Genomic DNA, 115,343 nt, shown 5'->3' with positions numbered 1-115,343 from the left:
AAACCCATAATTGCTAACAGCAAAATGCTTTTTAAATAAAATAATCTCCTGAAAACGATTATCCCCGAGACAAGCCGAACGGGTTTTTCGGCGCATATTAGCCTCTTCACCAAAAACTGAAATTTTATATTTTCCCTCATCCGGTACTGCGAAAAAGCATATCCCCCAGGAAGAGGTGAAGGAAAACCCCGAGACTAAATCATCGGGGCAATATATATCATAAATTAACTATTACTACTTCTTAGTTTTTTTAGAAAAAGGATTCCGAAAAATTTTTTTCATTCTGCTTTCTTCTTCTTTTCCATAGCCATAACCATAGCCGTAGGAATAACCATATTTTGCTCCGTAAGAAAATTTAGAGTAATCCACATCATTCAATACAACTGCAAGTCCTTTCAATTTTCCCTGTCTCTTGAGGTCTTTCGGGAAATCCAGGAGCTTTTTTTCCGTGTAATCAGCTCTGGTAACGTAAATAGTAGTATCAGCCAAAGGACTTATCAATAAAGTATCGGTTACTATCATTGTTGGAGCTGTATCAAGAATAACGTAATCATAATTATTGGCAGCAAAGTCCAACAAATTCTTCATTCTGTCATTCATGAATAGCTCAGCCGGATTGGGGGGGATAGACCCTGAAAGGATTAAATCTACTTTTAAATCCTCTTCTTTGGAACTAACAATAATATTTTCTTCATTAACATCATAATCATACAGGTAATCTGATAAACCTTTATGGCCCATATTTTCACCACTGTACCGGTGCAATTTAGGATTACGAATATCAGCTCCAATTAACAGAACATTTCTTTTTGTACTGGCAAAGGTACGTGCAAGATTATAAGAGATAAAAGTTTTACCTTCTCCTTTTATAGTAGAAGTTACAAAGATCACCTCTCCTCTGTCCTTATTCTTGCTCTGTATAAGGTATGCCATGTTAGTACGTAAGATCCTGAAGGATTCTGCAAGGGGTGAACGATCATTTGTTTCTATGACCTCACTTTGTCCGGCTGCAATCCTTGGAACTTCTCCAATGAATGGAATACTTTGGGTTAAACTATTTAAATCACCCTTATGGTGTACTTTCGTGTCTAAGAAATTTCTTATAAAAATTACAATTAGTGGAAGAAGTAAACCTAGAATTAATCCACCTAAAAGAATAAGCCATGGTTTTGGGTCAACAGAATTTGCATAAGTAAATGCAGGATCCACTACCCTCGCTACGGAAGATGTTGAAGCATATGAAATAGCAGCTTCTTCGCGTCTTTGTAACAAAAATAAGTAGAGTTGTTCTTTAATTTGCTGTTGTCGCTCAATTGTCCTTATTCCACGCTCCAGTCCCGGAAAACTGCTAAATTGTCCCTGCGCAGCCTGTTCCCGTTCCAGTAATTCGTTTCGCTGGATATTTAATGATCTTTTTGTACTTTCAATATTATCCAGGAGGTTACTTCTAATTGATTGAAGTTGCTGACTAATTCTCTGGATTACCGGATTCTCCTCAGTTGATTTATTAAGCAAATCATTTCTCTGCAGTACTAATGTATTATACCTGGTAATCTGACCGGAAATTCCTGATTCCGAAATACCAATATCAGAAGGTAATAATGAAAATTCTTCCTCTTCTTCTAAACGTTGCTGTACAGACTGAATTAATTGTTGCTGAGTTTCAAGACCGAATATTTGCTGCTCTGCTGCAGAATAACGGGATTGAAATTGCGAGGCTCCACTGGCAACATCCATAATCTGATTATCCCGCTTAAATTCTGCCATACCTCCTTCAACTGAGTCAAGTTCCTCAGTGATTATTTCCAATCTCTCCTGAATAAAGGCAGTAGTATTCTCAGCTACCTCTCTTTTATCAGCAACACCCTGCTCATTAAAATTTTCCATAAGGGTGTTCAGAAAATCTTCCGATTTTTCCGGTGACTCCTGAGTCATACTTAAAGCTAAAACATCTTCAGCCCTTCCTTTCTGACCTATTTCAAGGCTTGCAATATAGCCACCTACCACATCATTTAATGGTCTCACCTTAACAGTTACCGGATTATTCCATTCCTGAACAGATCCATCTACTATTCTCCTTTCAACCGTAAAATTTAATCCCGCTATTTCAAGTTCTTCCCCAATTTCATGTGTGCTGGAATAACCGAATTTTTCCACCTGCAATAAAAAATTATCATCTGTCCTTGGAGTTATTAACAATGTTTCAGATTTCTTATGAAGAATTGAATCAGGAGTTTGAAAATTAAGAATTATGGGGCTACTTTTATAAGCTTCAACCGTGATAACATTTCCTTCAATATAATAGGATATATTATGGTCTAATTCATCTACAACGCTAGCCACCATTTGTTTGGATCTAAGGGTGACAATTTGATTCGCCAATGTGGAATTTTCAAGAGAAAGTATAGAACTGTTTCCTGAAGGTATGGCACTCATTACACTTTTATCCTGATCTTTCACAATCATCATAGAAGATTCTGAATGGTATTGTGGAATAGTGTAACGATTATAAAGGTAAGCAATCACCCCTCCTACTATTAAACCGAAGAGAAGCCATTTCCAATGCTTCAGATACTTATAAAGTTCTGCTTTAAGATCAAAATTCGATTCTTGCTGGTTTTCCTGAAATCCTTCTAATTCTTCCATCTATTATAAACTATTAATAAGTAAGTATAAACTAATAATAGTGGTACCCACAGAAATTATACCTTGATAGCTTGTAAAAAAACCGGCAGACTTCACCTGGCGATAAGTGGGTTCTATATAGACAATATCATTTTGTCTTAAATAATAGAATGGACTGTTAAATATATCTGCCTCAGTCATATCTACATGTCCAACAGATTTTACTCCATTAACTTCCCTTATAACCATGATATTTTCACGTTTTCCGGTATAAGGAATTCCTCCCGCCTCAGCTAATAGCTGGGGCATGGAAATTCTACCATCTTCAACAGGAACCCTGGCGTTCACCTCTCCCAATACGGTAACGGTATAATTAAGAAATCTTATGTTTACCACAGCATCTGTAACATATTTTCTAACCTGGGCTTGAAGCGTCTGCTCCAGCTCCCTTCTTGTTTGTTCCGCTACATTTACCTGTCCCAGGACAGGATATTGGATAAAGCCTTCCGAATCGACCAGATAACCGGAAAGGGTGGAATTTCCTCCTCCTCCACCTCCTCCTTGCTGGCCTCTATTGTTCCTTTGAAAAGGCTCAACTACTTCCTGAATTTGAGAGGAAACGCTAATATAAAGGACATCATTAGGTTGAATAACAGCCTCATAATCTAAAAGATTTTCCATTCCTTCTAATTTTTCAGCATTTTGGAAATAAACTATTTCTTCCCGGGTAGAGCATCCGGAAAGGACTGCCAGGAGCAGCATAAAAAGGAAAGGTTTTCTCATAAATTTTTAAAATCAAAAATTGCAAATATACTTTTATAATGTAAAGGTTAAACTTTAAGAAACTAAAATTGTGTTAAGATAAATTTTTGGCTTCTGAATTCTTACTTACTTTATCCAACCTTTGAAAAGATGAATTATTGCTTATAAACTCGGGGATCAGGTCTTTAAGTTTTGCAACCACTTTATCACTTTTAAGTTTATTAGCTGAATTGATAACTCCATCTATTTTTTCACTAATCTTTTCATAATCCCGAACAACATCCTGACCTATCATAATTTTAGCATGATGAGTTGGTAAAGTTTTAGCCTCATTATTTAATAATTCTTCATAAAGTTTCTCCCCGGGACGAAGTCCGGTAATCTTAATACTAATTTGTTTATTAGGTTCATAACCCGCAAGTTTAATCATTTTGATGGCGAGATCCATTATCTTTACCGGCTCACCCATATCAAAAACAAATATCTCCCCTCCTTTACCCATAGCCCCGGCTTCCAGAACAAGTTGGCAAGCTTCAGGTATGGTCATAAAATACCTAATAATTCCGGGATGAGTAATTGTTACCGGCCCTCCTTTTTCAATTTGTTTTTTGAAAAGCGGCACAACGGAACCATTAGATCCAAGAACATTACCAAACCTGGTAGTAATAAACCTGGTTGTCTCTTTTCCGGTTTTTAACTGATGATGATAAAGAGATTGCACATACATTTCAGCAGCACGTTTTGACGCTCCCATAACATTGCTGGGATTTACTGCTTTATCTGTAGATACCATTACAAAATGACCTGCATTATATTTTAATGCCAGATCAGCCAGGTTTTTAGTCCCTGAAATATTAACAAATATAGCTTCATGAGGATTCTGTTCCATTAGGGGAACATGTTTATAAGCCGCCGCGTGATAAATAACATCTATGTTATTGTTGCGAAACATAAGTTCGAGACGCTTATAATTCCCAACATCGCAAATGATACATTTATAATCAAGATCAGGAAATTTAGACTCAATTTCCAATTGCACATTATGAAGAGGCGTTTCTGCCTGATCCAGAATTATTAACCGCTTAGGATTGTATTCTGCCACCTGCCTTACAATTTCGCTACCTATAGAGCCTGCTCCCCCGGTAACCAGAATGGTTTTACCTGTTAGCTGGTCAATTTTATTCTGAACATCAAGCTGAATAGGTTCCCTGTCTAAAAGATCTTCAATTTGAAGACTTTGCACTTTTTGTGCTATAGGTTTATCTTCTCCCCAGGTTGAGACAATAGGAGCATTATATACGCTAACGCCATGCTCCAAACAGTCTTCAACCATTTTATACCTTTCTTCTGCAGAAAATTTGCTTTCAGAAAAAACTACAGCATCTGCATTAAGTGATTTTACCTCCTCATGAATATGCTTACCGTATTTTAATACAGGTTTATCCAGTAAACGTATACTTTTATTATGCTTTTCATTAGTTAAAAATCCCACGATCCTGAACCTTTTAGGATGTTCAATATCAAGAGCACCCGCTATTGAGATAGCATTTTCATCTGCCCCAAGTATTACCGCCTTTATGAGATTTTCATCTTTCTGAACAAATTTAAAATATTCATATATCTGCTTAACCGCCAACCTGAATAGAAACAATAAAGAGAAAGAAATCCAGAGGTTTATCAGAAGTGCTCCAAAAAGAAAAATCTTCTGGTTAATGATAAGCGAAGTGATAAGGTTAATTATAAGCAGCGTAAAAAAGGAACTTAAAGTAGCTAACAACAACTTTAAAGCATCAATATTGGAGGAATACCTAATTATTCCGGCATAAGTTTTAAAAACATAAAAGAAGAAGATATTTATCATCATGATAATAACTCCCTTATCTGCCATATCAATCAAGCCATAGACATTGGGGGTAAGATCCAGTAATATAAAAGCCGTGAAAATGGAGGAAATAGCAACTAAGCCAATATCAATTAAAAAAACCACCCAACGGGGGAGGTACTTAATATTCCTAAGGTTTAATGCATCATCCGGCCCTGTAGGTAATTTCCCTAAAGCTCTATGTAGTTTATTCCCCATTATTTAATGGATTCTATTTAAAATATTTTTGAATCGACTCTGAGATTCTTTCTATTTCTTCTTCTGTTAAATTTGAACCAGAAGGAAGACAAAGTCCATTTTCAAATAACGTTTCAGCTGTTCTCTCACCATAATAAGGAGCATCAGAAAATACAGGCTGCATGTCCATAGGTTTCCATAAAGGCCTGCTTTCAATGTTTTCCTGCTCCATATGCATACGCAAACCTTCCCGGGAAAGTTTTTCAGAATTACTATTAAAGCTTATAACTGAAAGCCAATGATTACAAAAATAGTCATTATCAGGCTCATTATGAACAGTTAATCCTTTAAAATTACCCAGTAATCTGTTGTAAAATTTATTCATATTCCTTCTCTGCTCCACTCTCTGATCCAGGACTTCCATTTGCCCTCTTCCTATACCGGCACAAATATTACTCATCCTGTAATTATAACCAATTTCACTATGCTGGTAATGTGCTGCTTCATCTCTTGCCTGGGTTGCCAAAAAGACAGCTCTTTTCTTTAATGCTGCATTTTGGGTTACCAGTGCACCACCACCTGAGGTGGTAATAATCTTATTGCCATTAAAGGACAAAATGTTTATTTCTCCAAAAGTTCCACATTTTTGTCCTTTGTAAGAACTTCCCAGGGCTTCAGCACTATCTTCAATAACCGGGATATCATATTCCCCGGCAATTTTATGTATTTCATCTATCTTATAGGGCATACCATATAAGTGAACAGCGATAATAGCCTTTGGCTTTTTGCCTTTTTTTATCCGATCTTTAATCGCTTCCTCCATATACTCCGGTGAGAGATTAAGTGTATCCAGCTCACTATCAATAAAAATTGGAGTTGCGCCAAGATATGCAATAGGATTTGCAGATGCGGCAAAAGTCATACTCTGGCATATTACCTCATCTCCCCGCTCTACTCCCAGCAGGATTAATGCCAGGTGAAGTGCAGCCGTTCCGGAACTTAAAGCTGCTACTTCAAAATTATGAATATCATCATTTTGGAGATATTTCTTAATATCCTCTTCAAAGCCCGATACATTGGGTCCCAGGGGTGCTATCCAATTTTTCTCAAAGGCTTCATTTATATATTTTTGTTCGTTTCCTCCCATATGTGGCGAGGAAAGCCAGATTTTTGGCTTCATATTGTTGTAGGTTTATTTCTGTAATAATTTATGCAAATTTCAGGATACTCATCTTGCACCATTCGGCTGATTACTTTTTCAATGTCATATTCAAAAGATTTAAGCTCTACCAGTCCTTTTTCTTCATCTAAAAGCACATACTCTGCCACGTTTAATAATCTGCGATTCTGACCTAAACTTCCGGTATTTACCAGGCGGTGGTCTCTAAAAGATCTGTCAAACTGATAATGGGAATGTCCTATAATATAATTTTTATCCAGGTGAAGTTCTTCCAAATCGGAATCAGGAAAAATGTATCTGCTTCTTATAGTATGCTGAATATTGAAATCTTCAGTTCGTGTACTTTTCTGATAATTTGAAATTTCATCCACTCTGCTAAAGCCAGGATAGCAAAATTTGAAAAAGGCATTAGCCACCTCATTGGAACCTGTATAGTTACCACCCAGATAGTTCTCTTCATGATTGCCCAGCAATTTTACCAAATTTGGTATACTTTCCAACAGATCCACGCATTCATTGCTCCAGGGCCCGTAATTAACCACATCCCCATGACAAATTGCTTTGTCATAATTGCCTTTCTCAAGCTTAAAAAGCTTTTCCAAAGCAGGCAAATTACCATGTACATCACCAAAAATTAAATACTTCAATTCAAATATTTTTTAGTTTTCTCTTTTGAATTTTGAAACCACATTATCTAAGCCCTCTTTTAATGGAATAAAGCTGTTATATGTAGAACCAATTACCTGCTGAAGGCGCGATATATCTATATTTGCTTCGGAACCAACTTCTGAAGATACAGAATTCACGATTGGAGAATCAGAATGTGTTAGCTCTTTAAGCTGCACTGCCAAATTATAAATTGAAACGGGTTCGCCACTAGCCAGATTTATCCTATTATATTGGCTGGTTGACCGGCCAATTGCATAAATTCCCCGGCAAACATCTTCCACATTTATAAAGTCAACAGTATTTTTTTCCGCATCTATTAATTGAACCTCTTCATTTTTCATCAGCTTTTTCAAAATATTAAAAATAATACCTTCAGGAACCATTTCTTCTCCATAGACAGCTGATAGTCTCACATGGGTAAGTTTAACATCTCCATTAGCCACACACTCATCCATTAACTGCTCCTGGCTTAGCTTGGACATGCAGTATCCTGCATGTGCTCCTCCAGGCAGAGCCTCATATTCTTCTTTTAATGGATTAGGCCACGGCTTTTTAACCACTACTAATGTAGAACAGTTAATAATCTGACTGATCTTATTTTTAACTGCCCAATTTGCAATATTTACGGCTCCAACGGTGTTGGTTAGAAAAAGCTCTTTTAAAAATTCCGGATCTTTTGAAGATTTTCCTTTCTGCGGAACAATTGATGCGCAATTTACAATCACATCCGGCTGAAAATTTATTGCACCAAAGCTTTTTTCATCACAAATATCCACAGCTATGCCATTCTCTCCTCCGGAACGGGAAGCAGGAACCGCTTCTCCTCCGTTTTTATTGATATATTTAGTCAAATAGCTCCCAATGAATCCGCTACCTCCAAATATTAAAAATTTCATCTTGCTACTTTTTGAATGGATGATATTCGGCTTCAGGCTTTTCAATTTCCTTTGAAGCATTAAATCTTTCGGCCTCTTCTTTAGGAATAAATAAATCTGCCCACACTCTCAAAACTTCACCTTCCCTTAGCTCAGGCTGAGAAATTTTTTGCTGATTGGTATAATGATTTACAACTGCCTCCACTTCATTAAACCCAAAAAAGCTTCTTAATGGTGTTGTACCACTAAACCTGGCATTAATTTCAAAAATTACCGGCTCCCCGTTTCTAATTCTAAATTGAAAATTGCATGGCCCTTCCACTCCCAGGCTTTCTGCTATTTTCTTTATAGTCTCATCATACCGGGTAAATTCCTTTTCATAATATGCCCGGTAAGTATTCCCGTCTCTTAAATCTCTTTTCAAGGTAACCACTGCAACAGCTTTACCGTCTAGCACAAGACAACCTGAAGTAAACTCTCCTTCTTCTTCTGAAATGAATTCCTGAATTACCAGGTTATTAGGATACGAGGTAATTTCATCTAAAATTTTTTCATTTTCAACTTTTACAATTCCTTTAGAACGTGCCCCATCCACAGGTTTTGCAAAATATGGATATGCTGATTTTTCTTTTAACTCTTTTACTCCCTTCTTATCTTCCGAAAGTACAGAATAAGGAAAAGGATAATCATTCTCCTGTAAAAATTTAGCAGTCAGATATTTATTATTTGCTATCTCTATAACCTTCTTATTGGATACAATTATTTTCAAATTAAACTGAGATTCCAGTTTTTCCTTATTTTCCGCAAATACAGGAAGTTCTACATCTGTCCCTATAAATAGCAAGTTTATATTATTCTCTGAAATTAGTCTAGATATTTCTACTATATAATTATTGTCGGTAGCTAAGGGAATAGTATGTGCAAAATCGCCTAACCAATGCCCGCCAGATCTCCAGGCAGGATCACAGGTATGGATTGTCATATTACCTTTTATCTCATTTAATGATCTTAATATTCCCTGTCCCAATAATGCTCCGGCACCAGTAACTAAAATATTCATATTCTGTTTTTTTGTTTAATATATTCAGAAAATCTAGGCATGGTAGAGTGCCCTTCAGCATTTACTCCTTCTGAGAGTATTACCTTTTGAATTGTTTTTATTATAATCAACATATCAATTCTAAAACTCAAATGGTCAACATACCACACATCCATTATGAACTTTTCATCCCAGTTTAAACTATTCCTTCCATTGACTGCTGCCCAACCCGTAATTCCCGGTTTTACTTCATGCCTTCTCTTCTGGAAATCATCATAAAGAGGCAGGTATTCCGGTAGTAAAGGCCTGGGACCTATTAAACTCATCTCCCCTTTTAAAACGTTCCACAACTGAGGGATTTCATCTATAGATGATTTTCTAACTATTTTTCCAATTGCCGTAAGCCGTTCTGAATCGGAAAGCAAATTTCCTTTTTCATCCCGTTTATCGGTCATAGTTTTAAATTTGACAATCCTAAAAATTCTGGAATTTTTCCCCGGCCTTTCCTGGAAAAAAAAGGGTTTACCACTATTAGCAAAAGCCAATAAAATAAAGGCTATTAATAAAAGGGGACTTAAAATCACCAGAGCAATAAATGCTATGGCCCTATCCATTAAAGGTTTTATAAATCTTCTGTACATTCTAACTTTTTAGCCAATGTTTACCGGCACTTAATGAGCGCTGGTTATATAACTACCTGAAATTTTCAATATAACCTGCCTTATTTTTTAATTCCTGATTATTATAACCAAAAAAATCTATATCATTATATTCGGCAGCATCAAGATCGTTTATTGAATCTCCAATTAAACATACCTTTTGCTTATCATATTTAGTCCTTTCCAACAGATTCTTAACCAAACTAATTTTTGGAGTGGGAGAACCCTCAATAGATTTAAAATAAGAAGATATTCCCAATTGATCGCATAAAAACCTTAATTCCTCCCCATCTGAACCGGACACAATATGCATTTTAAATTCTTCCTGATGGTTTTCTATAAAGTCCAGAACCTCTCCGATTAAAATTTCCTTATTAACAAGACTTTTTCGCATAATAGTGGAAAAAGAAGAAGATAGTTCAGCTACCTTTTTTTCGCTAACTTCTTCCTCTCTGATATTTTCAAAGAAATATCTAAATTTCACATACCTGGACAAGCCACCATTTCTTTTATGATAATCTATTAACTGTTTTACTTCCTCTTCAGGATAATTAGATAAAGTTTCCCAAAAACCTTTTTCCCTCACAGCCATGGAGTCTACAATAACTCCATCGAAATCCCATAATATCACTCTATTATCTATAAATTCCTTCATAAAACTTTAATCAAAATGTAACCTACATAATCTTACATACCTTTTTGAAGATTTGACTTCTGGTCAATTAAAAATTTCCGAACGTTAGGTTTTTGCTCCTTATACATATATAGGGGATTTCCTGTAAATCGAGCCCGAAATTAAAAAATCATATTCGGGTTATGGGATTTAACAGTGATATTTAACAGCATTTTTATAATTATGCTCAGTAACAGTTTTAAGCCTCAAACTCTATCGTCGATTATAATATTAATATAGGTATTCAAATTTCATGTAATTACCTTCCGGGTGAAACTTCATGCAGGATAAAATGCATGACATAATTAGCAGTTACAATATTACCTCAGGAGTAATCCCTCTATCCTTTTATACTCATCTAAAATAGCTTTCCAAACCCCCTCCCTTTCGTAATTTTCTTCTATGGTATTTCTGGCGTTTTTTCTTAAGTTTTCTTTTTTAGAAAAGTCCAGTAAAAAATTTTTCATTTCATGATATAATGCATCCGCATCTTTAACCGGAATAACCCGGCCATTAATATCATGTTTTACAATTTCATTACATCCGTTTATATTAGTTACAATAGCGGGCAGTCCCATTGCTCCAGCCTGCATTACTACATTAGGAAAACCCTCTCTGTAGCTTGGAAATGCCAATACATCTGAAACTGCAAAATATGGTCTAACATCTTTTTGATAGCCTACCGAAAGAATTCCGGGATTCTCTTTTATTCTTTGGACCGTATGTTCTTTTAAAGGATCCAGTTCCTGTTCAAATGGCCCTACCAGCAGAAGAGAAATATCTTCGCGTTGTTCCCTTAATCTTTCAAAGGCTAGAATTAATTCATTTATTCCTTTATCTTTTACGAGCCTGCCCACAAATACAAACACGGCATTACCAGCTGGAATCTTTAAATCCTCCCTAAACTTCTTTTTAAATTCTTCTGAATAAAGAGCCGGATCAAAATGTGAGGTATTGATCCCATTTGAACTGCCCTTACCTAAAACCTTTACTTTTTCTGAAGGAGCCAACTTTTCAGCCAGGATAAAATCTTCTATTCCATGAGAGTTAGGATAAATCATGGTGGCGCAGGAATAGGTTAGCTTCTCTACCCCTTCTAAAACTTTCCTTTTTATACCTTCCGTTTCCATTAATGGCATTCCGGCAACAGTATGGAGCCGTATAGGGACACCTGCTAATTTAGCGGCTAACATACCGGCAATTCCCGCCTTAGGAGTATGGGTATGAACAATAGTCGGCTTTTCCTTTTTAAAATATTTATACAACTGATATAAGGATCTTAAATCACGTCCGGGGGTTATAGCCCTTGTCATATCTACATAAAAAGTATCCACGTTATTATCCTTTCCATAATTTTCAAGGCGTACTTCATCTGAGGAAATAGCAGTTACTTCATAATATTGGCTCATAAAGTTTAGCTGTCCTTCCAGCAGGTGTTCCAGAGAAATGGGGACAGTGGTAATACGGACTAATTTATTTTTCATTTTGCTAATTTCCTTCTGCCTCATATTAAACCGGCTTATTTACTATATGAATTTTTGTACCATTTCTGAAAACAAAAGAAGGTCCATATCCTGAAAGTGTTATCAATTTTTCCCTGTAAATGATTATCCACCAGCTTTTCTATTTCTTCAAATAGAAAAATACCCTGCTTCTCAATAAAGGGTTTTTCTGTGTATGACTTCAATTCTGGTTTTAAATAACCTCTTAGCCAATCCCCAACCGGCACACCAAAACCTTTTTTGGATTTATCGAGGAAATCTTCAGGGAAATATTCTTTAAATGCTTCTTTTAGCAGATATTTTTTATTCCAGCCTTTCATGAGAAAATTCTCCGGTAGTTGCGAAGTAAAATTCCAGAGTTCCTTGTTCAGAAATGGTGATCGGCTTTCTAAAGAAGTAAGCATACTTGTTCTATCCACTTTCACCAACATATCACCTTCCAGGCTTATAATCTGATCAATTCGCCTGAAGTCATTGAGTGTCTTGTTTTTTTCCCCCACCTGATCCTTGTAATAATCCAGCGCATTTTCATAAAGAAATTTTTCATTAAATATGGAGCTTAATTCCTGTTGGGGAAATCCCAGAGACATTATATTATAATAGAAGTCTCCCTCGTAATTAACAGCTTTCATCAATCTACGCACTTTAAACCTCCAGCCCCGTTTATCATCTTTAGTGGCCAAAACAGGAGCAGTGGCTTTTAACATCCCCTTATGCAGAAATTCAGGAAAAACAGAAGTATACTTCCTATTAAGCTTCCCCATGTAATATTTATTGTAACCTCCAAAAACTTCATCTCCCCCATCTCCTGTTAATGCCACTTTTACCTGTTGCCGGGTTTTATGAGCCACAAGATAAGTGGGCAAAGAAGAGGAATCTGCAAAGGGCTCGTCAAAATTTAAAAGAATCTGATCTACATTATCTTTTAAATCACCTTCGGAAACTACAAATTCATGATGATTGCTATTTATGAGTTTCGCTACCGTTCTGGATTTATCAGTTTCATCAAACGACTTTTTTTCAAAGCCAATGGAAAAAGTATCAATTTTTTTATCGGTTTGTTGTGCAAGACATAAAGAAATTACAGAAGAATCTACTCCTCCCGATAAAAAAGTCCCTAGTGGCACATCGGAAACCGACCTGCTTCTAACCGAATTTTGTACCCGGTTATGCGCTTCTTCTTTAGCCGCTTTAAAATCTATATTTCGATCAATTTCAGACTCAAAATACTGAGGAATTTCGCTAACTTCAAATTCTGAAGCTTCACAGTCGTAAGTAACGTAATGATTTGCCTTAAGCTTATGAATATTTTTATAAATCGTAAAAGGTGCAGGAATATAAGTTAGCTGAAAGAAAAGATTCAATCCCTCCAAAGAAATTTGCGGTTTTTGACTATGGTTCTTCAGAATTGATTTTAATTCTGAAGCCCAGTAAAAAGTATTTCCGTGCTGAGTATAATAAAGAGGTTTTTCACCGAAATAGTCTCTGGCGATAAAAATCTTGTTTAAATTTTTATCATAGATACTAAATGCAAACATCCCATCCAGCCTGGAAAATGACTTCACCCCGTATTGCTCATAAAGTCTTAGTATCACCTCGGTATCCGAGGTGGTTTTAAAAACACAACCTTTAGCCTGCAATTCTTTTTTAAGCTGCGGAAAATTATATATTTCGCCATTAAAAACCAGCTGTATATTATTATCTTCAGAAGCCATAGGCTGCTCGCCTGTACTTAAATCGATAATGGATAATCTTCGCATAGCCATACCTACAGAAAAGGTTTCACTAGCTTCAACAAATATTCCATCCTGATCCGGACCGCGATGAAAAATTTCAAGATTCATCAGAGATAGCTTTTGAGCCAATTCCTTTTCATTATAATTTTCCGTAGATATTAATCCGTTAATTCCGCACATATTATTTTATACCTAAACCACTACTACTTCGTTTCAAATTATACAGGTTCTAATCCTCACATTTTATCAGCCATGTTGATATCTAAGGAATTAAAAAGCACCTTATAATCAATACTTTCATCGGAATTCTTCAAAATTGTAAAAAATCCCGGACCGCAATTAAAACCTTTTTCCAGACAAATATCTGCAAGTTCTTTACGGGTAGTAAAGAAAAATGATTTTTTTCCTTTCTCCCGTAAGCACCAATTGGTAATGGCCTGGATATTGATGTTGAAGGCAGATGGATCTTTAGATGTTAACAATAAAATCTTCATCTCATTCACCCCACCTTCAACAATGGCAAAGTCATCACCTATTTTTAAAAGAATGGTTTCTTTGATCCTGTTGATATACTGGGAAGAAAATTCTTCTAATGTATAACTAAAGCTTAGGAAATTCTTTTGCGTCTTAATTGTCCTCTCGTAAATTTGTTTTCGGACGTTTTCATTATTTTCAAGTGATTCAATATTATTTTCATCAATGTTATAAGGCTCTTCAGGTGAAAATAAGTGAAAAGTGGGAAACATATATGAGCCTGCCGATTCAAGCCGACGCCGGCTGGCATTCTCTTCTGTTACAAAAGCCGTAAGAAAAGGAACATTCTTTTCCTTACAAAGTTGGTTAGAATTCTCTATCATTTTACTAAAACAGCCCTTTCTTCTTGCTGCAGGCAAGGTCCAGGAACCAGTCATAATACCTATTTCTATTGTTTGATTATTGCCCGCCAAGGTTCTGTAGGATACGGCAGAACCAGCAATAACTCCATCCTCATCATTTTCAATAAGCATGATATCAGTTTCATGTTGGCCAATTTTCCGATTTAGACCCCAATTGTACTCTTTTACTCCGCCCCAACCATTAAAACATTTATTTAGATTTTCAATATACTGTTCCTGATAATTGGAAGGATTATTTATTATTTTTTCCATAATTAGTTATTTTCTTTTATATAATCAGAAATTTCCCCCATAGAGGTCCACCATAAATCATTTCCATATTCATTTTCGAGATTGGTAAGCAATACATCTAAATAATTCATGTATAATTCATCTACCCCATCAATGGCAATATATCCAAAGACAGATTTTACGATGTGCGCTTTAATAGACAATAATCCGGAAAGATCTAATATTTGTTTTGCTCTTTCAATTTTAGAATTCGCCTGAAAATTGGTTGGAAGGTGTATAATTTTTCCATCTTTTAGAGTAGTTGGATATAATAGCGGAACACCTTTAATCCCACTCATATTATTTACAGCATCCTTTGAAATTTCCGAAAAAATATCCCTTGCGGAAGCTACAAAATCAAACCCTGCCTCTATTAATGGGTTTAATAATGCTTCGGGGGCATTCCAGCCGGGAGGACAAATTCCTTTAGCATGAGTAATCCCTGAGCTATCAAAAATTCTCATCATCTCTTTAATAATTTCCCGGAATTCTTCTTCAGATTGATCCTGAAATTCCACAGGAATCTTTAAACCTTTATGCACATGATAAAGCCCGTGATAAGCAATCTCTGCACGCTGCATTCCGTTTAAGAATTTTACAAATTCAGGATGTCTTTCAAGATTCATTTTATCCTTAGGCCAACGTTTGGCCAAATAAAATTTGTCCCGTACTCCCGGAATTGAAGCTAGAATCTTTTTTGTGGGTTTTGGAGAAATTTCTCTCCAGTTAGCTGTGGTAAACAAAGTGACTTTTAGCTGCGGATGCCTGTCCAACAACCACTTTACCAATCCTAACTGTCCGTTCTCAAGATCTCCTCCTGCTTCGTAATAATCGCTACTTTTTGCAGGATGTATATCATCTATTGTAAAGCATATAGCTGCTTTTTTATTTGATGGCTTCCATTTTAGCATGGCATGTTTAAGTTAAAAGATGTTGGTTTGATAGATATGAGATTTAAGATTTTTTCAGGTAGTAATTACCCGGAATTAAAAATTTGATCTAGTTCCTTCATGTTAACCGATTTAAAATCATACTTCTGCTTACATTTTTGATAATGTATAAGTATTTCATTAAGGTCCTTCATACTTTCTTCCGGCCTCTCGCCAAAATTGTGCGGATGCCACCATAAATGATAAACCTCCTTATTTTTTGCAGCAGCAGACATTTCTGCTTTTATACGGTTTATTTTAAGATTATGCAAATAGCTATTATTTTCTACAGGACGTAAAAAGCGACTGGCTTTTTGAAGAAGAGGCATCCCGGGTTCCTTTTGCAACTCTGTAATAGAATAAGATTTTCTAGGAGCCAGAGGATTGTACGCATCTCCTGTTCTAAAAATTTTATTTAATAGAGATTCACTTGCAGGATTTTTCCAGTACCATGAATCCGGATTGGATCTTACTGTTTTTATTCCACAATCACTGCAAACCTGTAGGTAAGCTTTATTAATCTGATTTCTTGGAAACACCAGTGATTCCAGTATATAATTATGCTCTTTGGCCACATTTACAGCTTTCTCCAGATCTGCCCTAAAATCTTCAACAGTTTGCCCCTTCTCCGTACAATAATAATGGGAATAGGTATGAGAACCTATTTCCTGACCAGGTGTATTATTTATCCAATTTATTAATTCAGATGCAAAACATTGGCTTTCTTCTCCCTCAAATTTAATAGCCTCACCAAACTTATATGGAGAAAGTTCTTTTTTCAGATAGCCAGGAATACGCTCCGGAATATTTTGTTCCCATTCATTCCAGTTCCTGTTAAAAAGCATACCTACTACTGCCCAGGTAGCATTTACTTCATAGCTCTTGAATTCTTCCAATATTTTCGGAATTACCAGATGAGTGTTTTCAAAATAATTTCTTTTCTGCTTGTAATTCACCACATCGAATACTCCCCAAAGAAGCTCAAAATCCAGTGAAATTACCAAATGACCATGATTATTTTTCATAGGTGTATTTTCATGCTGAAGCTAAAACTTCTCTTTCTGATTTTAATTTTGACTTTCGCCTTTGTCTGAGCTTTATTATTTTATCATATTTTTTCTGCGCCAAATAATAATATATTACAAAAAACAGATAATACATTACCATTGATTTCTGCCGCATGATGATTCCCAAATTAGACATGATAAAAGTCATGGCTAATGAAGTTGATAAAAAAATCATCATACTCATTTTAACAAAAGAAGGTGATTTCATTAGGAATTTCACAAAATCTTTCTTCAGGATTTTTATAAAAAGTAATAAATAAAGTAGATTTTCAAAAGAAATTATAATACCCATAAAATTTGGAGCATCAATAAACAAGGGACGAAACCAGAAAGTAAAAATTTTCACTGGTAATGGATACGACTGCATATCTACTCCGGAACTGGATGTGCTCAAATCTTCAGAACGTCTTTCTGAAAAATTTTCAAATCCTTGCACTAAATTTTCACTGTCCTGCAAACCAACAACACCTAATATGGTATCCTGTACCAATAGCAGGGATACTAACAGTCCTATACTTATTCCAATTTTTTGGTAAAGAGGTACTTTCGCTTTTCCGCTCAGATAACCAACCACTGCACCCACAGCTACGAACATAAACATATGTGGACGAATTTGGAAGATAATAAAGGAACTAAGAATCAGAATTAGATATCGCTTTTTAAAATTGGTGATAGCATATGTGAATATCATCAACCCCATGAAAATAGATGATCCTTTTGCAAAAGATACTGTCCAAAAATGCATATTTGGCAAGAATAAAAGTAAAGTGAGAAAATCAACATTGAAGACCTTAATCTTTATGGGTATATTCTCTCTAAAAAATAAATATGCATGTAAAAAACCTATAAATCCAAACCAGGAAAACAAGAACATCATGGCCTCGAAAGAAGTTATCCCTAAAGTATAAAATGGATACCCCATGAAGTCAATAAAATGTGTGTCTGTACCAAAAAGTTCAAACCACGAACCCGTGTGAGTACTCACTTCATCATAGTACCCTTTAGAATCAGAAGGATTGTTTCCGATATACCACATATAAAAAACGTAGAACAAGCTATGGTATACATATAGCAAATTCATCTTTTTATCGTCAAAAAACGCATGCTTTCTCTTATAATAACTGAATACTCCCTGGTTAATGAGAAACAGAAAAATGAACAAAAACAATGCTGCTATCATACTCTAAAATAGTTCAAGATCTCCTAAGCTATAAGTCCACTTTTGAACATCAGATATCTCAGGCATATTTGGAAACTCGGTATTTAGGTTTCTAATTGTTAATATTGGGCCAAAAGAACCACTTATGGAAGGCCCATTAATTTTCATCAATTCAGGAGAAAAGGAAATTACATGTACTCCGAATTTCAGACTCCACTTTTTAATAAGTTTTTTTACATCTTTAGGATTAGAGTTTCCGTCCCCAAAGATACATTCTACTATACGCAGTTCTTTAAAATTTTTTCTGTATTTAACAATGGCGGCCATGTAAATACCTGCGCCATTATAAACCTCATAATTTTGCAATGGATTTATCTCATACCTCCATCTAAGATAATCGGGTGACTTTGGTGTATATAAACCTGAAGTACGTGCCAACCTGTTATTCCATTCTTTACATAAAGAATCCAAATCCTTAGGAGACAAATTTTTATCAATGCTAAAGCCTTGTTGATTTTTTCTCAATCTCCAAAAGGAATTCCAGGCCGGAAATAAACCCACTTTTATTTTTCCTGCCGTCTCCCAGCCCATTTTCAAATACCCCGGCCGGCTTTGCTCATTTGGAGTATTAAATATAAAATTTACACCTTCTTCCCTGGCAGCCTCCACTGCTTTAAGTGTTAATTTTTTAAAGATACCTTTTCCTCTATGCTCAGGATGGGTAGCGGTATCTACGGCTCTGCATGCTTTATAAACCTGATTTTCATTTTTCCAGTTCCAGCGCATAAAAGCCCGAACACCAATAATTTTTTCATTTTCCTCAGCAACAAAAACAATTGATTTCCCAAAAGGATTATCTTCATGCTTAAAATTCCAGACCTCTTCTGAAACTGCCAACTGATCTTCACCAAGGCTGATCTTTAAGACAGAGATAATGGCGGGTATGTCTGAAGGAGCTGCTTTTCTTATGGTCATGAATTGATGTGTTTTTGATAAGTAGCTTCTAATGAGTTCACCATATTTTGTAAGCTAAATGCCTCTTTAACCCTTTGCCTTGCAGCATTTTGAAATTTATAAATTTGGGATCTATCTGCGGCAAAGAAATCTATATGATTGGCTAAATCTTCATAATCCCCTACATCGCTCAACTTGCCATCTTCATTGTCTCTTACAACTTCAACAACACCCCCGGCCCTGGTGGAAATAATTGCGCATTTCATACTCATAGCTTCCAGCAATGCAACGGGCAAACCTTCAAAAGTGGAACTCATCATATAAATATCCATAGCCGAAAAATAATCTACTGTATTAGTTTGAAGACCCGGCAATATAACTTTATCAATTAAATCTAAATCCTGTACCATCTGTTCAACCTCCTCTTTTTGAGGACCTGCCCCTACTACAATTCCATAGATATCAGGATGCTTATCACTGGCTTTTTTAAAAGCTTTTATCCAATCCGGAATGGATTTTTGAACCCGAAAAACTGCTATACTTCCTATAACCGTAGCATTAAGCGGAATGCCATATTTTTTTCTGATTGCGTTACCCTTATCTTTGTCTCTACAATAAGCTTCTGTATTTACACCGTTCAATATGGTTTCGACAGGAATATGAGGATTTATATTTTCTTTTATGGAGCGAGTGACATCAGCCGAAACTCCAATTGCCCTGCTTTGAAAATTAAAACTTAATTTATTAAGCCTTTTAGTGATTTTATGATAATGCTCCTGGATATTATGTTCAGTATAAATAACAGGAATTTCAGTTTGGGCATAAATCATTCGTCCTAAAAAACCCGACCACGGTAGATGACAGTGAATAATATCTATTTTTTCTTCTTTACAATACTTGATAACCTTTTTATACTGCACAAGCATTTGAAGGTTATTATTGGACGAAAAACAAGAAACTCTGCCACCGGCATTTTCAATATCTTCTACCATTTGGTCCTTCCATGGAAGAAAATAAATACAATGAAAATCAAATTGAGATTGATCATGCAATTTTAAAGTTTCTGCCAATAAGACTTCGGCACCGCCCCGACCTAATGATTTTATGATATGGAGCACTTTAATTTTCTGCATAGTAATATAAAAAGATAAGCGGCCGCAAGATTGGATATTTCAATATATACGGCAAGTTTTTAGTGGAAATTAACGTAATTTAACGGTAGCCGGAAATCTACTGATCATTTTCGAGTTTTAGGTATAGTTGCTGAAACCGCAGCGCATTCTTTTTCGGATTAAATTCTTCAAAAACCAATCTATAAGCGTTTTCTCCAAATTCTTCCCTTTGCTCCTTATTCATAAGCAATTTTAAAAGTTTTGCCTCAAAATCTTCTAAATCAAAATTATTAATTAGATATCCTGTTTTCCCATCTGATAATACTTCAGAAACTCCTCCCACGTTTGTAGCAACAGAAGGCTTTCTTTGAGTTGCCGCTTCAAGAATTACTCCGGGCACACCCTCTACCTTACTGGACAGCACAAAACAATCTGCAGCAGCTAAAAGTTCAGGTATATCCTTTCGGAATCCTAAAAGATAAACGGTATCTTCCAAATCACGTTGTTTAATTTGTTCCTCTATTTCCTCATAGAGAACACCACTCCCCACGCAGAACAATTTAACATTCTGTTCTTTCTGCTTTATGCTACTGAAAACATCAAGAAGGAAAGTATGATTTTTTTCAGGGCTAAAATTTCCAATATGTATAGCTACCTTGTCTTTTGCACTAATTCCTAATTCCTGTTTATACCGATTAATCAATTGCTGATCCTGAATTTCTTTAACAGGTATTCCTCTTCTAATAACAGAAGTTTTAGACCTGGGATAATTAAAGGTATTTATAAAATCTACCACGGCTTCTTCCCCTACAGAGGAAACATGATCTATTCTCCTGAAAACCCTCTTATAAACCACTTTTTTGGGAACCGTGTTCACCCATTTACTTATCATACTTATGTTGCGATATAATACGGGAACCTTAGGAACAAAGAGAGAGGCTGCCGCCATATATTTCAGTGTATCAGAACCATTGCACTGTACTACCGCCGGACGCTTTTCTTTTAATAATTTTATTAATTTTCTCAATAAAGAAATTGAAAAACCACTGGTTTTAGCTTCAGCAATATCTAAATTTTCAGCATTTTTAACAGATAAAACATTCTGGTCATTTTTATACAATCCCACAAAAAGAATCTGATGTCCAAGTTCGATCAATTCAGCACTAAGATTAGCTGCAAAAACTTCAGCTCCTCTATATTGCCGACTGGTTACCAATTGAAGTATTTTCATATTTAGATTTAGGAGGCAATTACTTCTTTATACATATTCAGCATTTGGTTATTGATGCTCTCCATAACAAAAGCTTCCTGAAAACGTTTAAAAGAATAATTACTTAATTTCTTTCTCATATTTTCATCCTTGTATAACCTAAGGATGTTTTCTGCAAGCTGCACATGATCTCCCGGCTTACTGAAAAGAGCTCCTTTCTTGTTTCCTACCACCTCTTCCAATACTTCTATATTAGAACATATACAAGGAAGTTTTGCAGAAAAAGCTTCAATTAAAGCTCCGCCAAGTCCCTCATAATAAGACGGAAATACAAAAGCGTGTGAAGTCACCAAACGCTTTTCAACATCATGTACAAAACCATGTATCTTCACCTGTTCTTCCAGATTGTTTTCTTTAATATAAGAAAGAAGTCTTTCAGAATATTGCCCCGGCCGGCCCAGAATTTCAAGATTGACTTTAGTAAACCCATAACTTGATCTTAAATAATCAAGAGCTTTTAATATATCCAGCTGGCCCTTGGCAAATTCCTGCCGTCCTACATTAACAATGGTGAATTGTTTCCTTTTTTCGGCTTCTTCCACATATTTATTTTTGTAGCGGCCTCTATAGATAATTTTGTAATTATTTCTGATCTTGAATAATGGCTTATAATGCTGAAGCACTTTATTAGTAATAGCATGATAAAAAATTCCTGAGGTAAGGCGTGCACTCCAAACATCCATTTGTTTTGCCAGCTGAAATTTCTGCCATGGAAGATCACTGTCTTTTTTGCGTTCCAGGGAATAAGGAGTATTAACCAGACTTTGAATTACTTTTCCTTTTTTATTCTTTAGCCGAACATATCTTAATACCAGGTTTGCCTGAGTTAAAGCAGAATGTATAATATCAGGATTTTCTTTGTTTATACAATTATTCACAAAGCCGGCTTTACCTTTAAAGCCACCCGCACCCTGAAAGTAATGTATAGGAATACCAAATGAAGCAACCTCTTCCTCCAGCCCAATTTTTCTACGCTCCAGACACAGGAATTTAACTGTAGTTTCTTCCCTCTTATGAAGAAATTTGGCAAATTCTACCATTGAGCGTTCAGCGCCACCGGCGCCCAGGGAATTAATCAGTATTAGTATTTTCATATAATATAGGCTGAAGCAAAACAGAAAGATAAAGGAACCATTTATATCTTATTCCTAAACCATCTATTCTTTATTATATCATTCCGGGACAATATTTATCCCAATAGTTTATAAGTAATTTTCTTCCAAAAGGCGTAAAGCCATTTCCTCTAAACGGAGTAGGTGTAAATTCTCCGAAAACCGCACCTTTTTGAGTGGCATAAAAATCAATTCGTGCAAATATTTCGTAAGCTTTGCTCAACCTCTTAGCCTCCTGAATCATTTCCTGAAGGCAAGCCGGAGCTGGTTGAGCATCCCCATCAAGATATTCTTGTTGTACTCTTTCCAACTGGTTCCAATTTTCATCATAAAAAGATGTAGTTCCTTTTTTACGCCCTGTCCTATTTATAACCTGAATACATGCTATTTCTCCATTAAAGGAATAAATTTTATAATCGTCAGGTATCGGATATTGGCCATTCTCATTACTTACAAATTCTTCAACAAGGAAATCAAGCTCAGGATTTTCTTTTACAGCAAAGGATAATTCCTTCACAATATCTGCTTCGGAATACTCACGATCATCAAAAAGATTTTTATCACCCTGCATCAAAAATACCATATTAGCCGAATAACCTATCGTTGGTCTTATTACATATTTTTCCGGCAGATTACCAAAATTTATTTTTTCAACCTTCCGACCTTCCCAATACAAATCAGGCACTTTACAATTAAATTTTTGGGCAAATTCCCTTGAGTTGTGCTTATTATTCAACTGGAACTGCCAACGCTTAGAATCTTTCCAAACGCTTATATCGTCACTGGCATATAATTTTCGCACTAATGTCTTCCTTACTTCGGAATCTCTATAAAAAGCATCTATACGTTCATGAATTCTTCTTGTAAATTTAGAGGAAAACATGTTTTTAATCTTCCGCTTTAATCTGGTTGTGAACATATTATTTTGGAATTATATTGCTATACTTCTTCATAGAAGTACTAACAAAATTTACATTATTCAATTCTATCTATTTTAATAGAATTTTGAGATTAAAGATTTTCAAGAGCTATACTAATTCATTAATAAAATATTAAAGTCTACCTTCAAGATCTCCTGCTGAAAATGAAATTTTATCAATAATATTTTTCTTATCATTACGATATACCACCACCGACTTATTTCTTTTGATGCTGAATTTCAAACCAGTAAAATTATTTTCCAGATAATACACCACATAAATATTATGGTACTGGCATAGTCTGTGCAAAGCTAAGGATCTATAGTTTTTTTTACCAAGAGCCTCAATAATGACTAACATTTTAACTCCCTTGAATGTTTCTACACGGTAAATGATTATAACTTCTTCATTATCTATACCAATATTTACAGCTTTATAAACAGGATCTTTATAACGCCATTGAATAAATTCCTGTGTTACATGAGTGCAAAAACCGTGACGACTTAGGTCAACCTCTCTTAATGAGAGGGCTGATGTTGCAACCGGATTTAATCTCGATTTACCAGAACCAAAAGGAAAAACAAGAGCAACTTTGAAAAGTATTTGAGTGGGATAATTTTTCCACCCCATTTTTAAATATCCTGGTTTACTATTTTCATTAGGAGTGTTAAAAACAATATCTACATTCTTTAGGCATACTTCCAGCCCCTGTAGAGTAAGCTTCTTAAATATCCCCTTTCCTCTGTAATCGGGATGTGTAATAGTATCTACAGGACGAATGGCTTTTAATTTCTTACCATCCCCATAGAAGTCCCAATACATAAACATTCTTACACCAACAATTTTAGAATCATCACAGGCAAGTAACCCATATGACTTTCCAAATGGACTTTCTGTATGTTTCCACAAAAAACTGGATTCTGTATGGTTTTCGCTTAAACTGGAGCGTAGTAGCCTGATAATTTCAGGAACATCTTCTGAATAGTTTATTTCCCGGTAATTCAACATAATTGTTGTGGTTATTTAAAACGGGTATTAAATTTTAATATTTTGGAATGTAAACCGGAAACTTTCACTTTAAATTCATTTAAGTCATTATAAGTATCCACCATCAACCTTGAAATTCTTAAAGGATTTATTTGCTCTTTATTCACCTGATGATCAAACAAAAATGCCATTTTTATTCCTTCCTTTTTAAGCACTTCTTCAGTATCCATATCCCAATTTCCATTTGGATAAGCAAAAACATCATAGCCTTCAAGACCTAATTTCCTAAACCTCATTTTTGCGTTTTTAAGCTCCTCCTTTATTTCCTCCTTCTTACAATTATCTACCATAGGATGAGTATGAGTATGGTTACCCGTAGATATACCTTTTTTTTCCATCTCATAGATTTCTTCCGGAGAAAGCTGCCTGGATTTAATTTCAGGTAAAGATTTTAAATAGGCTATTCTTTCACTATTTGGAACTTTTTTAAGATGATTTACTTTTTTCCTGGCTTCAGCATATGATTTACCCTCCCTTTGAATAGCTTTTTCCACCCATCGGCACCAAAACGTATTAGAAGAACCTATCAATGATGTAATCACGAAAGAAACAGATGGCATTTTAAACTCGGCCAACACAGGTAAAGCATTTTCATAAACAGAGATATCCCCATCATCAAAGGTTATCAATACTGACTTTTTAGGTAATTTTTTGTTTTCAAAGAGATGTTTCTTTAAATCCTCGAGGCTAATCACATGAAAATGAGAATTCAAGTACTTCACTTGTCGCCGAAATTTTTCCTGGTCCGGAACTGTATGATAAGCTAATACTCTTAACAAACTCCCACTTGAAATAAGGAAAATTGGATGAAGCCCTGATAATAGATTATAAATAAAAGATCTCATATAAGTTCGTGTCTTCCTCAAATTTCAGTTTACTTACTTCTAAAAAGTTCCGGCAAAGATATTAAATGCCGACTTCTAAAAAAGGAAGTTGTTAAATTTAAATCAATGTTAACAATCAGGTTTTTCAAAAAAAATATCTTTGCTTTTTTTACCTCTTCAAGTCTTTCTAACCTGAGTTTATCAAATGGCTTTAAAATATAACCGCATTTTAATTGTAGCAGCTTCAATGGCTACCCCACGAGCTGAAGTAAAATATATTAATACATGGATTTACAAGCTTGTCAACAACTATCCGGATCTTCATATTATTGATAAATCTAAAAGAGGACTTTCATCCAGAGCATTAATTAGAGAAAGCTTACTTGAAGATTATGATCCTAATCTAGTAATAATGCAACTTGGTCTTAGCGATTGTGCCCCAAGATATTTACAAGAAAATGCTTTATCTACAAAAATCATAAATAATCTTCCCGGCTCCCTAAAAAAGACGGCTTACTATTTTGTCAAAAAATATAAATCAAGAAGAATGAAGAATGCCAATGTTAATTTAGAAGCATTCAAAAAAAATTTTGAAAATTATATAATCCGTGCTGAAAAAAAATCTATAGATATTATATGCCTTTTAATTTCACCTGTAGGTGAATCCTTCAAAATTAAGAACCCTGAAATACAAAAGGCAATTGAAGCATATAATAATGTTTTAGTTAGTCTTGATGGAAAGTATAGCCATTTTACTACCGTAGAATGCTTTACAGAAAAAACTATAAGCGAATATCTTTTAGCCGATGGGCACCATGTAAATGAATCAGCTCACAATATTTTTTTAAACAAAATTGCTCCTTTTCTTTCATAGAAAAAAACAATTTATTACCCTAAGCAGCTAAAAGAGTTGCACTTTTTAAATTAAAAGGTTACTATTTTCCATCTATTTTTAAATAAAGTAATGTTTTACTAAAAGAGAATGCATTGGGAAGTTATTATTTATTTACCCTCCTCAAGTATTCTGTTCATCCGGGAAATAATAAACATTCTAAAAGCTAAGAGATTATAGTCCATTACGTGGAATTTCTCTTTTCCCTTTACCCCTCTCTTGAATTTTTTTGGAATTAAGGCTTTTATACGTGTAATTCCAGAACCATACCAATCTTTTGAATTGTGCTGTACCCGGATTTTAGACAAAACATCGTTTATAAAATTCCTGGGGAAAATTGATGTGGACGAATGGGAGGATAATTCCCCCCGAATGATTTCAACTATTTCTTCCTGTTTCAGGAAGTGTTTTGTAGCCATAGTAGAAGAGCGACTGGCAAATTTAACATTAGGATTTACAGAATCCACAATGGTTTTAAAAGCCTTTTTATCTGTTCTCAGATGTGCAGGCATTTCCCTGATTTTCCGAACAATTCCCCTCGCTAATAATGGATTTATTTGTTCTACATAAGGCTGTTTTAAATCTGATAATGCGGAAAGAAAGGTAGGTACAAGATGACTCTGATAAAGCCTGTCCCTCCAATTTTCCAAACTTTCACTTTTTTGTTGCTTCAATTCTTGCGGAAACTCCTGAGATAGAGATTTTATGAAAGGATCATCTTTAAGATTTGAATAATCAGAGCATAAAGAAAGTCCTACAAATTTTTTTAAATGTAAATCTGAGATAAAATTATAGGATCCAAAAACTTCATCTCCTCTTATGACTCCTGTAATATTTTTTTCAAACAATTTTTTCCAAAGATTGAAACCATCTGTATATCCACCAATATGATCGATTCTTCCTTCTCCGTTAAGGCAAAACCGGTCAAGAATAATTTCAAGAGGCTCACTCGGGGGGTCGGTGTGAAAGTATCTATGTGGAAGGTCATAAATATTAGCAATTTTCTCTGCAACTTGTGCATCTGTACCATTTTGTTTTCGTGAAGCTTCCAGACCCCAGGTTACTGTTTTTAGATGCTCCCCATTTTGATCTTTTTTAGGTAATAGGCAAATATTCCCTCTACTATCATAACCTCCTGAAAGAGTTAAATTCCATTCCGAATAATCAATATCAATTTTTGAAAAAGTGGAATCAATAACCTCTTTTAATTCTTTTACATGTTCTTTGTCTGATTGCTTGTTCTCTATAAATTCAACCTGGGATGAAGATATATTTAAATCCCATGATTTCATATCCACAGTAAGGGAACTGCTACCATTCAAAAGTGATATTCTGGAATCCCAACTTAAACCCGGGCCTAACATACCAGTTGATAACACCCAGGGGATAACTTTTTTGTTAAAGGTGAAATCTCCGAGATACTGTATAATTGCCCTTTGCGATGTTGATGCCAAAAATACATCCTTATCCTTATAGTACCAGACTGAACGCGTACCTAAAATGTCTGTAACAATTTCAAGCTTCTGTTGATTGGATCTGAATATAGAAAAATTTCCATCTGGCACAAGGCCATTTACTTCATACCATTTACCTCTCTCGCCAAATGCCTGCCCAAATAGGAAACTGTTATCCTTGACTTCTATAGAATGAACAGGATTTGAAATACCTGTAATTGTTCTTTTATTATATGAAATTTTAGTTGGACGGGCCTGTATATTATCTGGATTTAAAGACTCACAAATATGCTTAACTTTTTGAATAGTATCCTGGTTAACCGTTCTATCCTTTAAACACACAAAAAGAATTTTTGACATAGATTTTATTTAAAAAAGGAAGCAACCAAAATATCTTCCTACAACCATTACTATTTTATGATTCTTAATTCTATAAAAAACACAAAGGAAAAGCATTTAAAATTAGAACAAAAGATAATACATGCCACTATAATCTTTTTTTGTTAAGGATCACAAAGACAACCCAAAAAAAATTAATACCTCCCAAAGGTAGAAAAAACCCAATATTTTACAAAAGGACTAGTGTAAAACCTATTGCAGAATGACGACGCTAAAATAATCTAAAATAAATTTCGTTAGATATAATAAATTCTACCTAATTTTGACACAATTCTTTTTTTCAACCAGAAAATTAATTTTAAATGTCCAAAATTATATATGTCTGCTATCGCAATGAATTTCCCGTAAATGAAAAAAAGAATATATCCCGCATTTGCAATGAAATTAATGCAGACAATATTAATGCAAACCCTTCTTCCATTTTTAAGGATGGGAATATTTGTTACGGCTTATCAAATCCAGTCAGCACAATAAAACATAATGGCCGGAATATTTTATTAGGTAAACTTTTTAATGAATCGGATAGTTGGCAGGAAGTAGAAACGGACTATCCGGACGGCAACTATCTAATTTGTCGTTCTAACGGTATAAAAATAGAATTAGTTACCGATCTTGTAGGCACACGTACGGTATGGTATTATAAAGATGAAGAAAAATTTATAGCCGCTACTTCTCAACGTGCCATCATTAAATTCCTGAAAGATTTTCAATTTGACGAAGGAGTAATTTCCTGGATGATTTCAAGCGGGTCTCTGGGACCGTTAAATTCGTGGGATAAAAGAATTAAAAGATTAGCTCCCGGTTCCATTACCCTGGATCTCAAAAAATGGGAGTTAAATAAAAGAAAAAACGAAGTTCATTTTTCTTATAAAAAGATTTCAGATGCTGAACATCAGGCAAACCTAAAAGATGCACTTGAAAAGAGTTTTGAAAATTTAAATGTTGATTTTAGGAAATGGACACTTTCACTTTCAGGCGGTCATGATTGTAGAGGAATACTTGCGTTGATGGATAAAGCAAAACCAGCTCAAGATAAAATAGAGACAGTTACCTGGGGATTAAGAAAAGCAGAACAAGAAAAAAAATCAGATGCTTATGTAGCGAGGGAAGTTTCAAATTATTTTAAAACATCTCATAAATACTATGAAACCGACACAAAAGAAGAAGAAGCTATAGATAGCGTGTTTACAAGATTCCTATTAAATGGGGAGGGACGCATTGACCATATCTCAGGTTATATGGATGGCTTTGAAATATGGAAAGTTTTATTTGAAAATGATATTGAGGGGGTAATAAGAGGAAACCAGGTTTTTGGACAAAAAACTCCTCATTCAGCATTCGCGGTAAGAAGTTTTATAGGTATTCCATTATGTAAAGATTTTGATAATCTTCAAAAATTTAATTATATCCAAAATCTTGAGCAAAAATTACCCGAACAACTGGACCGGCAAGAAGGTGAATCTCTTTCCACATGGCGTGACAGGTTACTACAAGAATATCGTTTGCCTGTTATTCAGGCAGCATTATCTGATCTCAAGTTTCCATACGTAGAGCAGTTTGATCCTTTATTATCCAGAGAAATTATTGAAGAGGTAAAAACACTCCCAGATCATTTAAGAGATGGGAAATGTTTATATCAGGAAATTGTAAAGCAGTTAAACCCAGGCCTTGGTTACGCCTCTAGATCAGCCACTAAGGACAAAAAAGAAATCGTGGCACAAGCAGATTTTGTGAAGATTATTAAACAGGAATTATCCACACAACATGCATTAACAATTTTTCCTGAAGATTTTCTAAATGATGTTAACTCGAAATTAAAGGACGAAAATCAAACACAAACTTTATCAATAGCTTCTTTTAAAAGGCTGATTTCATCAATTCTTCCACTTAAAATGAAAAAGAAGATCTACAAAAAGGTAATTAACCCATCATTAAATAATAATATTCTTGCATTTCGCTTAGCTATTATCTGCAGAATGACAAGAATTTTTAATGAAGACACTTCCGAATCATCCCTATAAAATTTTAATGATGGAGCTCTTTCTTTGAGTTAATAATTTAAATAGAAAGGCAGAACATTACGATATTGGTCTAAATTTTCGATTATCTTTTTTCTAACATATCTGCCTGAATCTTTTTAATAGCATAATAATATGCATTTTCCTGAATATTATTATCTTTTAAGTATTTCCTGGTATAATTTTCGTATTTTTTGACATCTAACGGTATTTTAGATATTTCGTTAATATCAACATTTTCTTCCATATCAATGGCTCTCATCCCAAGTTCTTCATGGAAAAAAATCAGGCTCTTTTTCACCCTTGGGTGATAGTTCATGATAAATTCATCTTTAAAAATAAGAAACGGTTTCTTATAAAAAATTGCAAAACTAATTGCTGTACTGGAGTGACCAAAAACTAGATAAGCGTCTCGAATTAAATCTTTAGTAACGCCAAGAAATGTTCGAAAACTGGTGAATTTTCCTTCTAATTCTTTTTTAAACTTAACTGCATCAGGATGGAGAGCAACTACCACTTCATCTAATCCCATCTTTTCCTTGATATTAAGTAGGTTTCTTTCAACCATATCATAATATTTTTGTACATACTCATCTGGAATAGGTTCTTGATAAATACCGGGGTGCGTTCTATTTAAAAAAGGAAGGCCCTGGTCAAGGAAAACCCCAACTTTTTTATCTGGGTCTATAACATGTTTTTTATCATTTTCCAAAATATTATTAACATCGTCAGCATGAACCACAATTCTATGGCTTTTTTTGACTGTCAAAAATGTTTTTGGTGGTATTAAATACTCCGTACTGCACAAGTAATAATCGGGAATAAACATCTTAAACTTTTTTCTATAAATAAATTTAAGACGGTGCAAGGGAAGAACTTTATCAGAAAATCTAAGAGCTTTAAATATGAGTTCTTTTGCTTTCCCTGATGTGGAACTAATTGAAGAAAACCGTTTAGTGAAGTAACTTAGCAATTTATCCTGTTTTCTTACAATAATATCAAGAATTGGAGCCGCAGGAATCATAAAAAAATCAAAGGCAAGAAAAAGTACAGGTTCCTCAGGTAAGTTATTCCTGAAGTCTATAAAATCCTGTTTAGTGGCACATTCTACTTTATTATCCAGGATTATATCTTCAGTTGCAGTAGCTACTGTTCCATAATACTTAGTTGCGTCCAAAAAAACAAAATCAAATCCTTCGTCTTGCAACCTTTCTAATTGAAAAAGCTGTCTTTGTGAATTACGCAACATTTTTGGACTAAAAAAAATGATTTTAAAATTCTCTTTTTTCATCTAAGTGTGCAATTTTATTGATCTGAAAGTAGTGAAAAATCCATACGGGTTCCTGTTTCCAACTTATCCTTAGCTTTTTTTCCTAGAATTTCGTTAAAATATTTAGGATGTAAACCAAACCCAGGACGGATAGATCTTACGTTCTTTTCAGTTATTGTTTCACCTGCTTCAATATCTTTAATCACATAAATAGAACGTGAAAAATCCCTTCCTTTCTTCTGCTTTTCACTTAAAGAATAATCTACATTACCAATAGCTTTTTCTGCTTCCCTTACAGCTTTCACCATTGCTGTAAATTCCTTCTCATCCATAGAAAAAGATGCATCGGCACCACCTATAGATTTGTCCAGAATAAAATGCTTCTCAATAATTTTTGCTCCAAAACTAGTGGCTACTACGGGTACTGTACTACCCAGAGTATGATCAGAAAGTCCACTTATTACACCATAACGTTCTGCCAGATCCTTAACCATTACCATGTTGGCCTCCTCAATAGGTGCAGGATAAGAAGATGTACATTTTAATAAAGCTATATTTTCATTTCCCATTCGTTTACATGCATCTAATGCTAATTCTATATCTTCAGTCCCAGCTATTCCTGTTGAAATAATTACCGGCTTACCCTTAGAAGCCATGAGTTCAATTAATGGAATATCTGTTATTTCGAATGATGCAACCTTGTATGCAGGTGCATGTAAGCCTTCTAAAAATTCTACTGCAGTGGGATCAAAAGGTGATGAAAAACATATTAAACCTTCATCCTTCGCGACTTTAAACAATTGCTCGTGCCACTCCCATGGAGTATATGCTTCCTTATAAAGATCATGCAAATATTTTCCATCCCATATAGTACCCTGGCTCAACATAAAATCAGGAGATTTAACATCAATAGTCATGGTATCTGCTGTATAGGTTTGCAGTTTAATAGCATTTGCACCTGTTCTTTTTGCAGCTTTTATTGTCTCTATCGCTGTTTCTAAACTTCCATTATGATTAGCAGATAACTCTGCTATGATAAAAACAGGACTATTTTTTCCAATATAAAAATTATCGATTTTCACTGTATCTAATTTAGTTCTTTAATAAATTTATAGTTTCCATCTTCTGAAAAAATGTTGTACCCTAACCTTTGAAAAGCTTTAATAGAAGCTATATTATCTTTCATAACGTAGCCTATTACATATTTTAAATAGGAATAACGGCTTTTTAAATTCTCAAGGCCTTTTTTCAGAATAATAATACCAAATCCCTGGCGGTGAAACTGAGGGTCAACCAGGAAATTTATTACAGCCTCATCATTGTTGATATCAAACCGAATAGATCCTATCACTTTTTTATCTAATTGTGCTATTAAATAATAACATCCCGAATTATTAAGTTTATTCATAAACCATTCAGAATGATCTATGAGCTCTATTTCCCCACGTGTAAAGGAATGAGCCCTAACAACGGAATTATTGGCCCATTGGAATGTAATTTCTAAATCTTCCTTACCAGCTGTCCGCAGAACAACATCATCTTCAATCATTATACGTTGAAAATATTTGTTAATTCTTAATGCAGAATGACCATCAATATCAACTAATGGTGCAGAAGATTGGGATATCAACTTATTGACAGCAAGTAAAATATCTTCTTTAGAAAAATTTCCTGCACTTACAAAAACTCCTTCCTTGTTATAATTTTCAAAGACATATCTTTGATTTTCAACATACATTCCTGAAATTATTTTTAAACCTAAAGATAAAGCCTCTAATAAGATGCCGCTTGAAGGAACTATGGCCAAATCTGAAATTTTCATTAATTCCAGCATTTTTTTTGCATCAATGGAATGATAAAAATCGACTTCTTTATTACCGGCCGCTATCTCTTTGATTTGCCTAACCTTTTGATGGGAGCTTCCTACAACGACAATGATCCGTTCAAATTTATCCATTCCCAACAAAACATTTAAACATCTTTCTGTGATATTTTTCAAATCGCTACCTCCAAAACAAACAAAAACTGTATTAACTTCTTTATTTATCTTTTTTTGTTTTGCCGCTTTTAAAAATTCAGGACGTAGTAAAGCATAATCCAGTCCTAAAGCAAATTGAGTATATGTTTGTGCCTTATAGTCTTCAGGAGTAATACCAGGTGCATGGTTGATGATTAAATCTGCATAAAATAATTTGTTATGTAAATCATCAATACAGATCAGTTTACTGCCTCGTCTTTTTATATTTTCCTGATAAGCTGAATCAAGTCCATAATGGTCCACTACTACAATCTCTTTTCCTGATAGATAGGAAAAAATATCTTGTTCAGAATCTATTCTCTTGACTAAAAATCCCTGATTGAGAATATCTTCTGAAATATTATCCGGGATTTCTTTGGATACAAAATTAATTTCAAAATCGTCCTTTAGCATATGAGCCAAAGCCATACACCTAACTAAATGTCCTAAACCAATTTCTGGACCTCCATCAACTCGTATGTAAATTTTTGATTCTTTCACGAAACAGGTACTTTGAAAACTAATTTCCTTACGTACCCCCTATCCTCATATAAGGCAGCATGTGCATACGAATTGGGTATAATACAGAATTGCCCGGAGTTTACTTCCAGAAGATTTTCTGATTTTTCGCTGTACAAGATATAATCTCCTTCTTCATTATAATTCTCTACAACACTATTACAGTCTTTAACATCCTTATAGGCAATAGTATCTTCGCCCTCTATGGTATAATGGATATCATAAAATTTTTTATGAGCTTCCAAGATTTCTTTATTCTGTGCTCCACTATCTTTATGTAATTTAATAACTGAAATCCCATTGGAAATTATCGCTTTATGGCCGGCTTCAATTTCTAAGTATTTCTTATTCCTGATGTAATCCTGAATAGCATTTATGGTCTCTATATCTCCATGTTTCGGAAGTATAACTTTTAAGTCGGTAGAAACTTTCATTTTATTTTTGTTTGACGGTTTAAAGTTTCGATTAGATTATTATCAGTTCTGTATTTTATGGGTATGTCATTATTTATTGATACAACTTCGGGATGTTCGTCCAGATATTTAAAAATATCTCTCACAGAGAAATTTGAATAACCTGCTTCCTCAAGATTATTATGAATTTTTCTGTATACATCTAAATCTTCCTGATGATCTAGAGTCAGCCGATAGTCCCTCACCATGTCTTTAGGCAAGTCTACCATATGTAGCCTGAAATGTTCAGGATTGTTTTGAAAATACCATGTCATGTATTCAGAATACTCTGCATTTGGGAAATGTTCTTTGATGGTCCTGAGGGCCCGAACATTAATTATTTCAAGATTTGTTCCCACCGCTGCATTTCTTGCCGTGGTATAATCTGCACCGAATTTGAAGTGTTCTTTAAGCAATATCTGGCATATTTCATTATCCATAAATGGATTATCTGCAGTAATTCGAACAATAACATCCAACTTCAGGTGTGAAGCAACATCAAGATATCTCTGTATTACATCTTCCGGATCACCTTTAAAAAAAACTACAGAATCATTATAGGTATAGTTTTCAAGTTCTTCATCTTGTTCTATAGTGGAAGTTGCCAAAACAGTATGGTTTACGTTATCAAATTTCAGTACATTCGAAATACAGTATTCAACTGAAGGCAAATTTCCAATTTTTAATAGCGCTTTCTTTTTAAGACGGGAAGATTTTAATCGGCAGGCAATAACGTTACCTATAGTTGCTTTCTTAAAATCAGAACGTTTAACAACATCCCCTTCCCTTTTTTCTACCGCCAAGATGTTCCAGTTTTCCTGTAGCTGCTCTATTTGTTTAACATTTAATCCGGCTTGTCCCGATCTTCTATAAATAAAATCTTCTTGTAAACAAACGCCGCTGCCACCCGGTTTGGATTTTTTTAACAAAGGAATCATAATTGTCTTATCAAGATACTGTTGTTCCTTAATATTAATAAAAGGCATTTCTTTAATTGATGTATATCTTTGTACTGTACCCCTCATCAATTTATACCGTTCTGGTGTTAAACTTGAAAAATGGTCATATTTTGTTTCGCGGGATTCCAGCATTACATGCTTTTCTATATAGTCAATACCACTCATAGCAGCCAAAACAGGAAGCCAAATGGCATTGTCTGATTCGCCATCAACATGGTCAGCGAAAACCAGCTTGTTAGCAAATTTCTCTTTTATAATAGGTATTTTACTGAATCCGGAATCCTCTAATGAGGTGGGATACGCCTGATATCCAAATTCGAGTAAAATTTCTTGTGGAGAAAGCTTATTTTCCACATTTGCCATTATCTTTTGAATATCCTCAACCGATTGTGCAGCTACATTAAGAATAACCTTTTTTCCCGTCAGATCACATTTTTCAAGAGCCTGAAACACTTCATAATTGTATAATACTGAACTCTGAAATTTTATTCCATGTACAAGCTCAATATTTTCACCTAAAATTTCTACTCCATATGCATCAAAAATATCAAGCCAGACATCTTTTGTAGCTCCTGCTTTTTCTATAGCTTTTTTCCATTGGTCTTTTTCAAAATAAAGTTCCTTATAAGTATTATATGAAGGAAAATCAGAGGTAGCAACTTTATCTGGATGTAATGCCTGGAACTTCATACCGACATTTTTTTCCAGGTCAGCAAAAGAATCTATAAGTTCTAAAAGGTAATCAAAATTGCCTCCATGGGTATTTGCTACTTCAATGATATGATATGTACTATGCATAATATTATATTTTGGCTTGTATTATTTAATTGTCCAACCTCCGTCAATCACTAAATTCTGCCCTGTCATAAAGTTGGAAGTATCTGAAGCTAAAAAAACAAATGCACCGCCAAGATCTTCAGGTTTTCCTATACGGTTTAGACATGTTTTCTTTTCTAATTCTTCTACAAATCCCTTTTCCTCCTGAACGGGACCGGAAGGAAAAGGACCAGGTGTAACGGCATTAACAGTGATATTAGCGCTTCCTAAATGGCTGGCGTAATACCTTGTTAATTGAATAACTCCTGCCTTGGCAGCTCCATAATGAGGTGGATTTAAGAATTGAGGGAAGTCTTTATAAACATTAAACTCCGGTGCCACCATTCCGTACATAGAAGAAACATTAATGATTTTTCCGGAGGACTTTCCTTTTAAGTAGGGAATAACTTCCCGTATACATCTAAAGACAGAATTTAAGGTTCCATCTATACCAGTGTTCCAATCTTCGTCAGACATTTCTTCCGGAGACTGACCTTTACTGTAAAATGCATTATTGATTAATATATCTATGCTACTTTTGTCGTTTATGTTGTTAAATGCTGTTCGAATGCTCTTTGAATCGGATACATCGCAATTTTCAAAAAAAAGGGTTTTATTTATATACGGACTTTCGTTAAAGGTTTCTTCAAATTTTTTGTTACTCCTTCCCAATACAAAAACGGTTGCTTCATGGTATAACAAACTTTCGGTTACAGCCTTTCCAAGATATCCGTAGCCTCCGGTGATTAAGACAGTTTTAGATTTTAAATTAAAATTATAGATCATAATTTATTATTTTTTGGGCCACCTGGAAGGTATAAGAATTTTATCAGAGATATCCTGTTTTAATTCAATCATCTTGAAACTTCCCTTTATACTTTCCAGATTTTGTGCTAATTGCTGTTCACTTTCTACACCTAAGATTACTTTATCAATGAAAGGGTTTTCCAGAACAAATTTTAATAACATTCCTGGAAGTGAGTCTTTCTGTTTTTGCAGCTGATAAAGCAAAGGTTTAACCTCTTCAAAAAAATTATCAAGTTCATTAAGCTTTGTAAAAAACAGACCCTGTAGAAAAGTGGACCTGCTATGAATTTCGCAATCATTATTTTTCAAGTCCTTAAAAAACGCTTCAAATCTTCTATCGAAATAATTATAAGGCACCTGAACCAAGTCTGGTATAAAATTGGCATTTAATAATAGCTCTAACTCTTCAGGTTCATTTAACGAAAAACCAATTTTTTCTACTTTACCAGTACTTTTAAAGCTTCTTAATTCATCCCATTGTTCAGGATATTCCAGTAATTCTAAAGGCCTATGAGCTAAATAAGCGTATAAAGAAGAAAGGTGAAGCCTTTTAAGACTTTGCTCAAGTTGCTCTAAAATTCTCTCACCTGCTGAAGGCGGCATAAATTTAGAAACTATTTTAAAGTCTTTAATCAACTCTCTACCAATAACTTCTTCTGCATTACCATAAGCCGAAGCAGTATCGAGAATACCTATTTTATTTGAAGATGCTAAATCTAAAATTTTTTTTACTTCTTCAGAAGAGGTTTTTCCTTCTGTATTGGATATACCGTATGGTAATCCAAACTGAACAGTTCCCAAACCCAATTTTGAGCTATTCACCATAAAAAGAATTAATCTTTTGAATTACATAAAGCTGCTCTTCTTCAGTAAGAACAGGAAATACTGGTAAACTTATACAATGTTTATAATAATTTTCAGCATTAGGCATATCACCCTCTTTCCAACCAAGGTTTTGGTAATAAGGCATAAGATGACATGGAATATAATGTATCTGTGCAAAAATGTTATTTTTTCCTAGGAAATTATATAGCCCGAGCCTGTTTTCTACTTCCAGTATAAATAAATGATATGCATGCCCGTTAATGTTTCCGCTGCAAGATTTTATATAATCCTTGTCTTTCAATGCTTCCGTATAAACCCGCGCAATTTCTTTTCTCTTTTTCAGCCCCTCATCTGCACGTTTTAACTGGCTTGCTCCCAATGCCGCCTGAAAATCGGTAATTCTATAATTAAAACCAAGATCCTGCATTTCCATATACCAGCCGGGATAATCATTTTCTCCGCCCGCCAGTTCAATAGAATTCACATATAAATCATTATCTTTAATAATACCATGGGTTCTTAACTGCATAAGTTTTTCATACAGAACCTTATTATTAGTAGTAATCATACCGCCTTCGCCACTAGCAATATGTTTTACGGGATGGAAAGAAAAAATAGACAAATCAGCAAAATTGCCATTACCACAATATTGTTTTTCTCCTTTAGAGTCATTAAAAAATCCACCCGGTGCATGACAGGAATCTTCAATTATCCAAAGATCATATTCATTTGCAAGTTCCCTAAAAGCTTCCATATCTACAGCTCTTCCTGCAAAATCTACGGGAATAACACCTTTATAAGTTCCCTTGGGAGCCGATTCTAAAAGTTTGCGAACCGCCTTAATATCTAATAGGTAAGTATCAGGATCTATATCGGCAAAAACTACTTCCCCGCCACAATACCTAACACAGTTCGCAGAGGCAGCAAAAGTAATAGGAGTTGTAATCACCTTATCCCCTTCCTTAACACCTAATGCAAGAGCACAAAGATGAAGTGCAGCAGTTCCATTTGAAACTGCTACCGCATAATCACTCTGAACATAATCAGCAAAACGTTCTTCAAATTCAGCAATTCGAGGTCCCTGGGTAAGATAATCAGATTTTAATGTCTCTATAACATCATTAATATCATCTTCAGTAATAGACTGTTTTCCGTATGGTATAATTTTTTGCATATACTAAAAATTAGACTTCAAAATTTGGATCTACATTCTCTTTTATAAGAGTACGAAGTTTTTCTACTGTTTCCCAATCTTCGTTCTCTCCTGAATTATATTTAAATCCCTGAGGGACACTTTTAGCGTCAAATTCTTTTACAAAATCTTCCAGTTTCCAGCGATGGGTAGTAGGAACTATAACATAATATTTCCCAAGATCGTAAGTATAAAATGAATCGGAAGAAGTTATCATTTCTTCATGTATTTTTTCACCCGGCCGAATCCCTACTACAGGTTTTTCACATTCAGGACCTATGGCTTCGGCTACATCTGTAATTTTATATGATGGTATTTTAGGAACAAATATTTCACCACCCCACGCCTTTTCTAGAGCATGCATAACCATATCAACTCCTCCCTGGAGACTAATATTGAATCGAGTCATAGTAGGATCGGTTATTGGCAAAATACCCTCTGCTCTTTTCTTTAGAAAGAATGGAATAACAGATCCGTTTGAGCCCATCACATTGCCGTACCTTACCACTGAAAACCGAATGGGATTAAAACCAACAATATTATTAGCAGCAACAAAAAGTTTATCTGAAGCCAGTTTGGTTGCACCATATAAATTAACGGGTGCCGCAGCTTTATCGGTAGATAATGCCACTACACTTTTCACCTCCGTCTCTAAACAGGCATTAATAATGTTTTCAGCACCTAAAATATTAGTCTTAACACACTCCATTGGATTGTATTCGGCAATTGGAACATGCTTCATGGCAGCTGCATGAATAACATAATCCACTCCTCTTAAGGCTCTCCTTACACGCTCATAATCCCTTACATCACCAATAAAAAACCGGAGTTGCGGATGTTGAGAAGGAGGATACTCCTGAGCCATTTCAAATTGTTTCTGCTCATCCCTTGAGAAAATAACAAGACGCTTGATTTTTGGATGATATTTTAAAATATGAGCGGTTAACGCTTTTCCTAAGGATCCTGTTCCACCTGTAATTAAGATAGATTTGCCAGCTAAGTCTAACATATGAAGATTAAAAATTTGAGATTTTATAAATAAAAAGTTTAAGAGAGGACACTTTAGACATAAGAATTTTTTTAAACTATTATAACATGAAAAATAATGAGAATTCTTACACCAGGTTATTTATCTATGAAAAACTATATTACAAAGATTATAATTCCCTTTATTTTAAGGATATCTAATTAGCTCAACCTTACGAAAAAGCCGACGTCTAATACCCCAGTATAAACGATAGTAATAATACATTAAGTTTGATGTTCTCTCTTTGAAAAAAGTTAAATTTTCATCGATTAATCGTTGATTTTCCTTTTGAAGTTTATAGTAAAGTTCTGTTTTCCTCTGTTTAACATAAACGTGATTTTTAATATTAATATAGCTCCAAATATTTTCATCAATTAATTCCAGACTCTTCATATAACCTCTTCGTCGTTTTTCAGATCTCTGTGAGCCAGTAGTTCTGTCACCGGCTCCAGATCTATATAAGGCATAAGTATTTTTGCAGAATTGAATTTCGGAGCTGGTTAAAATTATTCTTGAGAAAAACTCTCCATCCTGATTTATTATTAAATCCTCATTCCAATTTCCGGCTTTTAAAACTACAGATTTTGGAACAAGAAAAACATGAGGGGGAAAAAAAGTGAGTGCTTTACCATAAACCTCTATAAGCTCGACAGGACTTCGGGTACTAAAATAAGTTGGTAATCCGTTATATAATTTTGCCTTTTCCTGATTGGCACCAATGCCTCCCCACCTGCAGGTAGCTATAGCATTAGAACCGGATGTTTCCAGCATTTTTAACTGAATTTCCAATTTATCACTGGCTAGCAAATCATCAGAATCTAAAAACTGCACATATTGCCCTTTGGATTTTTCTATCCCAATGTTTCTACATGTATTAGCTCCTTTTTTTCTATTCTCGGGTCTTATTATATACTTTATCCTTCTATCAATTTGTTCATAGTTTTTCAATAATTTTCCAGTATCATCATTAGAACCATCATCAACAACAAGGCACTCCCAATTTTTAAAAGTCTGACGTAATACAGAATCAAGGGTGTCCTTGATTATATGAGCACGATTAAAAGTTGGAATAACTATGGAAATTTTAGGTTCCATTAAAGAATTTTTTCTCAAGAATTATATCTCCTGAAGTTCAACAAGTTTCTTAAAATACTTAGACTCTATCATTAGACTGGAGAAATTAGCAACATTGGAAACTTCTCCATTTTTCATAACAACAATCCGATCTGCATTTTTAATTGTTGAAATTCTATGAGCAACAATTAGAATAGTATATTCTCCTTTTAGCAACTCAATATTTCCCTGTATTGCTTTTTCTGTTTCCGAATCTAAAGCTGATGTCGCCTCATCCAGTATCAAAATTTCTATTTCCTTAAATAACTCACGGGCAATAGAAATACGTTGTCTTTGTCCACCACTAAGGTTTACCCCGTTGTTCCCTAAAATAGTATTTTCCTTTTCAGGAAGCTCATTTACAAAATCCAGTATTGCAGCTTGATTCACTGCTTTCCAGAACTTTTCTGTATTGTCTGGATTTTTTTCACTCCAGAAACTTATATTGTTGAATATGGTATCATTAAAAATCACAGGGTCTTGAGTAATATAACCAATTTTTTTCTGAAGACCTCCCATGTTTAAATCATCATAATTTTTTCCGTTTGCTAAAAGTTTACCTGACTCCGGAGGCAGGAGTCCGGCAATAACATTAACAAGAGTTGTTTTCCCACTTCCACTTTCTCCAACAAAAGCTACGGTTTCATTCTGTTTTATGTTTAGAGAAATATCCTTGAGAATTTTTGTTTGATTATAGTAGAAGGAAACGTTAGACAACTTTATTTCCTCAATTCTACTGTCCAAAATATTGGAACCCTTCTTTTCTTTATTTTTTCTAAGTTCTTTTTGGAAAGAAGTCATATTTTCCAATGAACCTGATACTGCCAGGAACTTATTCCATTTAACCTGCATTTGCATTAAATAGTTTAAGGCCCTATAAAAAAATAGCAAACTTATTAATATTGGACCCAGCTCTGATCCAAGAATAGACGTTTGAATGAATATTACGGCAACTACTACAAAAATCAATATTGGCTCCCTTCCTGCTATTAGTAATGAATCCAATTTCCCGATTTTGGTATTACTTTCTTTTATTTTCAGAACTGATTCTTCCAGCTTGGCGCCATATCTATGCAAAGATCCTGTAGCCTTTAAATATTTATAATTTCCAACATTTTGAATAATTAAACTTTGAAATATATTATTATGGCCGGTAAGAGTACGCGATACACCTTTAGTATTTTTATACAAAGATTTATATAGAAAATTAGTTAATACTCCTCCAACAGTAACCAATAGGGCAAATTGAGCATCCATAGTAAAAGCAAAACCCATATAAACTATTACCAAAACGCCGTCCTGAAAAGCTTTAAAATAATTGGAGTAAGCCGCCGCAACCCTATCTACTTCCCCAGATAATGTATTTTGAATCCTACCGATATCGGACATTACAAAATACTTATATGCAAGGTTATTTAAACCTTTTATATTCCTAACCCGTAATCTACTTATAAAATCTTCTCTTACATTTACATTATAGATGGACCCTACATAAGTGATTATTCCTTTCACAAAAAAGAAAATAGCCATGATCAGCAAGACAGAAAGTAACGTCATTGAAATCCCCATGTTATTAAAAAAATCAACCACAAAACGTAGATTCCCTAAAGACGCGGGGTCTACTTCTGAGGATTTATTTACCATTTGTAACAATGGCAAAAACATAGTTAAGCCAAATCCATCCAGTACACCAATTAATAAGCTTATTATAAATAAGATAAGAATTCTGTACCTTAAATAAGAGTAGAAATATGCAAAACTCTCGAAATATTTCTTAATAAATTTTTTAACCAAAGATTTCAAATTTTATGCTATGCACATTGTAAACTTACTTAACTTTGTGCATAGCATAGTTTATTAATGAGGAATAATTAATTATTTGCAACCGCAAATATAGTATTTTCTTGCCGGTGAATACTCACATTTATCTTAAAGAAAATGTAAAACACGTATGGAGATGGAATTATTTCCTCACATTTTTTGGATGACATTAATCTGGAACTTAAATTACATCCTACTTTCTCTGTAGACTTTGGCATGTATAATTATACATCTTTTAATCAGTAGTTTACCAATTACGTATGTTCCTTAAATTAACATTTTATGCCCCTCAATTTGAAACATTTTTTCAAATCATATTATAATTATTACAGCTCTTATATTTCAAATTATTACTTAAAAAATAAAATAAGAATTAGTAAGGGAGCATTTATCACCTTTAATGAAAATGAACTATTTCTATTACATAAGGCGAAAGAGATATTTGGTTCTTCTTTAGATTTTACAAATGGGTATAAACAAAGAGATACCTTTATAGTTCCTTTAAGTGATGTAAATCTTTTAGGAAATACGGGGGCAGTTGTTAAAGACCTCAGGATAATAGGTGAGTCTATGTTTGACCTTGGCCGTTTAAATAATTCAAAATCCTTTAAAAACCTACATCGACTTAAAACAAGAAAGAAAAAAACGGGAGTGTACACTTCTATAATGCATCCCAGCTTTGCCAATAAAAATATATATCACTGGATAGTAGATTGTTTACCACGACTTTATAGTATAAGTAAAATTCCATCAGATGAAACAATATACCTTATTATAAATGATGATATTCCAGATTATCAACGAGAAATACTTCATTTTTTTGTAAATGCAGATCAAAGATTAAAACTGGTTTATATAAAAAAAACAGAGAAATGGAAAATCCAAAACTATTGGCTACCAAGTTTCGTTAGTTCAAATACTTCAGGATATATGCCTGCAGAATATATTAATTATATAAAAAAAGTAGTTTTTGACGGATATAACATCACTTCCACAGAAAATGATCGTAAGGTATATATAAGCAGGAGTTTATCAAAACGAAGAAAACTTATAAACGAGGAAGAAATTGAAAGCTTTTTATCCGGAAATGGTTTTGATATAATTCATGCAGAAAATTTAAACTATAGAGAACAAGTAAAATTATTTTCTGAATGTGATATAATTATCTCTCCTCATGGTGCTGGATTAACAAATATACTATATGCATCAAATGCCACTATTGTTGAATTACATCCTGAAGACTATACCCCATCCCATTATTGCCTATTAAGTAAAGCATGTAATCATAATTATTATTCTTTCTTTGGAAATGAGATGAACGAAGATATGAGCTGGCAGTTAAATATTGGATCTTTTAAAAGCTTCTTTCAGTTGGTAGTGAAAAAGCAGGAAATCCTGAATTAGAATCTAATATATCACCTTCATATTATTTATTATTAAATGATTTTATTGGAATATCCAGGACTTAATAATTGAAGAAAAGAAAGAACCACCTACTCCCGCATGGGCCTACACCTGATAATTAATAATTAACATACTACTGAACCTGCCCTAATTATATTCGCCAAAAAGGAAATATGCTATAGCTAAAGAGCAAATTAAAACTATCTGATACATTAGATCCAGATTTTAGTTGATAGTGTGATATTAAAAACATGTTTAACATGACCTAAACTTACTCCACAACAAAATCTATTTGAAGATTTGCTTTAATTTTTTTATCTCTGCAATTTAGAATTGACAGAAGAGGAAAAATCCTGATAAGGATCTACTGTTTTACCCAGCTTTTTTGAAATACCATCAATAGTCCCACGTAGAAAAAATCTTATCTTTTTTCCTTTGTCATTTTCTTTAATTACAATAGCGCCAAATAATTTAACCCAACTTTTAACCATCTTAAAGTAACGCCTAATTGATCTTTCTCTCACATATAAGCGCATGTATAACATATTCCGTACTTCATAATAATATCGCCAGGGCTTTCGATAATTTGTCTCTCTTTTAGTAAAATGAACACCCTTGGCCGATGAAATCCATTTAGCCTTATACTTATATTTCCTCCGGATTCTAAATAAAAGATATTCTGTATCTTCAGACCAGAAAAAAAGCTCCTTTCTCGGATATCCTACTTTATTTACTATATTCATTGGAATAAGAACACCCCACCATCCAGGTTCTCTTCTGGAAGCAAAATCTTTTTCACGTATAAATGGAAAAACCATAGTCTCCTGGTCAACAGCACTTACAAGAATTTCAAGACAGGAATCAAAAGGAAAGAAATCATCATCCATCAGCCAAAGGTAGTCTACGGAAGTCTTTTCAGCAAAATACTTAACCCCTTCATAGAAACCACCCGCAGGACCCGTATTCTCATCCAAATACATCTTTGAAATATTTTGATCCTCTAAAGAATCTAAATACTCTTTAGTACCATCTGTAGAAAAATTATCTACAATCAAAATTTCATAAGGTTTATGCGATTGTGCAAGAACTTTACATAAGCTGATTTTTAAAAGATTTAATCTATTACAGGTAAGAATAACGACACCTACTCGTTGTTGCTCCATTTCACATTATGCTTTAATCCGGTACATCTCTATCAAAAAAATATTCTATAAAAATGAACAGAATATTAAAACCCCTTCTAATACGCCAAATTCTATTTAGAAATGCACTTAATTTTCTAATTGCCTATAGCATAAAATTCAAAGCCAATTTCTTCTTTAGTTTTTCTTTCCAACAATCTTCTTCCGTCAAAAAGAAATGCCGGCTTAAGCATATTATTATAGATTTTCCTCCAATCTAATTGTTTAAATTCATCCCATTCAGTTAAAACAGCGATAGCATGAGAATCTTCACAAGATTTATATGCATCATTAACAACCGTTACTCTGGAACGATTTTCTTTAGATGACCTGGTGTTAAGATAATCAAGATCAGCGTAAACCTGCTCTTCTTTTACCTTAGGGTCATAAACTACTATTTCGGCCTGTTCGTTTAAAAGATAATCGGTTATGTAAATTGCGGCAGATTCTCTCGTATCATTAGTATCTTTCTTAAAAGCCCAACCTAAAACAGCTATTTTCTTACCTGAAACCGTATTAAATAATGTCTTTACAATATTAGCTGCAAATCGTCGCTTTTGATGGTCGTTCATTTTAATCACCTGCTCCCAATAATCGGCTACCTCATTAAGTCCAAAAGATTTGGCAATATAAACCAGATTCAGGATATCCTTTTGAAAACAAGAGCCTCCAAAGCCTACTGATGATTGTAAAAATTTAGGACCTACCCTGGAATCCATACCCACTGCTTTCGCTACTTCATTTACATCTGCACCGGTTTTCTCACACAATTCAGACATAGCATTTATGCTGGAAACACGCTGTGCCAGGAAGGCATTCGCAGTCAACTTTGAAAGTTCTGAAGACCAGACATTTGTAGTAAGAATATTTGTTTTAGAAACCCATGAGGCATAAATATCCACCAACGCTTCCATAGCCTCCTTACCTTCAGGTGTTTCCACATCCCCTCCAATTAATACCCTATCCGGATTCTGCAAATCCTGTATTGCAGTCCCTTCTGCAAGAAATTCAGGATTAGAAAGAATTTGATATTTTACTCCGTTTCCTGTATTGTCTAAAATATCCCTAAGTGCAGCGGCTGTTCGTACTGGGAGAGTAGACTTTTCCACAACTATTTTATCATTTTTGGCAACTCTTGCTATTTGCCTGGCACATATTTCAATCCATTTAAGATCTGCAGCCATTCCCTTTCCAATACCATAGGTTTTTGTAGGAGTATTTACAGAGATAAAAATCATATCTGCTTTATCTATCGCAGCATCTACATCTGTAGAAAAGAACAAGTTCCTACTTCGCGCTTCTTTAACTATTGCGGACAAACCTGGCTCATATACCGGAATATTTTCAACATCTTCATCGTTCCATGCAGCTATTCTTTTCTCATTTATGTCAACAACAGTAACATTTATTTCCGGACATTTCTGAGCAATCACCGCCATAGTAGGACCGCCTACGTACCCTGCTCCTATACAACAAATATTTTTGATCTTCATTTATTAACTTATTATGAATTTTAAGATATTATAGCTTCTTGTCGCATTTATCACCCAATACCCCTTTTACGTCATAAACAACAGCATTTTTCTCTTTAAGAGAATCTAAATCTAAGGATAGGAATTCTTTATGAGCCACAGTAAGAACAATGGCACCAAATTTTTCTTTAGGTAATGTTTTAACTGTTTGCAGCCCATACTCATGCATTACTTCTTCAGGATCAGCCAACGGATCAAACACCGTGATATTAATTCCGTATTCCTTCAGATTCTTTATTACATCCACCACTTTTGTATTTCTGACATCAGGGCAATTTTCTTTAAAAGTTACTCCTAAAACCAAAACATTGGAAGCTTTTACTTTCTGATCATTTTGCAGCATCAGCTTTACAACTTCCCCTGCAACATACTGTCCCATGGAGTCATTCATTCTTCTTCCGGCAAGAATTATTTCAGGATGATATCCAATTTCCTGTGCCTTTTGCGCCAAATAATATGGATCTACTCCTATACAATGTCCCCCAACCAAGCCAGGTTTAAAAGGCAAAAAGTTCCATTTGGTACCTGCTGCCTCCAATACGTCCTGAGTATTAATACCCATCATATTAAAGATCTTGGCAAGTTCATTCACAAAAGCAATATTAATATCCCTTTGAGAGTTTTCTATAACTTTAGCAGCTTCAGCAACCTTAATAGTTGGTGCCAGATGAGTTCCGGCCGTAATGACAGAAGCATACAACTCATTGATCTTTTTCCCAATTTCCGGCGTAGAGCCGGCTGTTACTTTAAGTATTTTATCTACCGTATGCTCTTTATCACCCGGATTAATCCTTTCCGGAGAATAACCAACAAAGAAATCTTCATTAAATTTTAATCCACTGTGCTTCTCAAGAACAGGAACACACTCTTCCTCTGTCACCCCCGGATAAACGGTAGATTCGTAAACCACCACATCACCTTTTTTAAGGACTTTTCCTACAGTTTCACTACTTTTATAAAGCGGGGTTAAATCCGGCCGATTATTTTTGTCTACAGGAGTAGGAACAGTAATGATATAGTAGTTGCAATCTTTAATTTGATCGAGATCTGGCGAACAATACAGGCCATTTTTTGCAGATGATTCCTGCTTCAGAACCGACTGAAGCACGTGATTTTCCACTTCGAGGGTAGCATCTACTCCTGCCATTAATTCTTTTACCCTTTTTTGATTAATATCAAAGCCAACTACGGGATATTTTTCAGCAAAAAGTCGGGCCAATGGAAGGCCTACATATCCAAGACCTATTACAGCAATTTGAGTATTATTATTCATTATTAAAAAAGAGTATAATTGTTTCTTATTTGTTTTTCCAAAGATGATAAATATATTCCGGCTCCTGAGGCACTAAGCCAAAACGTTCATATACCTTAAGAGCTTTAATGTTTACTTCCTGTGTTCCGCCGATTATTGTTGAGCAATCGTTACGAAAGGCTATAGTCTCTATTGCCCTCATTAAACTAAAAGAAACCCCTATTCCTTCATATTTCCGTTTTACCGCAAATAGTGGAGTATACATCACACCTTTTTCAATCTTTATAGTAGCCAAACCTATTATCTTATCGTCCTTTTTGAAAACCAGGACATCTGAGGCTATTTTTTTATTCACTGAATTTATAATCCAGGTTTTAAAAAGATCATTAAATTTATCATGAGAAATGTTGGGATCTACACCAAACCTGCTATATGAACCTGCTAACTGAGCCAGGTGTATCATATCTTCACTAGGGTATTTATCTTTATAAATACTTATATTAGGATCAAAACCACAGTCTTTGATTATTGTCTTTACCAGAGGAATTCTTTTATGAACAAGAATGATGTTGTAAAAATCATTATTTAGAATGGACTGATCTATAGGAGAATTCGAAAAAAAATAACCTAAGTTAATTTCATTTTTATAAAGGCTTTTAAAGCAGTTTTCGGACGCTTCTTCCAAAAGTAAGCCCTTATTTATTTTAGCTACTTTAAAACCAAAGAAATCTGAATCCCAGTCTAATATCTCAAAATATTCTTTCATTAATTTTATGCACCATTATTATCTACTGGTTTTCAAAGTATTTTTTTACAATAAGATCAGGATAAATTCTTCCAATACCAATCTACAGCTTCTTTGAGACCAGCCTCAATAGGATATTCCGGATCATAACCAAGAAGTTTTTTAGCTTTATCTACAGAAGCCAGCGAATGAGGGATATCACCAGGGCGATTAGGTCCATGCTTAACTTCAATATTACTGATTTTAGGGTCGTATTCAGAAAGAAATTTCTTCAAATACTGGGTAAGCTCCACCAAATTTGTCCTATCCCCTACAGCCGTATTGTAAATTTGATTCACTGCTTCAGGTTTTTCCACTGTTAAAGCACGTAAATTCATCTGAACAACATTATCAATATAGGTAAAATCCCTGGAGTATGTTCCGTCTCCGTTTATCACCGGATTTTCGTGATTCATAAACTGTATTACAAATTTCGGAATAACGGCAGCATAAGCTCCGTTAGGATCCTGTTTTCTCCCAAAAACATTAAAATACCTTAAACCTATAGTATCAAGATTATAAGCATCATGAAAAATATCTGCGTATAATTCATTCACGTATTTAGTTATTGCATAAGGTGATAATGGCTTACCGATTTTATCTTCCACCTTAGGAAGACTTTCTGAATCCCCGTAAGTAGAAGAACTCGCTGCATATATAAACCTTTTCACCCCGGCATCCTTTGCTGCCACAAGCATATTTAAAAATCCCGACACATTAACTTCGTTACTGGTAATCGGGTCTTTTAAAGAACGGGGAACGGAACCCAAAGCTGCTTCATGCAATATATAATCCTTCCCTTCACACGCCTTCTTACAGGTTTCAGCATCACGAATATCCCCTTCTATAAGGGTGAAATCAGGATTATCTTTGAAATTTTCCAGATTATGCCTGTGGCCAGTCGAAAAATTATCAAGACAGGTTACTTTTGCTTTCAATTCAAGTAATTGCTCACATAAATTTGAGCCAATAAAACCGGCTCCACCAGTTACTAATATTTCTGCAGAATCTAATACTAAGAATTGGCTTTTATCCATGAATAATGTAGGTTATTTATTTTTGAAGGCTCAAATATAGGAATTCTTATAAGAAGCTAAGTTCTTAAAATCTTAAAGTAATGTAAAATGGTGACTATGTTTATTTTTTCACTTATTTATATACCTGAAATCAAGCCATTTAAATAACTTCCGTAATCACTTTTCTCAAGTTCTTTAGCCAGGTGTAATAATCTTCTTTTATCAATATAGCTTTTTCTGAAAGCTATTTCCTCCAGACAGGCTATTTTAAGTCCCTGTCTTTTTTCTATTGTTTGTATAAAATTAGATGCTTCTAACAGCGAATCATGGGTACCTGTATCCAGCCATGCAAAACCACGACCCATCATTTCTACTTTTAATTTATTCTCATGAAGATAATATTGATTAACAGAGGTTATTTCAAGTTCTCCTCTTGCACTTGGCTTACATTTCCTGGCAACTTCAATAACAGAATTAGGATAAAAATATAATCCTGTAACCGCAAAATTACTTTTTGGCTTTACGGGCTTTTCTTCAATACTTAAAGCTTTTCCATTTTCATCAAATTCCACTACCCCGTAACGCCCTGGATCATTTACATAATATCCAAAAACGGTAGCTAACCTGTTTTCCCGGCAATTTTGTTCAGCATTGGAAAGAAGGGTGGTAAATCCCTGACCGTAAAATATATTATCTCCTAAAACAAGACATACATCATCCTGCCCAATAAATTCTTCGCCTATAATAAAAGCCTCTGCCAATCCATTCGGCTGCACCTGTTCCTTATAATTAAATTCCACTCCAAGATGCTCTCCGTTTCCTAACAACTTTTCGAAAAAAGGCAGATCTTCAGGGGTCGAAATAATTAATATCTCTCTTATTCCAGCCAGCATAAGCACCGATATTGGATAATAGATCATCGGCTTATCATAAACCGCCAATAATTGTTTGGAAACCCCTTTAGTTATTGGATACAATCTTGAACCTGTCCCTCCTGCCAATACAATTCCTTTCATGTCAACACTGTTGATTTATTATTTATACTGCTTCTTATAATAATTTAAATATTCGCCGGAAGTTACATGTTCTAACCAAAGTTTGTTCTCCAGATACCAGTCGATAGTTAATGCAATTCCTTCTTCAAAAGTTACGGATGGCTCCCAATGCAGGTCTTTATTTATTTTTCCGGCATCAATAGCATACCTTTTGTCATGTCCCGGCCGGTCTTTAACATAGGAAATCAATTTGGCAGAACTGTCTTTTACCCGCCCTAATTTATCATCCATCAGGCTGCAAAGGAGTTTAACCAGGTCTATATTTTGCCATTCGTTAAATCCACCTATATTATAGGTATTCTTTTTCTTTCCTTTATGAAAAACAAGGTCTATTGCTCTGGCATGATCTTTAACATATAACCAGTCCCGGATATATTTCCCATCACCATACACGGGCAGATCCTTTTTATTGATAATGTTATTAATAAAGAGGGGAATTAATTTTTCGGGAAACTGATTAGGGCCGTAATTATTGGAGCAATTACTAATTACATAAGGCAAGCCATAGGTCTCGCCATATGCTCTTACAAAATGATCAGCCCCTGCTTTGGAAGCTGAGTATGGAGAATTGGGGTCATACCTGGTTTTTTCTGTAAAAAATCCAGTTTCCCCTAAGGAACCATAAACTTCATCTGTGCTAATATGATAAAAAAGTTTATTATCAGGATTGGAATTCCAGGATTGGAGGGCAGCATTCAGAAGATTTACTGTTCCCAGAATATTGGTTTTTACAAAAGAACCGGGGTCATTTATGGAACGATCTACATGAGATTCCGCAGCCAGATGAATAACACTCTCAAATTTATATTTTCTAAACAGGAGAAATACTGCCTCAGCATTTGTAATGTCTTCTTTTAAAAATGTATAATTTGGATACTCTTCCACATCTTTTAGATTCTCCAAATTACCGGCATATGTAAGGGCATCCAGATTGTAAATTTCATATTCAGGATAGCTCTTCACAAATAGCCTTACCACGTGGGAACCTATAAAACCTGCTCCTCCTGTAATAAGTATTTTTTTCATAGCCGATTTCTAAAAGACTGTTGATTCCAGGTGCACAAGTTCAGTGTTGATAATTTTTTCTGTATTCTTATCTGAAAGGAGTTTTTTGTTTAGCCTGTTGATAAGCATTTGCATGGCATTTTTTCCTACTTCTTCAGGAAATTGTTCAATATAACTTATAGAAGGAGTTAGAAAACGTGCCACATTTTCTGGCAGAAAACCAATAATTTTAAGATCTTCTGGAATACGGATTTCATTTTCGTAAGCCATTCGGTAAACCCTCATAGCACTTTCAAAATCGGTACACAGCACCGCCTCTACTTTTTTATTGACCAGGATATCATAAATACCGTCAATAAGTACCTGTTTTCTTGAGGAAGCAGCAATCATACTTTCCATCCCTTCCGTAAGAGCACCTTCGTACCCTTTAATCCTGAGCTTTCCTACTCCAAGATGATGAATTCCCGAGGCAAGACCAATTTTTTTAACCCCCTTAGAAATAAGTAATTTGGTGGCTTCAGCAAAACTTTTTTCATCATCAATACCAACTTTATCCACGGGCACATCAATATTAATACGATCATAAAGAACCACCGGAATTTCATACTCCAGTATTCCAAAAATATGGTCATAATTTCTTGCACGATGAGTAGCTTCGGAAATTGCTATTAACACCCCGTCTACAAATCCGGAGGTCAGCCTGTCGGCAATTTGTTTTTCCCGTTCCAGGGATTCATTAGAAATATAAGTAATTACCTGCAGTCCTTCTTTCTGTGCCTGTGCCTCGATACCGGAAAGCACCTTTGCAAAAAAATTATTTGAAATGTTTGGTATAACAACTCCAATAGTGCCACTCTTGCTGCTTTTTAGATTTACCGCTACCGGGTTGGGCCTGTAATTATGCAATGCTGCTAATTCCTTGACTCTCTCGATAGTTTTGGGACTAATTTCCGAACTGTCATTTAAGGCTTTGGAAACGGTTGAAACTGAAACATTTAATAGTTTCGCCAGTTCCTTTAAGGTTATTTTGTTCTTCATGGTGGTAGAATGAAAGGAATAATTCAACAAATTTAGGTTAATTCATCAAATTTTTTAGAATTCTACAGGCTTAATTCAAGATTGACAACATAAATGCAATATCAGAACTTTAGGAAAAATTATAAAACCTTCAGAAAAATTGAAATCTACAGTTTACAGAACTCTACTTTATTTTTTATTTTCACAGAAAATTTTCCGTTTATGAAATTTCTAAAATCCTACTGGTTTTATATACTTGCAGCTCTTGTCACTATTGTTGGTATTGTCACCGGATGGTATTTCTTTATTCTCTTTGTAATTCCATTCGGATTATTCAGATCAGGCAAAAAAGAGGATGAAGATTAACTCTAGTTAAAATTATACTAAATCATCTTCATCATTTGCAGAACAAGCGCCACAAGCGTATTTTGACATGAACGTTCAAACAAAACCAACTATGAAACAAAAAGGTACATTATCCCAGACCATCAATATGTTAAGACTGGAAGAAGGATATGAAGAAGATTTTAATTTATTAGATGAGCATCTGAAATCTGAAGCTGAAAGAGAAAAATTCCTTTCAGAAGAATTTGTGGTAGATGAAGTTTATAGGTTTGAAGGTCCTTCCAATCCCGGCGATGAAGCCGTACTTTATGCAATTAGTACTTCTTCGGGGCGTAAAGGGGTTCTCGTAGATGGATATGATTATTCTGCAGGACAGGTTTCAGAAGAACTTCTAAAAAAACTCGACCTTAAGAAAAATCGTCCAATAGATTAAATTTATAATTTTTTCACCTTTAAATAAAGAATCGATTATAATTTTGGATGAAAATTTTAAATCAATAATATAAACTATGAGCTATTTAGGTTTAGATAACAAGAAAACAGAAAAAACTGTTGAAGAATTAAACATTCTCCTCGCCGATTACCATCTGTATTATCAAAAACTAAGAAACTTTCACTGGAACATCATAGGAAAAAATTTCTTTGATCTTCATGAAAAGTTTGAAGAACTTTATGATGATGCCAAACTTAAAGTTGATGAAATCGCAGAGCGTATTCTAACGCTTCGCCATCAACCAACCAGCAACTTAAGCGACTATCTTAAATTGTCTAATCTAAAGGAATCCGGTAGCCAGTTATCAGATTCAGAAATGATCGAAGCATTACTAGAAGATCATGGCGCACTTCTTAATCAGATGAGAAAAGTTGCGAAAATTGCAGATGAAGGTGGAGACGAAGGTACTATAGACCTTATTGGAGGTTATATCAGAGAGCTGGAAAAGACAAGCTGGATGCTTGATGCCTGGAAAATGAAAACCAGTGATAACCATAAAGAAATATAAGGAGCTAACTCCCCCTATAAATGTTCGAAAATTTTAATATTAACGAATCCGTAAATAAAATCGGAACAAAATTGGGCGAATGGCTGGATAGTATTATCCTGAATTTGCCCAATTTTATTTTAGCCATTCTGGTTTTTGTCCTGTTCATTTTTGTTGCCAAATACGTTGGCAAGTTAATAGACCGGCTGTTAAGAAGAAAAGTGAAGCAGTCTTCTATACGCCAAATGTCTGTAAAGGTGCTCAAAGCCATCATTATTCTTGTAGGTTTTTTTATTGCACTGGGACTGCTAAACCTGGATAAATTACTCACCTCTGTTCTGGCAGGTGCCGGGGTAGTTGGTTTGGCTATTGGCCTTGCATTACAGGGCACCTTAAATAATACCTTTTCCGGGGTAATATTAAGTTTTCTGCCGCAGTTGCAGATTGGCGACTGGGTGGAAACAAACGGATTTGCCGGGGAGGTAAAAGAAATAAACCTTCGGAATATTGTAATAAAACAATCAGATAATAATTATGTAGTAATTCCCAATGGTAAAATTGTGGAAGAGCCATTCAAAAATTACAGCCGAACTGTACGTTCCAGGATTATGCTGAATTGTGGGGTTGCTTATAACTCCGATCTGGAATTTGTTCAGGATCTTACCATAAAAACCATAGCCAATACCTTCTCCCAGCAGGGAAATGAAGAAGTTGAATTTATGTATGAAGAATTTGGGGACAGTTCTATAAATTTTGTAGTACGCTTCTGGCATGATGTCTCTAAAAACAAGGATATTTTAGTTGCCAGGAACAAAGCGGTTATCGCAATCAAAAAAGCTTTTGATGCCCATGATATTAACATCCCGTTCCCTATTAGAACAATTGATTTCTCCAATAACCTGTCTGTTCAGAAGAAAGAAGAATAAAATAATTCCTGAAATCGATTATATCCCGGGCAAACTGTAGGGGATGTTCAAAATGATTACTTGAGATCCATCAAATGCTGAAATTCTTCAGCATGATGTCATCAAAATTCTTACTAATATAAATATTGATTTATTAAGTTTATATCTGGTAGACTGCTAAATATATCGTTTAGAAATCATATTGAAACCTTTTTCCTGTTCGTATCAATAGAATATTAGAAAGGATAAAAGTTGAAGGAGTTATCAAATGGTCACATGATGGCACCCGTACTACATCAATAATACATTTCTTTTGAAATATGTTGCTTAGAATCTGAAATCTACTCCGAAGGAGAAACGTGCTCCTTCAGAACCTGAAAATAAGCTGAAGGTACCGTTTATTGCATCAGCACTATTTATCCAGAAACCGCCGCCGTAGCTATCGTGCCACACCGAGCTCTCTTCGAAATCGTTCCACACCCTACCAAGATCATAACCTCCAAAAACACCAATTTGAAAAGGCAAAAATCCTGTTTTAAACTGGTTAAAGCTATATCTTAAATCGGCTCCTGTGGCAAAGGCTTTTTCTCCTGTAAATCTTTCCTGGCGATATCCCCTTAATCCGCTATTGCCCCCCAACTTTGCCGCCTGGTAAAATTCATAATCATCCCTCATATTCAAGTGCGCCTGTACATGAGTTTTAAGCACTACTTTTCTATTTGTGGTAAGTGAATTATAGAAACCCAGGTAAGGCTTAAAATATCCAAAATATTGATCGGTATCGGCGGTATTTATCTTACCTCCAAGATTCAATACAAACCGCATTCCCCTGGAAGGGTTTAACCGGTTATCATAACTCTCATATTTGTAGGTGGCATCCAAACCTGCAAAATATTTCCAATCGAAAAAATCGGTATTTTCAGGAAAATTTTCAGATAAGAACCGGTTTTGGGTGTCATCAACTTCAATTGCTTCAAAATTTGCCATCCATGCGAAGTAGCTTCCAAACGGCGTGCGGTTTACGAAACCAAAATCTGTACCGATCCTGCTTATCCTCACCCTGTTATAATCCATCCCACGTTCATCTTCATAATTAATGGTTTCATTTCCGAAGCCAAAGAAGTTAGTGGAATAATTGGGGCTGGTAAAATGTGCACCTACCTGAAAGTTATAGTTCCCTATAATATTAGCAAATTCTCCTTCATAATAAAGATCAAATCCACCGGTGGCAAAATATACCCCCCCACCCAATGTATGCCTGGAGGTAAATGGGTTTCTTTTGAAACCATATAAAGAATATACTGTTTCCACTCCTATCTTAAAACCCTGATCAGGATTATAGCCCAAAGCAGGAATTAAACTGGTTGATTTATAGTTTTTCTTATTCTTATCATACGTATTAATATTATATACATCTGTAAAGCGAAATTTTGAATCGGCTCCTTCATTTATTGTACTCGGCTGTGATTTGAAATCATAGATCTTCAGTTTTTTACTATTTTTAATGGTATAAATATCATTATTCTGTCCTCCGATAATACGCACAAAAATGTAATTTTCGCCCTCTCCTTTTACAGTAATCTCGTCATCATCATCCAAAGCATATATCCATATATCTTTGGTTTCCATTTTATTATAAATTTTATCACTTAAAATTTCAGCTCTTTCTCCGTCTTTATTTCTAAAAACGGTCACCCTTGTTTTACCTTCAGGCATTCGTAATACATCTACAAAATCATCTTTATCTGTACCGGTAACAATTGCCAGCCTGGCAAATTGATTATAATAACGTTCAGCAATATCTACAATATTATCCCTTCTCCCCTTCAGTTTTTCGACCAGATCATCTGTGGCTTCCCCATGTGATTCAGGAGGCAAATTTGCAAAAGCTTCTTCAATTACCGCATCAGTTACATGTTCCTGAATATAACTTGCCTGTTCCATCCATGCCGTCTTTCCGGTATTTTGAAGAAGAGACCTGTCCAGACCTGTAGCAGCAATATTAAACCATTGCACATTATTAATATCTGCACCATATACTGCAAACTGATTGGCAAATCCTGACAAGGCTCTTAATGTTCCAAAAAAAGCACCGTCAAAATTTGAAAATACCTGATCCCTGTCCCTGGGAATGGGCTTAAAAATACGACTTCCATCTTCCTGTTCTATCTCTGCCCACCTCCACTGGTCCTGATGGCGATCCCAATCGCCAATAAGCATATCAAAAATTCTTGCCCGTACGTATGCCTGTTCATCAAGAGAATATTTCTCATCTCTCCTCAATCTTTCAAACATATCGGCTGTACTTACAATATCATGGTTGGGGCTCCAGAAGTTTTCATAATCAAGCCAGTTTTCCTCCGGCCGCTCTACCAACATATATACTTCATCTCCATGTTGTGCATTATATTTTCCAAGCTTTTTTTGCTTCGGCAAATAGAAGAGTTCAGGAGTGGTATGTGCTATCCCGGCAGCTTCTGAAAGGCCTGGTATAGCTAAGAAAGCATAAGGATGGGCTGCTGTATAAAAATCTTTGATAAAATCTTCAGCTACTGTATTTTCCAGTTCCGTTTCTATAGGCCGGTCTTTATAAGCCACGGTTTGTAAAAATTGTATGGCTTCTTTCCTTATCCTCCTAAAATTATATTCTCTTCCCAAAGAATCTTTAACCCGTAATGAGACTGTTTGATGACCTCCACCGGCACGTATGGGTTCAAGTCCGCCATATAGGGTATCCAGATCGGCAACCCTGAATTCTATATCCCTTCCATATAATTCCCGATAACGTTCGCCCCAAAATGTTTTGAAAGTAGCTCCTTTATCGGTCTCTTCCAGGGGATATATTGAAGTAGTAATACTTTCAGGAAAATTATCAGGCAAAACTGCAGCATCATAATATTCAGGAACAGAAAATATTTCCTTTTGATAAAACAGCTTTGGTTTATTATCTACATTTCCATAAAAGCTGGCCCAGGAAGAACCATCCTTAAAAACATCAAGTACGGCAAAACCCTGCCCTTCATAAGCAAAAAGCCCGTCATTACTAAGCGTTACATATGTGGCTTTAGAGCCCGAACCGGAAACAATTTGTTTCACATTTTCATCTTCTATATATTGAAGGGAATGCTCATGGCCTGATACAAAAATAATCCTTTCTGCCTGCTGCGCAATAGTGGTTAGCCGTTGCACCATAGCTTTATAACGCTCATTCTGAGCATCCTGTATAGAAACTCCGCCTGTGGTACGAATTAATGAAGCAAGAGATCCCAGTACCGGAACAGGTATTTTCTTCTGTGAAGGGTAAATATGGCTCGTCAAATTATACTGTCCTCCATGCACCCCGTTAGTCCGAAGAGGGTGATGCAAGGTGACAATTATTGTTTTATCTTTATTTTTACTGATTTCCGATTCTACCTCAAGAAGGAGAGCCTCCCGGGTTTTAATATTACAATCATCATTAATTTTTGGATTATCATCCCAGTCTTCAAGGTACCATTGGGAATCGATCACAATCATTTCAATATTTTCACTTACCTCAATAATTTCCAGACCACAGCCAATTTCAGGCGCCCAGATAAGCCGGTCATCAAAATTTTCTTTTAAATAATCTGCTTCTCTCTCCAGCCCTTCCAGTCCCTGGCTGTACCAATCATGGTTTCCGGGAACAAACAGTACATTCCCATTATAATTTTCAATGGCATCTAATTGGGCTTCCAATTGAAATTCGGCATCTTCCCTGTCGGGATCATCTTTAGCCGGCATGCCAACAGGATAAATGTTATCACCTAAAAAAATGGAATAGTTCTGTGTTCTTTTTACTGAATCCAGAAAATGTTTAAAAGCAATTAAACCTTCTGAACTCCCCCCTTTTGGAGAATAACCACCATCTCCCAACAGATAGAAGGATTTTTCAATCTCCTTTTCATTTGGATAACTAAAGCCCGATTGAGGCTCCCCTTCCCTGTATTTGGGACCGACTGAAGAACATGCACATAGTAAAAAGAGAATTAATAACCCAGGGAGTACGTTATTTTTCATCATAAATGATTAAGTCAATTTTTTTTGTAATTTGGCAGGAAAAATTAAGAAGCGGTATATGAATAACCTCATTGAGAAAGCAGATAAATTTGTTCAAAACCTATTTAGAGAAGAACTTCCCAACACCTACATATACCACGATTACAAGCATACAGAGCGTGTTGTTAAAAGTACTAAAGAAATTATTGATTGTTCTGAAATTAATGTTAAAGAAGAAGAAGCATTAATACTTGCTGCATGGCTGCATGATACCGGCTACACCAGAACGTACAAAGGGCATGAAGAGGAAAGTGCAAATATTGCCACAGCGTTCCTGAAAGAGAATAACGCCACGCCGGAACTAATTGAAAAAGTAACCAAACTTATTGCAGCCACCAGGTTTAATAAAGAACCCGACAGCCAGGCTGAAAAAATCATTAGAGATGCCGATTCTTCTCATTTTGCCAAAGATTATTTTGAAGAAGCAAGTGAGTTTCTAAGACAGGAACTGGAATTACATAATATTAAGAAATTTTCACACCTGGAGTGGCTTCAGGAGAATATAAAGTTCTTCACAGAAAAACATTCCTACTATACCAACTATGCACTTGAAAACTGGAAACCAAAAAAGGAAGAAAATCTGCTCGAGCTTATAGAATCACAAAACAAGGCGCAGCAAAAACTCAAAAAAGAAGAGAATAAAGCCAGGCTTAAGGCACAGTTTAAAAATGACAATCCTGAAAGAAGTATCCAGTCAATGTTCAGGGTTACTCTTAGAAACCACATAAAACTAAGTGACATTGCCGATACCAAAGCTAACATTCTTCTTTCGGTTAATGCGATTATCATTTCCCTGGCACTGGCAAATCTTATTCCCAAACTGGACGCGGCTTCCAATAAGCACCTCCTTATTCCCAGCATGATATTGATACTTTTTAGCGTAGCCTCTATTATTTTATCTATTATGTCTACACGACCAAATGTTACCAGTGGTGAGTTTACTAAAGAGCAGGTAGAATCCAGAAAGGTCAACCTTTTATTCTTCGGAAATTTTCATAAAATGCCTTTTGAACAATTTAAATGGGGTATGCAGGAAATGATGAAGGACAAAGATTATGTATATGAATCTTTAATGCTCGATTTACACCTTCTTGGAAAGGTTTTACATAGAAAATACCTTCTCCTTAGGTTAACCTATACAGTCTTTATGGTTGGGATCATTATCTCGGTAATTAGTTTTGTTGTTGGGTTTTACCTAATGTAGTTCTACCATTTCTTCATAAGTGATATTCTCTTCCTCATGGTCTTTGCCATTGGGAGAATAAAGTATATTTACTCTTATGGCTCTTAATCCAATTACCCCCTGTACATCCTGTAATTCCAGGAGCTCTACATTATTTCCCAGATAATTTTTAGCCTGTAAATATTTTATATATCTCAGGTATTCCCGCTCATCACTTCTTTGCGAATATACTATGGCTATTTTTCCTTTTTGCGTAATTCGCTCTTCAGTGTTTTTTATAAAAGCCTTGTCAATTCGTTTTTTAATAATTTCATAACGAGCATTGTAGGTGCCATCAACATCAAATTTCTTTTCATCCATGCGGTAGCGAATAGACATGGTACTGCTGTACACAAGAATAAGGGAGGCGGCATCCAGCTTTATTGGAGTAGAATCCTGTAACTGGTAAAACCGGTTTTCCATTTCACACATTGTGCTTAACTGCCATAACCTGAGATTATACAGGTACACTTTGTTAAAAGGTTTATTATTGGCCATAGATGCACCAATATAAATATTATGGTCTACCCCATCGGTTTTATAACGTTCAAAATAATGCGGATAAATTTTTTGTGCCTGTACCTGTTTCCTGTCAATATAGCGGGACATAGTTCTATTGATTCGCTGGACGGTATCGTCATATTTTTTTCTTTCATGATAAACAATACCTGTCTCAGGATTCAACTTTGCCTGGTACTCTTCTACCTTCTCCTTCAATTCATGAGATTGATCCCTTAAGTGCGACATTATAGGGTTCACTTCTTTCTGAAGTAAATTAAACACCTTCTGTTCACTTGAGGCATTAAGGTTATTTTCAAGTTTTTCTTTAAAATCTGATATTCTGAATTTTACCTGCTCATAAATCGAAAGTTCTTCCACCTGCAAGGCATTATCCATAATAACTAAAATAAGGTCCAGCTGATGTAACAAATCTTTTTGAATAGCCTGGTTTCTTGCTTCCGAAGAGGCAACAATATCAATTTGGCCATATAAAGGATAGATATCCCGGAATGAAATATCTTTAAAAGAAGCCAGACCATCATGATCCAGGTCTTTTATGAATTTTTTCGCTTCCCGTTCGAAAATCCACAGCACACTTGGGTGGATAGAAGTACATTCACTTTGGATAATTGCTTTTACCCTGTTCTCAAAATCACTGCGGTTCCTTTCGGTGGCGGTTACCAGGTAAGGCAGAATATCATCCAGTTTGATAGCATTTATACTATGCAACTCGTTTTTTCTTTCAGAAACAAGCTCCAGCACTCCCAATAATCTCTGATTCTTTGCCACAGGAGCCAGAATACAACTTTTCACGCCTCCGGCTTTTAGATTTTCACCAAGTGCCTTTTTCTCAGCCAGTTTTAAGTAGGAGTCAATATTTGCCACAGTAAAGTAGCTGTTCTCTTCTATAAGTTTTTCATAAGCTTCCCCACCCAGATCTTCAGGAGACATAGCTTCTTTTTTATGGAGCATAAAGCTCCTGGCTTCTTCAGTTTCCATATATTCAAATTTCTTTTCTGAAGCGTGATAAACCGTGAATCCTACACGTAAATCTGAAATTTGATAAATTGACCTGAAGATTTGCTGAAGATTAATTAGTTCCTCCTTTTGGGAATTTTCGTTATAAAGAAGGGTTGCTTTTAGTTTTGAAATGGCATCATCTACAGTCACATCTGTAAGATTTACAATAGTAAAACCTTTGAAAACATAACTTTGAGGAGGGAATTTTTTCTTCCATAATTCAACATCTCCTATATTCTGAATTAACAAATCTACATCTTCCTGAGTAATTTCAGGAGCATTTTCCTTTGGCGCAATTTCAACAAAATCACCGTTAAGAGCTATACGATAATGCCTTAGCACTCCATTTTCATCAGGAATATCATAGTATAATGGTCGTGAAACATCAATATCATAACCGTAACAGGTTCTTAATATGTTAATACAGGCATTAATGTAGTACGAATCTTCATCAAGATTACGGGTTTTTGGGACAAAATCTTTTCCAGCAAGATTAAGGATTTTTTGAAGTCTCGCCGATGAGTTAAACAGGATATTATGATATGGTATGGATACAGCCTTAATTTCGTTATTTGTAAGTACGCTGGGAAATAAATCGTGCAAAAGAACTTCTATTGGCTCCCGGAATTTTTCAATATCCTCAATATTCTCAATACCTTCAGTAAGTTCGGGAAAAGTAGAAACATACTCCAATACGTTTTCAAGATATTTTTTTGCGATATCACTATGCTGGTGGTCGAGTTCACTTTTATACTGCTCGATTACCTTATGAAAACTTACTTTAATATGCAGGGGGAAATCCTTCAACTGTTCTTCCATATTTTAAAATATAATCAAAAATTACCTGTTCTGTAATTTTCTCTAATTCCAGGCCCTCAAAATTAATAATTATTAATAAGATTTTGCCTAAAATGCCAAACAGTACGAAAACTGTTCTTTATTTTTGCAAAAAATAAATTTGAATTATGCGAAAATTAATCGTCATGGTAGTGTTAGCTTTTATCGCTACTGCCTGTGAACAAGACAAAGGATATTTTTTAAACGGATCTATTGATGGCGTGGAAGATGGAACCAGTGTCTATATTTCTGAATTAAGCGATGAAACCAGAAAGCCGGAGGTAATAGATACGGCTAAGATTCAGAATGGTAAATTTCAGATTGATCTTGAGGAAAACGAAGAGCCAAAGCTCGGTTTTCTTTCTTTTGAAGGAGTAAACGGAAATGTAATTTTTATTTCTGAAAATGAAGAAATAAAAATAGAAGCTTATAAAGACAGCCTGAGAAGTTCCAAGATTTCTGGTGGAAAAGAGAATCGTGCACTAAACAAATACATGGACCACCTGAAGGAAGTCAACAGGAAGGTAATGGCAGGCCGTACCGAAATGCGCGAGGCTTATTCCTCTCAGGATACTGCCAGACTGGAAAGCCTTCAGGCTGCAGAAGAAGAAATAAGGGATAATGATAATGTTGCTAAAAAGAAGATCCTGCAGGAAAATAAGGATTCCTATGTTTCCTTAATGATTCTTATGGATATGCTTAGGATGAAAGCTTACCCAATAAAGGAAATAAAGGAGATGTACAGCAACGTTTCCGAAGAGTTAAAAAATTCTTCGCTTGGTAAAGAACTAAAAGAAACCCTGGAGAAACAGAACGCTGTGGCAATTGGCAGTAAAGCGCCCAATTTTAGTGCTCCCACTCCAGAGGGCAGCTCACTTGCTCTTAAGGATGCTATGGGTGAAGTTACTATAATAGATTTTTGGGCTGCATGGTGCAAACCCTGCCGTGTAGAAAATCCTAACGTAGTTAAAATTTATAATAAATATCATGATGAAGGTTTAAACATTATAGGTGTTTCCCTGGACCGACCGGGTCAAAAAGACAAATGGCTGGGAGCTATTGAGGAAGACGGTCTTGAATGGCACCATGTTTCAAATTTGAAATTCTGGCAGGATCCCGTGGCACAGCTTTACAATATTCGTTCTATTCCAGCTACTTTTATTCTGGATGAAAGTGGGGAAATTGTTGCAAGGGATTTACGCGGTGATGAACTTGAAGCCAAGGTAAAGGAACTTTTGAATTAATGTTCCTTCTCTTCAAAAATAAAAAAAGCGCCATCAAGGCGCTTTTTTTATAAGCAATAAACAGGTGTTATTCCAGTTTGAATCCAACATCTACCTTGACCGTAATTTCCATCTCTCCGGGTGCAATGGTTTCACGATTTTGAGAAGCTTCATCCATAGCGGCCATTTTATAAAGTGGCTGAACGTTATTTGTTGTGCCTTCACTAATATAAACGGCCTTCCCAATTTCCTGCCCCAGTGGCTCCACCAGTTCCTCTGCTTTTTCCTTTGCATCTAAAACTGCCTTTTTTCTGGCCTCTGTTTCGTATTTTTTGTATTCTGAAGATTTAAATTCCACACCATCAATTCGGTTTAATCCGTTTTCAAGCAGGCCGGACATAATACTTTCATAGGCATTAATATCTTCCAGTGTTATGGAAATTGCCTGATTGGCAACATAAGAATACGTTTTATCATTATAATTATAATTCTTATTCAGATTGATATAATCGGTCTGTATATTTTCTTCAGGAATTCCGCTGTTTTTCAGAAATTTTATTACTGAATTCACCGCCTCGTCATTCTGTTTCTTTATAAGGACAGCACTCTGCCCCTCATGTTCAATACGTGATTTAATAATTACCTTATCAGGAACAACATTTACTGTCCCTTTTCCTGTAACATTAACAGAGTTTTGCCGGGGCGTTTGCGCGGTAACTCCTGTGGCAACTAATACTACCAACAGAAGCATAATTTTCTTTATCATAACTTTTCATGTTTAAAATTTGATAATCAAGAAGAATACCAGATTATATTTTCCCCATTTTTTGTAATACGAATAATACTACAATGGGAATTGCGAGTAAGACTACCATCAGCAAATGACTCTGAAAAACCCATGGCGCCAAGATTAGCGTAAGCAGATATCCTCCAATGGCACCTCCAAAGTGAGCATCATGGCCAATGTTCCCAATTTGCCTTTGCATGCCATAAATTGTGTAAAGCAAATACCCTATTCCGAAGATATACGCAGGCACAGGAATTATAAAAAACAAGCCCAGAGTCATATCGGGATATAATAAAATAGCAGAATATAATATCCCCATTACTGCACCACTGGCGCCAACAGCCCTGTAATGGGATTCGTCTTTATGGAAAAAGTAGGAGAGTAAATTACCTATAATCAGGCTTGCCAGATACACTATAAGAAATCCGGTACTGCCCAGCTCATAGATAACCACATTGGCAAAAAAATAAAGGGTGAGCATGTTTACGAACAGGTGAGTAGTATTAACATGAAGAAAACCTGAAGTAAGAATCTGATATTTTGCCCCCCTGTTAATGTCCCCTACATTAAATTTATATTTTTCAAAAAATGCATCGTCATTAAAACCTTTGAACGAAATGATGACATTGGCCGCAATAACTATTATAGTAACCAGACTTAATTCTCCCATACCTGTTAAAGTTTAGTGCCAAATATACCATATATTTGCTGAAAGTTTTTTTATGCAGGCGCTTGTTTTCTGGTTGGTTTATCCGGTATTATGGATAATATCCATTCTTCCTTTCAGGATTTTCTATGCCGTTTCAGATTTTGTATATTTTTTGGTGTATTATATTACAGGATACAGGAAAAAGGTAGTAACAGAGAATCTAAAACTGGTTTTTCCCGAGAAGACAGATAAGGAACTTTTCCTGATAAGAAAAAAGTTCTATGCACATATGTGTGATATGTTCCTGGAGATGATAAAAAGCCTTTCCATATCTAATAAAGAACTAAAAAAGCGTTTTGTTTTTACTAATCCTGAAGAGATCCTCCGGCTTCAGGAAAAAAATAAAAGTATTGTACTAATGTGCGGTCACTATGCAAGTTATGAATGGATGATCGCCCTCCAATTATACGGGATCAAAATAAAAGCATACGGCATCTACAAAAAGATAAAAAACCCATATTTTAATAAACTGGTAAAGGATATCCGCGGGAAATTTAACGGGGAGCTTATTCCTACTTCCAAAGCAACCATGACCATTACCAAGCATGAGAAGGAAAACCGGCGAGGTATATATGCCATGATTGCAGATCAATCCCCAAAACTGGCAAGATCAAAATACTGGGCAGACTTTATGGATATTAAAGCTCCTGTCTTTACCGGTTCAGAAAAACTGGCCAGAGAGTTTAATATGGCTGTTATTTACTTAAATGTTGAAAAAGCCGCACGTGGTCATTATGTAGCAACACTAATAAATATTACAGATGCTGCAAAAAAAGAACCGCCACACAAAATTACAAGAACTTATCTGGACCTTTTGGAAAAACAAATAAAGAGAAGACCTGAATTTTATCTATGGACCCACAAAAGATGGAAACACCGAAATACTCCTATTCCCAAAGGATCTAAAATTATTTAAAACATACAGGATTTTCTGCCAGTTATTCCCAACATGAATACAGGTTCAAAAAATTAGTCTAAAGATTCCGAAAATAAAACCAAACCTTAAAGTAGTTCACCGGTGTAAAATTGGTCTCCAGACCAAACCAAAATAGCAGTATCTTCCCTACTTCAGAATGGCGAAAAAGCAGTTCCGACCCCTCCCAGAGAGAATTGAAGTGGAAACTCGGACGCCATGCTATCTAGAATTATAAATTAAGCAATAATGTCTTTAATCTCCTTTATCATTTTTTGAGCAAGGTCATCGGCCTCCTGCTGACTTTTAGCTTCTGTATAGATTCTGATAATGGGTTCAGTATTAGATTTTCTAAGATGAACCCAGTATTCCCGGAAATCTATTTTAACTCCATCAACGGTAGAAATCTCTTCATCTTCGTGCCGCTTTTGAACCGATCTAAGTATGCCATCCACATCAAGCTCAGGAGTAAGCTGAATTTTATTCTTGCTCATATAATAGGCAGGATACTCCTCCCTAAGTTCTGAAACTTTACATTTCTTTTCTGCAAGATGAGTAAGAAAGAGGCCTACCCCCACCAGGCTGTCTCTGCCGTAATGAGCTTCAGGATAAATAATACCACCATTTCCTTCACCACCAATAATTGCATTAGTATCTTTCATCAATTGCACAACATTCACTTCTCCCACAGCACTTGCTTTATAACTTCCCCCGTTTTTAATACTTATATCACGGAGGGCACGGGAAGAAGAAAGATTGCTAACCGTATTTCCCGTTGTTTTGCTCAAGACATAATCGGCACAAGCTACAAGTGTATATTCTTCACCAAACATCTCCCCTTTTTCATCAATAAATGCCAGGCGGTCAACATCCGGGTCTACCACTATTCCTAAATCTGCATTCTCCTGTTGTACCAGATGACAAATATCCTGCAGGTGCTCTTTTAATGGTTCCGGATTATGAGGGAATTGTCCATTGGGTTCACAATAAAGTTCTACTACTTCCACTCCCAATCCTTTTAAAAGTTTAGGAATAGCTATACCCCCGGTGGAATTAACTCCATCTACTACCACTTTAAAACCGGCTTGTTGAATTTTTTCAACATCCACCAGAGATAGTTTCATGACTTCTTTTATGTGTACATCTATATAATTATCTTTCTTAACTATAGTACCTAAATCATCTACGCCTGCAAAATTAAAGGAAGCTTTTTCAGCTATATCCAAAATTTTAGCTCCTTCCTCCCCATTAAGAAATTCTCCATTGTTGTTTAAAAGCTTCAGAGCATTCCATTCTTTAGGATTATGACTTGCGGTTAAAATGATGCCTCCATCAGCTTCCTCTAAAGGAACCGCGACTTCTACCGTAGGAGTTGTGGATAGGCCTAAATCTATTACATCAATGCCCAGGCCTGTAAGTGTATTCATGGTTAGTTCCTGGATCATTCGTCCTGAAATACGAGCATCCCTGCCTACAACTACTTTAAGGTTTGATTTATTTACCGATTCTTTTAGCCATGTTCCGTAAGCTGCAGCAAATTTAACAGTATCAATAGGAGTTAAATTTTCTAAAGTTTTTCCTCCTATTGTTCCACGTATTCCCGAAATAGATTTTATTAAACTCATACGATTTAATTGTAGCTTGTATAAAAATTATATACAACAAATATAGAAGGTACAATTGCGTACTCCCAAATCTTAACACAATTTAAACAGGATGTTTCTTTAAATTGGTATCTTCAAAAATGAATTTTTTAGCACATGTTTACTTATCGGGTAATGATGAACAGTTGAAGATTGGTAATTTCATAGCAGATTCGGTTAAAGGAAAACGCTATCTTCAGTTTCCTGTTGCTGTTCAAAAAGGAATAATTTTACACAGAGCGATAGATTTTTATACTGATACTCATCCTGTGGTAAAAAAAAGTACTCACAGACTATTCAAAAAATACGGTCATTATAACAGTGTGATCGTAGACATCCTATATGATCATTTTTTAGCTGCCAACTGGAATTCTTATTCTAGTGTGGAATTAGAAATTTACATAGGGGAATTTTACAAACTTCTTCAGAAGAACTTTGAACTGCTACCGGAACGGGTACAGAATTTCCTGCCTTATATGATAAGGGATAACTGGCTCCTGAATTATTCCAGCATTGAGGGAATAGGCAAAATACTATATCAAATGGACAGTCGCACAAAAGGAAAATCAAAAATGCATCTTGCAGTTGATGAACTTAAAACGTATTATTCAGAATTTGGAGAAGAGTTTTACTATTTTTTTGGTGACCTTAAAAAATACAGTAATCAAAAACTGCTGGAATTGAAGAAGTAGTTTCTTAAAAGAGCTTATTAAAATTAATATGTTAAAGTTTTCTCACGATAAAAGGTTAAACCCGATATGGCTCTAAAATGTAGAATATCTACACACAGGCTGTAGAATTCTTCACAGCTAATAATAGTTGTTTGCTGAATTTTTAGGTTGAGCCCCTTATATTTAATAATATTTACTCAATTAAATATACCAGTAACATCCAAAATTAAAAAAACCGGCACATTGGCCGGTTTAATTATGGGGAATATTCATTTTACGAGTAATACCAGAAATCATCAATTAATTTTACCTGCCTGTAACCATGATGACGAGTTTCGTAGTACCATAAATCATAATACCTAAGTACTGTTACACCAAACATTGTATAGTATTCTCCGTTAATATAACCTGGTTCTCTATCTTCTTCCTCCTCTTCATCAGGTTCAGGAGTTGAATCTGTGGATGGATACATACTCTCAATACCCTGTATATCTCCGGCAGAAAGGGCATTTCTCTGCACAGAAAAGGTGCTTCCATCTTTTTTAACTATGGTAGGCTTCCCGTTTTTTGAAAAGGAATAGGAGCTATACATCATAATGGAACCAAAATCCAGGTTAGAAGTAAACTCTTTTCCATCATAGCCACCTTCGGCATAGGTTTCAAAATTATACTCCATACCATTTCGAACATTTTTATAATAGATTCTTATATGGTTCTCTCTATCTACACGGTTTTGCTCGTGCCAGAGTCCTACAGCATGTCCTATTTCATGAATGGTATTTCCTGTACTGCATCCAGAAGCAAGGGTAATATCCTGCCTTCCCCCTACCTGCCCAAGGTATGAAGAACAGCCTGAACCAGGAGTAAAATAAACATAATCTGCTTCTCCGGATCTTTCAATAAAAGTAATGGGGGTATTGGTTTCCCAATGTTTGATGGCATCGTACACCCTCTCTTTGTCAGGAAGATCGGAATCTATAGCATAATAAACTGTATTGTCCGGCCACATACCAGAAGTTCTACCTGTACTCTTGTTGGTTGGAGCCTTCCCCTGTTCATATACAAGCTCCTGAAATTGAGAAGCTGCTTTACTCTTGGGTAATATAATATCTCCCTGGTAAACATAATTACCTTCAATCTCAGCAACAGGCAACTTCTGTCCGGCATAGTAAATATCGGATACAATACCCTTAGATTTTGGATATGCAACTTCTGTTAAATTTTGGTTAACTACATTTTCTTGAGGTAAGTTTTCAATTTCAGTATTTTCAGAAATTGAATCTTTACTACAGGCTATAATACCCAACACCGGTAGCAAATAAAGAAACTTTAATTTTCTCATAAAAAGGGTTTTTGTTTTAGGGGAACACCTAGTCCCGGATTAATAAATTGCTGCTTCAAAATTTACAAAGTTCATACCATGAAAACTCACATAATAAGCGGGTATCCAATTAACAATCATTTTCCTACATACCATTCAAACTCCTATAAAAATGATAATCAACCTAACTTTAATCTCTCTATTTTCAATTCTTTTCTTCAAATTAAAACCCGACAATAGCAATTTGCACCATCTTAGATTTTTATATGGATTCATGAAACTAATATCACCTACAAAGTACCCATTAAACATTTATGAATAAAGTTTATTGTTAATTTTAACATAAAAAAGCCGCCTGGAAAAAATCCCAGACGGCCTCTTCTATACCATCTAATCAATTAAAATTAAGATGGTAAAGAAAATCCATTCTATTAGTCACCCCCCGGTCAAATAATAGGAATGGACTTTATATTAAATCCAAATATTCTAAATATCTGAAGATCTGCAAAGATTAACTTCTATGTTAGCCATAAAAGAAGATATATCGAAAGCTCCATCTACTTCTATAACTATAGTAGTTGTTCCATCACTGGAAGAAGTTCCTGTTTCAGTAAAAACTGAACCGGAGCCATCCTGACGAATCTGGATTTCCCAGCTCTCAATGTTGAAGGAAGAATTTTCTTCAACAGAAATGAAGACTTCAATTTGACCTGATCCTAAATCTGCAAACTCTACAGTACCAACCAGAGCATCTTCTTCTCCAGAAGGAACTTCACCTGATTCTACTTCAAGCTGATAGAACAAAGGAGCTCCATCACCAATTAGAATAGCTGCAAAGCCATCAATCCCACCTAAAAAAGCATCTACACATAATGGCTCTTCCACGTCTATTGGACATCCATTTTCATCAACGGGAGCACCTTCTTCAGTACCCTCACAATCATCTTCTCCATTAGGAACCCCATCATTGTCACAATCCCATTGCGCCCAATTAGTGGCATCACTATCACATTCATTCCATACACCGTCATCATCACAATCTGCATTAGGATTAGTGGTATCACAATCGGTTCCACCATTTCCATTGCCATCATCTTCTCCACATCCAAGGAATACATGCCAGTAATCTGTATAATCATCATTATCAGCATCAAACAGGCCTTCTACATCATCCCAGGAAAGGTATCCAGATTTAGTAATTGTTCCATCTTCCACATTACCATAGTTTCCTTCCCAGTCCATAAGAGTGATTTCGTAATAGAGGTAGTCCTCATCACTTTCCTCACCATAATTAGGCCCTGGTATTTGCAGGCACATAGGATCAGCATAATAATCTCCATATTCATTGACTCCCATCATATCTTCATTAAGCATAGAATCATCATAAAGAGAGATTTCATTATCAGCTCCAACATACCATAAATCAAGGCTATAGTTACCAGTGTAATGTCTGCCGTTTTCTGTACAGTAATTAACGAAGAAGCAAAGGTCATAAACTTCTTTACCTATTATATCAAAAAACAGGTATCCATATTCATTTACAAGACGATTATCATAACAAAGTACTTCTACATCTACATATTTTTTCACCCCGGCACCTAATTCAATAGATAATGGTAAAGGATTCATCACATAGCCGTTGAATTCACCACTGTCATCCTCATCAATAGGAGCCAACCAGATAATATTTCCGGAAGTATCATAAACGATAAACTCTTCTAATTCATAAGAACCAGGAGTTAACTCCAGGTCTTCAGAATAATCTGTATAATAATCTGTTGTTCCGTCATCATCAAGATCATCAGAAAGTACATCAATAATTATAGGTTCCATTTCAGCACCATCTTCTGAAAGTACAACTCTTACCGTAGCAGGAGCAGCATCAGAACATTCTGGAATATCTGAAAAATGTTGTTTGGAACTGGAACTATTCTTCAATAGATTGTTTAAAGTTGCCTCAAAAGATAAAGTAGCTGTTTCGCCATCATTCATCGAGGTACCTGTTTCTTCCTTACTACAGGAAGTGAACAGTATAGTAATTGCCGCTACATAGGCAACCATCATTTTAAAAATTTTCATAATTCAAAATTTTTAGTTTAATAATAATTTTCAAATGGTATAAAAGATTACAAAGTTAAACCGAGATTATGGGCACCCTTATCAGAGCGCCCATAGTTCTCAGGTTTAAATATTCCCGGATTATTGCATGATGTACTCACCACAAGCTACAGGAAGTGTAGGCTCATAGTCATCATCATCATCATCACCAAGGTCTGCATCAAGCCCATGTAATACAACTACTTTCTTTTCAAGAGGAGTTACTGCTTCGCGTTCTGCATCGCTTAACTCAAAAGTGTAGTCGTAAAAATACATTCCACTACCAGAAGCCATTGGAAATTCTCCATCTTCATATACAAGTGGAAGTTGTACGGGACCATAATCGCTTGCTCCTTCTGAAATTTCGATAAAACCATTTCCATTAGCATCGTCACTCATATCAGGACAAGTAGCATTCATTTCAGCCGCATCTGATCCATCAGTAAATCCATGAATGTGCTGTGGATGAACCTCTCCAGGCTCCATGTTATATGCTAATACAGAAGTATAAAGTGTATTTCCTTCAAGACGAGCATATGAAAAAGCAACTGCTCCTGAATCGTTTAGACTCTTAAGGCAAGCTTTGTAATTCATAGCCTCATCATTAGGGTCTGGTAAAACTGGAGGATTATCAGTTTGGTTACAATCTCCATAGAAGAAGTGATAGTAATCAAGATTATCTTCCCCATCAAAGAATGCTCTTACCTCAGTATCAGTAATTGTTCCTGCACGGATGATTCTTTCTTCAGTTGAATACTCATCAGATTCGTTAATAGAAATTTCGATGTAATATTCATCATCACCTTCTCCATCAGGCAATACTATACATAAAGGACTAGCTGCATAATCTCCATTCTCATCCATTTCAACTTCTGCAGTAAGATCATCATAAAGTTGTTCTGTACTTTCACCATCTACATAGTTCCAAACATCTATACTGTAAGATGCTACGTAGTGCCTACCATTAGGAGGACAAAAGTTTCCAAAGATACAGAAGTCGATTAATTCTTTTCCTTCAAAGTCAAAGAATAGGTACCCGTATTGATTAACATTACGCTCATCATAACACAATACTTCCACATCTACATACTTTTTAACTCCAGATCCCAAATTAATGGTTATAGGCAATGCATCATTTACATAACCGTCAAATTCACCACTGTCATCATCATCTATAGGAGCAATCCAGATCATATTTCCGGCTGCATCATAAACAACAAATTCTTCCAGTTCATAAGTACCTGGTGTTAATTCCAGATCTTCAGAATAGTCAGTAAAATATTCCATAGTTCCGTCACCGTCAAGATCGTCAGATAATACATCCAACGTTATCTCATCCATGTCTACACCATTAGATGATATAACAACCATTACACTTGCAGGGTCAGCATCTGAACATTCAGGAACATCTGAAAAATGTTGTTTTGTCTGAGCTCTTTTGTTCAGCATATCATTCAGGCTCGCCCCAAACGATAATGTTGCTTTTTCGGAAGAATTCTCTTCCATTCCTTCGTTTTCCTCTTTGCTACAAGAGCTGAAAAGAAGTGCCATCATGGCAATTGACATTAACGTAATTCTAAAGTGTTTCATAATTAAAAAAATTTAGGTTAATAGATTAATAAAATGGTTAATAAAGATTTTGTATTCATTTCTTCTCGTCCCTTTTCTGTGAGGTGGGACATTTAATTCGTTTCACAGAGGCTAACAGCGTTTAATAACATCATAGTTGTTCCATATTCTTAGTATTCATATAGTATTAGTTACAGAGTGATTATTCATCCTGATCGCTTTTCCTATTCGGAGAACTATTTTTCTCCTATTATAGAGGTTGGGTTTTCTCTTTGGTGGTTAAAATAAGACTTGGAAGTGGGGTGACTTTTTTCTTATTTATTTCATTGGTAAAAGTACCTTTTAATGTAGATCTGCAGTATGGGGGAAAACCCTTAATTTGAGTCAGCACCTCTATTATACCTTATCATGAAGCACCTATTTCCACAAGGTTATGATTAATTGCATAAATTATGCTTTCCAGGATAGTCTCTGATTTTGTTCTTTTGATAATATTGGATCGATGCTTTTCTATAGTTTTTGGAGATATAAATAATGCTGATGAAATCTCCTTGGTTTTATATCCTTTACATAGAAGCTCTATAATTTCTTTTTCTCTTTTTGTAAAGCTAAAATCACACCCTGCACTGTTATCATTAAAGCTTTCCTGAACTCCGGGAGAAGCTGTACCTATTTCTTCATTAAAAAAAACTTCTTCCCCTGAAAAATCTATTATCATGATAAACTGATCTCCAAATCCTTTATTAAGTTTTGAGAAGTTTACCTTCGCCTCCCTTACTTTATCATTCTTTAAAATTAAAGAGGTTCTGGTAAAGGCTTTTAGATGTTTTCCTCTGGAGAAATTTCTAAGTCCCGCCTGAACTTTAGCTTTGTTTTCAACATTAACAAAATCTGTCAACTTCATATCTTTTGATGCTTCAACCTTGAAAGTTTTTTTAAAAGCATCATTCATGGCAAGAATGCTGTTCCTCTCCAGCAGAACGACTGGTTTTGCCACGAGGTTAAACATCCCCATAAAACAATCTTTCCAATAATTAGATAAAGATGAGTTTATGTATATTCTGTTAATAATCCTTTCGCAAATAACATTCGTAGAAACATTATCAGTTAGAACATCATCCACTATATGTCCAAATTGGCTTTCCACATCTTGTTTTTCCTGCTCCCCTGTATAAATTAAGAGCCAACTCCTGATAAGAAAATGTGTAGATTTAAAATTTGCAAGATTCTTTAAATCATCAGGAGCATTAAAGGAAGTTTTGTCAATAAATATTATATCCGGCAATAAATTTGTAGCCATACTATAACCCGTATGCACAGAAGTCGCTTCACTTATTTCAAACTGAAGACTTAGAGCTTCCTTTATTTCCCCAATCAACCTGTTATTTGTAGAAATTAGTAGTAGTTGTTTTTTTTCATTCATCTTTTTTATAACAATTTGATTACCAAATGGTAAGTAATTAGACCTTTTTCAGAAAGGGGGCAAAATGAGATTAATTAATACTATCTCAACAAATGGGGAGAAAAAATAAATATTTAATATTTATAAGATCAAATATAGATGATAATCAATGTATTACGTAAAAAATAATAGTAATATTATACTTACATTTTAGTTTTCATTTTACGGTTAAGAGTTATTTTTTAACAGCCCTTAAACCTGTTTTTAGATATTTTGATTTTTTGTTAACAGATCTGTAACTTTTATTAAATTGAAAGGAACAGCAGAAAAATGCTTTTTAGGTTAGATAAGTAGGAATTAAATAAACCATATTTATAAAGTTAAGTCGAAGATTTACATAATGAACTACCCCAATATGAGTATAAGAGGTAGTCCAGAGTATGTATTAGGTATTAGTAGTAGTAAAAGAAATTTTAAGGGCTGCCATAAGCTCCAACCATTTATAAGGTCCAACCATTTATAAGGTCCAGAAAGGGAATAATGGAATGGGGAATACTCAAAATTAAATATCCATGTCCAGTAGGTTAGGATCGTCTTCCTGGCCACATCCGTAAAAGAAATGAAAATATTCAACATTGTCCTCTCCCGAGAAAAGTGCCTTTACCTCAGAGTCAGAAATTACACCCCTGCGTATTACTTCCTCTTCCACATCATATTCACCTGTATCCTGTATGGTAATTTCGAAATAATATTCGTCATCATCCTGTCCGTCCGGGAGGACGATACATAAAGGCTCTGCCGAGTACTCTCCATCTTCTGTTATGCTTACCTCAGATAAAAGATTATCATAAAGCTGAGCAACGTTTTCTCCATTTTCATGTTTCCAAACATCAATAGAATAAGAAGCCGAATAATGCCGTCCATTAGGTGTGCAATAATTTCCAAAGAGGCAAAAATCTATCAGTTGTTTTGGTTCGAGATCAAAGAACATGTAACCATATTGGTTTAGATTATCGGGAATACAGTCACCGTTGGTATCTTCTGGAGTTGAAGGGCAATCTTCACCTCCGGGATTTCCACAATTGATATAAAACTGCAAAAACCTCATATCTGTATCCTCTGTGTCCGGATTTTCATCGGTATCTCTTAATATCTCGATTAAATCCCAGTTAATATAACCTTCCTGAATAATTTCTCCATCTTCAATGTCCCCATAATTATCAGGCCAGTCCAGAATTGTTATTTTAAAGTATAGATAATCCTCATCATCTGCTTCCCCAAACTGTGGTGCCGGTATTTTTACACATAAAGGTTCAGTATAGTATTCACCCTCATCATTCTGACCCGTCACCGGAGTAACAGGACCATCATTTTTGGGATAAAGCTGAATATCTTCCTGTCCTTCCCGTACATAATATAATTCCAGGCTGTAATCTGCCATATAAACCTCATTGTTTAGACAAAAATTAGCAAAAAAGCAAAGATCATAAACCCTGTCCGGCGTCAGTACAAAAAAGGTATATCCATATTGATTCGCCAAACGGTCATCATAACAAAGGACTTCTACATCTATATACTTTTTTGTTCCGGCGGAAAGATCAATGCTTACCGGTAAAGCATTATCAATATAATCATCAAAAATTCCTGTTCCATTTTCCTGCCTTGGTGCCACCCAAACAATTTCCCCCTGTGCATCATAAACAACAAATTCTTCCAGCGTATATTCCCCCGGCTCCAGTTCCAGATCACTTGAATAGTCAGAATAATATTCGAAGTTTCCATCTCCATCAGGATCATCAGACAGGATATTTATCGTAACAGGATCAAGATTTTGGCCATTAAGAGCCAGTACCACAACAGCTGTTGCTGGTTCTTCTGCTGAACATTCCGGAACATCTGAAACCAATTGTTTTACTGCTGCCCTGTTGTTGGTAACATTCTGTAATATGGTTTTAAAAGATATAGCTACTTTGTTGGAACTGTCTTCTATTTTTTCCTCACTGCTACAGGAAATCAAGGCTGAAGCAAGTATGATAATTAGGGAAACTGCAGAGTAGCTTATATTTTTCATAATGATAAGTAATATTAAATATTATACCCTCGCCGATTATTCGGCTGAGTTTTTAACCAAGGTAGGTATCCTCTATAAGGTATTTTCGGGGTAGATTTTGGTAAAAAAATACTGAAAGCATGAAGATAAAGTCTCTTCAGCTAATGTTGATAAAATTAATATTTCTTCTGTATCTAATTTATAGGGGAAATCCTGTATAATATGCCAGGAAGCTTTATAAATAATTTCTGCTAAAACTCTTCTTACCACTGCTAATATAATTTTTATTTAGTTCTAAATTAACGTTCAGCGAATGCAGCTTCCTTTTTAATTAGCAACACTTTAAGTACCTTTGCCCCCCTTTAGAAAATTTATGGCGGAAAGCGAAGAAAAAATAGAAGTGTTAGGGGCGAGAGTCCATAATTTAAAAAATATAGATGTTACCATCCCCCGGGAAAAACTAGTAGTAATTACAGGTCTCTCGGGTTCAGGAAAATCTTCCCTGGCCTTCGATACCATTTATGCCGAAGGACAAAGGAGATATATTGAAACCTTTTCTGCATATGCAAGGCAGTTTTTAGGAGGTCTGGAAAGACCAGATGTGGATAAAATAGAGGGTCTTTCTCCGGTTATTGCTATTGAACAGAAAACCACCAGCAAAAATCCCCGAAGTACGGTAGGTACCATTACCGAAATTTATGATTTCCTCAGGTTGCTCTATGCAAGAGCAGCAGATGCTTACAGCTATAATACCGGGGAAAAAATGGTGAGTTATACAGATTCACAGATAAAAGATCTTATAATAGAGAAGTTTAATGGAAAACGGGTGAATATACTTGCACCTGTAATCCGTTCCAGGAAAGGCCATTATCGTGAACTTTTTGAACAAATCTCGAAACAGGGTTTTGTAAAAGTGAGAGTAGATGGCGAAGTAAGGGATATTGTAAAAGGAATGAAGCTGGACCGCTATAAAACTCATGATATTGAGATTATTGTGGACCGCCTTCAGATTGATGATAAAACCGATGGGCAAAAGCGGTTAAACGAAAGTATAAAAACAGCAATGTACCATGGTGATGATACGCTGATGATCCTGGAACATGAAACAGAAGAGGTAAGATATTTCAGCAGAAATTTAATGTGTCCCACCACCGGAATTTCCTACCCTACCCCCGAGCCTAACACCTTCAGCTTCAATTCTCCCAAAGGAGCCTGTCCCAGCTGTAATGGAATTGGCACCTTACATAAGGTAAATACCGGTAAAATTATTCCCGATGAAAGCAAATCCATTAAAAAAGGTGGCCTTGCCCCCCATGGACCTCAGAAGAAGAACTGGGTGTTTTCTCAACTGGAATTAATAGCGGAGCGGTTTGATTTTAAGCTAACCGATCCTATCTCTAAAGTCCCGGAGAAGGCTATGCAAATGATTCTGTACGGCGGAAAAGAAAAATTTTCCAAAGAATCAAAATCTTTAGGAATAAACCGGGAGTTTAAAATTGATTTTGAAGGAGTAGCAACTTTTATTGAAAGCACTTATAATAATAATGATTCCACTTCTCTGCGCCGCTGGGCAAAAGAATATATGGATAAAATATTATGTCCTACCTGCGAAGGCGGAAGGCTTAGAAAAGAATCGCTGTACTTTAAAATAAATGATCAAAATATTGCTGAACTTGCTCAAAAGGATATTGCAGACCTGGCAGAATGGTTCAGCGGAATTGAAAGTCAACTTTCTGAAAAACAGAAACGGATAGCTACAGAAGTTATTAAAGAAATTAGAACCAGATTACAATTTTTAACAGATGTGGGGCTTACTTATTTGTCGCTCAACCGAGGTTCAAAATCCCTTTCAGGAGGAGAGGCGCAACGAATAAGGCTTGCCACTCAAATAGGTTCGCAACTTGTTGGGGTGCTTTACATTTTAGATGAACCCAGTATTGGCCTTCATCAGCGTGATAATGAAAAACTCATTAATTCCTTGCTTTCTCTCCGGGACATAGGAAACACGGTAATAGTTGTAGAGCATGATAAAGACATGATTGAACGCGCAGATCATGTTATAGACATTGGACCAAGAGCCGGCAAACATGGCGGGGAAATTATAAGCGAAGGCACACCTTCAGAATTAAAAAAGCACGATACCCTTACTGCCCTTTATCTTAATGGAAAAAAAGAAATAGCCGTTCCTGAGAAACGAAGGGAAGGAAACGGAAAGACTATAGAATTAAAAGGTGCCACAGGAAACAATCTTAAAAATGTTTCTGTAAAAATACCTTTGGGTAAAATGATAGCGGTTACAGGTGTTTCAGGAAGTGGAAAATCCACTCTTATTAATGAAACGCTTTATCCTATTATGAATGCACATTACTTTAATGGAGTAAAGGAACCAAAGCCCTACAAAAGCATTAAAGGGCTGGATCATATAGATAAGGTGATAGATATAAACCAGTCACCTATAGGGCGGACACCACGTTCTAATCCCGCAACTTATACCGGAGTATTTTCAGAAATAAGAAGTTTATTTACAAAAACACCTGAAGCTCAAATAAGGGGTTATAAGCCCGGCCGTTTCAGCTTTAATGTTAAAGGTGGAAGGTGTGAAACCTGTAAGGGCGGAGGTTTAAGGGTAATTGAGATGAACTTCCTGCCAGACGTTTACGTGGAATGTGAAACCTGCCAGGGCAAGCGTTTTAACAGGGAAACTCTGGAAATTCGGTATAAAGGCAAATCAATTGCCGATGTCCTGGAAATGACCATTAATGAAGCCACTCAGTTTTTTGAGCCAATTCCAAAGATTTATCGTAAGTTAAAGACTATTCAGGACGTGGGGCTTGGCTATATTACCCTGGGGCAGCAAAGTACAACCCTATCAGGAGGAGAAGCACAAAGGATAAAACTGGCCACAGAACTTTCCAAACGTGATACCGGAAATACATTCTATATACTTGATGAACCTACTACAGGGCTACATTTTGAAGATATAAGGGTACTAATGGAGGTACTCAACAGGCTTACCAACAAAGGCAATACTGTTTTAATTATTGAACATAATATGGACGTGGTTAAAATGGCAGATCATATAATTGACATAGGCTATGAAGGCGGAAAGAATGGTGGCAAAGTGATTGTTACAGGAACTCCTGAAGAAGTCGCAAAGCATAAAAAGAGTTATACAGCTAAATTCCTTAAAAAAGAATTGCACTAAAAGATTGAATTTAAATGAGACCTAAGCAAGGAAACAAAGCCTGGAATGAGATAAAAACCAATGATTCCTGGGCGATATTTAAAATAATGGGTGAATTTGTGAATGGCTATGAAAAGCTAAGCCAGATTGGCCCCTGCGTTTCTATTTTTGGTTCGGCCAGAACAAAGCCTGACCAGAAATATTATAAACTTACCGAAAAAATTGCTGCTAAAATCGTAGATCACGGGTACGGGGTTATAACCGGCGGTGGCCCGGGTATAATGGAAGCTGGAAATAAAGGAGCTCATCTTGCCGGAGGAACCTCTGTAGGATTAAATATTGACCTTCCTTTTGAGCAGCATGACAATCCTTATATCGATAGTGATAAAAGCCTTGATTTTGATTACTTCTTTGTTAGAAAAGTAATGTTCGTGAAATATTCCCAGGGCTTTGTGGTTATGCCGGGAGGCTTTGGTACCCTGGATGAACTTTTTGAAGCCATTACTCTAATCCAAACTCATAAAATTGATAAATTTCCCATCATTCTTGTTGGTTCAGATTTTTGGAACGGCCTGGTAGAATGGATTAAAACCACCCTTTGTGATAGTTTTAAAAATATTAGCGTTGCAGATATGGATCTAGTACAGGTTGTAGATACTGAAGATGAAGTTATTGAGGTGCTTGATAAATTTTATGATGAGTACAATCTAAGTCCTAATTTCTAGTTATTATTAACAACAGCTCTTTTTAAACTTTGGTTATATTCGCCACAATTCTGTTTTATCTAAACCCTGCAGCAATATCTTGAAATATTTACTCTTTTCCTGCCTTTTTTTTACATTTAGCGCTCTTAGCTTCGGGCAGAACAGTATTTCTGTTAATGCCCGTCTTGATGCAAAGACCGACAGCCTTTATATACAACAGGAGATTGTTTACGAAAATCAGAGTAAGGACAGCTTAAAGGGTATTTACCTGAATGACTGGATAAATGCCTTCAGCAGTAAAAGCAGTCCCCTGGGAAAACGTTTTTCTGAAGAGTTTATAAGAAGATTTCATTTTGCCAGTGCCGAAGAACGCGGAGGTACGGTTATTAACCACGTTGCAGATGCTAGCGGTGACTCCCTTTCATGGAGCAGGGTCCCAGAAAGAATTGATATTGTAAAAGTAGATTTTAAAGAGCCCCTTGCCCCGGGAGAAAAGCGGACACTCCATTTAGACTATGCCATTAAAGTCCCTTCGGACAGATTTACCAGGTACGGCAGGGATTCCCAGGGAAATTACAAGATGCGCAACTGGTACATTACCCCGGCTATTTATAAAGAAGGTGGATGGAAGCTTTACAGCCACCAAAACCTGGGACTAGATTATACTCCTCCGGCAGATGTTGAATTAAGCCTGAATATCCCTTCGGAATATTATGCTGCTTCAGCTTTAAATACATTAAATGTTTCTTCAGAAGAGGACAGGAAAATTGTACGGATGGTAGGGCAAAACCGCATAGAATCTAAGCTCTACCTTACCAAAACATACGTATTTGAAGATTTATACGCCTATTCTCATGAAATTATTACAGATTTAGAAGATGATGACCTTGAGCCCAATGTAAAAGGTGTTCTTTTAAAACGTATTTTGGAATATCTCAATTCACGTTTAGGTGAATATCCTCACAATAATATATTCATCACAAAAGAGGATTATCAAAACAGCCCCATCTACGGCTTGAATCAATTACCAGGATTTATCCGGCCTTTTCCTGACGGTTTTCAATATGACCTTAAACAGTTCAAAACCATTTCTTATAATTATTTGCAAAACACTCTGCTTCTGGATCCGCGTAGGGATCAATGGGTGCTAGATGCTATCCTGGTATCCCTAATGATTGACTACGTAGATATCCACTACCCCAAAATGAAACTTATGGGAAGTTTAAGTGATATCATTGGAATCAGGTGGTTTCATGCTGCCGATCTTGAATTTAACGATCAATACCAGCTGCTTTACATGAATATGGCCAGATCCAATACAGACCAGGCTTTAAATATACGGCAGGATTCACTTATTAAATTTAACAAGAATATCGCCAATTCATACAAAGCAGGAATAGGAATGGAATATCTGGAGGATTATCTTGGCACCGATGCCGTAAAAAAATCTATACGGGAATTTTATCAAAATTATAAGCTGAAGCCCACTACCCAGGAAAATTTTAAACAACTTCTTCAAAAAAATTCTTCCAGGGACCTAACCTGGTTTTTTGAAGATTATGTAAATACCAACAAAAAGATAGATTTCTCCATTAAAAATGTAAAAAAGGAAGACGATTCCCTTGTGGTAACCCTACGGGACAGGCGCAACAACCAAATGCCTGTTTCTGTTTACGGGCTTAATGATGGTAAAATAGTATATAAAACCTGGGTAGACGGTTTCGACAAACTGAAAGATGTAAAAATTCCGCGAAAAGACATAGAACGCATAGCCCTGAATTATGAGCAGAAAATTCCTGAAATAAACCAGCGGAATAATTATGCTGCGGTAACAAAACTGCTTAACAAACCATTGCAATTCCGGCTCCTACAGGACGTGGAAGATCCCAGGTATAACCAGTTGTTTTTTATGCCCGAATTTGATTATAACCTTTATGACGGTATTACGATTGGCCCTACTATATATAACAAAACCTTCCTAAACAAGAACCTGAATTATAAATTTTCTCCTCAGTATGCCTCTGAAAGTCAAACCCTGGTGGGATCGGCATATATATCTAACACGCACCAATACAGGAATAAAAGGCTGTACGGAATTAGTTATGGAATAAGTGGTACCAGGTTTTCCTACGGCTATGATCTTTTTTATACAAAGCTTACCCCTTTTATGACCTTCGCCTTCAGAAACGAATACTTAAGGAGTAATGAAAGGCAGTACCTCAACATTAGAAATATAAATGTTCAGCGGGATTTTGATCCCTTAGACCCTGTAGAAGAACCAGATTATAATGTGTTTAATGTAAAGTACAGCTACAGGAATCCTAATGTGGTGAACTACTATGCCGGAACAGTGGATTACCAGTTGGCTGAAAAATTCAGCAAAATTTCTTTAAGCTTGGAATACCGGAAACTTTTTAAGAACAACCGTCAGATAAACCTTCGTTTTTATGCCGGAACTTTTCTTTATAACGATGCCCAGGATACCGACTATTTTAGCTTTGCACTGGATCGCCCCACAGATTATCTTTTTGATTATAATTACTACGGAAGGAGCCAAAGCAGCGGGATATTAAGCCAGCAGATTATTTTAGCCGAAGGAGGATTTAAGTCCCAGCTTCAGCCGGAATTTGCTGATCAATGGATTACCACTGTGAATGCAAGTACAAATATCTGGAAATGGATTTATGCGTATGGAGATTTGGGGTTGGTAAAGAACGAACTTGTAAAACCTAAATTTTTATACGACTCCGGAATAAGGGTTAGCCTTGTAGCCGATTATTTTGAACTTTTCTTTCCGGTTTATTCCAACTTAGGTTGGGAAATTGCACAGCCTGACTATAACCAGAAAATCCGGTTTATCGTTTCCTTAGATCTTAATACGCTCATAAAACTTTTTACCAGAAGGTGGTATTAGGCAAAAGCTAATCCGCATTCCTGCTTAACACCTTAAAAGATTAAATTACATAATTCTCAATATTAATTAAATTATGTAGATGTTAATTTTTTAATAATTAAAAAAGATACATTTATAATGAAGAAAACTTAATATTAGGCGAAATTTATGAATTGTATATAATTATTGTTTTTGCTACATTTGTATTTATTCAAAAACAAGTTCATGCATAGCGAAACACAAACAAAAGATTCTATATCGTTTGATGATTTTAAGGCGCAGGTCCTGAAAGATTTCACAACAGCAGTTATCAGTCGGGAATGCAGTATCCTTGGAAGACGGGAAGTTCTTACCGGTAAAGCCAAATTTGGGATTTTTGGCGATGGAAAGGAGATACCGCAATTAGCTATGGCTAAAGCCTTTAAAAATGGTGATTTTCGTTCGGGTTATTACCGCGATCAAACCTTTATGATGGCTATTAATGAACTTAATATTCAACAGTTTTTTGCCGGACTTTACGCAGATTCAGATATTAAAAATGAGCCCATGTCCGGTGGCCGTCAAATGGGCGGTCATTTTTCCACCCATAGTCTTAATGATGACGGAACATGGAAAAACCTGATGGAACAAAAAAATTCCAGTTCTGATATTTCTCCCACTGCAGGACAAATGCCAAGGTTACTGGGCCTTGCTCAGGCATCAAAAATTTACAGAAACGTCGATGGGATTGATGCTGATAAATTTTCAGATAATGGAAATGAAATCGCCTGGGGTACCATTGGCAACGCCAGTACAAGTGAAGGACATTTTTGGGAAACCATGAATGCAGCCGGGGTTTTACAGGTTCCTTTAGTTATGAGTGTGTGGGATGATGAATATGGAATATCTGTACATGCCCGGCATCAAACTACCAAGGAAAGTATTTCTGAAGCTCTCAAAGGTTTTCAGCGCAATGAAGAATTGAAAGGTATAGAAATAATTGTGGTGAATGGCTGGGATTATGTAGCCCTTGTAGAAGCTTATGAAAGAGCAGCAAGAATTGCCCGTAATCAACACTGCCCCGTATTGATTCACGTTGTGGAACTTACCCAGCCGCAGGGCCATTCCACATCTGGATCTCATGAACGTTACAAAAATGAAGAACGGCTGGGCTGGGAGAGAGAATATGATTGTAATGTAAAGTTCAGGGACTGGATTTTAGAAAATAATTTCGCTACCGCAGAAGAGCTGGATCAACTGGAAAAAAACATAAAGAAGGAAGTTCGGGAAGGCAAAAAGGAAGCCTGGAACAACTACCTTCTTCCTACTCGCCGGAAGCAGAAAGAACTGGTAAAACTTCTTACCAAAGTGGCCGGAAACAGTTCTAATAAAAATTTTATTATTAAACTGAAAAATGAACTTTCATCTTCAAGGGAAGCACTTAAAAAAGATGTAGTTTCTGCCGCCAGAAAAGCTCTAAGATATCTCATTGGTGAAGATTCTGATGAAAAACAGGAACTTCTTGATTGGCTGGAAAAATATTCCGAAGAGAATCAGGAAGAGTACAGCAGTCACCTATACCAAAAAGATGATGCAGACACACAGCATATAGCTCCGGAGTATGATGCAAATGCTTCAGAAGTAGACGCCCGTATAATCCTGCGGGATAACTTTGATGCCATTTTCTCCAGCCGTCCCGAAACTCTGATTTTTGGAGAAGATACCGGAGAAATTGGTGATGTTAATCAGGGATTGGAAGGCCTTCAGGCAAAACATGGGAAGCTGCGAGTCGCCGATACGGGAATAAGAGAATCTACCATACTTGGACAGGGAATAGGGATGGCGATGCGCGGTCTTCGTCCTATTGCAGAAATTCAATATCTGGATTATGTAATGTATGCACTTCAAACTATGAGTGATGACCTTGCTACATTGCACTACCGCACAAAAGGAAAGCAGAAGGCACCATTAATTGTAAGAACAAGGGGCCATCGCTTGGAAGGCATCTGGCATAGTGGCTCGCAACTTGGAGGCTTATTAAACCTTCTACGGGGAATGTATATCCTGGTGCCAAGAAACATGACCAAAGCCGCAGGATTCTATAATACGCTTCTAGACATAGATACACCGGCACTGGTTATTGAATGCCTTAACGGATATCGCCTGAAGGAAAAGCGGCCAAATAACCTTGGGAAACTTAAAATGCCTGTAGGCGTAATTGAAACTATAAAAGAAGGAGAAGATATTACCCTTGTCTCCTATGGCTCCACATTACGTATTGTTGAGCAAACTGCTCATGAGTTACAGGAATTTGGAATCAATGCCGAAGTCATCGATGTTCAGTCTTTACTGCCGTTTGACCTAAATCATGATATTGTGAAAAGCGTGGAAAAGACTAACAGGTTGCTTGTTATAGACGAAGATGTTCCCGGCGGAGCTTCAGCATATATCCTTCAGAAAATTCTGGAAGATCAAAACGCTTACCGCTTCCTGGATAGTAAACCGCAAACGTTAACAGCAAAGGAGCATCGTCCTCCATATGGATCTGACGGGGATTATTTCTCTAAACCTTCTGCCGAAGATATTTTTGAAAAAGTTTATGCTATTATGCATGAATCAAATCCTGCAAAATACCCTAAACTAAGATAATATTTTAGTTCTCAGAAAATTGAAAAGTCCCGATCCTCCTATAGGTTCGGGCTTTTTTAATTTAGATTGATTTTCCCAACTAATATAAATGTACCTATACAATATACCTTCTGAATTTATTTGAGGATTTCTTTTAAGCTTAAATTATTAACTTCTGCTACTATTTGTTCAGTGGGATTTGTATATTAAAATTTAAAACCAAACAAGTTATGGCGCAGGATGATAAAATAACTGGTGTAGTTGAAGAACATGAAAGATCGGGGAAATATTTTGAAGTTGATGGGATAAAAACTTTTGCTCTTGAATATGGAGAAGGTGAAGCTGTAATTTGCATTCATGGCGTTCCTACTTCTTCTTTTTTATATCGAAAAGTGCTCCAATCCCTTGCTGAAAAAAATTACAGGGCAATTTCTATTGATCTACCCGGCCTCGGCCTTTCTGCTCGACCTGAAGATTTTGAGTACAATTTCCAGAGCTTTGCAGATTTTCTTGCTAAGGCAATTAAAATGCTGAAGGTAGAAAAATTTCATCTTGTGGTACACGATATTGGCGGTCCCATTGGCTTTGCACTTGCCGCTAAAAACCTTGAAAAAGTGCTTTCGCTTACAATTCTTAACACTTGGGTAGATGTTGTAAATTTCAAAAAACCCCTGCCAATGCGTCCATTTGAAAAGAAAGTTTTAGGTGAAGCTGAATTAAAAATGCTTACCCGCAGCACCTGGCCGGTAATGTTCTCCACTCTTGGTGTTTCTGATGCTTCCTCAATTCCAAGTGAAGAAATAAAAGCTTACGTGGACCTCCTGAAAAGGGAAGATGACGGAAAGGCTTTTTTAAAAATAATGCGAAATTTTGCAGATTCTCCTAAATACAGGGATTTATGCCTACAGGCAGTGAGAGATGTCCCTTATCCTGTGCAGGCAATTTGGGGAGAAGATGACCCCGGCCTAACTTATAACAGGTACGGCAAAGAAATAGAGAAAGAAGCAGATTTGCAGGAGATGACACTCCTACCATCCCGCCATTTTTTGCAGGAAGAAGTTTGGGAAGAAATTACAGATAAAATTGATAAGTTAGCGAAAACTGCCTATTAATCTACATCCAGGCGAGGGTGGATGTTACCATCCTATATATACTGTAATTCATGAATTTCAGGACATCTTCATTCACCGCGCGAAAAGAAATATCTCCTCCCGCAGTATGAAAAATCAGGTTTACAAGTCCTCTTCTTTTGTACCAAAATGGCCTTTTTACGCTTATAGCCTGTAACTTGTAAAGTTCGGTTACCTGGGTGGTTTTATCCCATACCCCATAAGATTTTACAAGAAAATCTTCAGTAAATTCAAGTTTTAGCGATTTATACTTAAAATAGTTATAGCTTGTTATCAAGGCAATATAGAAAGCTGATAAAATCCCCCATTCTACATATGTCACTTCTGCCATAAGTACTGGAAAAGCAAGGCCTAAAATTACGGGAATTAAGCTGAAGTTAATTCTGCGGTACAAATCTATTATATTTGGCCGGTAAGAGGTCATAGTTTTCTCTTTCATGTTGTTGTAAAGAAAATTCTTAACAGTGGAAGCCGCTTCTCCCGTTAAACCGGGAATACTTACCTTATTCTTTCTTTTCTTATTCCGGCTGCTGGCAAGGGTGATTTTTGCTTCATATAAGTCGAGTTTTTGTTGTACGGGATTAGTGATAATACTTAATATCTGTACTCTTCGTGGCTGCAATCCAACTTTTGTATTTGTACGCAGCCCCATTTCAACAAACAAACGATCTTTTGTTTGCTTCAGGTTAAGGTTATAATATTTGATAAAAACTTCGGCTACGGTAATTAATATACTCACTAAAAGAAGAACCAGGAAAAGCCCTGCGTAAAGAATTGCAGATCCTGTTGGAACAGCTAATTTCCCGGCTTCCTCCATAAGCAATTCTTTTTCCTCACCGAACATATTGTTCAGCTCATTAAATATAGTTGCAAAAAATGCCAATATAAGTCCAAAACCCCTGAAAAAATTAGAACTCAAACCTACCTTCAGCAGCGTGCTTAAACTCAGGCGATATTCCCATCCGGTGGGTTCCTCCTCATCTTCTTGAACTTCCACATCATGCTTTACCTTTTCTTTTTTTCTGCTGATAAGAATTTCAGAAAGTGCATCAGCATCTTCCCTATTTATCGCGCTTATCTTAACTTCCTTAGCTGCGCTCCCTGCTGTATCTATCACCAGCGTGTAAACTCCAACGATTCTTTGCAGGACGCCCCGCTCTGAATTCACCTGCTGAATTTTATCAAAAGGAACGGCAAGAAAATCTGAAGAAAATACCCCTTTGCGAAGTATAAACTCCTCCTTATTATAATCAATATGAAACTGAAAGTTTCTGTAGCTGAAATAGCTGTAAAGCACCACGCCCAATAAGACAACTGCGAAACCTGAAAAAATATACAACTGAGGAACTGCAGCAGGTTGCTTCAGTAAGAAGTAAAAGAGCAAGGCCCAGAACATGCGGAAAAGCTTGTACAGAACACCCGAAAAAATCAGCAGTATTCCTGCAGCAGACTGGCGTTGCGGAATACTAAACTTTTCCTCCGTCATCTTCCGAAATCTTCTGTATTAATGCTTCTTTCAGATTCTGCGCAATTTCCGGTGCGAGTCCGGGAATGCTAATATCACTTCCACTTCCTCCTGCCGTAAAAATTTTAAGAGTAGAAATATTAAGAAATTTATCCAGTATTCCCCGCGATATGGAAACATGCTGAATACGATTAAAGGAAATTACCGTTGTACTGGTTGTAATATAGCCCCGCCTGTAAATTATATCCCTTTCCCTCAGGCAATAGCCATAAACCTTTTGCATTTTCCATGCGTTAATATAAAGGAAGCAGAATATCAATATTGCTCCAATAGCAATACCGGCAATTAATTCATCTCTCTGCTGATTAAAAAACATATAACCACAAAAAGAAAACACCGCCAACATCCAAACGCTAATTTGAACAAAATGCTTGCTGAGAAGCTTCCTGGAAAGAGGATTATAAGGAACATCCTGAAATCCTGGTAAAGATTCCGGTGCAACAATTTTATTCTGAAAAGATCTTTTCTGGCTTAGGGAATCCATTTTTTCTCAAAATTTGGCTTTCTTTTCTCCAGAAAAGCATTCCGCCCTTCTTTCGCTTCATCGGTCATATAGGCCAAACGGGTAGCCTCTCCGGCGAAAACCTGCTGGCCAACCATTCCGTCATCGGTAAGGTTCATGGCAAATTTCAGCATTTTTATTGAAGTAGGTGATTTTGCCAGTATTTCCTGTGCCCATTCATAGGCTGTATCTTCTAATTCTTCATGTGGAATAACGGCATTTACCATTCCCATATCATAAGCTTCCTGCGCAGAATAATTCCTTCCGAGGAAAAATATCTCACGCGCCTTCTTCTGCCCTACCATTTTTGCCAGATATGCCGAACCGTACCCGCCATCGAAACTTGTTACATCGGCATCGGTCTGCTTAAAAATAGCATGCTCCTTACTCGCAAGGGTTAAATCACAAACCACGTGCAGGCTGTGCCCTCCACCTACTGCCCATCCCGGAACAACCGCAATTACAGCCTTGGGCATAAATCTTATAAGACGTTGAACTTCAAGAATATTCAAACGGTGCATGCCATCTTCACCAACATATCCCTGGTGTCCACGTGCTTTTTGATCACCTCCACTGCAAAAAGAATAAACCCCGTCTTTACCGGAAGGTCCTTCCGCCGATAGTAAAACCACTCCTATTGAAGTATCTTCCTGTGCGTCGTAAAACGCATCATAAAGTTCGCTGGTGGTCTTTGGTCTAAATGCATTTCTAACATCCGGCCTGTTAAAGGCTATTCGGGCAACTCCATTGGATTTTTTGTAGGTTATATCTTCATATTCCTTAGTTGTCTTCCATTCAATTTTGGCCATTCTTGTAGTTTTGAAGTAAAAATAAAGTTTTCTGCCCATTTCAGAAAGAACAAATAAAAAAGCCTGCAGAATATATGCAGGCTCAAAAAATTATTTTCTTGTTCTATTTAGAATATTTGGCAATCATCGGCTGCAACTTCATTCCCCATTGCTGCCCTATTTCCATCCCTTTTTTAGTAAGTTCAGGGGTGATTCCTACCATTTTCTCCCCTACAGGAGTATTGTAAAATGCCAGGATTTTATCAATCTCTTCTTCAGTAAAATTTTCAATATACACTTCGGCAATTTGTGCATAAAGCTCATCCATACTGGTCAAAAGCTCTTTTTTAAAAGCTTCCTGATTGGCTTCCGGAATCATTTTTACCACCGGTTCAGTCATAACCTCGAATTGTTGCCCGGAGGTCATTTTAATTAAATCGATGGTTTTTTCCTGCATATTTTTTTCCTGTGAGAAACCGTACAGGCCCAACATCAGCATCAGGGCGATAAGAAAAGTTTTTTTCATATTTTAAAATTAAGGTTGAATATCAAAAGCGAAAATAATCTTTTAAGGGGATTATCTGTTGAAGATCCAAATTTTATACAACAATATTTTATATTTACAGAATTCTAGCATCCTTTTTGATTAGTATTCAAAAATTGAATTATGAAGTTGCGCTTTGTATTATTTTTCTTTTTACTTACAGGTATTTTTAATGTAAAAGCTCAGGAATACTGGGACAGGGAAGATTTTGAAATTTCCAACAGGAATATCTCTTCAGCGCTTATGGAAGTTGGGTTTAGCTGGGTTGAAGAAAAACAGTTTATTCTACCTGATGGAAACTTTATTGACAAAGATCCCTACGAAAGAAGGACCGTGGATTTGAAAGCTGTTTTAGCGCGTAAGAAAAATGAAAGGGAACCAACGGTGGAGATCGATTTCAGATTTCCGGAAAAAAAGAAAAAAACTATTGAAGTAAGCGGGGATACCGATTATACCAGGGATAGTTTTTCCCGGGATTTTAATTATCCATATTCCCGCGGATTTGGAAACCGGAATTATTTAAATTATGGCAATCCAAATAACAGCCATTATTCCAATTACCGCAGGATCTACTTTTAAGACTTCTCCTGAAGATAAATTCCGTCATCTTTAATATCTATCACCCGCTGCTTATATAAATTCCCGACAGCCCTTTTAAAGCTTTTTTTGCTCATTTCGAGTATCCGCTGAATTTCAACAGGGCTCGATTTGTCGGTAAGTCTCAAATATCCATTATTACGCTCCAGTTCTTCCAGAATGGTTTGGGCATTTGGCTCTATACTTCTATAACCAGGGCGTTGCAGCGTAACATCAATCTTTCCATCAGGCCTGGTCTTTTTGATAAAACCCTTCATCCGGTCGCCAACATTCAGCTTTTGGAAAATATCATCATTATAAATAAGACCGAGATGGATTTCATTCACAATTACATTATAGCCAAGGTCAGTTTTATTGCTGATAATAAGGTCTACTTCTTCAAAAGGCTCCACCGTTAATTCCGAATTGTCCAGAAAAGCATGCACCTTACTGGAAGCCACCAGCCGATCAGTTTCAAGATCGAGGTAACAAAACACTAAATATCGGCTCCCTATGGTCATAGAATAAACCTGCTCTTTAAAAGGAACAAAAAGATGCTTTTCCAATCCCCAATCCAAAAATGCGCCAAAATCTGTTACCTCAACGCACTTCAGCATTTCAAATTCATCAAGTTTTATAAGCGGTTTCAGAGTTGTTGCCACCGGCCGCTCTTCATGATCAAGATAAACAAATACCTCAATTTCATCCTCCAGCTCATATTGTTCCGGAATATATTTATTGGGAAGCAAAACCTCGTTCCCGTCATCACCCCGCAGAAATAATCCCGGTTCTGTGTCCCTGTCTATCGTTAAAATATGGTATTCGCCAATTCTAAGCATAACTTCAATTTAAAATGCAAAGATACTTTATATTTTAGAGCTGAAGTAAAAAGAAAATTCAGCTGCTTCTTATCGCATAAAACTGAAATATTCCAGCAATACCTCGTCATTCACTTTACGCGGAGTAAAAATTTCCAGCAATTTTGGCCGTTCCGAAGTTTCAAAAAAGTGCTTCATCGCAGTTTCGGTTTCTTCGGAAGAAGATGCGGACTCATATTCAAAACTGTACATTTCACATAAAGATTTTGCTTTCAGGTCATGGGTGGTTTCAAAATAGGTATCAAAATTTTCAGAATTCTTATTGCCGGGCAATATTCTGAAGATTCCGCCGCCACCGTTATTCAGGACAATAATCCTGAAATTTGAAGGAATATAATTATTCCACAACGCATTACTATCATAGAAAAAACTCAGGTCCCCGGATATAATCAAAGTTGGCTCTCCATTTACACTTGCAGCACCCACAGCGGTGGAAATACTGCCGTCAATACCGCTGGTACCACGATTACAAAAAATACGCAGGCTCTCCTTCCACTTAAACAATTGTGCATACCTGATGGTGGAACTGTTCCCAAGATGCAGAATGTAATTTTCCGGCATTTGCGGAACAATATATTGCATGGCTTTTAGATCTGAATAAGGAATTTCATCCATATACTCCTCATGTCGTGCCTGCCGCTTCTGCTTAATATCTTTCCAGAACGTGGCATAATTGCTTTCCACTTTTTGTGTTAGCGGAAAGAAATTATCAAAAAATGAATTTACCGAAACCTCAAAATGTTTATTAAGACAAAAGAAGGTATTATATGCTTTTTTAGGATCTACATGCCAGTGCTGCTGCGGATTATAATTTCGCAGAAAAGCCTTTATCTTCTTGGAAACAATCATCCCACCGAAAGTGAGCAGAATATCAGGCTGAAGTTCCCTGAAAAGAGCTTCCCGGTTTTCATCCTTTTCAATAGGGCCAATAATGGTGTCTATCCGTGTAAAAAATTCCGGGTGATTAAGGTTAGAAGTCGTTTCAGTAAAAACAATAACCGATGGATCCTTTGCCAGTTTTTCCAAAAACTGCTGTTCTACAACATTAGGCTGCGCCACCCCAACAATAATCATTTTTCGCTTCGCCTTATTCCATAAATCTGCATAAGCTTTTAACTGATTTTCAGAATAAGTCCGCTCTTTAATTTCCGGCAAAATCTGCAGCGGATTCACCTCTACATTTTCCACCGCGTCATAAAGCGGCTCATAAAAAGGCACATTTATATGCACCGGCCCCTTCTCCTCTATCGCGCGGTTTAACGCAAGGTTAATCTCACGCTCATTATGTTTTTGGGATTCAAACTGTTTTTGCTGAAGTTTTTTATCGGTGGCTTCAGTTTCAAGAACAATTTCAGAATAAAGATTTGCTGAATAAAGAATATGGTTCTCAAAAACATTTTTCTGCCTGATGGTTTGCCCATCTCCAATATCTATACGCTCTACCGGGCGATCTGCAGAAATCACCACCAAAGGGATATCGCTGTAAAAAGCTTCGGCAATCGCAGGATAATAATTTAACAACGCCGATCCGGAAGTACAAACCAAAGCAACCGGTTTTTGCAGTTGCTGTGCCATTCCTAAGGCATAGAAAGCCGCGCACCGTTCATCTACAATACTGTAAGCATTAATTTCCGGATGATGCGTAAAACCTATAGTGAGCGGCGCATTTCTTGAACCGGGAGAAATAACTACATGATTTATATTTTTAGAAACACAAAGACTTACTATGGATCGTGCTACAGGAATTTTAGAATATTTCACAGATTTTTTTCTATTTTCTTTTTCAGACCTCACTGGTTTTAAAAATCCGGGAGGTCTTTGCGATTTTTTTATTTTACCAAAACAGATTTCATAGTATGCGCTTTATTTACAGTTTCCTCCCATTCCAGGGAAGGATTGGAATCTTTGGTAATCCCGCCTCCAGTAAAAAGCTCAGCTGTACCTTCTCTAATTTTCATGCAGCGCAAATTAACAAAAAGAGAAGTACTTCTGGAAATGCTGGCGTATGCCTGATTTTCCTGATTTCTGCGGTTGCTGTTGCGTTTAATTTCTCTCTTCAAATTCAACTCTCCAAGGAAACCGGAATAAAAATGCCGGTGGTATCCTTCATTTTCTAAAATAAATCTTTTAGCCGCATCTTTTGGAAGCCCGCAAACAGCAGGGGTAGGATGTAAAGACTTTATCAATTGTTTTAAAGCTGAAGTGCCTGCCTTTAAATTCCCATTAATATCTGTCCTAAGGTGCAGCAGGTTTCCGGCTTTTGCCGTGTAAGCTTCAGAAACCTGAAGCTTGTCTGGTACAATAATTTCAGATTTCTGCAACCCATCCACGATAGAATTGGTCACAATTTGCTGTTCTTCTTTTTCTTTATCTCCCCATTGCACATCCAGAGTATCATGAAAAGCTTGTGTTCCCGCCAGGGCCATAGTTTCAAACCTGTTCCTTTCTACGGAAACCAAAGTTTCGGGAGTTGCACCCATCCAGATTCCGGTTTCAGGATGAAACCAGAGATAAACAAAAGCCGAATTGTATTTTTTGAGGATATTTTTAAAAATTTCAATCACCTTCAGCTGTGTCTGCACATTCTCTGAACGTGAAATCACTACTTTCAGCAATTTTCCCTCTTTAATTTTATCAACCGCTTTCTGCACCAGGTTTTCATGCTCCACCCGGGCCAGTTTTCTTAATTGATTAGGCGGAAAATTCGGCCCTTCTTTTTTTACATTTTTATGGTCTTCTTCAAAAGTATATTCCGTAAAAAGTTCTTCCGCAGCTTCTGAAGGGATTATTAAACCTCTGTTCTCATTATCAAAAGGTGCAAAAACAAACCCACTTTCTTTATAATCTTCTACATAATGTGTAACATTATCCTGCTGCAGCAAAGCTTTGGTTTTCTCCATTTTTTCCCCGTGCATCGGCTTGCGGTAAGCTGCAAAAGGAAAACCTTTATCCAGCTGCTCTTCCAGGACAGTAAAGAAATTATCCTTATTCATGCTGCTTCTTTTTGGGTAGTGCTATGGTAGTAAGTTTTACCAAAGAAATAAGCTGATCTTCCTCATCGGTTATCCTTATATTCCAAAGCTGAGTGGTACGTCCTTTATGAATAAATTCTGCCTTTGCAAAAACGTATCCTTCAGAAATGCTCTTTAAATGATTGGCAGAAATCTCAATCCCGCGAATAAAAAAATCTTCAGTATTTAAAAATACATAACTTGCCAGGCTACCCACACTTTCTGCAAGTGCAACACTGGCCCCTCCATGTAAAACCCCATCCGGCTGATGCACCTTTGCCGTAACAGGCATTTTAGCGATAAGATAATCTTCCCCAACTTCAGTAAATTCAATATCAAGGGTTTCCATCAGCGTATTTTTACATGCATTTTTGGAAAGCTCCAGAATTTCTTCTTTGGTCATAGCAATACAATTGGTTTCTTTGTAAAAATACGAAACCAAGCCAGAAATATGAGTACCGAAAAGCAGCTTTCTTACCAGATCACCAATACATACAGCGTGTTGAATGAATTCACCCCCCGCACTAAAAACGTATGGGTGGTGTGCCACGGCATTGGATATCTAAGCCGATATTTCCTAAGACATTTTCAGCATTTAAATGCTGAAGAAAATTACATTATTGCTCCACAGGCACATTCTAAGTACTACCTCAACAACCAATATAAGCATGTTGGCGCCTCATGGCTCACAAAAGAAAACACCCAGCTTGAAGTTGAAAACGTTCTAAACTATTTAGATGAAGTTTATAAAGTTGAAAAATTAGCTGATGCTCCAAATCTGATTATTTTAGGATATTCCCAGGGAGTTTCTGTTGCAACCCGCTGGGTAGCAAAAAGGAAAATCAAGTGCGATACATTAATTATGCATTCCGGGAAGTTGCCGCAGGAATTAAAAACTGAAGATTTTTCTTTTCTTAAAGACACGCAATTTTCCTTTATCTATGGAAAAAATGATGAATACCTTAAAAGTAGGATTATTGAAGTTGAAGAAAAACGGCTTCACGAACTTTTTCCGCAGGATTTGAAGATTTTAAGCTTTGATGGCAAACATGAAGTAAATCCCGAATTGATTTCAAAATTTGCTTAAATTGAGTTACAACTAGTCATTCTGAACTTGTTTCAGGATCTTCCAGATCAGAAGCTGAAAAAATTTGGCCTGGCGACAGAATTTTTATTAATGAAACATAAACCTTCTTCCAAATCTTCCATTCTTAAATCTATTGGCCCGGGCTTTCTCCTGGCCGGAGCTGCGATTGGGGTTTCTCATCTTGTACAGGCCACCCGTGCCGGTGCAGATTATGGATTTATCCTGATCTGGGTTTTGTTGCTGGCCTGTATCTCTAAATATCCCTTTTTGGAATTCGGGCCGCGATTTGCAGCAGGAACAGGAAAGCATGTTATTACCGGCTATAAAAGAATGGGGAAATTTCCTTACTGGACCTATATCTTTATTACTATAGGAAGTATGTTTATAATACAGGCAGCCGTTACAATAGTAACAGCAGGCCTTGCAGAACGACTTTTTAATTTTGGATGGTCCCCTTTTTTATGGAGTTTCATTATTCTCGGCGCCTGTATTGCACTGCTCCTTATTGGCAAATATCCGGGGCTGGACAGGAGCATGAAGATAATCGTATCATTTTTAACTGTTGCCACCCTTGCTGCGGTGATTATGGCTTTTGGAGCCGGGACTTTAGAGAACTCTCTTCAAACCCCGGCTCCATCCCTGTGGACAGTGTCCAGCATTGGTTTTATGATTGCATTTATGGGCTGGATGCCAATTCCTCTAGATGCTTCTGTTTGGCACAGCATCTGGACGAAAGAAAAGTCGCTGCAAACCAGGCAGAAGCTTTCCGTAAAAGGTGCTTTTGCTGATTTTAATATCGGTTATTTATCTGCATCCTTTATCGGCTTATTATTTTTCCTACTCGGTGCTCTTGTAATGTTTGGAAATGGCTCTTCTTTCTCTAGTAATAGTGTGGAATTTTCCTCTCAACTCGTAGATCTTTACGGAAAAACACTTGGCGACTGGAGTAAACCTTTAATTTCTATCGCCGCCTTTATAACTATGTTAAGTACAGTACTTACTGTTACCGATGCTTATCCCCGGGTAATTTCAGAATTAAAACATCCCGAAAAAGATAAAGCTGAAGAAATCAAAGATAAATGGAAAATTTATAAATATTGTATTTTCACTATTCCGGTGCTCTCCTTAGCCATTCTTTATTTTCTTTCCGGTTCTTTTACTATTCTTGTGGACTTTGCGGCAGGGCTTTCATTTCTCTCTGCTCCTTTCCTCGCCTGGTTCAACTATAAACTTGTAACAGGAAAACAAATGCCTCTAAAACACAGGCCGGGGAAAAACTACAGAAACTTTAGTTTGGTATGCTTTGCTTGCCTGGTAATCTTCAATATTATCTATTTATATTTTACGTTTATAAATTAGCATCAAATTCAGTTAAAACGGGGTTTATATTACTAAAGCAACCTAAATGTAACCATTCCTTAATTTTTATTTCATACAGCTATCACGGGAAAACATCATTTTTGTCATGCTCTTTAAGAGCAATTTCATAAACATTAGTTTTTGTCGACTTTATTTATGGATGGGCCGTCCTAAGGGGCGGCTTTTTATCAAATTCACCTAAGCATAATATCTGATTAACATTAACTTAACATTGCCATTGGTTATTTGCAGCGACAAAAACTAACAGGTAATGAAATTAAAATGGAAGCTGTTACCGGCCTTTTGGCTGGTGGCGTCCACATGCTTTTATGCTCAGGAAATTACTAAAAACCAATTTGGTAACGGACTTATAAATATAGCGGCACGAGACAGTTCATACAGCCTTAAGTTTGCCGCACGTTTTCAATCCCTCTATACATCAGAATGGGATTTTCCTGAGGATTACAGCCTTAAAAATGGAAATTCAAATATGCTCATCAGGAGAGCACGCCTCAAATTTTCAGGATTTGCCTATTCTCCTAAACTCAGATATAAAATTGAACTTGGGCTTTCTAACAATGATATTTCCGGAGCTTCAGAATATACCGGCGATGCCCCCAGATATATTCTGGACGCAGTACTCTTCTGGAATTTTTACCGAAATTTTGAATTATGGGTGGGCCAGACCAAATTGCCGGGCAACAGGGAAAGGATTATTTCTTCTGCCAATATGCAAACCGTAGATCGTTCGCTCGTTAACAGTCGGTTTAATATAGACCGGGAAACCGGAGTACAGTTACATCATTATTTTTACGCTGGTGAAAATGTTCTTTTTCGAGAGGCCGTTTCTGTTTCCCAGGGAGAAGGGAGAAATACTACTACAGGCAATTTTGGAGGATATCATTTTGTGGCACGTGCCGAAATTCTTCCCTTTGGGGATTTTAAAGATTATTCCGGTGCCGATCTTGTGCGCGAGCCTTTTCCAAAATTGGCCTTTGGAGCCAGCTTTAGCTATAATGATGATGCAGTAAAGACAAGATCGGTAGCAGGTTCCTATATCCTTAATGATGAAGGATTTTATAATACCGATATCAATACTTATTTTCTGGATTTGATGTTTAAGTACCGCGGCCTAAATATTCTTGCGGAAGCGGCCAGGCGAACAGCCGATGATCCTATAGCCGTAAATTCTGATGGCACGCCAACCGGAGAAATTGTGCAGGTAGGAGATGGCTTTAATGTTCAGGCTGGCTATGTTTTTAAGAATAACTATGAACTTGTGGGGCGCTATACGGGCATCAACTTGGAAAACCGGTATTTTAACCAGGGAGTTGAAAAACAATACACCTTAGGACTTTCCAAGTATATTGTTGGTCATAAGCTGAAAGTACAAACAGATCTCAGTTTTAATGATTTTCAACATGATGCTGAAGATGGCCTAATGTACAGGCTGCAGGTTGATATCCATTTCTGATACTTTACAACAATTGCTTCCATTATCTTAAAAAAATTTAAAAGCTCAGGTATAACTGTCATCTGAACTAAAGTTTTACTACTTTACGATTTCAGCATTCAGACAGTATGAAATATAAATTTTCACTTCGCGGTTTCACTTATCATTTTAATGATCTAAAAACAGTTCTCGCCAAAGCTACACCACAACGCTCTGGTGATGCTCTGGCAGGCCTTGCCGCAGAAGATCATAAAGAACGGATTGCCGCACAGTATTGCCTGAGCGAACTTCCGCTCAAGGTATTCCTGCAAGATCATATAATCCCCTACGATAAAGATGAAGTAACACGCCTTATTATTGATAATCATAATGCTGAAGCCTTTGCCCCTGTTTCTAAATTTACGGTTGGGGAATTCAGGGATTGGCTGCTATCCTACCAGGCTGATTGCCAAGCTCTCCGGCATTTAGCTCCAGGTCTGACCCCAGAAATGGTGGCTGCAGTTTCCAAATTAATGAGAAACCAGGATCTGATTGCGGTGGCTTCAAAAATTGAAATCGTTACAAAATTCAGGAATACTGTGGGGCTTAAAGACAGGTTTTCAGTCAGGCTTCAACCTAATAATCCATCAGACAATCCCAAAGGCATTGCCGCAAGTATTATTGACGGACTCATGTACGGCTGCGGGGACGCAGTAATTGGCATAAACCCGGCAACAGATAATCCCGAAACGGTTCATAAGCTTTTAAAACAGCTGGACGATTTCAGGCAACAATATGAAATCCCTACTCAAAATTGTATTTTAAGCCACCTTTCCACTACCATGGAAATTATAGATAAGGCGCCGGTAGACCTTATCTTCCAATCCATAGGAGGTACCGAAAAAACAAATTCTTCTTTTGGAATTGATCTAAAACTTTTGGAGGAAGCTTATGAGGCTGGAAAAGAACTGGACCGCGGAACCATAGGCACGCAAATGATGTATTTTGAAACCGGCCAGGGCTCTTCGCTTTCGGCCAATGCACATCATGGGGTAGACCAGCAAACCTGTGAGGTTAGAAGTTATGCCGTAGCCAGGAAATTTAACCCTTTCCTGGTAAACACTGTGGTAGGTTTTATTGGCCCGGAATATTTATATGACGGAAAGCAGATTATTCGTGCAGCTTTAGAAGATCATTTTTGTGGAAAGTTGATGGGGCTTCCAATGGGCTGTGACGTTTGCTATACCAATCATGCCGAAGCAGACCAGGAGGATATGGATAATTTATTAACCTTATTGGGTGTTGCCGGATGTAATTATATTATGGGTATTCCGGGTGCCGATGATATTATGCTGAATTACCAATCAACCTCCTTTCATGACGCCATGTACCTGCGAAATGTGTTAAAGAAAAAACCTGCACCGGAATTTGAAGAATGGTTGCAGAAAATGGGAATTATGGATGAAAAAGGACAACGGAAAAAACTAGATCATAAAATTTTAAGCTTAAAATAATGGCGGAGAAACCTTCTAATAAAGATTATCTTCAAAAAGATAACTGGCAGGAACTAAAATCAATTTCCAAAGCCAGAATTGCATTAGGCAATGTTGGTGGTAGTCTTCCCTTAAAAGAAGTTCTAAGCTTTCAGGAAGATCATGCATTTGCCAAGGATACTATTTTTTCTGAATTTAAAACAGATGAATTAGCCGCACAATTTGAAGAATTTAAGCTACCGGTTTATAAATTCAGCAGTAGAGCGGAAAGCAGAGACGAATATTTAAGAAGACCCGATTTGGGGCGGCAGCTTCAGGAGAAAACGGAGAAAAAAAATGCCTACCAAACAGATATTGCCATAATTATAGCCGACGGGCTTTCGGCAAATGCCGTGAACTCGAAAGCCTTGCCTATGCTGAAAAATTTACTGCCGGAACTTACCGGAAAATTCAGCATTAGCCTTTGCCTTGTTAAAAATGCACGTGTGGCCATAGGTGATGAAATTGGGGAGTTGCTTCAGGCAAAATTCACTGCGGTGCTTATTGGGGAACGGCCGGGGCTTTCTTCGCCCAGTAGCATGGGAATTTACACTACCTATAATCCGCATACCGGGCTAACCGACGAACGCCGGAACTGTATTTCCAATATCCATGAAAACGGTCTTTCTGTGGAAGAAGCCTGTAGCATTCTTATAAAACTTATCGACCAGTCTTTTCAGAAAAAAATAAGCGGCGTTACTCTGCGAGGAGCTTTAAAAAGAAATAGAAAATAAAACTTCCACTGATTAAACACAGGCATTTTCATCTTTTTCATAAACTTCTTCCTCTAAAATAGTAATTTTTCCATCTGTAGAAATTCTTAAATGAAAACGATTGGTCTGTACAGGCGTACAGAACATAACCGTTTTTAATAAAATTAATTCATAGCCATCTTCTACTTTTTTTATACCTCCGTTAGAAATCTCGTTCAACTGGAAATAATATTCGTGCCCATAGGCCCACAAAATGGCATCAGACTTTGAGTCTATTTTGCCCAGAAAATCCAAAAGTTTTTCTTTAGTATCAATAATAGTATTTTCTAAGTCTTTTTGATATTTTATGTAATAGTTACAGGAGGAAGGAAGACAACCAAACTTAAACCCATTTTCGGTATTAAGCGCCGTAAAATTTCGGTACAGTCTTCTACATTTCCTGCGCCGATACATAATTCACCAAATTGATAGAGAGTATGCTCATATTCCCCGGAACCTTGTATAAGTTCCAGATAATCCGCTTGAGATGCAGGTGATAAATTATCGTATGGATATTGTTCGGGAATGGCGTGGAAAGAATCATCAACAGAGATTGAATCATCGTTACTACATCCTATAAGTAACAGCAGCAGAATAATTGAAATGAAAAATTTTTTCATCTTGTATGTTTATTACTTAGATGGCTAAAGAGCGAAAAGGTTGCGTATGAAAACTCATGAATTTTATTTCTTACTACAAAATATCTTCTTCTTCTTTAACATTGGAAACCTCTGCATCTGTTAGCGTCTTTAAATAAGCTACAAGAGCCTTTTCTTCCCCTTCCGTAAGACTTAGCTCATCGAAGGGCAGGGTTTGGTGCGGCAGATCAAAACCCAGGCCTGCTCCCCCACCGGAATTGTAAAAATCTATAACCTCCTCTAAAGTGGTATAAACTCCGTTATGCATGTAAGGCGCGGTTAATGCTGAATTCCTAACCGTGGGAGTCTTGAACATACCTTTATGAATATCTGCCCCGTACATCCAGTAAAATCCGGCATCATCATCCAATTTTAAATTTTCGGCAGTTTCAGGAACACCAATCACTTCTCTTTCTGTTTCTGAAAAGAATGGCGGAACGGTACCATTGGTAAGCGGCATAAAATGACAGGTGGCACATAATGCTTTCCCCATAAAAAGATTAAAACCGTGTTTTTCTTCCGCAGTAAGCGTATTTTCTTCACCTCTTATATTTTTGTCAAATTTAGAGTTAAAGCCTTTTAATGTGGAGATATAAGAAGATATTGCCTTTACCAGCTCCCTGTTTGATCCAGGCTTCCTTCCAAATGTCTGCTTGAACATCTTTTTATAACTGCTGTCCTGGAGAATTCTATCAGAAAAGTTATGAACTTCACTATTAAACTCCCTCTCATTAGTAAAAACCTGGTTTATCTGGCTTAGTAAATCCTGAGAACGCCCATCCCAGAAAAAGTTTTGCTGATAGGCTACATTTATAAGGGTGGGGGTATTTCTTTCCAGAGGTTGCTGATTGTTATCCATTGCGGTGCTAAGCCCGTCCTGATAGGTTTTTGCAGGTATATGGCAGGAAGCGCAAGATACATTTCCCCCTTCGGAAAGATTAGGATCAAAGAATAATTTTTCACCTAATTCAACCTGCTCCCGTGTAGGATTTTTATTGACAGATGGTGTGAAGTAACTTAAATTAAAAGAATCAGGTTCAAAAAAAGTAGGTGCCTCAAAATTAAAAGGATAATCTTTTGAATCTTCCCAATATCCGCTTGCATCTCTTATTTCTTTCCAATTTCTACATATATGGTTCAGATAATTACGAATATAATTATAGCGATCAAAATCTTCATTTTTACCTGAATAATTAGTAGCCAGCTGTATGGCTGAATTCAGGTTTTTTATAAACTCCTCATCGAGCTTAGGTTTTTCTTTCTGCATATCATATTGCAGTGTTTTTTCATATACCGATTTTAGACTTTTCAGCGTAAGTGCAGCATCGTTGATTCCCTGCGCACTAACAGGAGTATCAAAATTAGACATGGAAAAACTAATCACCCGCATTAACTGTTGCTGAACTGCGATAAAAAAACGCTGCGATGTTAATTCCCTTTTCTCAATATTATTCTGAAGTACATCGAGCAGACCAATAGTGTATTCTATTTCCTTCTGAAATTCATCTTTTTCCACTCCACCTTCATAGATGCTCTCTTCTATTTTTTGAAGGCCGATTGGCGCAAGCACTTTACCATTATCTTCTCTAAAAACCGGTAAGGCTGGGCCATTTACACGATGACCAACTTCAGGATTTAAATAGGAAGCATAAGGCTCGGCAACTTTAAAATTATTCCTTACTTCAGCAAATAAGGTTTTATTTCCTTTGTCTTTCGGATCTTTGGATTGTAATTGCCTAAGGCCTTCCTTTGACCTTTTAAGATGTTCCAGGTAATACCTCCTGGTTTCATCCCAGTTAATAACGTATTCTTCAGTAGCCGACTGGTTGCAGGAACAAAAATTTAATACAGAAATTATTGCTAGTAGTTTTAGTAAACGCATAGAGAAAGGAATTAAAATCAAAAAATAGGGAGGCTTCCGCATAAACGGAAGCCTTGGATAGATAGAGTTTAATAATGCTGAGGTTATCTTGGAAGTCCCTGTAAAAGAACGATCTGAGATCCCTGGTCATCTTCGTAATCTGAATTGAAATGTCCATCAATTCCCTGGAAAAAAGGATCCTCCCAGTAATGAGGCTGCACTGCCAGAAGGAAAGTTCCGGGTTCACCAACTTTATCAGACACATCGATTAAAGATCCAAATTCTCCTGAAAAACGGGTACCCGGATTTTTGGCCAGAGTCTGATCTACAATGATTCGCAATAAAACGCTAATATTATTACCTTCTAAATCACTCTGATAGATATAGGAATTATGCCCGCGACTAAAGGAATTGGGATCTTCCTGAATGTAAACAAAGTTTTCAGTTACACAGATATTATCGGGGCTCTGAAGTTCAGCAAGATTTCCATCCATATTATTGGTATCTGTATTACCGCTAATAATTTGAGTAAGTTTTCCCTGTGTTGGATCATTTTCATTTAAAACCAATTTGTAAACTGTTCCCCAATCATTATAAGTTCCGGCACCGGGACCACGACCTGTCACGTTGAAATATACATTTCTGGCAGCAGCATCAGAACCTTTTCCGTAGTCAACATCTTCCACTCTCATAAATTGAGAAGCGTTTACATTGATACATGCATTCTCCATTTCAGCGTTAGTGAGGGATGCACCATTTGGAATTTCTACAAATTCTACTTCATATTCGGTTTGGAAATCAAGATCACCTTCATTATAAGTCATATCATCAGCTACCTCCATTTTTCCACCGGCACCATCAGCAATTTCTTTAAAACGAAGCACTAATATTTTACCGCCTTCAAGATCTGCATCACCATTTTCAGAAAGGTACATGCTTACCTGGCCTTCAGATCCACTGGAATCATCATCACCGCCAATAATTACTGTTTTACCACTGAATGCTCCCTGCGGAAGCGGCACCGCATTTTCCCATGAAAATTCCCCCAGGGCGTCAAGACCAAAATCTGCAGTAGGAGTTGGAGTAGCTACATAAGGATCTATACCTTTAACATCATAATTAATACTTTCAGAAGCTGAAAGAAACATGTCTTTAGAGCCTCCATGTATGGATGCTTCCCACATTGTACCGGAACACTGCCTGGCATAATCTGCCACCCCGGAATTTAAAAGATAGTCCCCTTTATAAGGAATAAGGTTTTTATCTAAATAAACCCTGGATACTGCATAATGATCTTCGTTATTTACTACATAGATATATCCGTCGCTATCCGGATCCTTTAGCAATCCAGCCCCATCAGCAGATCCTGCAAGATTATATCCGTCAATATCATCTGTAGTGCTCAAAAGGGAGTAAGCTTTAACCTGTCCAAAAGAAGGATTTATAAGCACTAGCGGTTCCAGGGCAGATTTGTTTGCGAACATGGTTGGTTCCGGAGTAAAGTCTTCCCCGTCTTCTCCATCTTCCCCGGCCACGCCGTCATTACCATCAACTCCGTCTACGCCATCGCGGCCATCAACTCCGTCTTCCACTTCACAGGAAGTAAAAAAGTTTAATACTACTGAAATAAGAAAAATTCTTAAAGTAAAATTTCGCAAGGTTTTCATCTGATATAATTTATTGATTTTTAGTTTCAACAAATCTACCTGCGAAAATGTCTAATGTTGTTAAGTAAAATTAGTGCTTAGTTTAACTAATTTTCAATTTGAAGTTACTCAAGTTAACTTAAGGTTAGTGTTTAGATTCAATTTACTATTCCGGATGTCTGTTTATATCCCCGGAGTTAATAGTATGGTAAATAGATTTTAGAAAAAAAGGTTTAAAATTATCTCCATTCTGTTTCTGTACATCTATATAAAATCCATCGCCCATACTTCTCCATCTAAATATTAAACACTTCTTCATGTGATAGCCTTTTTTATCTTAAAGGGCCTCAATGTTTGCGCCTGAAGAATTAAAGTCACTTTTTTATATACAGGAATTTTCGTCTTTGGACTGCACTTCTTCTGCAAGAACAGTAATCTCCCCGTCTGTAGAAATTTTTAAATGAAAACGATTTGTTTGCACAGGTGAACAGTAAGAAACAGTTTTTAGTAAAATCAGTTCATAACCCCCCGTCACCTTCTTTATGGCTCCGTCTTCTATATTGTTAATTGGAAAATAATAGTCGTGAGCAAATGCCCAAAGAATAGCATCAGATTTGGCATCAATAGCTCCCAGAAAATTTAAAAGTTCTTCTTTGCTATCTACCACAAAACTTTCTGCATCTTTATTATAGCGGATATAGTAGTTACATTCCGTTGGCAAGCAACCGTAGGTAAATCCATTTTCTGAAGTTAAATCTGAAAAAGACGAAATACATTCTTCAGTATTTTCAGCGCCCGCACATAATTCCCCATAAGAAAAAACCTTTTCTTCATATTCTTCCGGACCTTGCATCAGCTCAAAATAGTCTATCTCCTCCTTAAGCGACAATTCATCATAAGGATATTGTGTAGAAATTGGTTCATAGGAACCATCTGCATTTACGTCATCATCTTCACATCCGGCAAACAACAAAGATGAAATAATAACAAACAGGAATTTTTTCATAATGATGTTTCTACTAAAGATATGCATAAAATCAATACATGATAAAACAAAAAAGCGCAATCAATCCCGATGATTATCGGATGATTGCGCTTTTTGCTTTTTTAAATTCCTCTCCTTTTAGGGGAGGATTTAGAAAGGATCTTATTTCACTTCTTCGAAGTCAACGTCTTCAACGTCGTCTCCACCTTTACCTTTAGACTCACCGCCTCCGGCTTGTCCACCCTGGGCGCCGGTTGCGCCTTGTTGAGGTCCTCCGGCTTCTCCGCCCTGAGCTTCGGCTTGTGCTTTGTACATTTCTTCAGAAGCTGTTTTCCACGCTTCATTCAATTTATCCAAAGCAGGAGAGATTTGTTCAAGCTCTTTAGTTTCATACGCTGTCTTAAGCTCTGCAAGTGCATCTTCAACAGGCTTTTTCTTATCTTCAGAAATCTTATCACCAAATTCTTTCAGTTGCTTTTCAGTCTGGAAGATCATAGCATCGGCTTCATTCAGCTTATCAACTTTCTCTTTCGCTTTCTTATCGGTTTCAGCATTAGCTTCGGCCTCTTTCTTCATTTTCTCGATTTCCTCTTCAGTCAATCCTGAAGAAGCCTCGATACGAATATCCTGAGATTTACCAGTAGCCTTATCTGTTGCGCTTACTTTAATGATTCCGTTGGCATCAATATCAAAGGTCACTTCAATTTGAGGAGTTCCCCTTGGCGCTGGTGGGATTCCGTCTAAGTGGAACCTGCCAATTGTTTTATTGTCTGCCGCCATTGGACGTTCCCCTTGCAACACATGAATTTCTACAGAAGGCTGATTATCGGCCGCGGTAGAGAATGTTTGTGACTTTTTAGATGGGATAGTAGTATTCGCTTCAATTAATTTAGTGTTTACTCCTCCCATGGTTTCAATACCTAAAGAAAGCGGAGTAACATCAAGAAGCAATACATCTTTCACATCTCCTGTAAGTACACCACCCTGGATAGCAGCACCAATCGCCACAACCTCATCTGGGTTTACTCCTTTAGAAGGCTTTTTACCAAAGAATGCCTCTACTTCTTCCTGAATTTTAGGAATACGGGTAGAACCACCAACAAGAATCACCTCATCAATATCGCTCTTGGAAAGTCCTGCATCATTAAGTGCTTTCTTCACCGGCTCCATGGAACGGGTTACCAATTCTGAAGCTAATTGTTCGAACTTAGAACGGCTGATTGTTTCCACAAGGTGTTTTGGGCCACTTGAAGTTGCGGTAACGTAAGGCAAATTAATTTCAGTCTGAGAAGAAGACGACAACTCAATTTTTGCCTTTTCAGCAGCTTCTTTTAAACGCTGTAGCGCCATTGGATCTTTTCTCAAATCTATATCTTCTGCTTTCTGAAAAGAATCGGCAAGATAATCTATTAGAACCTCATCAAAATCATCACCACCAAGGTGGGTATCACCATTTGTAGAAAGTACTTCAAAAACGCCATCTCCTAATTCAAGAATAGAGATATCAAATGTACCACCACCAAGGTCATAAACTGCAATTTTCTGGTCCTGGGATTTTTTATCCAGCCCATAAGCCAATGCTGCCGCAGTTGGTTCGTTAATAATTCGGCTTACTTTAAGGCCTGCGATCTCACCGGCTTCTTTTGTAGCCTGTCGCTGAGAATCATTAAAATATGCCGGCACGGTAATTACCGCTTCGGTTACATCCTGTCCCAGATAATCTTCTGCGGTTTTCTTCATTTTTTGAAGCACCATTGCAGAAAGCTCCTGTGGAGTATATTTTCTTCCGTCTACATCTACACGCGGAGTATCATTATCTCCCTTTACTACTTTGTAAGGAACACGATCTGCCTCTTTAGAAGATTCAGAATATTTGTTCCCCATAAAACGTTTAATAGACGATATAGTTTTTTGGGGGTTGGTTACCGCCTGACGCTTTGCAGGGTCTCCAACTTTTATTTCGCCTCCTTCAACAAATGCTATTACAGAAGGCGTAGTTCTTTTTCCTTCGGCATTAGGTATAACCGTAGGTTCGTTACCTTCCATTACGGCAACGCAAGAGTTGGTAGTACCTAAGTCAATTCCAATTATCTTACTCATAACTTTATACGTTGATTTTATATGTTATTGTTTCAATTTCTCGATCAGTTAAAGTCAATCTTTATGCCAGCGAAAAAGTTATGACAGGTTGTCACATTCATTCTTAATATGGCATTCCTTTCCATTCCATTAAGGGGCCGGGCTATCTGCTGTATCCGCGAAGAAAATTTCGCGGGATGCCGCTCCTATCCTAATGCAGGTTTCTTTGAGGTTTGGAGTATAGAGTTGAAGAGTTCATAGCAATATTCCCTAACTTCCAGTAGAACCAAAGCTCCCAGCCTTTTTTAAGGGTGGGGGTTAAATTCATCAAAAACAGAATGAATTTTGAACCTTTACAAAAGACTATAAACCATGAACAACGAATAGTTGATACAAGGTCCAAAACTTAAATCTTAATACACATATAGATTTAGACCATCGCTTTTTATTTCACCGTCTGTAACCTAATCTCTACCTTTGCATGTTAAAACCACACACATGGAATGTATTAGCGTATTTGATATGCTGAAAGTTGGCGTAGGGCCTTCCAGCTCCCATACTCTGGGTCCCTGGCGAGCTGCGCAGCGCTGGATTAAAGAGCTTAAAGAAAAACAACAATTTCGGGAAGTGGAACATATTCATATTGATCTGTATGGTTCACTTTCTTTAACAGGGAAAGGCCATGCTACAGATATTGCCACTATTCTGGGCCTGTGCGGGCATGATCCCGTAACTATGGATATAGGTATTATTGAACAGGAAATTGAGAGTATCAGGAACAGGAATATCCTTCCGCTTAACGGTGAAAAAGAAATTGATTTCAACATCCGGGAAGATGTGCAATTCAACCGAAAGTTTCTGGAATTTCATCCTAACGGCATGACCTTCAGGGCCACGCTTAAAAATGATAAAAAAATCTCCTCTTCCTTCTATTCCATAGGCGGCGGATTTGTGGTAAAAAAAGAGCGCAAAAATGCCAAAAAGAAGAAAGCTGAATTTGATGAATTTCCTTTCCCAATAGAAAAAGGAAAGGAACTTCTGGCCTATTGCCATTCTGAAAATAAAAGCATTTCTGAAATCGTACTGGAGAACGAAAAATCCATGCGCAGTGAAGATGAAATAAATACTGGTTTAAGGCAGGTTTGGGATGTGATGCTAGAATCCATGTATATTGGATGCCACACCGAAGGTACACTCCCCGGTGGCCTCAATGTAAAACGCCGTGCCTTTGAGATGCACCAGCGGCTTATGGGAGACAGCAAATATAATAATCAGGAAGATTGGATTACCGCCATTAGAAACACCGAAGTGAAATTCCGCCAAATCCTGAAATGGGTTAGCTGCTTTGCATTAAGTGTAAATGAAGTTAATGCTTCCCTAGGCCGGGTGGTAACTGCGCCAACAAATGGCAGCGCAGGAACCGTACCTGCCGTGATGATGTATTATATAGTTATTGAAAATCATAATGCCACTTTTGAAGATCTAAAGCGCTTTATGCTGGTGGCGGGAGAAATTGGAAGTCTGTTTAAAAAAGGAGCAACAATTTCTGCAGCTATGGGTGGTTGCCAGGCCGAAATTGGCGTTTCTTCAGCCATGGCCGCGGGAGGACTTTGCGAACTTCTTGGCGGAACGCCGGAACAGGTTCTAATGGCCAGTGAAATTGCCATGGAGCACCACCTTGGATTAACCTGTGATCCAATTGCCGGACTTGTGCAGGTGCCATGTATAGAACGAAATGCCATGGGAGCAATAAAGGCTATTAACGCTGCCGAAATTGCCCTTGAAAGTGATGCGACTAAAGCAAAAGTTTCCTTAGATAAAGTGATTGAAACCATGTGGGACACCGCCAAAGATATGAACTCCAAATACAAGGAGACTTCGGAAGGCGGCCTGGCAGTCAAGGTTAATCTAAGCGATTGTTAAACCTGAAGTTAAATTAAATTACCGGCCCTGGAAACTTCAGCAAATAAAGTAAAGAACCTAATTCGCAACTATGTTTTCATGGTGGCCTGTTATTTCGGGTTTTTCTCAATAATGGGAATCCTGGACAGTATTTTTCCGGGAATAGATTTAGACGAATATCAGCAAACAGAACTTTTCCAGATGCTGGAGGAAAGTCCGCTCAGGTTCGCCATCATGGCATTAATTGTTGCGCCGGTAATGGAAGAAGGAATTTTCAGAAGCCTTATAAAACCGTCTGCCACAGATATTTTTTTCTTTATTTGTACCTGGCTTACCATCTTTGGAGCTTTCTTGATTCCCGAAGGTGTCCACTGGATGGTTAGCTTTGCAGTTTTACTGGTTTCAGCAGTACTTATATTTTTATTTCTGAAGGAATTCACTCCTCAAAATTTAATTTCAGGTTTACAGAAAATCCTTACCCGATATTATAAACCATTATGGCTGCTCTTCGCATTTCTCTTCGGCCTGGTTCATATTTATAATTACGTGGAAGTTTTTCAAATTAATATTGCCCTGTTCCTACTGATTTTCCCCAGGATAATCGCGGGATATTTCTTCGGAAAAATAAAGATCGAAAACAACGGCCTTATCTGGCCAATTTTGATGCATACAATGAATAACAGTATTATTATATTTTTCCTTATTCCAAAACTTCAGTAAAATTCAGGAAGCTAGTCACGTCCCAGATTATGAATTAGAAAATAATTTTAGATTTTCGCTTTCAGCTCGTATAGTAGTGATTTAACAAAGGATTAAGCAGCTAAACCTCTCTTTTTTGTAACTTCAGAAACCAAAAAAATAAAAGTTATGAAAGCTGTACAAGTAAAAGAAAAAGGTGGCGATTTTGTTGTTGTAGATGTCGAAAAACCTTCTCCAAAAGAAAATGAAATTTTAATAAAGGTGGAAGCCTGCGGAATATGCCATAGCGATGCTATTGTAAAAGAAGGTGTATTTCCCATTGATTATCCCCGGGTACCAGGTCATGAAGTTGTAGGAATTGTAGAGGAAGTTGGAGAACGGGTAACCAAATGGGAAAAAGGCCAGCGTGTGGGCGTAGGCTGGCATGGCGGCCATTGCTTTACCTGCAAACCCTGCCGCCGAGGAGATTTCATAAATTGTGAAAATGCTAAAATAAGCGGTATTTCTTATGATGGAGGTTACGCCGAATATATGACGGCCCCACATGAAGCCGTGGCAAGCGTCCCTGATGAATTATCCTCAGCAGATGCCGCACCGTTACTCTGTGCGGGAATCACCGTTTTTAATGCTATAAGAAATGCCGGCGTTACCGCTGGAGATACGGTAGCTGTTCAGGGAATTGGCGGATTAGGACACCTTGCCGTTCAATATGCTGCAAAAATGGGCATGCGCACGGTAGCAATTTCTACCAGCGATGATAAAAAAGAGCTTTCGAAAGAATTGGGTGCGCATCACTTTATAAATGCGGGAGAAAAAGATGCCGCAGAAGAACTGCAGAAGCTGGGTGGCGCCGATCTAATTCTGGCCACCGCGCCTAGCAGTAAGGCAATAAGTTCTGTTATAGACGGTATTGGGGTAAATGGAAAAATTGTTATGGTGGCCGCAACAGGAGAGCCTGTTGAAGTTTCTCCAATGCAACTGCTTATGGGAAGAAAAACCGCAGCCGGCTGGGCAAGCGGTACTGCAATGGATTCTGAAGACACGCTTAATTTTAGTGCTTTGAGCGGAACCACTCCTATGATAGAAGAATTCCCGCTTGATAAAGTAAATGAAGCTTACGGCAAAATGATAAATAATAAAGCAAGGTTCAGAGTGGTATTAAGGCCATAAATATTGAATACTTTTTTGAAAAAGGCCTGAAAAGATGTTGCGTTGGCGAAGTCTAAATTTGCTTCGATTAACTCCTCGCAAAGATGACTTCAGGCCTTTTTTTATTATTGATTATCGAAATCGGGAGCTTTATCCAGAACTTGTTTTGTTTCTCCTCCAGATCGTTCCCGGGCTTCAAATTCTTCACAACCTTCAGATCTGCGGGTATCTATCAGATAAAGGATTTTCCACTCCTCTCCCACTTTCACCAGCTGGAAAGAATTCACCCCGCAATGTTTTAATTCCTCATTTATATACATTGAATACGGAGTAAGGACACTGGCCAGTTCACCTGAAGCATGTACAGCAAATGAATGTAAACGCTCTTCAAATTTTGCAGATTCAGGGATAGAGGTCATTGATTTTAGAAACTCGGAATAAGATGCTGTGGTTACCGTATTATTTCCTGCAGTATCTACAGCTACAGAACGCATCACAACATCGCGATGGGCAAATTCTCTCATTGCAGCAGTGTCTTTTTTGTGAAACGCCACAAAGAAATCTTCAACTAATTTAACAGCGGCATCCCTGGCTGCTGCCTTTTCATTTTCTTCAATTTCAAATTCAGCAGAAGTATTTTTATCCCCGGGTTCCTGGGCAAGACAAATTCCGAAGAAGAACAACGCGAGAATAGTGAGATTAGGTTTCATAGTATGAAAATATTAGATTAATTTAAAAATTTAATAGCTGGTTTATATTGTATTCTTACAATTCTATTTATGAACAATGTATTTCTAATGATCAGGTACAGGTTGTACAAATATAAACCAGCGAGAATTATGAAAAACATTGACATTGAAATGATCCCAATATGCAAAATTGCATTTAACATAAAAAGAAGGTAAAAGCTGAATAATGAAATTGTCCATGTTATTTGAAAATTAAGAATTGATTTACCAACGGAATCTACATATTTGGTTTTATCCTTTTTTAAAATCCATATTGCCAACGGAATTACTATACCTAAAATTGGAAAAGCCAGAAAACCTAACTGAGATAAATTCAGCATCTTTACTACATTTTTATCTTCCTGAATCTGCCAGTCGATTAAATCATCAGGAGTTACCTGTAATGCTATAGAAAGTTTCCTTAAACTATCTCCTCTTGGAACAGATTCTCCATTTTCAATCCGTTGAATTGTCCTCAAACTTAATCCTGCTTTAACAGCCAGCTCCTCTTGAGACAAATTTTGTCTTACTTTTAAGTCTTTTACTCTTTTGTGTAATTTTGATCTTTCCACTTTATTTAGCTATAAATTATTGAGTAAAAATACGGAGTCTCTTTATTCGTGATAACGCCAAGTTTACGACGTTTCTATGACAATTTTGTCATAATCGGTAAAACTCTTGTTATTTCCAGTCGAAAAAACTGAAAGAATCGGATTCAAATCATGATCAGGTACTTTCATGATTTCATTTTGAACGTGGTTAACTAATTTACTACTTTTACTCCAACAAAAAAGAATCTAATGTCTGTTGCTAAGAAAGAGTATAAAAGAATTACGGTAAAATCTCTTGTAGATATGAAGAAACATGGTGAAAAAATTGCCATGCTTACCGCTTACGATTTTACCATGGCCAAAATTGTGGATGGTGCAGGGGTAGATGTCATCCTGGTTGGCGATTCTGCCAGTAACGTAATGGCCGGGCATGAAACTACCCTGCCTATTACGCTGGACCATATGATTTATCATGCTTCCAGTGTTATTCGCGCTATAAACAGGTCTCTCGTAGTAGTGGATTTACCATTTGGAAGTTACCAAAGCGACCCGAAAGAAGCCTTGCGTTCTGCAATTAGGATAATGAAAGAAAGTGGCGCACATGCCGTTAAACTGGAAGGTGGAAAAGAAGTTAAAGATTCCATTAAAAGGATTCTACATGCCGGGATTCCCGTTATGGGACATCTGGGATTAACCCCGCAATCTATTTATAAATTCGGAACTTATACCGTTCGCGCAAAGGAAGAACAGGAGGCCGAAAAGTTAAAATCTGATGCTTTACTCCTGGAAAAAATGGGGTGTTTTGCGGTGGTTTTGGAAAAAGTTCCTGCTAAACTGGCAAAAGAAGTAGCAGAAAGCCTTACCATTCCGGTTATAGGGATTGGTGCGGGAAACGGAGTGGACGGACAGGTTCTTGTAGTACATGATATGCTTGGAATGACGCACGAATTTAATCCGCGGTTTTTAAGAAGGTATGCAGATCTACATTCACAAATGACGGATGCTTTTGAGAGTTATACCAGGGATGTAAAAAACCGTGATTTCCCATCAGACGAGGAACAATACTAAATGAAGTTAGAAGTTAGAAGTTAGAAGTTAGAAATTAGAAGTTAGAAGTTAGAAGTTAGAAGTTAGAAGTTAGAAGTTAGAAGTTAGAAGTTAGA

96 protein-coding genes (1 of these 96 running past the window's edge) are annotated in these 115,343 nt (G+C 36.5%); 27 read left to right on the top strand and 69 right to left on the bottom strand.

Features of this window, described 5'->3' with window-relative positions:
• Window positions 1-39, top strand: the final stretch of a protein-coding gene (locus RM539_RS12930; protein WP_311503828.1) for a tyrosine-protein phosphatase. Its footprint begins 693 nt before the window's first position; the window shows 39 of its 732 coding nt (coding positions 694-732); its start codon lies beyond the left edge, outside the window; it ends in the stop codon at window positions 37-39.
• A 195-nt stretch (window positions 40-234) separates the two neighbouring features.
• Here RM539_RS12930 and RM539_RS12925 read toward each other — a convergent pair whose 3' ends face one another.
• The 22 genes from RM539_RS12925 to RM539_RS12820 form a co-directional block, all read right to left on the bottom strand.
• On the bottom strand, window positions 235-2,646 hold the full coding sequence (locus RM539_RS12925; RefSeq protein WP_311503827.1) for a GumC family protein: 2,412 nt from the start codon (window positions 2,644-2,646) through the stop codon (window positions 235-237).
• Between the two features lie 3 nt (window positions 2,647-2,649).
• Window positions 2,650-3,408, bottom strand: coding sequence for a polysaccharide biosynthesis/export family protein (locus RM539_RS12920; RefSeq protein ID WP_311503826.1), 759 nt, complete (start codon window positions 3,406-3,408; stop codon window positions 2,650-2,652).
• Between the two features lie 73 nt (window positions 3,409-3,481).
• Window positions 3,482-5,467: a polysaccharide biosynthesis protein gene (locus RM539_RS12915; protein WP_311503825.1), complete on the bottom strand. Its 1,986-nt coding sequence runs from the start codon at window positions 5,465-5,467 to the stop codon at window positions 3,482-3,484.
• A 13-nt stretch (window positions 5,468-5,480) separates the two neighbouring features.
• A complete protein-coding gene (locus RM539_RS12910; RefSeq protein WP_311503824.1) occupies window positions 5,481-6,626 on the bottom strand; it encodes an aminotransferase class I/II-fold pyridoxal phosphate-dependent enzyme in 1,146 nt (381 codons plus the stop codon).
• A complete protein-coding gene (locus tag RM539_RS12905) occupies window positions 6,623-7,273 on the bottom strand; it encodes a metallophosphoesterase family protein (protein ID WP_311503823.1) in 651 nt (216 codons plus the stop codon). Before RM539_RS12905 ends, RM539_RS12910 begins: the two co-directional genes overlap by 4 nt.
• A 12-nt stretch (window positions 7,274-7,285) precedes the next feature.
• Window positions 7,286-8,191, bottom strand: coding sequence for an NAD-dependent epimerase/dehydratase family protein (locus RM539_RS12900; RefSeq protein WP_311503822.1), 906 nt, complete (start codon window positions 8,189-8,191; stop codon window positions 7,286-7,288).
• Between the two features lie 4 nt (window positions 8,192-8,195).
• Window positions 8,196-9,230 carry an ATP-grasp domain-containing protein gene (locus RM539_RS12895; RefSeq protein ID WP_311503821.1) on the bottom strand — a complete coding sequence of 345 codons (1,035 nt, stop codon included), beginning with the start codon at window positions 9,228-9,230 and terminating at the stop codon, window positions 8,196-8,198.
• Window positions 9,227-9,850: a sugar transferase gene (locus RM539_RS12890; RefSeq protein ID WP_311503820.1), complete on the bottom strand. Its 624-nt coding sequence runs from the start codon at window positions 9,848-9,850 to the stop codon at window positions 9,227-9,229. Before RM539_RS12890 ends, RM539_RS12895 begins: the two co-directional genes overlap by 4 nt.
• 52 nt (window positions 9,851-9,902) lie before the next feature.
• On the bottom strand, window positions 9,903-10,523 hold the full coding sequence (locus tag RM539_RS12885; RefSeq protein ID WP_311503819.1) for an HAD family hydrolase: 621 nt from the start codon (window positions 10,521-10,523) through the stop codon (window positions 9,903-9,905).
• Between the two features lie 338 nt (window positions 10,524-10,861).
• Entirely contained in the window at window positions 10,862-12,025 is a 1,164-nt protein-coding gene (locus RM539_RS12880) for a glycosyltransferase family 4 protein (RefSeq protein ID WP_311503818.1), read from the bottom strand.
• 35 nt (window positions 12,026-12,060) lie between these two features.
• A complete protein-coding gene (gene asnB / locus RM539_RS12875) occupies window positions 12,061-13,959 on the bottom strand; it encodes an asparagine synthase (glutamine-hydrolyzing) (RefSeq protein ID WP_311503817.1) in 1,899 nt (632 codons plus the stop codon).
• Window positions 13,960-14,015: 56 nt separating this feature from the next.
• A complete protein-coding gene (locus tag RM539_RS12870) occupies window positions 14,016-14,927 on the bottom strand; it encodes a GNAT family N-acetyltransferase (RefSeq protein WP_311503816.1) in 912 nt (303 codons plus the stop codon).
• A 2-nt stretch (window positions 14,928-14,929) separates the two neighbouring features.
• On the bottom strand, window positions 14,930-15,856 hold the full coding sequence (locus tag RM539_RS12865) for a DUF2334 domain-containing protein (protein ID WP_311503815.1): 927 nt from the start codon (window positions 15,854-15,856) through the stop codon (window positions 14,930-14,932).
• A 65-nt stretch (window positions 15,857-15,921) separates the two neighbouring features.
• Complete coding sequence (locus RM539_RS12860) at window positions 15,922-16,899, bottom strand: polysaccharide deacetylase family protein (protein ID WP_311503814.1); 978 nt, start codon at window positions 16,897-16,899, stop codon at window positions 15,922-15,924.
• 10 nt (window positions 16,900-16,909) lie between these two features.
• Window positions 16,910-18,022: a hypothetical protein gene (locus RM539_RS12855; protein WP_311503813.1), complete on the bottom strand. Its 1,113-nt coding sequence runs from the start codon at window positions 18,020-18,022 to the stop codon at window positions 16,910-16,912.
• Between the two features lie 102 nt (window positions 18,023-18,124).
• A complete protein-coding gene (locus RM539_RS12850; RefSeq protein ID WP_311503812.1) occupies window positions 18,125-19,075 on the bottom strand; it encodes a GNAT family N-acetyltransferase in 951 nt (316 codons plus the stop codon).
• Entirely contained in the window at window positions 19,072-20,187 is a 1,116-nt protein-coding gene (locus RM539_RS12845; protein WP_311503811.1) for a glycosyltransferase, read from the bottom strand. The genes RM539_RS12850 and RM539_RS12845 overlap by 4 nt, the downstream gene beginning before the upstream one ends.
• Window positions 20,188-20,284: 97 nt before the next feature.
• Window positions 20,285-21,397 carry a glycosyltransferase gene (locus RM539_RS12840; protein ID WP_311503810.1) on the bottom strand — a complete coding sequence of 371 codons (1,113 nt, stop codon included), beginning with the start codon at window positions 21,395-21,397 and terminating at the stop codon, window positions 20,285-20,287.
• 8 nt (window positions 21,398-21,405) lie between these two features.
• Entirely contained in the window at window positions 21,406-22,530 is a 1,125-nt protein-coding gene (locus tag RM539_RS12835; protein ID WP_311503809.1) for a glycosyltransferase family 4 protein, read from the bottom strand.
• Window positions 22,531-22,603: 73 nt separating this feature from the next.
• Window positions 22,604-23,431, bottom strand: a complete 828-nt coding sequence (locus RM539_RS12830; RefSeq protein ID WP_311503808.1) for an ATP-grasp fold amidoligase family protein — start codon at window positions 23,429-23,431, stop codon at window positions 22,604-22,606.
• A 169-nt stretch (window positions 23,432-23,600) separates the two neighbouring features.
• A complete protein-coding gene (locus tag RM539_RS12825) occupies window positions 23,601-24,476 on the bottom strand; it encodes a GNAT family N-acetyltransferase (protein ID WP_311503807.1) in 876 nt (291 codons plus the stop codon).
• Window positions 24,477-24,487: 11 nt separating this feature from the next.
• Window positions 24,488-25,237 (bottom strand): polysaccharide deacetylase family protein, encoded by a 750-nt coding sequence (locus tag RM539_RS12820; RefSeq protein WP_311503806.1) that lies wholly within the window; start codon window positions 25,235-25,237, stop codon window positions 24,488-24,490.
• Window positions 25,238-25,544: 307 nt separating this feature from the next.
• On the opposite strand from RM539_RS12820, the gene RM539_RS12815 reads away from it, so the two are divergent.
• Window positions 25,545-26,213: an SGNH/GDSL hydrolase family protein gene (locus RM539_RS12815; RefSeq protein ID WP_311503805.1), complete on the top strand. Its 669-nt coding sequence runs from the start codon at window positions 25,545-25,547 to the stop codon at window positions 26,211-26,213.
• Between the two features lie 128 nt (window positions 26,214-26,341).
• Here the strand turns inward: RM539_RS12815 and RM539_RS12810 are convergent, their stop codons facing one another.
• Entirely contained in the window at window positions 26,342-28,045 is a 1,704-nt protein-coding gene (locus tag RM539_RS12810; RefSeq protein WP_311503804.1) for an asparagine synthetase B family protein, read from the bottom strand.
• 341 nt (window positions 28,046-28,386) lie between these two features.
• Between RM539_RS12810 and RM539_RS12805 the strand changes: the two genes are divergently transcribed.
• Complete coding sequence (locus RM539_RS12805) at window positions 28,387-30,105, top strand: asparagine synthase-related protein (protein WP_311503803.1); 1,719 nt, start codon at window positions 28,387-28,389, stop codon at window positions 30,103-30,105.
• An 82-nt stretch (window positions 30,106-30,187) separates the two neighbouring features.
• Here RM539_RS12805 and RM539_RS12800 read toward each other — a convergent pair whose 3' ends face one another.
• The 11 genes from RM539_RS12800 to RM539_RS12750 all read right to left on the bottom strand — a co-directional run bounded on the left by RM539_RS12800 (window position 30,188) and on the right by RM539_RS12750 (window position 42,893).
• The gene (locus tag RM539_RS12800) at window positions 30,188-31,393 is read right to left on the bottom strand and encodes a hypothetical protein (protein WP_311503802.1); all 1,206 of its coding nucleotides are present in this window, start codon (window positions 31,391-31,393) and stop codon (window positions 30,188-30,190) included.
• A 14-nt stretch (window positions 31,394-31,407) separates the two neighbouring features.
• A complete protein-coding gene (gene pseI, locus RM539_RS12795) occupies window positions 31,408-32,454 on the bottom strand; it encodes a pseudaminic acid synthase (protein ID WP_311503801.1) in 1,047 nt (348 codons plus the stop codon).
• Window positions 32,455-32,459: 5 nt separating this feature from the next.
• Window positions 32,460-33,890, bottom strand: a complete 1,431-nt coding sequence (gene pseG / locus RM539_RS12790) for a UDP-2,4-diacetamido-2,4,6-trideoxy-beta-L-altropyranose hydrolase (RefSeq protein WP_311503800.1) — start codon at window positions 33,888-33,890, stop codon at window positions 32,460-32,462.
• Window positions 33,887-34,342, bottom strand: a complete 456-nt coding sequence (locus tag RM539_RS12785; RefSeq protein WP_311503799.1) for a NanQ anomerase/TabA/YiaL family protein — start codon at window positions 34,340-34,342, stop codon at window positions 33,887-33,889. Before RM539_RS12785 ends, pseG begins: the two co-directional genes overlap by 4 nt.
• Window positions 34,339-36,117: a cytidylyltransferase domain-containing protein gene (locus RM539_RS12780; RefSeq protein WP_311503798.1), complete on the bottom strand. Its 1,779-nt coding sequence runs from the start codon at window positions 36,115-36,117 to the stop codon at window positions 34,339-34,341. Before RM539_RS12780 ends, RM539_RS12785 begins: the two co-directional genes overlap by 4 nt.
• Window positions 36,118-36,138: 21 nt before the next feature.
• Window positions 36,139-36,921 (bottom strand): SDR family NAD(P)-dependent oxidoreductase, encoded by a 783-nt coding sequence (locus RM539_RS12775; RefSeq protein WP_311503797.1) that lies wholly within the window; start codon window positions 36,919-36,921, stop codon window positions 36,139-36,141.
• Between the two features lie 6 nt (window positions 36,922-36,927).
• Window positions 36,928-37,743: an aldo/keto reductase gene (locus RM539_RS12770; RefSeq protein ID WP_311503796.1), complete on the bottom strand. Its 816-nt coding sequence runs from the start codon at window positions 37,741-37,743 to the stop codon at window positions 36,928-36,930.
• A gap of 13 nt (window positions 37,744-37,756) precedes the next feature.
• Window positions 37,757-38,941 carry a UDP-4-amino-4,6-dideoxy-N-acetyl-beta-L-altrosamine transaminase gene (gene pseC, locus RM539_RS12765; RefSeq protein WP_311503795.1) on the bottom strand — a complete coding sequence of 395 codons (1,185 nt, stop codon included), beginning with the start codon at window positions 38,939-38,941 and terminating at the stop codon, window positions 37,757-37,759.
• 10 nt (window positions 38,942-38,951) lie between these two features.
• The gene (pseB, locus tag RM539_RS12760; RefSeq protein WP_311503794.1) at window positions 38,952-39,968 is read right to left on the bottom strand and encodes a UDP-N-acetylglucosamine 4,6-dehydratase (inverting); all 1,017 of its coding nucleotides are present in this window, start codon (window positions 39,966-39,968) and stop codon (window positions 38,952-38,954) included.
• A 165-nt stretch (window positions 39,969-40,133) separates the two neighbouring features.
• Window positions 40,134-41,081, bottom strand: coding sequence for a glycosyltransferase family 2 protein (locus RM539_RS12755; RefSeq protein ID WP_311503793.1), 948 nt, complete (start codon window positions 41,079-41,081; stop codon window positions 40,134-40,136).
• Between the two features lie 21 nt (window positions 41,082-41,102).
• Window positions 41,103-42,893, bottom strand: coding sequence for an ABC transporter ATP-binding protein (locus RM539_RS12750; protein WP_311503792.1), 1,791 nt, complete (start codon window positions 42,891-42,893; stop codon window positions 41,103-41,105).
• Between the two features lie 321 nt (window positions 42,894-43,214).
• Here RM539_RS12750 and RM539_RS12745 point away from each other — a divergent pair, with 321 nt between their 5' ends.
• On the top strand, window positions 43,215-44,324 hold the full coding sequence (locus tag RM539_RS12745; RefSeq protein ID WP_311503791.1) for a glycosyltransferase family 61 protein: 1,110 nt from the start codon (window positions 43,215-43,217) through the stop codon (window positions 44,322-44,324).
• 314 nt (window positions 44,325-44,638) lie between these two features.
• Here the strand turns inward: RM539_RS12745 and RM539_RS12740 are convergent, their stop codons facing one another.
• The 8 genes from RM539_RS12740 to RM539_RS12705 all read right to left on the bottom strand — a co-directional run bounded on the left by RM539_RS12740 (window position 44,639) and on the right by RM539_RS12705 (window position 53,187).
• Window positions 44,639-45,487 carry a glycosyltransferase family 2 protein gene (locus tag RM539_RS12740; RefSeq protein WP_311503790.1) on the bottom strand — a complete coding sequence of 283 codons (849 nt, stop codon included), beginning with the start codon at window positions 45,485-45,487 and terminating at the stop codon, window positions 44,639-44,641.
• Window positions 45,488-45,603: 116 nt separating this feature from the next.
• Window positions 45,604-46,998: a nucleotide sugar dehydrogenase gene (locus RM539_RS12735; RefSeq protein WP_311503789.1), complete on the bottom strand. Its 1,395-nt coding sequence runs from the start codon at window positions 46,996-46,998 to the stop codon at window positions 45,604-45,606.
• Between the two features lie 28 nt (window positions 46,999-47,026).
• Window positions 47,027-48,310 (bottom strand): nucleotide sugar dehydrogenase, encoded by a 1,284-nt coding sequence (locus tag RM539_RS12730; RefSeq protein WP_311503788.1) that lies wholly within the window; start codon window positions 48,308-48,310, stop codon window positions 47,027-47,029.
• 25 nt (window positions 48,311-48,335) lie between these two features.
• Window positions 48,336-49,055: a GNAT family N-acetyltransferase gene (locus RM539_RS12725; RefSeq protein WP_311503787.1), complete on the bottom strand. Its 720-nt coding sequence runs from the start codon at window positions 49,053-49,055 to the stop codon at window positions 48,336-48,338.
• Between the two features lie 56 nt (window positions 49,056-49,111).
• The gene (locus RM539_RS12720) at window positions 49,112-50,110 is read right to left on the bottom strand and encodes an SDR family oxidoreductase (protein ID WP_311503786.1); all 999 of its coding nucleotides are present in this window, start codon (window positions 50,108-50,110) and stop codon (window positions 49,112-49,114) included.
• A 116-nt stretch (window positions 50,111-50,226) separates the two neighbouring features.
• Window positions 50,227-51,105 (bottom strand): glucose-1-phosphate thymidylyltransferase RfbA, encoded by an 879-nt coding sequence (gene rfbA, locus RM539_RS12715; protein ID WP_311503785.1) that lies wholly within the window; start codon window positions 51,103-51,105, stop codon window positions 50,227-50,229.
• 18 nt (window positions 51,106-51,123) lie between these two features.
• On the bottom strand, window positions 51,124-52,170 hold the full coding sequence (gene rfbB / locus RM539_RS12710; RefSeq protein WP_311503784.1) for a dTDP-glucose 4,6-dehydratase: 1,047 nt from the start codon (window positions 52,168-52,170) through the stop codon (window positions 51,124-51,126).
• A 9-nt stretch (window positions 52,171-52,179) separates the two neighbouring features.
• Complete coding sequence (locus tag RM539_RS12705) at window positions 52,180-53,187, bottom strand: LacI family DNA-binding transcriptional regulator (RefSeq protein WP_311503783.1); 1,008 nt, start codon at window positions 53,185-53,187, stop codon at window positions 52,180-52,182.
• A 201-nt stretch (window positions 53,188-53,388) separates the two neighbouring features.
• Here RM539_RS12705 and RM539_RS12700 point away from each other — a divergent pair, with 201 nt between their 5' ends.
• The 4 genes from RM539_RS12700 (at window position 53,389) to RM539_RS12685 (ending at window position 55,417) form a co-directional block, all read left to right on the top strand.
• The gene (locus RM539_RS12700; protein WP_311503782.1) at window positions 53,389-53,532 is read left to right on the top strand and encodes a hypothetical protein; all 144 of its coding nucleotides are present in this window, start codon (window positions 53,389-53,391) and stop codon (window positions 53,530-53,532) included.
• Between the two features lie 91 nt (window positions 53,533-53,623).
• Window positions 53,624-53,944, top strand: coding sequence for a phosphoribosylpyrophosphate synthetase (locus RM539_RS12695; RefSeq protein ID WP_311503781.1), 321 nt, complete (start codon window positions 53,624-53,626; stop codon window positions 53,942-53,944).
• A gap of 76 nt (window positions 53,945-54,020) precedes the next feature.
• Complete coding sequence (locus RM539_RS12690) at window positions 54,021-54,512, top strand: Dps family protein (protein WP_311503780.1); 492 nt, start codon at window positions 54,021-54,023, stop codon at window positions 54,510-54,512.
• A gap of 20 nt (window positions 54,513-54,532) precedes the next feature.
• Window positions 54,533-55,417 carry a mechanosensitive ion channel family protein gene (locus RM539_RS12685; protein WP_311503779.1) on the top strand — a complete coding sequence of 295 codons (885 nt, stop codon included), beginning with the start codon at window positions 54,533-54,535 and terminating at the stop codon, window positions 55,415-55,417.
• A gap of 306 nt (window positions 55,418-55,723) precedes the next feature.
• Here RM539_RS12685 and RM539_RS12680 read toward each other — a convergent pair whose 3' ends face one another.
• Window positions 55,724-59,437, bottom strand: coding sequence for a metallophosphoesterase (locus RM539_RS12680; protein WP_311503778.1), 3,714 nt, complete (start codon window positions 59,435-59,437; stop codon window positions 55,724-55,726).
• 55 nt (window positions 59,438-59,492) lie between these two features.
• Between RM539_RS12680 and RM539_RS12675 the strand changes: the two genes are divergently transcribed.
• Window positions 59,493-60,677 carry a Pycsar system effector family protein gene (locus RM539_RS12675; protein ID WP_311503777.1) on the top strand — a complete coding sequence of 395 codons (1,185 nt, stop codon included), beginning with the start codon at window positions 59,493-59,495 and terminating at the stop codon, window positions 60,675-60,677.
• On the opposite strand, the gene RM539_RS12670 is transcribed toward RM539_RS12675, so the two are convergent.
• Window positions 60,669-63,035 (bottom strand): GAF domain-containing protein, encoded by a 2,367-nt coding sequence (locus tag RM539_RS12670; RefSeq protein WP_311503776.1) that lies wholly within the window; start codon window positions 63,033-63,035, stop codon window positions 60,669-60,671. The two genes, RM539_RS12675 and RM539_RS12670, sit on opposite strands and share 9 nt — an antisense overlap.
• Window positions 63,036-63,181: 146 nt before the next feature.
• Here RM539_RS12670 and RM539_RS12665 point away from each other — a divergent pair, with 146 nt between their 5' ends.
• Window positions 63,182-64,297, top strand: a complete 1,116-nt coding sequence (locus RM539_RS12665; RefSeq protein WP_311503775.1) for a redoxin domain-containing protein — start codon at window positions 63,182-63,184, stop codon at window positions 64,295-64,297.
• 67 nt (window positions 64,298-64,364) lie between these two features.
• Here RM539_RS12665 and RM539_RS12660 read toward each other — a convergent pair whose 3' ends face one another.
• On the bottom strand, window positions 64,365-65,042 hold the full coding sequence (locus RM539_RS12660; protein ID WP_311503774.1) for an SIMPL domain-containing protein: 678 nt from the start codon (window positions 65,040-65,042) through the stop codon (window positions 64,365-64,367).
• 43 nt (window positions 65,043-65,085) lie between these two features.
• Window positions 65,086-65,733: a rhomboid family intramembrane serine protease gene (locus tag RM539_RS12655; RefSeq protein ID WP_311503773.1), complete on the bottom strand. Its 648-nt coding sequence runs from the start codon at window positions 65,731-65,733 to the stop codon at window positions 65,086-65,088.
• Window positions 65,734-65,785: 52 nt separating this feature from the next.
• On the opposite strand from RM539_RS12655, the gene RM539_RS12650 reads away from it, so the two are divergent.
• Window positions 65,786-66,688, top strand: a complete 903-nt coding sequence (locus RM539_RS12650; RefSeq protein WP_311503772.1) for a lysophospholipid acyltransferase family protein — start codon at window positions 65,786-65,788, stop codon at window positions 66,686-66,688.
• Window positions 66,689-66,924: 236 nt separating this feature from the next.
• Here the strand turns inward: RM539_RS12650 and glmM are convergent, their stop codons facing one another.
• Complete coding sequence (gene glmM, locus RM539_RS12645) at window positions 66,925-68,310, bottom strand: phosphoglucosamine mutase (RefSeq protein WP_311503771.1); 1,386 nt, start codon at window positions 68,308-68,310, stop codon at window positions 66,925-66,927.
• 119 nt (window positions 68,311-68,429) lie between these two features.
• On the opposite strand from glmM, the gene RM539_RS12640 reads away from it, so the two are divergent.
• Window positions 68,430-69,020, top strand: coding sequence for an acyl carrier protein phosphodiesterase (locus RM539_RS12640; protein WP_311503770.1), 591 nt, complete (start codon window positions 68,430-68,432; stop codon window positions 69,018-69,020).
• A 253-nt stretch (window positions 69,021-69,273) separates the two neighbouring features.
• Here the strand turns inward: RM539_RS12640 and RM539_RS12635 are convergent, their stop codons facing one another.
• The 5 genes from RM539_RS12635 to RM539_RS12615 form a co-directional block, all read right to left on the bottom strand.
• Window positions 69,274-70,341, bottom strand: coding sequence for a M12 family metallopeptidase (locus tag RM539_RS12635; RefSeq protein WP_311503769.1), 1,068 nt, complete (start codon window positions 70,339-70,341; stop codon window positions 69,274-69,276).
• Window positions 70,342-70,806: 465 nt separating this feature from the next.
• On the bottom strand, window positions 70,807-72,399 hold the full coding sequence (locus RM539_RS12630) for a hypothetical protein (protein ID WP_311503768.1): 1,593 nt from the start codon (window positions 72,397-72,399) through the stop codon (window positions 70,807-70,809).
• 120 nt (window positions 72,400-72,519) lie between these two features.
• The gene (locus RM539_RS12625) at window positions 72,520-74,007 is read right to left on the bottom strand and encodes a hypothetical protein (protein ID WP_311503767.1); all 1,488 of its coding nucleotides are present in this window, start codon (window positions 74,005-74,007) and stop codon (window positions 72,520-72,522) included.
• A 385-nt stretch (window positions 74,008-74,392) separates the two neighbouring features.
• Entirely contained in the window at window positions 74,393-75,409 is a 1,017-nt protein-coding gene (locus RM539_RS12620; protein ID WP_311503766.1) for a response regulator transcription factor, read from the bottom strand.
• Window positions 75,410-75,950: 541 nt separating this feature from the next.
• Window positions 75,951-77,459: a hypothetical protein gene (locus RM539_RS12615; protein WP_311503765.1), complete on the bottom strand. Its 1,509-nt coding sequence runs from the start codon at window positions 77,457-77,459 to the stop codon at window positions 75,951-75,953.
• Window positions 77,460-77,811: 352 nt separating this feature from the next.
• Between RM539_RS12615 and uvrA the strand changes: the two genes are divergently transcribed.
• The 5 genes from uvrA (at window position 77,812) to RM539_RS12590 (ending at window position 87,938) form a co-directional block, all read left to right on the top strand.
• Complete coding sequence (gene uvrA / locus RM539_RS12610) at window positions 77,812-80,643, top strand: excinuclease ABC subunit UvrA (RefSeq protein WP_311503764.1); 2,832 nt, start codon at window positions 77,812-77,814, stop codon at window positions 80,641-80,643.
• Window positions 80,644-80,657: 14 nt separating this feature from the next.
• Window positions 80,658-81,347, top strand: coding sequence for an LOG family protein (locus RM539_RS12605; protein WP_311503763.1), 690 nt, complete (start codon window positions 80,658-80,660; stop codon window positions 81,345-81,347).
• Window positions 81,348-81,426: 79 nt separating this feature from the next.
• Entirely contained in the window at window positions 81,427-84,240 is a 2,814-nt protein-coding gene (locus tag RM539_RS12600) for a gluzincin family metallopeptidase (RefSeq protein ID WP_311503762.1), read from the top strand.
• A 204-nt stretch (window positions 84,241-84,444) separates the two neighbouring features.
• The gene (locus RM539_RS12595; RefSeq protein ID WP_311503761.1) at window positions 84,445-86,847 is read left to right on the top strand and encodes an alpha-ketoacid dehydrogenase subunit alpha/beta; all 2,403 of its coding nucleotides are present in this window, start codon (window positions 84,445-84,447) and stop codon (window positions 86,845-86,847) included.
• Window positions 86,848-87,056: 209 nt separating this feature from the next.
• Window positions 87,057-87,938, top strand: coding sequence for an alpha/beta fold hydrolase (locus tag RM539_RS12590; RefSeq protein WP_311503760.1), 882 nt, complete (start codon window positions 87,057-87,059; stop codon window positions 87,936-87,938).
• Window position 87,939: 1 nt separating this feature from the next.
• Here the strand turns inward: RM539_RS12590 and RM539_RS12585 are convergent, their stop codons facing one another.
• The 4 genes from RM539_RS12585 to RM539_RS12570 form a co-directional block, all read right to left on the bottom strand.
• Window positions 87,940-89,442, bottom strand: a complete 1,503-nt coding sequence (locus tag RM539_RS12585) for a PH domain-containing protein (RefSeq protein WP_311503759.1) — start codon at window positions 89,440-89,442, stop codon at window positions 87,940-87,942.
• Window positions 89,423-89,965 carry a PH domain-containing protein gene (locus RM539_RS12580; RefSeq protein ID WP_311503758.1) on the bottom strand — a complete coding sequence of 181 codons (543 nt, stop codon included), beginning with the start codon at window positions 89,963-89,965 and terminating at the stop codon, window positions 89,423-89,425. Before RM539_RS12580 ends, RM539_RS12585 begins: the two co-directional genes overlap by 20 nt.
• On the bottom strand, window positions 89,953-90,792 hold the full coding sequence (locus RM539_RS12575; protein ID WP_311503757.1) for a 1,4-dihydroxy-2-naphthoyl-CoA synthase: 840 nt from the start codon (window positions 90,790-90,792) through the stop codon (window positions 89,953-89,955). Before RM539_RS12575 ends, RM539_RS12580 begins: the two co-directional genes overlap by 13 nt.
• Window positions 90,793-90,895: 103 nt before the next feature.
• A complete protein-coding gene (locus RM539_RS12570; protein WP_311503756.1) occupies window positions 90,896-91,297 on the bottom strand; it encodes a DUF2059 domain-containing protein in 402 nt (133 codons plus the stop codon).
• A gap of 141 nt (window positions 91,298-91,438) precedes the next feature.
• Here RM539_RS12570 and RM539_RS12565 point away from each other — a divergent pair, with 141 nt between their 5' ends.
• Window positions 91,439-91,894: a hypothetical protein gene (locus tag RM539_RS12565; protein WP_311503755.1), complete on the top strand. Its 456-nt coding sequence runs from the start codon at window positions 91,439-91,441 to the stop codon at window positions 91,892-91,894.
• Here the strand turns inward: RM539_RS12565 and RM539_RS12560 are convergent.
• The 4 genes from RM539_RS12560 to RM539_RS12545 all read right to left on the bottom strand — a co-directional run bounded on the left by RM539_RS12560 (window position 91,891) and on the right by RM539_RS12545 (window position 96,183).
• Window positions 91,891-92,730, bottom strand: a complete 840-nt coding sequence (locus tag RM539_RS12560) for a CvfB family protein (protein ID WP_311503754.1) — start codon at window positions 92,728-92,730, stop codon at window positions 91,891-91,893. The genes RM539_RS12565 and RM539_RS12560 overlap by 4 nt on opposite strands.
• A 69-nt stretch (window positions 92,731-92,799) precedes the next feature.
• On the bottom strand, window positions 92,800-94,530 hold the full coding sequence (gene menD, locus RM539_RS12555) for a 2-succinyl-5-enolpyruvyl-6-hydroxy-3-cyclohexene-1-carboxylic-acid synthase (RefSeq protein ID WP_311503753.1): 1,731 nt from the start codon (window positions 94,528-94,530) through the stop codon (window positions 92,800-92,802).
• A 68-nt stretch (window positions 94,531-94,598) separates the two neighbouring features.
• Window positions 94,599-95,762, bottom strand: a complete 1,164-nt coding sequence (locus tag RM539_RS12550; RefSeq protein WP_311503752.1) for a chorismate-binding protein — start codon at window positions 95,760-95,762, stop codon at window positions 94,599-94,601.
• Entirely contained in the window at window positions 95,755-96,183 is a 429-nt protein-coding gene (locus RM539_RS12545) for a PaaI family thioesterase (protein WP_311503751.1), read from the bottom strand. The genes RM539_RS12550 and RM539_RS12545 overlap by 8 nt, the downstream gene beginning before the upstream one ends.
• Before the next feature lie 48 nt (window positions 96,184-96,231).
• On the opposite strand from RM539_RS12545, the gene RM539_RS12540 reads away from it, so the two are divergent.
• The 5 genes from RM539_RS12540 (at window position 96,232) to eutC (ending at window position 101,924) form a co-directional block, all read left to right on the top strand.
• The gene (locus RM539_RS12540; protein WP_311503750.1) at window positions 96,232-96,867 is read left to right on the top strand and encodes an alpha/beta hydrolase; all 636 of its coding nucleotides are present in this window, start codon (window positions 96,232-96,234) and stop codon (window positions 96,865-96,867) included.
• Between the two features lie 90 nt (window positions 96,868-96,957).
• Window positions 96,958-98,226: an NRAMP family divalent metal transporter gene (locus tag RM539_RS12535; protein WP_311503749.1), complete on the top strand. Its 1,269-nt coding sequence runs from the start codon at window positions 96,958-96,960 to the stop codon at window positions 98,224-98,226.
• Window positions 98,227-98,497: 271 nt separating this feature from the next.
• Window positions 98,498-99,700, top strand: coding sequence for a porin (locus tag RM539_RS12530; protein ID WP_311503748.1), 1,203 nt, complete (start codon window positions 98,498-98,500; stop codon window positions 99,698-99,700).
• A 107-nt stretch (window positions 99,701-99,807) separates the two neighbouring features.
• On the top strand, window positions 99,808-101,172 hold the full coding sequence (locus RM539_RS12525) for an ethanolamine ammonia-lyase subunit EutB (protein WP_311503747.1): 1,365 nt from the start codon (window positions 99,808-99,810) through the stop codon (window positions 101,170-101,172).
• Window positions 101,172-101,924, top strand: coding sequence for an ethanolamine ammonia-lyase subunit EutC (gene eutC / locus RM539_RS12520; protein WP_311503746.1), 753 nt, complete (start codon window positions 101,172-101,174; stop codon window positions 101,922-101,924). Before RM539_RS12525 ends, eutC begins: the two co-directional genes overlap by 1 nt.
• A 12-nt stretch (window positions 101,925-101,936) precedes the next feature.
• On the opposite strand, the gene RM539_RS12515 is transcribed toward eutC, so the two are convergent.
• The 7 genes from RM539_RS12515 to dnaK all read right to left on the bottom strand — a co-directional run bounded on the left by RM539_RS12515 (window position 101,937) and on the right by dnaK (window position 109,172).
• Window positions 101,937-102,197: a hypothetical protein gene (locus RM539_RS12515; protein ID WP_311503745.1), complete on the bottom strand. Its 261-nt coding sequence runs from the start codon at window positions 102,195-102,197 to the stop codon at window positions 101,937-101,939.
• A 50-nt stretch (window positions 102,198-102,247) separates the two neighbouring features.
• Window positions 102,248-102,562, bottom strand: a complete 315-nt coding sequence (locus tag RM539_RS12510; protein ID WP_311503744.1) for a hypothetical protein — start codon at window positions 102,560-102,562, stop codon at window positions 102,248-102,250.
• A gap of 73 nt (window positions 102,563-102,635) precedes the next feature.
• On the bottom strand, window positions 102,636-104,462 hold the full coding sequence (locus RM539_RS12505) for a cytochrome-c peroxidase (RefSeq protein ID WP_311503743.1): 1,827 nt from the start codon (window positions 104,460-104,462) through the stop codon (window positions 102,636-102,638).
• Between the two features lie 83 nt (window positions 104,463-104,545).
• Window positions 104,546-106,108: a PhoX family protein gene (locus RM539_RS12500; protein ID WP_311503742.1), complete on the bottom strand. Its 1,563-nt coding sequence runs from the start codon at window positions 106,106-106,108 to the stop codon at window positions 104,546-104,548.
• A gap of 145 nt (window positions 106,109-106,253) precedes the next feature.
• On the bottom strand, window positions 106,254-106,406 hold the full coding sequence (locus RM539_RS12495; protein ID WP_311503741.1) for a hypothetical protein: 153 nt from the start codon (window positions 106,404-106,406) through the stop codon (window positions 106,254-106,256).
• Between the two features lie 63 nt (window positions 106,407-106,469).
• A complete protein-coding gene (locus RM539_RS12490; protein WP_311503740.1) occupies window positions 106,470-107,093 on the bottom strand; it encodes a hypothetical protein in 624 nt (207 codons plus the stop codon).
• Window positions 107,094-107,234: 141 nt separating this feature from the next.
• Window positions 107,235-109,172 carry a molecular chaperone DnaK gene (gene dnaK / locus RM539_RS12485; RefSeq protein ID WP_311503739.1) on the bottom strand — a complete coding sequence of 646 codons (1,938 nt, stop codon included), beginning with the start codon at window positions 109,170-109,172 and terminating at the stop codon, window positions 107,235-107,237.
• A 477-nt stretch (window positions 109,173-109,649) separates the two neighbouring features.
• Between dnaK and RM539_RS12480 the strand changes: the two genes are divergently transcribed.
• The 3 genes from RM539_RS12480 (at window position 109,650) to RM539_RS12470 (ending at window position 112,922) form a co-directional block, all read left to right on the top strand.
• On the top strand, window positions 109,650-111,074 hold the full coding sequence (locus tag RM539_RS12480; protein ID WP_311503738.1) for an L-serine ammonia-lyase: 1,425 nt from the start codon (window positions 109,650-109,652) through the stop codon (window positions 111,072-111,074).
• 78 nt (window positions 111,075-111,152) lie between these two features.
• Complete coding sequence (locus RM539_RS12475) at window positions 111,153-111,773, top strand: CPBP family glutamic-type intramembrane protease (protein ID WP_311503737.1); 621 nt, start codon at window positions 111,153-111,155, stop codon at window positions 111,771-111,773.
• A gap of 147 nt (window positions 111,774-111,920) precedes the next feature.
• Window positions 111,921-112,922 (top strand): alcohol dehydrogenase, encoded by a 1,002-nt coding sequence (locus tag RM539_RS12470; protein WP_311503736.1) that lies wholly within the window; start codon window positions 111,921-111,923, stop codon window positions 112,920-112,922.
• A 104-nt stretch (window positions 112,923-113,026) separates the two neighbouring features.
• On the opposite strand, the gene RM539_RS12465 is transcribed toward RM539_RS12470, so the two are convergent.
• Window positions 113,027-113,611 carry a Cif family virulence factor gene (locus RM539_RS12465; RefSeq protein ID WP_311503735.1) on the bottom strand — a complete coding sequence of 195 codons (585 nt, stop codon included), beginning with the start codon at window positions 113,609-113,611 and terminating at the stop codon, window positions 113,027-113,029.
• A gap of 17 nt (window positions 113,612-113,628) precedes the next feature.
• The gene (locus tag RM539_RS12460; RefSeq protein WP_311503734.1) at window positions 113,629-114,201 is read right to left on the bottom strand and encodes a magnetosome magnetite crystal formation protein family; all 573 of its coding nucleotides are present in this window, start codon (window positions 114,199-114,201) and stop codon (window positions 113,629-113,631) included.
• Between the two features lie 228 nt (window positions 114,202-114,429).
• On the opposite strand from RM539_RS12460, the gene panB reads away from it, so the two are divergent.
• Window positions 114,430-115,248, top strand: coding sequence for a 3-methyl-2-oxobutanoate hydroxymethyltransferase (panB, locus tag RM539_RS12455; RefSeq protein ID WP_311503733.1), 819 nt, complete (start codon window positions 114,430-114,432; stop codon window positions 115,246-115,248).
• Window positions 115,249-115,343 lie beyond the last annotated feature (95 nt).

Origin of the sequence: Autumnicola musiva (assembly GCF_031846585.1) — a bacterium.
Taxonomy (GTDB): domain Bacteria; phylum Bacteroidota; class Bacteroidia; order Flavobacteriales; family Flavobacteriaceae; genus Autumnicola; species Autumnicola musiva.
The sequence above is the reverse complement of the archived record's forward strand: the minus strand, read 5'-3'. Positions and strand labels throughout refer to the sequence as shown.

Coding starts and splice junctions, on each gene's coding strand:
- RM539_RS12925 (WP_311503827.1), bottom strand. CDS start 2,646: ATGGAAGAATTAGAAGGATTTCAGGAAAACCAGCAAGAATCGAATTTT.
- RM539_RS12920 (WP_311503826.1), bottom strand. CDS start 3,408: ATGAGAAAACCTTTCCTTTTTATGCTGCTCCTGGCAGTCCTTTCCGGA.
- RM539_RS12915 (WP_311503825.1), bottom strand. CDS start 5,467: ATGGGGAATAAACTACATAGAGCTTTAGGGAAATTACCTACAGGGCCG.
- RM539_RS12910 (WP_311503824.1), bottom strand. CDS start 6,626: ATGAAGCCAAAAATCTGGCTTTCCTCGCCACATATGGGAGGAAACGAA.
- RM539_RS12900 (WP_311503822.1), bottom strand. CDS start 8,191: ATGAAATTTTTAATATTTGGAGGTAGCGGATTCATTGGGAGCTATTTG.
- RM539_RS12895 (WP_311503821.1), bottom strand. CDS start 9,230: ATGAATATTTTAGTTACTGGTGCCGGAGCATTATTGGGACAGGGAATA.
- RM539_RS12890 (WP_311503820.1), bottom strand. CDS start 9,850: ATGTACAGAAGATTTATAAAACCTTTAATGGATAGGGCCATAGCATTT.
- RM539_RS12885 (WP_311503819.1), bottom strand. CDS start 10,523: ATGAAGGAATTTATAGATAATAGAGTGATATTATGGGATTTCGATGGA.
- RM539_RS12880 (WP_311503818.1), bottom strand. CDS start 12,025: ATGAAAAATAAATTAGTCCGTATTACCACTGTCCCCATTTCTCTGGAA.
- asnB (WP_311503817.1), bottom strand. CDS start 13,959: ATGTGCGGAATTAACGGATTAATATCTACGGAAAATTATAATGAAAAG.
- RM539_RS12870 (WP_311503816.1), bottom strand. CDS start 14,927: ATGGAAAAAATAATAAATAATCCTTCCAATTATCAGGAACAGTATATT.
- RM539_RS12865 (WP_311503815.1), bottom strand. CDS start 15,856: ATGCTAAAATGGAAGCCATCAAATAAAAAAGCAGCTATATGCTTTACA.
- RM539_RS12860 (WP_311503814.1), bottom strand. CDS start 16,899: ATGAAAAATAATCATGGTCATTTGGTAATTTCACTGGATTTTGAGCTT.
- RM539_RS12855 (WP_311503813.1), bottom strand. CDS start 18,022: ATGAATTTGCTATATGTATACCATAGCTTGTTCTACGTTTTTTATATG.
- RM539_RS12850 (WP_311503812.1), bottom strand. CDS start 19,075: ATGACCATAAGAAAAGCAGCTCCTTCAGACATACCCGCCATTATCTCT.
- RM539_RS12845 (WP_311503811.1), bottom strand. CDS start 20,187: ATGCAGAAAATTAAAGTGCTCCATATCATAAAATCATTAGGTCGGGGC.
- RM539_RS12840 (WP_311503810.1), bottom strand. CDS start 21,397: ATGAAAATACTTCAATTGGTAACCAGTCGGCAATATAGAGGAGCTGAA.
- RM539_RS12835 (WP_311503809.1), bottom strand. CDS start 22,530: ATGAAAATACTAATACTGATTAATTCCCTGGGCGCCGGTGGCGCTGAA.
- RM539_RS12830 (WP_311503808.1), bottom strand. CDS start 23,431: ATGTTTTCCTCTAAATTTACAAGAAGAATTCATGAACGTATAGATGCT.
- RM539_RS12825 (WP_311503807.1), bottom strand. CDS start 24,476: ATGTTGAATTACCGGGAAATAAACTATTCAGAAGATGTTCCTGAAATT.
- RM539_RS12815 (WP_311503805.1), top strand. CDS start 25,545: ATGGCTTTAAAATATAACCGCATTTTAATTGTAGCAGCTTCAATGGCT.
- RM539_RS12810 (WP_311503804.1), bottom strand. CDS start 28,045: ATGTCAAAAATTCTTTTTGTGTGTTTAAAGGATAGAACGGTTAACCAG.
- RM539_RS12805 (WP_311503803.1), top strand. CDS start 28,387: ATGTCCAAAATTATATATGTCTGCTATCGCAATGAATTTCCCGTAAAT.
- RM539_RS12800 (WP_311503802.1), bottom strand. CDS start 31,393: ATGAAAAAAGAGAATTTTAAAATCATTTTTTTTAGTCCAAAAATGTTG.
- RM539_RS12785 (WP_311503799.1), bottom strand. CDS start 34,342: ATGAAAGTTTCTACCGACTTAAAAGTTATACTTCCGAAACATGGAGAT.
- RM539_RS12780 (WP_311503798.1), bottom strand. CDS start 36,117: ATGCATAGTACATATCATATCATTGAAGTAGCAAATACCCATGGAGGC.
- RM539_RS12775 (WP_311503797.1), bottom strand. CDS start 36,921: ATGATCTATAATTTTAATTTAAAATCTAAAACTGTCTTAATCACCGGA.
- pseC (WP_311503795.1), bottom strand. CDS start 38,941: ATGCAAAAAATTATACCATACGGAAAACAGTCTATTACTGAAGATGAT.
- pseB (WP_311503794.1), bottom strand. CDS start 39,968: ATGTTAGACTTAGCTGGCAAATCTATCTTAATTACAGGTGGAACAGGA.
- RM539_RS12755 (WP_311503793.1), bottom strand. CDS start 41,081: ATGGAACCTAAAATTTCCATAGTTATTCCAACTTTTAATCGTGCTCAT.
- RM539_RS12740 (WP_311503790.1), bottom strand. CDS start 45,487: ATGGAGCAACAACGAGTAGGTGTCGTTATTCTTACCTGTAATAGATTA.
- RM539_RS12735 (WP_311503789.1), bottom strand. CDS start 46,998: ATGAAGATCAAAAATATTTGTTGTATAGGAGCAGGGTACGTAGGCGGT.
- RM539_RS12730 (WP_311503788.1), bottom strand. CDS start 48,310: ATGAATAATAATACTCAAATTGCTGTAATAGGTCTTGGATATGTAGGC.
- RM539_RS12725 (WP_311503787.1), bottom strand. CDS start 49,055: ATGAAAGAATATTTTGAGATATTAGACTGGGATTCAGATTTCTTTGGT.
- RM539_RS12720 (WP_311503786.1), bottom strand. CDS start 50,110: ATGGATAAAAGCCAATTCTTAGTATTAGATTCTGCAGAAATATTAGTA.
- rfbA (WP_311503785.1), bottom strand. CDS start 51,105: ATGAAAGGAATTGTATTGGCAGGAGGGACAGGTTCAAGATTGTATCCA.
- rfbB (WP_311503784.1), bottom strand. CDS start 52,170: ATGAAAAAAATACTTATTACAGGAGGAGCAGGTTTTATAGGTTCCCAC.
- RM539_RS12705 (WP_311503783.1), bottom strand. CDS start 53,187: ATGAAGAACAAAATAACCTTAAAGGAACTGGCGAAACTATTAAATGTT.
- RM539_RS12700 (WP_311503782.1), top strand. CDS start 53,389: ATGAAATTTCTAAAATCCTACTGGTTTTATATACTTGCAGCTCTTGTC.
- RM539_RS12695 (WP_311503781.1), top strand. CDS start 53,624: ATGAAACAAAAAGGTACATTATCCCAGACCATCAATATGTTAAGACTG.
- RM539_RS12690 (WP_311503780.1), top strand. CDS start 54,021: ATGAGCTATTTAGGTTTAGATAACAAGAAAACAGAAAAAACTGTTGAA.
- RM539_RS12685 (WP_311503779.1), top strand. CDS start 54,533: ATGTTCGAAAATTTTAATATTAACGAATCCGTAAATAAAATCGGAACA.
- RM539_RS12680 (WP_311503778.1), bottom strand. CDS start 59,437: ATGATGAAAAATAACGTACTCCCTGGGTTATTAATTCTCTTTTTACTA.
- RM539_RS12675 (WP_311503777.1), top strand. CDS start 59,493: ATGAATAACCTCATTGAGAAAGCAGATAAATTTGTTCAAAACCTATTT.
- RM539_RS12670 (WP_311503776.1), bottom strand. CDS start 63,035: ATGGAAGAACAGTTGAAGGATTTCCCCCTGCATATTAAAGTAAGTTTT.
- RM539_RS12665 (WP_311503775.1), top strand. CDS start 63,182: ATGCGAAAATTAATCGTCATGGTAGTGTTAGCTTTTATCGCTACTGCC.
- RM539_RS12660 (WP_311503774.1), bottom strand. CDS start 65,042: ATGATAAAGAAAATTATGCTTCTGTTGGTAGTATTAGTTGCCACAGGA.
- RM539_RS12655 (WP_311503773.1), bottom strand. CDS start 65,733: ATGGGAGAATTAAGTCTGGTTACTATAATAGTTATTGCGGCCAATGTC.
- RM539_RS12650 (WP_311503772.1), top strand. CDS start 65,786: ATGCAGGCGCTTGTTTTCTGGTTGGTTTATCCGGTATTATGGATAATA.
- glmM (WP_311503771.1), bottom strand. CDS start 68,310: ATGAGTTTAATAAAATCTATTTCGGGAATACGTGGAACAATAGGAGGA.
- RM539_RS12640 (WP_311503770.1), top strand. CDS start 68,430: ATGAATTTTTTAGCACATGTTTACTTATCGGGTAATGATGAACAGTTG.
- RM539_RS12635 (WP_311503769.1), bottom strand. CDS start 70,341: ATGAGAAAATTAAAGTTTCTTTATTTGCTACCGGTGTTGGGTATTATA.
- RM539_RS12630 (WP_311503768.1), bottom strand. CDS start 72,399: ATGAAAATTTTTAAAATGATGGTTGCCTATGTAGCGGCAATTACTATA.
- RM539_RS12625 (WP_311503767.1), bottom strand. CDS start 74,007: ATGAAACACTTTAGAATTACGTTAATGTCAATTGCCATGATGGCACTT.
- RM539_RS12620 (WP_311503766.1), bottom strand. CDS start 75,409: ATGAATGAAAAAAAACAACTACTACTAATTTCTACAAATAACAGGTTG.
- RM539_RS12615 (WP_311503765.1), bottom strand. CDS start 77,459: ATGAAAAATATAAGCTACTCTGCAGTTTCCCTAATTATCATACTTGCT.
- uvrA (WP_311503764.1), top strand. CDS start 77,812: ATGGCGGAAAGCGAAGAAAAAATAGAAGTGTTAGGGGCGAGAGTCCAT.
- RM539_RS12605 (WP_311503763.1), top strand. CDS start 80,658: ATGAGACCTAAGCAAGGAAACAAAGCCTGGAATGAGATAAAAACCAAT.
- RM539_RS12595 (WP_311503761.1), top strand. CDS start 84,445: ATGCATAGCGAAACACAAACAAAAGATTCTATATCGTTTGATGATTTT.
- RM539_RS12590 (WP_311503760.1), top strand. CDS start 87,057: ATGGCGCAGGATGATAAAATAACTGGTGTAGTTGAAGAACATGAAAGA.
- RM539_RS12585 (WP_311503759.1), bottom strand. CDS start 89,442: ATGACGGAGGAAAAGTTTAGTATTCCGCAACGCCAGTCTGCTGCAGGA.
- RM539_RS12580 (WP_311503758.1), bottom strand. CDS start 89,965: ATGGATTCCCTAAGCCAGAAAAGATCTTTTCAGAATAAAATTGTTGCA.
- RM539_RS12575 (WP_311503757.1), bottom strand. CDS start 90,792: ATGGCCAAAATTGAATGGAAGACAACTAAGGAATATGAAGATATAACC.
- RM539_RS12570 (WP_311503756.1), bottom strand. CDS start 91,297: ATGAAAAAAACTTTTCTTATCGCCCTGATGCTGATGTTGGGCCTGTAC.
- RM539_RS12565 (WP_311503755.1), top strand. CDS start 91,439: ATGAAGTTGCGCTTTGTATTATTTTTCTTTTTACTTACAGGTATTTTT.
- RM539_RS12560 (WP_311503754.1), bottom strand. CDS start 92,730: ATGCTTAGAATTGGCGAATACCATATTTTAACGATAGACAGGGACACA.
- RM539_RS12550 (WP_311503752.1), bottom strand. CDS start 95,762: ATGAATAAGGATAATTTCTTTACTGTCCTGGAAGAGCAGCTGGATAAA.
- RM539_RS12545 (WP_311503751.1), bottom strand. CDS start 96,183: ATGACCAAAGAAGAAATTCTGGAGCTTTCCAAAAATGCATGTAAAAAT.
- RM539_RS12540 (WP_311503750.1), top strand. CDS start 96,232: ATGAGTACCGAAAAGCAGCTTTCTTACCAGATCACCAATACATACAGC.
- RM539_RS12535 (WP_311503749.1), top strand. CDS start 96,958: ATGAAACATAAACCTTCTTCCAAATCTTCCATTCTTAAATCTATTGGC.
- RM539_RS12530 (WP_311503748.1), top strand. CDS start 98,498: ATGAAATTAAAATGGAAGCTGTTACCGGCCTTTTGGCTGGTGGCGTCC.
- RM539_RS12525 (WP_311503747.1), top strand. CDS start 99,808: ATGAAATATAAATTTTCACTTCGCGGTTTCACTTATCATTTTAATGAT.
- eutC (WP_311503746.1), top strand. CDS start 101,172: ATGGCGGAGAAACCTTCTAATAAAGATTATCTTCAAAAAGATAACTGG.
- RM539_RS12510 (WP_311503744.1), bottom strand. CDS start 102,562: ATGAAAAAATTTTTCATTTCAATTATTCTGCTGCTGTTACTTATAGGA.
- RM539_RS12505 (WP_311503743.1), bottom strand. CDS start 104,462: ATGCGTTTACTAAAACTACTAGCAATAATTTCTGTATTAAATTTTTGT.
- RM539_RS12500 (WP_311503742.1), bottom strand. CDS start 106,108: ATGAAAACCTTGCGAAATTTTACTTTAAGAATTTTTCTTATTTCAGTA.
- RM539_RS12495 (WP_311503741.1), bottom strand. CDS start 106,406: ATGAAGAAGTGTTTAATATTTAGATGGAGAAGTATGGGCGATGGATTT.
- RM539_RS12490 (WP_311503740.1), bottom strand. CDS start 107,093: ATGAAAAAATTCCTGTTTGTTATTATTTCATCTTTGTTGTTTGCCGGA.
- dnaK (WP_311503739.1), bottom strand. CDS start 109,172: ATGAGTAAGATAATTGGAATTGACTTAGGTACTACCAACTCTTGCGTT.
- RM539_RS12480 (WP_311503738.1), top strand. CDS start 109,650: ATGGAATGTATTAGCGTATTTGATATGCTGAAAGTTGGCGTAGGGCCT.
- RM539_RS12475 (WP_311503737.1), top strand. CDS start 111,153: ATGGTGGCCTGTTATTTCGGGTTTTTCTCAATAATGGGAATCCTGGAC.
- RM539_RS12470 (WP_311503736.1), top strand. CDS start 111,921: ATGAAAGCTGTACAAGTAAAAGAAAAAGGTGGCGATTTTGTTGTTGTA.
- RM539_RS12465 (WP_311503735.1), bottom strand. CDS start 113,611: ATGAAACCTAATCTCACTATTCTCGCGTTGTTCTTCTTCGGAATTTGT.
- panB (WP_311503733.1), top strand. CDS start 114,430: ATGTCTGTTGCTAAGAAAGAGTATAAAAGAATTACGGTAAAATCTCTT.